The organism is Halobacillus sp. KGW1 (genome assembly GCF_001592845.1).
In the GTDB taxonomy this organism is placed as follows: Bacteria; Bacillota; Bacilli; order Bacillales; family Halobacillaceae; genus Halobacillus.
Genome location: NZ_LSOC01000002.1, coordinates 170367 through 282557 on the forward strand (window position 1 = coordinate 170367; position 112191 = coordinate 282557).

Genomic DNA, 112191 nt, shown 5'->3' on the forward strand with positions numbered 1-112191 from the left:
GTGACACAAGCATGAACTATGAGCTTCAGAACTCCGGATGGGGTCCTGACTACATCGATCCGAACACATTCTTGAACATGTGGGTAACAGACGGTGGAAATAACATGACTGGTTATTCCAGCGAAGAATATGATGCGTTGATTGAAAAAGCGAACAACGAACTAGCTCTTGAGCCGGTTGAGCGTTTCGAAGCGTTCCTTGAAGCGGAGAAACTTTTGATCCAGGAAGATGCAGTCCTTGCTCCACTTTACCAACGTGCTCAGGCACAACTTTATAAGCCGTATCTTAAAGGTGTAATCGTCAACCCGATGGGACCTGACTACACTTACAAGTATGCTTATATCGAAGGTAAATAATAGCGCGCACCATACTAACCACATATAAGTTTCTTTTATAAGGGAGAGAGTATATGACCAGCGCGTTGGCATATGCTCTCTTTTTCCCTGAAAAGGAAATATTCTAATTATAAACAAAATTCAGTTAATTTCGACAGAGATAGAAAAATAAGAGATAGGGTTTACTTAAACGGAGGTGTTCATATGGCACGTTATATACTACAACGATTGGTCTATATGGTTATAACGATGTTTCTTATTGCAACCTTTACGTTCTTCCTGATGAAATTTTTACCAGGTACTCCCCTAAGTGCTGCAGATAAATTGTCAGAAGAGCAACAGCAGGTTGTGTTGGAGAAGTACGGATTGGATGACCCGGTTCCTGTACAGTATTTTAATTACATGGTCAACTTGACTCAAGGTGACTTGGGAATCTCCTTCCAATTCGATAATCGTGAAGTGACGACGATCATGATGGAACGGGTCGGCCCGTCTATGCAGCTCGGCGTGCAAGCGATGATCATCGGTACGATTTTCGGGATGCTTCTCGGAATCATATCGGCCATTTATCATAATGGGTTCATGGATTACCTATCGACATTCATTGCAGTCATCGGGAAATCTATCCCTTCTTTCGTATTTGCAGGTATTCTTCAATATTACATCGGTGTAAAACTTGGATGGTTCCCTGTTGCTCTTTGGGGAAGCTGGGAGTACACGGTTCTTCCTACCGTAGCCCTTGCCATATTCCCGATAGCAATTGCCGCTCGTTTCATGCGGACGGAAATGCTTGAAGTCATGAGCTCAGACTATATCACAACGGCACGTGCGAAAGGTGTCAACAAATTCGGAGTTGTATTGAAACACGGCGTCCGGAATGCGTTGATTCCACTTATTACAGTACTGGGGCCGCTTGCGGTCAGCTTGATTACCGGTACGCTTGTCATCGAGAATATTTTCGCCGTACCTGGGATTGGTGAACAATTCGTTAAAGCGATCAATACGAATGACTTTCCGATTATCATGGGGACAACCTTGTTAATCTCCTTCCTGTTTATTGTCATTATCTTAATCATTGATCTTCTTTATGGAATCATTGATCCTAGAATCCGACTGGCAGAAGGGAAGTAGTCCATATGGATAATCAAAAACCATCGAAAGATTTATTTGTACCCGTCAATACGAAAGAACAGGATAACGAAGGTATTTCAAGACCCAGCCTGTCATTCTGGCAGGATTCTTTCATCCGCCTTCGCAAGAATATAGGTGCGATGATCGGGCTGTTCATTTTGATTGCCTTAGGTGTCATGGCGATCTTTGGTCCATACATGAATGACTATGGACAGTATGAGCAGGATTTGTCCCGTGCGAAGATGCCACCTAAAGTGGAAGGGCTCGGCTGGCTTGGTATGGATGGTACGCTGACTTCCGTACAAAGCGCCGATACAGTTGAACAAGCTGAAACGAAAGCGATGATGCGTTTCAACAACCAGGAAGATTTCATTCAGACGAAAGTTTTGAATGATGGTTCCAACGGGGAGCCTGCAGAGGTGGAAGCCGTATACGACGTTTACGGTGCTAAAGATATGAATGATGAATCATTCTGGTTCGGAACAGACGGTCTTGGACGTGATTTGTGGACAAGGACTTGGATGGGAACGAGGATCTCCTTGTATATCGCCTTACTGGCAGCAGCGATTGATATGGTAATCGGGGTTGCATACGGTGGTATTTCCGGTTATTACGGCGGTCGCGTCGATAACTATATGCAGCGTGTCATTGAAATTCTGATGGGAATTCCGAACCTCGTTGTCGTCATCCTGATGATTTTAATACTCGAGCCGGGTATTTTATCCATCACGATAGCCTTGACGATCACCGGGTGGATATCGATGGCCCGTATCATACGAGGCCAGGTGCTGAAATTAAAAAACCAGGAATTTGTGCTCGCATCGAAAACGCTTGGAGCGAAGGATAATCGCATTCTGAGAAAACACTTGGTACCGAACGTAACCGGATTGATTATCATCAATACGATGTTTACGATTCCAAGTGCCATTTTCTTCGAAGCCTTCTTGAGCTTCATCGGTCTCGGACTGCCGACGCCGACAGCATCACTTGGAACGCTGATTGATGACGGATTCAAATCCCTTCAGATTTATCCGCACATCCTGTTGTTCCCGGCGATTGTAATCTCGCTTATCATGATTGCATTCAATATGCTTGCAGACGGTCTTCGTGATGCACTTGATCCGAAGATGCGCGAGTAGGAGGTAGGTGTACAAGATGGAAAAACTTCTAGAAGTAAAAAATATGCATGTATCATTTGACACCTACGGCGGTGAAGTAAAAGCTGTACGTGGGGTTAACTTCGATTTGAAAAAAGGGGAGACGCTGGCGATTGTCGGCGAATCCGGTTCCGGTAAATCTGTAACGACGAAAGCACTGATGCAGCTGATTCCGAAGCCGCCCGGGCGCATCAAAGAAGGAGAAATCCTTTTTGAGGGCCGTGACCTGGTGAAAATGAGCGAAAAGCAAATGCAGAAAATCCGCGGGAAAGAAATATCTATGATTTTCCAAGACCCTATGACGTCTTTGAACCCGACGATGAAAGTCGGAAACCAGATTATGGAGGGCTTGATCAAGCACCAAAAAATGGGTAAGACCGAAGCGCGTAAACGCGTGATCGAATTACTTGAGCTTGTCGGAATCCCTGATGCGGAGAACCGTATAAAGCAGTATCCGCACCAATTCTCAGGTGGAATGAGACAGCGTGTTGTCGTTGCTATCGCCCTTGCCTGTAACCCTAAACTGTTGATCGCGGATGAGCCGACCACAGCCCTTGATGTAACGATTCAGGCACAGATCCTTGAGTTGATGAAAGAGATTCAAAAGAAAACAGATTCTGCTACGATTTTCATTACACACGATCTCGGCGTCGTTGCAAATGTCGCGGACAGAGTTGCTGTCATGTACGCTGGTAAGATCATAGAGATCGGTACGGTAGATGATATCTTCTATAATCCAAAACACCCGTACACATGGGGACTGCTCGGCTCTATGCCGTCTTTGGACAGTGCAGATGAAGAGCTTTATGCCATTCCGGGATCTCCGCCCGATCTCTTGCATCCGCCAAAAGGCGATGCGTTTGCAGCCAGAAATGAATTCGCAATGAAGATTGACTTCGAACAAGAGCCGCCGATGTTCAAGGTGAGTGATACCCACTACGCAGCAACGTGGCTCCTGCATGAAAATGCTCCGGATATCGATCCGCCTGCTGCAGTTAAGAAGCGGATGGAAGGTATGGCGAAGTCAAAGAGTGAATCGGAAGGTGAACGTGTATGACACGAGAGAAACTACTTGAAATCAAGAATTTGAAGCAGCACTTCCAAACTGGTCGGAACAGTGTCGTCAAAGCTGTAGACGGTTTGAACTTTGATATTTATAAAGGCGAAACGTTCGGGCTTGTTGGAGAATCCGGTTGTGGGAAATCGACGACCGGGCGCACGATCATCCGTCTTTATGATGCAACAGACGGAGAGGTCATCTTCGATGGAGAGAACGTCCACGGTAAGAAAAGTCGGGAGGATTTGAAAAAATTCAACCGGGAAATGCAGATGATCTTCCAGGATCCGTATGCGTCTCTTAACCCGCGGATGAAAGTCGAGGACATCATCGCTGAAGGGATGGACATTCACGGACTTGCAGAGAACGATAAAGCTCGACGTGAGCGCGTATATGAACTGCTGGAAACGGTCGGATTGAACAAAGAGCACGCCAACCGTTATCCACATGAATTTTCCGGCGGACAGCGCCAGAGAATCGGAATCGCACGGGCGCTTGCAGTAGAACCCAGCTTCATCATTGCCGATGAGCCGATCTCTGCTCTTGACGTGTCGATCCAGGCACAGGTGGTCAACCTGTTGAAGAAACTTCAGAAGGATAAAGGTTTGACGTACCTGTTCATCGCCCACGACCTTTCCATGGTGAAATACATTAGTGATCGAATCGGGGTTATGTACTTCGGTAAAATGGTGGAACTTGCTGATGCAGATGATCTTTACAAGAATCCGATCCACCCGTACACGCAGTCTCTTTTGTCCGCTATCCCTCTTCCGGATCCGGATTATGAGCGCAACCGTGAGCGTTTCACGTATGACCCTAGCAAGCACGATACGAGTGAAGAGCCGGAATTCCGTGAAGTCCGTCCAGGTCACTTCGTGTTATGTACGACAAAGGAATTCGAGCAATACCAGAAAGAATATGGTGTCGTACATCAGTAAAGAAAGAAGACATCTGCCGATTCGGCAGGTGTCTTTATTTTTGCGGCCGTGTCTGTTGGAGAAGGGGTTTGTAGAAAATTGGAAGAAATTCGTTTCCATCCCTGTTATATAATTACAACCTTCTTTATAATGAAGAGTATCTAGAGGATAGGGGAGTAGGTTATTAATGAGGAAATTTCGCAGGCTTGGGATATGTGCGGCTGCCATTCTGGCAGGAGTGGTTCTTCCGTTCTCATATGTCCAGGCAGAAGAGGAAGATAATAAAGAAGTAAGAGAAGCCGGCATCATGACGGAACGGCAGCTTGGAATTAAAGCCTTGCCGGATTCCGGGGAAGCAGCAAGGTTCACGTATCAGTCGGGACTTGACTTCGAGTATCCGGATGCCGTCCGGGGGATTTATGTAACAGGTCCTTCAGCAGGCGGTGCGAAGATGGAAGAACTTACGAAGCTCGTGGAGGATACAGAATTGAATGCCATGGTAATCGATATTAAAGAAGACCATGGAAACATCACGTTTGAGCCGGAAGAAGGGTCCCCTTATGCAGAAGTGGCGGAGCCGTTCATCGATGATCCGCGGGCGATGCTTGAGGAGCTTGAATCGAAAGGTATCTATCCTATCGCACGTGTTGTCGTATTCAAGGACAGTCTGCTCGCTGAAAAAAGACCGGACCTTTCTTTTACAGAAAACGGTCAAGTGTGGAAGAACGGCAAAGGGGAATCTTTCGTGAACCCGTTCATGGAAGAAGTGTGGGAGTATAATGTGGAGCTTGCCAAACAGGCGGCAGAGCTCGGCTTCGAGGAAATCCAGTACGACTACGTCCGTTTCCCGGAAGGTTTCGGAGAAAGGGAAGACATCCTTACATACGGTCAAGGGAAGTATGCGGATTTGGAGATGGATCATGTACAGAAACGAGTCCAGGCGGTCACCGATTTCGTCGAATATGCGAAGGGTGAATTGAAAGCCTACGATGTCGATGTCTCTGTTGACATCTTCGGCTATGCGGCGACGATTCCGGAAGCTCCGAATATCGGGCAGAACTTCTCGAAAATATCAAGCAATGTCGATGTCATTTCATCAATGATCTATCCAAGTCACTGGGGGTCCTACTTCGGTATTGCCAAACCCGACGAAGAACCGTACCGTCTGATTGATGAATATGCCAAGGTGGAAAATGAAGTGCTGGGGAAACTGGATGACAAGCCGACTTCACGTCCTTGGCTTCAGGATTTTGAGGCGCCGTGGCTGTATTCGGGAGCGACGAAGCAGTACGGAAAAGCAGAGGTGGAAGCACAGATCAAAGCGTTGAATGAAAACGGTATTGATGAATTCCTGCTTTGGAATGCCGGTAACAATTACACCAGCAATGTCGACTATACGCCGATGAATTAAAGGGGAGGACCAGAGGGATCTGGTCCTTTTTTGGTGTTTGATCTTCTTGAGAACAGGGTATTAATACTTGTGGCCGTTTGAATAGATCGATGGCAGTTCCATATCCTAAAAACAGCAGGAGCGCATCCGGCGCCATTTAACATAAGTTGAATTATTCGTTATAATAAAAGGGACAAATTGTAAGGGAGTAGATCAATGAATTGGTATGAGAAGTTGAACGAGTATTTTCCTGTTGAGGAAATGAAATCAAAAGAACACATGGAAGCACTATTGAAAGAGAAAAGCGACGTATATTTTAAAGATGAAGGAGAGCATCACGTTTTAATGTATGCCGAGTTCGATACTTTCCTTTTCATCGACTATGTATATGTCTCCTCTGCTTCACGTGGTCAGGGACTTGGTCACAAACTCATCAAGAAAATGAAAGCGAAAGGAAAGCCGATCATCCTGGAAGTAGAACCGGTCGATTATACCGACACGGATACGGAGAAAAGACTCCGCTTCTATCAAAGGGAAGGCTTTAAACACGCCCAATCCATTGGTTATACAAGAAGGTCTCTTGCAACGAACGAAGTCAATGCCATGGAAATTCTCTACTGGTCACCGGAAGATGCTTCCGAAGAAGAGATTTACGAAAAAATGAAAGCGATGTACACGGAAATCCATACTTACAAGGACGAAGAGTTCTACGGGAAATCGTATCAGCACGTGGATGAAGTGCTGACCAGAGATGAAGATAGAGATGTGGAGAATATCATAAAGGAATTGGACAAAACGAAAAACTGATCTATAGAACAAATACCCGCCATCCTAAGGCGGGTATTTTCAATAAAAACACGTAGTTGAAAATGAAAAAAATGCAGAATGGTTGTTTTTTATGTTTAACGGTGTGATAAATCGGGTAAATCTTTAAAGGAAACGCGCTTTGAATCGTATTGTCACATATTTGTTGAACTTTATATAGATAATGCTTGACAGATGTGTTATAGTAGAATCAAGGTTAGATTATATTGATTACAAAGAAAGAAGTAATTAAATAACACCATAAATTATTGAGGAGTGAAGTATCTATATGGTTACACTTTATACCTCACCAAGTTGTACATCATGCCGTAAAGCAAAGGCTTGGCTTGAAGAGCACGATATTCCTTATACGGAACGAAATATTTTTTCTGAGCCGCTAACGTTGGACGAGATCAAGGAAATCCTTCGTATGACTGAGGATGGAACGGAAGAGATCATTTCCACACGTTCTAAGGTATTCCAAAAATTGAAAGTGGACTTTGACCAGCTGCCGATGCAGGATTTGTTCGATCTTATTCAAGAGAATCCTGGTCTGCTTCGCCGTCCAATCATTCTGGATGACAAACGTCTGCAAGTAGGATACAACGAAGACGAAATTCGTCGATTCCTTCCACGCAGCGTTCGTACGTTCCAATTGAAAGAAGCACAACGCTTAGTCAATTAATAAATGAAAAAAGCTGGAAGGCGGTAGCCTTTCCAGCTTTTTTCTTTTTATATGGTTCGAGCCCGGTTTTCATATCGCCGTTCCCTTCCTTTTGTTCGCGAAATATCCTAATGTAATAACCAAAATGACCATGAAAGGAGCGAACACTTGGTGGATGATCGGCATTTGCTCTGCAAAGTGGAGGACATGGCGGTCTTCCAGCACCATTTCTGCCGCTGTAAAGGTCAAAATGCCGGCACCGAAATAGATGAGCATCGGGAACTTGTCCATTAAATGAAGGATAATCCTGCTGCCCCAAACGATGATTGGGACGGAAACGAGCAGACCGATCACAACGAGGATGATGTTGTTGTGCGAGGCACCTGCTATGGCAAGCACATTATCGAATCCCATGACGATATCGGCGAAGACGATGGTTTTAACAGCTGCGAACAGACTGTCACCGGCTTTGATATGGTCGTTTTCGTCATTGTCTGTCAAGAGTTTGATGGCGATATAGAAAAGTAACAGCCCTCCGATTAATTGAAGATAAGGAATTTGGAGAAGATAAAGAGCAACCATCGTTAACAGCACCCTGGCGGCGACCGCGAGGCCTGTCCCGAGGATGATGGCCTTGTTCCTTTGTTCCGGGGGGAGGTTTCGACTCGCGAGTGCGATGACGACCGCATTATCTCCGCCGAGAATAATATCGATACTGATGATGATCAACAGTGGTTCAAGCAAGTCCCAGTTCATGTGATAATCCTCCTGGCTATGTAGTGACAAACTTAGGGGAATAGGCTAAAATGATAACTCAACCACCCGGTAAGACAGCCTTATTGTCATGATATTCATGTCTTATATGGTTATATGCTGAATTCGAGCAATTTGTTTTCCATTTAGACATTCCTGTCATACAATAGGAATACATCAACCCTTACTTTCTACACATCTCAACGGTTGAAGCCAGGGCCTAACGGGTAAGGTTCTAAAACGAACGCAAGGGTGAGTGTTCCCTTCCCCCTTAAAACATGATAAGAAGGGAGAGAGACGTTATGGAAATTGAACGTATCAATGAAAACACCGTGAAGTTTTACGTAACATATCAAGATGTTGAGCAAAGAGGTTTCGACAGAGAAGAGATCTGGTATAACCGTGAGCGCAGTGAGCAGTTGTTCTGGGAAATGATGGATGAAGTCAACGACCAGGAGAATTTCCACGCGGATGGTCCGCTTTGGATTCAAGTACAGGCAATGGACAAAGGCCTAGAGGTAATTGTCACGAAAGCCCAAGTGTCTCAAGACGGCCAAAAGCTTGAACTGCCTCAGGAAGACGGGAAAGAAATCGATCTGCCGATTGACGATAAGCTGGAATCATTATTGGATGATAAATTCCATGCGAAAGATGATCAGGATGATGAAGATGAGGATGAGGAAATCGATTCTGACGAGCCTTTAGCATTTACGTTGAAGTTCCAGGATTTCGAAGACATCATTCAATTAAGTCACTACGTATCTTCACCGGAAAGTATGGAGCAGAAGTTGTTCCATTTCGAGGATCGATACTATCTATATATTCAATTCCAAGATGAAAATATGAGTGATGACGACCAGGAAAATATTCTGAGTCAATTGATGGAGTATGGCCAGGAATCTTCTCTGACTATACACAGGCTTGAAGAGTATGGGAAAACCATATTCGAAGCAGACGCCTTATCTTCCATCAAACAGCACTTCCCTGTTGATTGATGCAAGAAGCACACAGTTTTGTGTGCTTTTTTTATTTGATAAAAAGGGGAAGGACTTTCTTTTGTCGAAAGGTAGGGGTGGAGGTGAAGCTGTTGATGTATGCGTTAGACAGCAAAGGGGAAATTCTATCCCTGTACCAAGTATCTAAAAGTATGATTGATTCCATGAGAAACGACACGTACCATTGCCCTGTATGTAAGGAGCCAGTCCTGATCAGAGCCGGAAATAAGGTGACCCCGCACTTCGCCCATCGTCCTGACAGTGAGTGTGCGGCAGGGAGTGGAGGGGAAACAGAGGAGCATGAGCGCGGAAAGTGGCAGCTGTTCCACTGGCTTAAACAGCAGGGGCAGGAGGCAGCAATAGAGAAGAGGCTTTCGAATGGGAAGCGCCCGGACGTATTGCTGACTCTGCCGCGCAGACGGATCGCCTTGGAGTACCAATGTTCACGCATTCCCCAAAAAGACATTATAAAACGAACAAAAGCGTATCAATCGATGGGAATCTTCCCTTTGTGGATTCTCAGCAGCCGTCACTTTTGTCAAAAAGGCCCCCATCGCTTTATCCTCAATGATTTCCTCCGTACTTGCATGTATCACTTCCCTCACGGGTACCAACTGTTTTTTCTCGATATTTCTAAACAAGAGATAATTCTTGTCTATCCGCAAGGCTCTCTCGGTATGGGAATGACGATAGGCAGCATAAAGAAAGTCCCTCTTTCACACCTCTCTTTTCCGCAGTTATTCTCCTCCCCAGCCCCCTTTCCTAGAAACGTTTTCCATGATTATTTACAGCAGATGTGGTATGTTAATCGCACGGTTTACCGTAAAGAGGAAAGTTCTTCCGAGCGTCAATACCGCCAGTATTTGTACTTAAAAGGTCTTCACTTCTCTTTGATTCCAAGTGCGGCATTTCTCCCGGTGCCGGGACAGGTACAGCTGGGAGGGAAGGCGTATCTATGGCAGACGAAACTTTTGATTGAACATTTTCTTCCTGCATCGTATGAAACAATCATTGAATTACCCGAAGTGGAAGTCCCAGAGACGATCAATGGTTATCAGCCTTCGCTTTCCATGCAGTATTTAGAGCAGCTCCACGCTTTAAATATCGTGCGTAAAACAGGGAAGAATAAGTGGGTGAAGAACAGGCAGCTGACCTTCCATACCCATATGGAAGCCGGACTAAAGGAAGACGAACAAACCTTAGCACAGCTGGGGCGTTTATAAAATGTTTCGGTTTGTGAAGGGATTACTTGAAAAATCGAGAAACCATTATAAGATGATCTTTTTATGAAGGAGGATGTTGGACATGTCTTCAACGAAACAATTACCAAAACGTGAGGAGATTCCTGTAGAAAAAACGTGGGACCTCGAAGCTATATTTGAAACGGATGAGAAATGGTATGAAGAGCTGAAAGCGATTGAGGGAATGCTTCCCGAACTGGACAACTATCGGGGGAATTTAGGAGCATCGGCCGAGCAGCTTTACAAACTGCTTGATTTCCAGGACAAAATTTCGAATCGCATCGGCCGTCTATATACTTATGCCCATATGAGGAACGATCAGGATACGACGAACTCTCATTATCAGGAGATGAATGCGAAAGCGGAATCGCTGTTTACCAAACTCGCCTCTGCGATGAGCTTCATCGTTCCTGAAATTCTTGCGCTGCCGGAAGGTACGGTTAAAAGATACCTTGATACTTACAAGCCGTTGGAATTATACAGACACACCCTTGATGAGATTACGCGGCAGCGGGCACATGTGCTCAGTGAACAGGAAGAGAAGCTGTTGGCTGGTTTTTCGGAAATCGGGGCGAATCCTTCCCAGACCTTCGGAGCGCTTAACAATGCGGACATTACTTTCCCTGTGATTAAAAACGAGAAGGGGGAAGACGTGGAGCTCACGCACGGCCGCTATGTCGGATTCTTGAAATCAGATGACAGAGATGTACGCAGGCGTGCGTTTGAAGCGATGTACGACACGTTCGGTTCCTTTAAGAATACGTTCGCTTCCACGCTCAGCGGGCATGTGAAGAAGAATAATTTCAATGCGACGGTAAGGAAGTATGACCGGGCTCGTCAGGCGAAGCTTGATAACAACAACATCCCTGAATCCGTATACGACAATTTGATTGAAGCGGTTCATGAACGCCTGCCTTTATTACATCGTTATGCAGAAATGCGTAAAGAGGTCCTCGGGTTGGATGAAGTGCATATGTACGACTTATATACACCGCTTGTTAAGGATGCGGAAATGGAAGTTTCTTATGAAGAAGCGCAGAAGCTTGTGCTGGACGGGCTGAAACCGCTTGGAGAAGAGTACGGGGAGATCCTTCAGTCAGCATTTAAAGATCGGTGGATCGATGTCGAAGAGAATAAAGGAAAACGGAGCGGTGCGTATTCCTCGGGCCACTACGGTACCAACCCTTACATCCTTATGAACTGGCAGGACAACGTGAACAACTTGTTCACCCTTGCTCACGAGCTCGGCCACTCCCTGCACAGTTACTACACGCACCGGAACCAGCCATATCGTTACGGTAACTACTCCATCTTTGTGGCAGAGGTTGCATCTACTTGTAATGAAGCGCTGTTGAACGATCATCTTTTGAACAAAGTTGACAGTGACAAAGAAAAGCTGTACCTGTTGAATAATTTTCTGGAAGGCTTTCGGGGAACCGTCTTTCGTCAGACGATGTTCGCGGAGTTCGAGCATGAAATTCATATTCAGGCCCAGAACGGGGAGGCTCTTACAGCCGGTAAGCTGACAGAAATCTATTATGATTTGAATAAGAAGTATTTCGGTGACAATATCGTCATTGATGACGATATCGGATTGGAATGGGCGCGCATCCCGCACTTCTATATGGGATACTACGTCTATCAGTATGCTACAGGTTATGCAGCCGCACAGGCACTGGCGGGGCAGATCCTGGAAGAGGGCGAACCAGCGGTCGACCGCTATAAGAGCTTCCTTAAGGCGGGCAGCAGTGATTACCCGATCGAGGTGTTGAAACACGCCGGCGTAGATATGACCTCCAAAGATCCGATTCTTGCTGCACTGGACGTGTTTGAAGAGAAGTTGAATGAAATGGAACAATTGCTGCAGAAAGCATAAAGGAAAAGAAGCGTCCGGGCTGCTCCGGGCGCTTCTTTTTTTGAAAAACTATGTAGCGTGCTCATTTAAAACCTCGGAAGGTTTTCTTGTGAGTAAACAGGGAAATAGTCAGGTAGATAGCTGCAAAGAGGAGCGGCGATGTGACGTATAACGGGAACATCTTCATTAAGGCGAGCAGGTGAAGCAGCAGAAGCATCAGAATGATAAGAAGAAAAAGGACCGCCATCCATAGTTTCATCATACAGACACACCTCCTTGAATCATCCTATGCTTGTCAGGGGGATTCTATGTAAAAACAGCTCCCGCTGGATGCGGGAGCTGTTACTGTTCAAGAGTTCATATATTTCCAGAAAGTACCGTGTTTGACAGGCACTTCTCTTGCTTTCTGCTTCAGGACCAACTTCTTCATTTCCCGTTTCGCTTCCTGTTCCGTCCAGTCGTACACGACGGCGATCTCCTTATTCGCTACGAAGCGATAGTGTTGCAAGAAATCCTCCAAAGCGGGCTTTACACCAGGCTTTGGATCTTTCTGAAGCATTTCTTTCAACACTTTCACGTACACATCGTAAGCATACAATCCGGTAATTTTCAGTCCGGCGTCTTCTTCTGACTCATTGAAAATGACGATGGTCGGCGTGGAATCAACCTCCATTTCATGAGCGAGCTTCAAGTCGCATTGGAGGGCCCGTTTCGCAGCATCTGAATGGATGTCTTTCTTGAATTCCCTGACATCCAGTTTGCTCTGTTCCGCACATTCGATGAGTACCTTCTCATCAGAGATGTCCTGCTTCTCAAGGAATACATATTCCTGTACTTTGCGAAGAAAGCGCATGCCTGCTTTTTTCCCCTGCAATTCCGCTGCTTTGACTGCGAGAGCCGTTGCGAAAGGGGAAGCGACGGGATTTTCCAGCCAGACATCGCCGTCACAGCACATACCTGTACGGGACGCCGTATGGTCCCAGGCCTGCTTCAGATTTTCCGGTTTCTTCATTTTATTTTGATGCAGATTAGCCAGCTTGCCGCTGATGATCGGTTTTATGGTGAAGAAGCGGCCGTATTCGATGTTGAGCTTCTTGAGAAAAGGTTCCATGGACCAGCATTCCGGGCAGAGAGGATCGATGAAGACATAAATTTCTATAGGCCGTTTCAATAAATCGAAGAAGCCGCTTGTTGTGGTATTTGTCTCTTTTTCACTGCTCAAGCTTTTCCAACTCACATCGATTCTCCTTTCTCATCCTCAGGTGTATTCATCATATGGTTGGCTGTCATCGTTAATCGCTCAAACATGAAGGAGCGGTGGGGTTCTTCTATGCCCACTTCCGTCATGGCTCCCGACATGCATGACAGCCAGGCATCTCTTCTCTTTGGAGTTATTTCAAATGGCAGGTGTCTCGCCCTGAGCATCGGATGACCGTGCTCTTCTACATAGAGGGGCGGACCTCCAAAAAACTGTGTCAAAAATTGCTTTTGTTTACGAATGGTTTCGCTGAAATCATTGGGGAAAATCGGTACTAAGTCCGGGTGCTTCTGTACCCGTGCATAAAAAGCCTCGACGAGCTGATCGATTTTATCTTTTCCTATTTCATCGAAAATCGTACCACGTTGTTGCATATAATCCCTTCCTGTCCTGTCTGTGAGTCCATTTTAGCAATGGGGAGGTGTGGACGGCAACTATTCTGATTGCAGCTTGGCTTGGTAGAAGCGTTTAATCTTATTATCTGTCTGCCGTTCGGGAATCTTGCACGCCTCCAGAATTTGCTTGATGACCTGTAAACCTGCCTCTTTCGATGGAGCTTCCACTTCCAGTTCGTAGTCTTCCTTATCGTAATAAAGACTGTGATCAAGAACGACAAGAGCTCCGTTATAAGGCAGTTCTTTTCTACGTGTGGTAAGCGAACCGAGGTAGTGAAGGCGGTCCTGATCGATGCCGAGCCCCTCCAATTGACGGGAGATATCTGCTTTCTTCGGACCTTTGTTCTGGATCCATAGGTTCGCTTCCTCTTCTGTCAAAGGTGCATGAGTCTCTAAAAGTCCGTCCTTGTGAGGCTCTTTCAAAGTCATGGTCCAGGAGCCGTTTTTCTTCCGGATCCTTAGTGCAGCGCCCTTCCCCCGCAATTGCCCGTCACCTGTTTCAAAATAATAATTGGTTTGTTCCATAAGTTCAACCGATTCGAATGGGAGAAACTGATAAATACGGTTATACTCCGCTTCTGTTAGCAGATTTTTGAATTCGATTTCAATTTCCTGAGACATGTAAAAACCTCCTGATTATGGGAAATAGTCAGACGTACTGCTTATTCCGTCGCTATACTTTATGATACAATGAATAGGAAAGAAAACGCACATAATTACTATGAAGATTGGATACATAAAGGTGGGCGCTGAATGAATTGGGAAATATTTATGGCACCTTATATACAAGTGGTGGAAGAATTAAAAATCAAATTAAAGGGAATGCGGAAGCAGTTCGAGTACGAAGAAGAGCAGTCGCCGATTGAATTCGTAACAGGCCGAGTCAAGCCCCGGTCAAGCATTGTCCAGAAGGCAAGACGGAAGGGCATCAATCCGGAGAATATTGAAGATGAACTGCAGGATATAGCCGGCGTACGTGTGATGACTCAGTTCGTGGATGACATCTATGCCGTTGTCGACATGCTGCGGAACAGGCAGGACTTCGAAATCGTCGAGGAGAAGGACTATGTTTCGGACAAGAAAGACAGTGGATATCGTTCTTTTCATGTCGTCATCCTCTATCCTGTGGAAACGATCCACGGCCAGAAGAAAGTGTTGGCAGAGATTCAGATCCGCACGCTGGCGATGAACTTCTGGGCGACGAACGAGCACTCATTGAATTATAAATACTCGGGAAAAATACCTTCAGAAATCAAGTCCCGCCTGAAGCGGGCTGGAGAAGCTGCCTTTCAGCTGGATGAAGAGATGTCAAAGATCAAGAGCGAAGTCCAGGAAGCGCAGCGCGTCTTCATGAAGAAAGAAGAACAGAAGAAGAATACGAACAATTCGTAAAGGAGTGGTCACCGATGAAGTTCTCCATCTTGTCCAGAGGAGATAAGAAATCGAATGAAATCCGCAGCAAAATAAAAAGCTATTTAACCGAATTCCAGTTGGAATACAGCGAAGAGGAACCGGATTTAGCGATTTCTGTAGGAGGGGACGGTACGTTGCTGGAAGCCTTCCACACCTATGTCCACCGCCTTGATAAAACAGCCTTCATCGGTATCCATACCGGCCACCTCGGCTTCTATGCCGACTGGATGCCGGAAGAAATGGAGAAGTTGATCATTGAAATTGCCAAAACACCATTCCAAGTGGTGGAGTACCCTCTCCTGGAAGTAACGATCCGTCCGCACGGAGGCGGAGAAGAAGATCGCTACCTTGCTTTGAATGAGTGTACCATCAAGACGGCAGAAGGATCTGTGGTCATGGATATCGAGATCAAAGGCGATCATTTTGAAACGTTCCGTGGAGATGGTCTTTGTGTATCGACTCCTTCCGGTAGTACGGCTTATAACAAAGCATTGGGAGGAGCCATCCTTCATCCGTCGCTGGAAGCCTTCCAGATTGCGGAAATGGCATCCATCAACAACCGTGTCTTCCGGACGATCGGCTCGCCGTTGATTCTGCCGAGCCATCACACCTGCATGTTCAAGCCGAAGAACGACCGGAGCTTCCTTTTCACGCTCGATCATATTTCCCGTACGTACAAAGATGTGAAATCGATTCAGTTCCGTGTAGCAGAAGAGAAGGTTCGCTTCGCCCGCTTCCGTCCGTTCCCGTTCTGGAAAAGGGTTCACGATTCCTTTGTCGCAGATGAGCATGAGCAGTAATATCAAAAAGAAGTGGGACATCGACCCGTCCGACGCGGGACGATCGGTAAGGGACTTCCTGCGGGGGAAGGGCAGATTCTCCCGTCAGCTTCTTAAGCGGGTCCGCATGAACGGACATATCTTCATCGATGAAAAAGAAGCGGAAATGTGGCAGCCTTTGAAAGGCGCCTCGACGCTCACGATCCTGTTCCCTGCAGAAGAACGGGGAGCAATTGAGCCGGTAGAAGGTCCGCTTGCTATCCTTTATGAAGATGAGGATATTCTTGTATTGGATAAACCGTCCGGCATTGCCGTCGTTCCTCCTTACAAAAAGGAACCGTCCATTGCCAGTCATCTGATTGCTTATTATGAGGAAATCGGTCACCCATGCACCGTCCATATTGTCACGAGACTCGACACCTACACATCGGGGCTGATGCTGGTCGCGAAACATGCATACAGTCACATGCTGCTGACGAGAAAGGCTAAACTGGTGGACCGCTTTTATCAAGCGTTGGTCGAAGGCCTACCGGAACCGGAAAAGGGGTTAATCGACGCACCTATTGAGAGAGCGGACGATTCCATCATCCGAAGAACGGTTGACCCGGAAGGAAAGCCTTCACAAACGATGTATGATGTGCTGGAGACGGGTGGCAGGGTGTCCAAAGTTGCCTTTCAGCTGTTGACGGGAAGAACGCATCAAATTCGTGTCCATATGGCACATATCGGGCATCCGCTGGTCGGTGATACCCTTTATGGGGCGCGACAAGCAGATAAGCTGGCAGGGCAGGCGCTTCACTGCTATCATCTGAAATTGCTGCACCCTTGGACAGGAGAGTCCATGAGCTTCGATTCTAAAGCCCCTTCTGAATGGAGCAGTTACATGAAAGAAAAATAAAAATCCGAACGACCCTTTGCATGCCTTACAGGAAGAAAGCAAAGTCGTTCGGATTTTTTAATAGCTGAATTTCTCTTCCATGAACGGCATAGACGAAGGGATACGGACGATCGTTTCCTCCGGAAGTTGAAAGGCCGTCAAGTCCCCGCCGAAAACACAGCCGGTGTCGATGTTTACGGTTTGATTGACAAATCGCGGCTCACGGACCGGGGTATGGCCGTAAACGATCCAGCGGTCTCCGTGATATTCCTGAGCCCAGTCCCGCCTTACCGGCCTTCCGTCTGGAAGCTTTTCTCCCGTAATGTCGCCATATAAGACGAATGTCTCTATTCGTTTGCTTTTTCGACCGATATCTTCTTCCCGGATACCGGCGTGGGCCACTACTGCATGTGCATCTTTTAGTATCAGGTGGAGCGGTGCCTGCTCATATAATTGTTTGAACCGATGTTTAATCTCCTTCTGTTCTTCCTTCGGCAGGCTGCGGTATTCTGCTGTCGTTGTTTCCAGTCCGTGTTTCTCCTGAACACCGTTACCAAGAAAAAAGCGGTAGAGCTTGTTGCAATGATTGCCTGGTACATAGAGGGCTTTCTCCTGTTCGACAAGCTCCGTTACGAGACGGATGCAGCCGATCGAATCAGGTCCCCGATCGGTTATGTCACCGACGAATACGGGTATGCGTCCTTCTGGATGTACCGGTATTCCGGAATGCCAGTCATACCCGAGCTCTGCAAACAACTGCTTCAGTTCGTCGAGACATCCGTGAACATCTCCAATGATATCGTAGGCCATTCAAATTCGTCCCTTCTTCTATATATCGCTCCTATTTTTCCCATCCTAATCAATTGTAAACCTTTTCTCCAGCCGCCATTCAGTATTTCGCTCCCATCCTGAGCAGGCTTCTGTTACACTACGATTATGCAGGATTTTGGTCGAAGCAAAAAGAAAAATGACAAAAAAATGACTTCCGTTGACAAAAGGGCTTTACGCCATTAAGATTAAACGGTCAAAAATGAAATAGACGCCGGGGAGGGTTGCTTATGGAACACTTAGATGACCAAGAACGCCAGCAGGTCTGGGCGAATATCAAAGATGCGCTGTTCAATGATCATATCGATCAGTTCCGGGCGGAGTTCTTGGAACTACATCCATATGATCAAGCAAGGATATTCGAAGGCAGGGACGAAGACGTTCGTCTGCAGATTTATACGTACCTGTCACCGGAAGAAGTAGCGGATTTTATGGAACATATTGATTATGAAGAGATTGAACCGTTTTTCTCCGAAATGGATCCGACCTTCGCCGCCCAGGTCTTTGCAGAAATGTCCGCCGATGATGCAGTCGACATCTTTAATGAGTTGGATAAGGACAAAGTGGCAAGCTTCTTGACAATCATGGATGAAGAAGCTGCGGATGAAATCAAGGACCTGCTTCATTATGAAGAAAAAACAGCCGGGTCGATCATGACGACGGAATATGTCGTGGTCAATGCGACCATGACCATCAAAGAAGCGATGGTCCATTTAAGAACCGAAGCACCTGACGCCGAGACGATTTACTATACGTATGTCATTGATGAGGATAAGCGTCTTGCAGGAGTTATCTCCTTAAGGGATTTGATTATTTCGGAAGAAGACTGGCTGATTGCCGACGTGATGAATGAACGGGTGGTATCGGTCTCAGTGGGAGATGATCAGGAAGAAGTGGCACGGATGGTCCGTGACTACGATTTCCTGGCCCTGCCGGTCGTGGACTTCCAGGACCATCTGCTCGGAATCATCACCGTCGATGATATTATGGACGTCATGGAAGAAGAGGCGAGTGATGACTATTCTAAATTCGCCGCCATTTCTGATGTTGACAGTCCGGATGATAATGCCTTTTCCTCAGCGAAGAAACGGCTGCCATGGCTGATCATTCTGCTTTTCCTCGGCAGTTTGACCGCCAGTCTGATCGGTCGTTTTGAAGAAACGTTGGATAAAGTCGCCATTTTAGCGATCTTCATTCCCCTGATTGCAGGAATGGGGGGGAATACCGGCACACAGGCGCTTGCCGTCGCCGTTCGCGGTATTGCAACTGGTGAATTTGAAAAACAGGGAAAAATCAAAATGATGATGCGCGAAGCGGGAACGGGTTTAATCAGCGGGATTGTCTGCGGTGTTCTCATGATGTTGATTGTATATATATGGCAGGGGAACTTTTTCCTGGGTGTCCTCGTTGGACTATCCATTCTATTGACGCTGATTGTAGCTACGTTGGCTGGTTCGCTTGTACCGCTGATCATGCACCGCCTGAACGTCGATCCGGCAGTTGCTTCCGGCCCGTTCATTACGACGCTGAACGACTTAATTTCCATTCTTATTTATTTCGGAATGGCCACCGCCTTCATGAACCTGCTTATTTAAGCAGATACGTAAAGAATGGGGAAATGAAAACATGAAGGAATAGGCAGTATAGAAGAAAGAAGTTGATAAATATAAAAAATCATCAACTAGGAATAGTTGGAGAGGGGGGTACGTATGGAACATGGTGCTTCAGTAACTTCGCTCGTTATTGTCATTATCGCCGCATTCCTTACACCAATTTTACTACACCGATTTAAATTAACGATGATACCGGTGGTAGTAGCTGAAATTATCGTCGGCTTGATCATTGGTCAAAGTGGATTTGACCTCGTTGATCAGGGGAGCTGGCTTGAAATACTCTCGACGCTTGGGTTCATCTTCCTGATGTTCTTAAGCGGTCTGGAGATTGATTTTTCGATTTTCGCAAGAAAGAAAAAGAAAGCAAAACCGGAAAACCAAAATACTGGTGCTCCGAACCCGGTCTGGGTGGCGACGCTTGTATTCCTGGGGATCTTCGTCATATCCCTGGCCTTATCGTTCGCCTTCGTATGGGCCGGCTTCATCGATAATGCCTTCTTAATGACGTTGATTATTTCAACAATATCCCTTGGTGTCGTCGTTCCTACTTTGAAAGATGCCCAAATGATGAAGACAACGATCGGACAGACGATTCTGTTGATCGCCGTCATTGCAGACCTGGTGACGATGATTCTCCTTGCGGTATTTGTCTCCATTTATGGAGAGAGCGGAGGAAATACGTGGCTCTTGTTGATTCTGTTCGCAGCCGGTGTGCTTTTCTATTACATTGGCAAGAAGTTCCGTCATCAGTCCTATGTAGAAACGATGACCAAAGGGACGATTCAGATCGATACCCGTGCGGTCTTCACGCTGATCCTTCTGCTTGTAGCCCTGTCGGAACAGGTAGGGGCAGAAAACATCCTCGGTGCGTTCCTTGCCGGGACGTTAGTATCTCTATTGTCTCCAAACCCGGAAATGGTCAAGCGGCTGGACAGCTTCGGTTACGGTTTCCTTATTCCGATCTTCTTCGTAATGGTCGGTGTGGAAATCGATATTTGGAGCTTGTTTACAGATACGAGAGTGCTTCTTTTAATACCGCTCTTGTTCTTGGCCTTGCTTGTCTCCAAGGTCGTACCTGCCCTGCTTCTCAGCAAGTGGTATGACATGAAGACCGTATTCGGTTCGGGATTCATCCTCACTTCGACGCTTTCCCTTGTCATCGCTGCAGCGGCGATCGGGAAGCGTGAAGGAATGATCGATGATCAGATGGAAGGCGCGCTTATTCTCGTCGCCGTCTTAACATGCCTGATCGGACCGATTCTCTTCAAGAAAATCTACGGCAGATTTGAAGAGGAAGACCACAAAACGGTCGTTTCTTTCGTCGGTTCCAACCGGATGACGCTGCCGGTCGTGAGAGAGCTTGACGTCAACGCGTATGAAACGCACCTCTATCATATGAAAATGGATAAGATCGATGACCGGATTACGAGGCAGTGCTTCGATATCAAGGAGCTCGATGACTATGATGTCGAGCAGATGAAGGAAATCGGAGTATTCGATGTCGATCTTCTCGTCGCATCGACAGGGGATGAAGAGCGGAACGCCAAGATTGCCCGCTTTGCGAAAGAGCAGGGAGTCGAGCGCGTCATCGCAAGAATCGAATCCACCGACCTCGCTCAGGAAATGAAGGACTTGAACGTAAGTGTGTTCTCTGTATTCCTTTCGACGAAAGCATTGCTTAAAGCCATGATCGAAGCGCCGAATGTCCTGGATATCCTTACAACTCAGGAGAACGCGTTGTATCAGATCAATATGAATAATTCCATTTATAACGGCACTCACCTCCGTGAGTTTCCTTTCACCGGGGACGTTATTATGGTTCGTATCTTCCGAGGAAAAGATTCCATCGTCCCTCATGGAGATACCGAACTGAAAATGGGTGACCGCCTGATTGTCACCGGTTCCCATGAATATGTGGAAGAATTAAAAGCAGAATTAGAATACTGTGAATGGTGCTGAGAAGAAGCCTCCCAATGATTGGGAGGCTCTTTTTGTACATTGTCATATGTAAGCCTTTCCGCTAAAATAGGAGCAGGTACTAATATCAAATGCTAATTTAGGAGGATTTAACGGATGAATTTTTCTTTGGAAAATCGTACGTACGTCGTCATGGGTGTCGCTAACAAGCGGAGCATCGCCTGGGGAATAGCAAGGTCGCTGCATGCGGCAGGAGCACGTCTCATTTTCACCGTAGCATCCGAGCGTTTCAAGAAAGCTGTGCAAGACCTTGCTGATACATTGGAAGGCGGACCGGAATCCCTTGTATATGAGTGTGATGTAACGGACGATGAAGCGATCATCCAGACATTTGAACAAATCGGACAAGATGTAGGCGTCATCCACGGACTTGCGCACTGTATCGCTTTCGCCAACAGGGAAGAGCTGAAGAATGAGTATTTGAATACAAGCAGGGACGGTTTCCTGACGGCCCATAACATCAGCTCCTATTCCTTAACGGCTGTTGCACGGGCAGCCCAACCGTTGATGAAGGAGGGCGGCAGCATCCTTACGATGACATATCTCGGCGGAGAACAGGTCGTGAAGAACTACAACGTCATGGGTGTAGCCAAAGCTAGTCTGGATGCGAGCGTGAAGTACCTGGCCAATGATTTAGGCAAACACAACATTCGCGTCAATGCCATTTCGGCAGGTCCGATCCGTACTTTGTCCGCCAAAGGTGTCGGGGACTTCAATCAGATTCTTCAGGTCATTGAAGAACGTGCTCCGCTCCGCCGTCCAGTGACGCAGGAGGAAGTGGGGGATACCGGGTATTACCTCATGAGTGATTTGTCCCGCGGAGTGACCGGAGAAATTATTCACGTTGATGGCGGCTTCAGTACCGTCGCGTACTGAAATCCAAATAATCATAGGAAATGCGCCTTTCTCTAATCAGGAAGGCGTTTTTTTGATGGAAAGGTTTTGTCATAATGCAGGAAAAGTGAACATGAAAGGGAACTTGGGCATATACATAGAATGATGATCGAATGGAAAAGGAGAGATCCCTATGGCCGAAGAGAAACGCCTTGCACAGCAGCCAATGCTTTATATTGTACAGCCAAAATTGAAGCCGGCGGAAGTTCCGATGCAAACGAGCTTCCGGACGCAGCGGAAGTCGGTGGACGCGAGTGTGCCATCAGCGGAACCGGCAGCGAAAGAAACATCGGCTCAAGAGAAAGAGACAAGGATGCGCCGTCAACAAGCACCGCATGTGGAAGAATTGTCGAAGCTCAAGAAGGAGGAGGAACAAGCGCCCGGCGATCCTCCTGCCAGTAAAGCGGGACAGGAAGAGAAGCGGACGCCTACGTCGCGGGAACGAAGGCAGGGGTTCCATGAGTTGTCCCTGGAAGAGAAAGTGAACTATTTCTTCAAGCTTTCTCCCCACGTGCCGAAGATGAAGTGTGAAGTGAAAACAGCGGAAGAGCAGTACAAAGGCTACATCACCGATTATCAGGATGGTGTGGTGCATATGAAAGTGTTCCAGCGGCCGTTCGAGCGGACGGTTCCCTTTGCGGACATTACGGACATCCGTCTTCTCGGTTTCTAAATGCATAAAAAACCGCGCTTTGTGGGCGCGGTTTTTGTTTTATAGTGTGGCTGCTGCCGGCAGACAAGTTACGTGGCAGAAGCAGTTCAAATCAACCGTGATGCAGATTCCGGAAGCGCGCAGGTTGCGGCAGCTTTGGTCTGCTGGAGATTTAGGATCGCAGTCGTGTTTTCCACGGAAGTCCTCGTCTCCACTCTCTTCGTCATCCCCGCGGTGCCAACGGTCGGCGAATAGAAGTTCGAGGATTGCACATCCGTCATTGTCTACGGATTTAACGCGGAAGAAGAAGCTTCCTCTTACGTCACAGCCTTCTCCGCTTCGCTTAGAACCGTATCCTTTGAAAGGTTTGCATCCATCTTTGCAGTATAGGATGACAGGAACCGTATCGAATCCGGAACCTCCGCCCGTGTCACCTAGAAGATCAGCGATTGACTGCTCACAGCTTGTTGTGCAATCATGCATCACATCGTTCTGTGCATCGACGATATCTTTAAGAATATCGATTACACAAGAGCCTGAATCGTAATTTTTACCACAGCTCATTATTATTTTCCCCTTTCCATACGCATTGACGTATCGTCTTTACTACAATATGTCGGTGCGCTTTGTCGGTGTGGGCATTTGACTCTTTTCAACAAAACGGCAAGTTTTTTTCCATGGATGGGCAGACGACTATACCCAATCAGGGCAAACGCCATAGATTAACAGTGAATTCGAATAAGGAGTGAATGGAATGTCTGAAAAGAAAAAGGTCATCCATGTGAAGGATCTTATCATTAAAGCAGATAACGTCATCATCGAACCACAGCACCATCGTCCTGACCACCACGGTCAAAAGGACAGAGACGATTTCGTCGATCCATTTTTCGGGGGACGCCGGCATAGAGAAGAGGCTGCAGAAGAAAGCAGCTCCAGAGAAAAACACCATAAAAAAGAAGATGATGAATCTTCAGATCGCCGCGGAGGATTCCGCTGGTTCTGATCCGTTTCGGTTTGTCGGCCACTACCAAAAGCGTAGTGGCTTTTTCTTCATGGAGAGGATGAAGGTATATGTTAAGTGTGTTTGAATTTCTGTTGATCGGTCTGGCCAGCTTCCGTTTGACCCGTTTGTTGGTCGCGGACTATATCTTTGAATGGCTCCGGAAACCGTTCATGGAAACAAAAATCGTCAAGAATGAAGAGGGAATCGAGGAAGAGTGGATTGAACCGAAAGGGTTTATCGGGGAAGGTCTCAGCTGCCAGTGGTGTGTCGGTGTCTGGTCCTCGCTGTTAATGCTTCTCTTCTATATGATTGTTCCTTACGGAGAATGGCTCATCTGGCTGTTAGCCGTCGCCGGGATCCAGTCGATGTTGTACTTGTGGACCGATCGGCTGTGAGTGAGGAAAAAAAGGATAAGACGTTATTTGATGTATTGCAGGAAATAAATATGGAAACGTCGAAAAACTATGGCATCATCCGTCAACCGGAGAAGAAATTCGGCCAGTGGGAGAAGGACTTCCAAGCCTGGGAGGGGCGCTTCGATAAGCGGATGACGGACATGGAAGCTTTCCTGAATAAACAAATAGGAAAAATGGAAGGGTTCTTTGAGTGAGTAGCATAGGCGGAATGCGGGTATAGAAAGAAAAAGGAGGGAGCAGGATGGGATATATTCTGCCGGTCCATTTCTATCAGTATCAGGATTATCAGGAACGGGTCGTGGAAGCACACCGGACATCATATGGCATAGAGAAGGTTTTTCAGGCGGACCTCGCATCAAAGCTCCGACACGGTGATCATCCGGAGGTAGAAAAGCAGAAGTATGAACCGCTCTCAACGCTATACACATCCGGCCGCTTTCATGCATCCGAGCAGCCGTCTCCGAAGAAAGTGGAAAATGTTTTCTCGGAAATGACAGGAAAAGGACGCCGTTTCAGCGAAGAAGTATGAAAACGCTGAAAGGGTGGAGGACGTGTCATTTACTGCGATAAACGACCATTGTTTCTACTGGGAAGGTTCCGTCAATATCGGCTATGTAAATAAAGGGGAGAGTGGTCTGCTTATAGACGCGGGACTCGACCGCTCTTCTATAAAAAAGGTGCTCAAGGAGATCAGGAAAAGGGATCTTCCATTGACGCACCTTTTTATTACGCACGCACACGCGGATCATTACGGAGGCGCATCGTATGTGCAGGAACAGTATGATGTCCATACGATGGCTGCTCCGCTTGAAGAGGCTGTCTTACGCTATCCGCAACTGGAGCCGCTCTATTTGTCCGGTGGCAACGATCCGGTTCCAGAGCTCAACAATAAGTTTCTGCAGGGGCCGCCAGTTCGGATAGACGATGTGGTAGGTGCAGGGAAATTTCCAATAGGGGAGATGGAAGGGGAAACGTTTTTCCTTCCGGGCCACAGCTATCATCAGCTCGGTATTAAAGTGGAAGGAGTGTTATATGCGGCCGACAGCTATTTCGGCATCGATACCTTACATAAGCACAAAATCCCTTATTTAACAGATGCACATGCTGCTTTGGAGAGTCTTCGGCAGCTTCGGGATATTCCATGTGAAGGATCCCTTCCGGGGCACGGGGAGTATGAAACAGATCATACGGCTGTAATCGATGCAAATATCGCCTATCATGAAGGAATTCTCCATTGGCTGCATCGATTTATCAGAGGCCGTGACGGAGTATCACAGGAAGAGGTGATAACGGCGATGTGCAGCCGGTACGAAGTGGAAACGAAGGGGCTTTCCCAGTTTCTTTTATATCGGACGGCCGTCACGGCCTATTTGATCGGATTAAAAAAAGCGGGCCTCATCGAGGACCGCGTGGAGGGGAACCGCTGGATGTTCCACTCTGCTTCACATGCTGAGAATATATAACTGTTTGTCGCCGTCTGTATATTCGGCATACATGATTTCCTTAGGCTCGTTGTAATTCTGTGCCTTCAGCTGGCGCTCGAGCCAGGCTTCGTCAAAACCAGCTTCCATCAGGTTGTCCCAAATGATCTCACCGTCGCTGATGATGGTCCTCGGCAGCGGCACCTCTTCCGGTGTCAGTTTCATATCGTCCCTCGTCACGTTCTGAAACTGCGATGCCTTCAAAACAGACATCGTACCGTCCGTTTCCAAAAGAGCATACTGGACTTCCTTCATGGAAAACACGTCTTTCGAACGAAGCAGGTGTTGGAGCTGGTCGAGATCGAGTTTGTTTTTCTTCAACTGCTCTCTGTCGATTTTTCCTTTGTAGATGATCAGGGAGGGCATACCTTCAAGCAGTTTCCTTGTCCCTTTGAACTTCTCCGTGATGATTTCCGTCGTATAGATAAGAATGCTCCATAAGAGGATGGCATACCCGATATCAAGGACGCCGACTTCCGGATCATAGAGAGCATTACCGACCAGCTCCCCTAGGACAAGAGCCGCGATGAAGTCGAACGCCGTAATCTGTGTAATTTGGGATTTACCGAGTACTTTTGTCATGATGAAGAGGGCGACAAAGCCGAACAGTGTTTCTATTGTGATGTTTATATAATCCATATTGTCACGATCCCTTATAACTTCTTATACGCTCCATTGTAGTCAAAAAAATGTATGCTTAAACAGAAGTAGAAGGCAAAAGAAAAGCCGCCGGGAAAGGCGGCTTTTTCTCAGCTTAGTTTTTTGACCATGGTCACGTGCGGGATGCCGGCATCCATGAACTCCCCGGATATGGTGACATATCCTAACGATTCATAAAATTTCTCTGCCTGGGTCTGTGCATTCAATTTCGCTTTGTCATACGCGTATTCACGCGTCACGGCTTCCATTTCTTCGATCATCTTTCTGCCGTACGAACGGCCGCGCTGATCTTTCATGACACAGATTCGCTCGAGCTTCCCATACCCGTTCACGAAGCGGAGTCTGGACGCGGCGACTGGTTCTCCGCTCTCATATCCGACGAAGTGAATCGCCGATTCTTCCAATTCGTCAATCTCCAATTCCTCCGGGACGTGCTGTTCCTCTACGAAAACCGTGCGCCTGACATAATAAGCATCCTGACGCTGGCTGTCTTTGGTGACTTTAACGATGTCCATCAAAGCAGATCACCCTTGGCCGAGGCGGAACGTTTCATAAACGCTCCATGCACCGTTTTCTAATTGATAAAGAAGCTGGAAGCGGTCCACTTCATCCTGAAGATCGAATTTAAGCATACGCAGGCTGCCGTATACATCAGAGAATTCCTCATCCGAAAGCTTCTGGGCGATCGTGATGTGCGGAACGAATTGATACGCACGCTCTTCCGGCATCTGGCCGGCATGTAGTTTATCGTTCAAAGCGAAGATCTCTTCGGATGGATCGATCTTCAAATAAATAGTATTGGTCACCGGTGAAAAAGAGCTGACTTTATAGACGCCGTAGGAGAAAGGCTGTGTTTCTTTAGCGATTTCCTTCAATTCAGGGATGATGGTGTTTTCAATTTCCGCCTCATCCGCTTCAAACGGCTCCTTCATCGTAATGTGCGGGGGAACAAGCGCATAATGGGGATCGTAACGCTTGCGGTAAGAATTCGCCACATCCTGGACTTTTTTCGATGGAAAAACTGCAATGCCGTATTTCATTAGGCTAACCCTCCTGATTCTTCCTTTATATGTTTCCATTATTCTTTCCCAAACATGTTCAACAAAGCACGTTCAAAATCCTGCTGCCAAGAGCCCCATGTATGATCTCCGTCCAATTCATGATACGTATAGCTGAGCGGCTGACGTTCAAGAAAGTCGCGGAGCTCGCGGTTCGGAGTAAGGAAATCCAGCGTGTCTCCATCTGTCGTGACAACGGATGTTTCTTCCTTGCCGATTGTATGGTCGATCGTAAGCGCGGAGAAGTCGCGGGCAGACGCCAGTACCTCCATTACATGCTCATCCACATAAGGACTCTGTGCAATAACATTACCGAAAATATTCGGAAACTTGGCTGCCGTCATCAAGCCGAGCGTGCCGGCAAGCGAATCTCCGGCAAGCGTGCGTCCACGGCCCATATGGTAGCCGGGGAGCTCTTCATCAAGAAACGGAACGACTTCCCGAATGAGAAAATTCACATAATCGCCCTGACGTGAACCGTCCGGATGATACTTTTCACGGCGGTCGTACTTATCCTGATAATGGATGCCGATGAAAATCGTATTCTCTATCCGGTTGTCGCGGTGCAGCTTATCACTGAGTGTCGCCGCCCGTCCCATTTGGAAGTAGTCGTTTCCATCCTGCATGATACAGAAATGGTATTTATACAAGGAGGAGAAATTCTTCGGCTTGTACACCTTCAGCTTCATCGTCTCCTGTAAGTAGACACTTTCTATTTCATACTCTGTCATGGATCCTTCCCTACCCATATTCCAGCCACCTCCTCACAACAGGGAAATTCACAAAAAAATTCCCTTCCTATATCCAATGTAAACGTGTTCTCACTTATTTTATCATACTATTGTGTAAAAAGTTGAATGGAAGAGAAAGGAGGATTTAATAGAGGAAAAGAAGGGAATTTACATTTTGTTAAAAATATTTTTAATATCCGTTGACATCTTTCTCGATCCATAGTATATTATTACTTGTCAGCAGGAAACGCCGACAACATACTACATACGATTCCGTAGCTCAGCTGGGAGAGCGCCACCTTGACAGGGTGGAGGTCGTTGGTTCGAGCCCAATCGGAATCATCTTACAAAGTGCTGGAATGGCGCAGTTTCTCAAAAAGGAGAGGCTGCGTCATTTCTATTTATTTTAGGTGTTGTTGCCGAAATTGAAAATTTCCCTTCGTTACTCTTCGAAAAAGGCCTATCTATCTTATGAGTTGCTTCTTGATCGCTTTCTCCTCCACGTATACGTATGCATCCTTTTCCTATATACACCGTGTATAGGTATGAAGTGCTCCTATAAGTGGTTGTAAATAAATCAGCTATATACGTTTACACCAGACCCCATCTTTGGAATTACTACACGAAATGAAATGAATAAAACCTATTCAATAGGTGAATAAGTTTTATTCATTAATGATAATCTGGTTAAAGAATTATTTAAGGTACATCCGTACAATCACCTATGAACGTAATTGGATTTATATTGGCCGTGAAAAAGGTGGAGAAGGTGTTTCCGGAAAAGTCTGTGGCATCCACAGTCCAAACCGCTAAACCTCCTGAAATTCCCCGAGTTATTGTTACCTCGTAAACGCCTGAAGGTAGAACATTACCCGTTGCGCGGGCTGTTCCTCTGACGTAGGCGAATGTATTACCTTCACATGCAATTTCTATTCTTCGACCCGCAAGAAAATTAATTGAATTACCCCCACTATCAAAGGAAACGTTGAAGTTATTGACTGCAGGATTACACATTGGAGAAGAAGTAAAACACTGAACAGATGTCACGTTAATTGTTCCTTCTGAAAATTCCCCCACTCCACCAACAGTAATTTCAACTAACGCTGGTGCCGAGCCACCGGCAACTCCTATTCTAAATTTACATGGACATTGATCAACGGTAGGGCATTCCACTTGTACTCCGATACTTGCACTAACACTTTGACCGTTAACAATGGTGGAAGCTGTTATTGCTGTGGATAGAATAGGGGTTCCTTCAGGAATTATTAGTGTAGTTGTAAATGAACCGTCCGGTTGAGTAGTGGCTTGAATAGGAGTGAAGGATCCTACTGACGGAAAATTGGAAAACTCCACCAAAGCACCATCAACTGGAAGGCCTCCACAAGTTAAGGCTCCTGTTACTTCGCCATCGCAAGTAATTAATGAATCAGCAGCAATGGTTAGGGCGCAATCTGAAGCGCAGCTTACGTTGACTAGTATCGTTTCCACTAACGGTTGACCGTTAACTGTTGCGGTGGCAGTAATTTCGACATCTGTAGGAGGAGTGCCTGTTGGAACAGTTACTCCTGAGAAATAGTTACCAATCGTTCCTGTAGTTGCAGGTGTAGGATCAAAAGTGACAATGGCAGGATTGGCAGTCAAGGTAACTTCAACACCCGGAATAAACGTATTGTCACACCGTACTCTTCCGGAAACAATATTGTTACAGTCAATAGTTTCTGGACCGAATAATGTAAGCAAACAAGGATCAGCCAGGCATCGTGCAATAGTTGGTAAGGTGGTGGATGTATCTGTGCCGTTAACATTTGTAGAGGCTGTAATCTCTATGGGAATCGGCTCCGTTCCCTCATCCACTGTTATTACTGTGGTAAAGTTGCCATTTGCATCAGTTACCGTTGGATCAGGAGAAAAAGATACGACGTCAATGGAGGCGGAAAAGTCGATTAATGCATCTGTTACCCGTTCACCATTACATTCTAGATTTCCAAAAAGTGTCCTTTCACAAACCGTTATAGCAGGGACAAATAAATTTAAGGTACAGAGAACATTGCAATTAAAAGTAGCTTCATCCGCGTTTTTCCGAACCTCAATGTTTGATTGTTGGGTAATCCAGTCGTAGACCTTCTCTACTTTCGTACAAATGGTTTCTGTTTGGACAGGTTCGATACGATTTTGTAAATAAGCGCTCGGTTTTGTTGAAGGTAACGTTTCGGGGACATTTTTTGTTGCATCAGAAGATAAATCGCACGCTGGGGGTATGGCCCGTTCACTACAACGGTCCAAAATTAGTTGCTCTCTTGGACTGCAATAATTTGCTTGTATCCCTATGACTGTATCGGTAACTACCTGAATGTCTAAACATATATCCAAGAATATTTCAACCGATTGAAACATGCCATCCCGACAATTAATACAAGCATCACAGCTAAAATCTCTTACGTTACATACGATATCCGTACCTTCTGGCGCACAAAGGAGTGCGCTTTCAATAGAGAAAAATGGTATTGGATCAGATGTACATGTTTCCAACCCATTGGTGACTTGGATAACAATATAACCTGTCTTTTTTATGGTTACTTTTTGTAAAGTCACCTCTTGATTATTGGGAAGTGTGATGTCTACATTTTCCCTGTCAGTAAGAATGGTACATGTAATACCTGATTGACCTAATGGATTAATGGGACGGCCGGTTGAATCGGATAAGAAACAGCTAACATTCCCTCCATTCTCAAGTAAAATACAAAGTTCTGGGTTCAATTGGATTCCTCCCTAATTTAGTGTATAAACATTTTATGCGTAAATTTAATAAGCTGTTTAGGCGTGAATTTTAATGGATAATATTTCTGTTTTTTTAAGTTGAGATGTTTATTTCCATGAATTTCGACATTATTGATCAGCATTGTGTATTTTTTCTCTTCGCAATTATCCATCTATGCAGCTAGTTATTGTCATTTTCCTCTTTTAGTGGGCTATGCTTTCCGCTTCCACATGCTCAGCAGTCACTTTTAAGTATTGATACTTGAAAGTGGAGGATATTTATCATAAAATCTAACTAACGTTCGTTAGATTTTTTATTATAGGAGGATTTAATAATGGCATGGTTCTATCTTGTTTTAGCTGGTCTGAGTGAAATAGGTTGGGCATTCGGATTGAAACTGTCAGAAGGTTTCACGAACATCCTTTACGTCATCCCGACAGTCATCTTAATCATTTTCAGTTTTTGGTGTTTCTCCAAATCGCTGTCCGTTTTACCGGTATCAACAGCGTATGCGATCTTCACAGGTATAGGAGCATTTGGTACGGGGGTATTGGGGATGTTGTTCCTCGAGGACAGCGTGAGCGTGTTGAAAGTATTGTTACTGGTAGTATTAATCAGCTGCATCATCGGTCTTAAGTTAGTTGGAGAACAACCGGAAGAAGAAGCAGAAAGGAGCGTTTAATATGAGTTGGTTTATTTTGATTATGGCAGGGTTGATGGAAGTTGGGGGCGTAATCTTCCTGAAATTATCGGAGGGGTTTTCCAAACTCAAGCCGACCTTGATTTTTATAATTTTCATGGCATCCAGTTTTCTTTTACTATCCTTATCCTTAAAGTCCATCCCAATAAGCGTCGGCTATGGGATATGGACTGGTGTGGGAGCTGCCGGGAGTGTTCTTTTAGGAATGTTCCTCTTTCATGAGCAAAAAAATCCTAAAAAGATTGCACTCGTTATTGGTGTCATCTCCTGCATTGTAGGATTAAAATTTGTTTCTTAATTCATGGAGGAAGGGGGAGGGACATTGACAGATATCCTTATTTTCACAGTGGATCTATGCATCATCACGGTTGCCATCTCTATTTTAATATTAGTGATTCGTGCGATGAAAGGACCGTCGGAAGCTGATAAATCGGTAGCATTGGACGCTATTGGTATAAACATGATGGCGATGACCGGCCTTTTGGCCATTAAATTGTCTACTACCTGGCTGAGCGATGTCCTTTTACTGATAGGGATTTTGCTTTTTGTAGGAACAGTGGCTACAGCTAAGATTATCGAGAAACGAAATATTATTGAAAAATAAAGGAACTTATGACATAGTGAACTCTGATGAACGCTTGAAGTGCGTGTATGAAAAGGAGTTGTAAGCATGTCAAAAGGGGAAGAGACGAAGAAAAGAATACTTGATAATGCTTTAGTCACCTTTGCGGATAAAGGATATGAGCAAACCTCACTGAAGGACATTGCAGTAAAGTCGAATATAAAGGCGCCGTCTATATACGCTTATTTCTCCAGCAAGGACCATTTGTTTGAAGAAGTTGTTGAGTTAACGATGGCTAAGTATGTCGCATTCATTTCGGAGCAGTATCAGGAACTGTCCTCTTATGATATGGAAAAAAAGCTGTATCACCTGCTGATCGATCTGAATAAGTATTTCTATAATAATAGTATCGGGCTGTTTGTAAGAAGGTTCTTTATTATTCCTCCCGAACCATTCAAAGAGTTGATAAATAGTAAGTATCTGGAGATGGAGCATGCAATTAAGCACCTTCTTCATACCATTTTCAAAGAAGAAGATGGGAACGATACATTCGTAGATTTTGAAGTGATACTCACTTCCTATTTGTGTATATTGGATGGAACGTTAATCTATTTGATGAATTTCCCTTATGACGTGTATAGGAAACGGTTGGATGATTCCTGGGGTACTTTCTGGAATGGGATACAAAAATAAAGGACGACCTGCTTCAGCTCCAATCGGTCAAGAGAACAGGAATAAAATATAGTCCAAACCGTGGAATCGAGGCGCTTCTTTTAAAGACGTCTCGATTTTTATTTGTCATCTTATTGACAAACGCTTGAGGACGGCATATCCTTATACCTAGATAAACTATGCATAGTAATTCTAGGTATGAGGAGTGATGGACAAATGAAGGTCAACAAAGAGTTATTGAAAGGCAGCACCTCCATCCTCATCCTCAGCCTGCTCAATAACAGGCCCATGTACGGGTATGAATTGATCAGGGTGATGGAAGAGAAGTCGAACGGGGTATTTAGTCTGAAAGAAGGGACACTTTACCCACTGCTGCATTCCCTTGAAAAAAATGAAGTAATCGAGTCGTATTGGGGGCAGGGGGATACCGGGAGAAAGAGAAAGTATTATCGATTAACCGCAGAAGGCAGAGTGTTTATGGAAGAGAAACGAGAAGAGTGGTCTACGTTTAAAGTGGCGGTAGACGATATATTAGCGTGGGAAAGGATGGCATGGGAATAACATGGAAAATCCGATAACAGCGTACATAGATAAGGTTTGCCGGCGAATTAAGAATAAGAGTCTCCATCAAGAGATTAAACTGGAAATAGAAGATCATTTGATGGAGCTTAAAGAGAATGCTCTGCGTAATGGATGTTCAGAAGAGGAAGCGCTGGATCAAGCCTTTTCTCAAATGGGTGACCCGGATGAAATAGGAAAGCAGCTTCATAGAACCCATCGAAGAAAAGTGGAGATGACCATCATTCTGCCCGTATTTATCACTTCGGTCGTCGGCTTGCTTTCCATGTATTTCATTCAATCCTATACTCCTGATGGAATGATCGGATCTATATTTACCAACAGCTTAATTTATTATTTGGCGGGTGCGGCGCTTCTGGCAGTATTCTACTGCCTTGATTATTCGCGTATCCTGCGCTGTTCTTCCTACATCTATGCAGGTGCCATTTTGATACTCCTGCTCAGTTTATTTATCGGCGTCCGGGCAGGGGGAGCTCCTTATTTGGATATAGGTATAGCTATGCTCGACGTTTCCGGTATAAGTGCTTTGATTGTCGGAGTAGCTCTAGCAGGCATCTTTGAGTCTTGGAATTGGAAGAAGCCTGCTGATGGAGTGATCGGCATAGGAATACTTGTCCTTCCGGTTGTGCTGTTGGCAATGATGGGAGTTGTCTCGTACACCCTTTGTTTGTTGATCTGCTTAGTAGTCATGACAGCGTCCGGAGCCGGTTTTAGGCAGGTGACCGGTTTTGTTACAGCTTCAGCAGCTGTTCCCGTCTTCCTCTTTGCATTTGACTTTGCTCCATTTTCCTACTTTGCACCGGAGGCTGTACGAAACAGCGTTGAAATATCCAGCCTTTTGAGTTCGGCCGGGTGGTTCGGAGCAGGTTTCTCTATGAACGCAGGCACTCTTTCTGAAGTTCATACGGACTATATTTTCGTATACGTCATCCATTCTTTTGGTTGGCTGGCTGGAATAAGCCTGCTGTTCCTCATCAGCTTATTCGTCCTTCGGATGATTTATATGTGGAAACAAGTGAAACCTGGGCAGGGGAAGTTAGCAGCGTTAGTGATTGCTGTGGTTATTTCTTTGCACTTTACCATCAGCATCCTGACGAACATGGCTGTCCTTCCGTCCCTGGGAATTGCACTTCCGTTTATGAGCTTCGGTGGTTCTTCCATCCTCATTGATATGGGGGCAGTCGGACTGTTCTTAAATATCTGCCACAGAGGATATGAGGAAACATCAGTAGGAACAGAAGTCCCTGCATGAAGGAAAGGTGACCGCTTTTACAGCTGGTCACCTTTTTTTATGTGAAAGTGAAGTGTGGTATTTTATGTAAAATGTGATAAGATAAAGTCGGCATGTAGTTCCAAATGGAGCGGACAGCACAAGTTTGGAAAATGCAGATTTGGGAGTCGGTAGAAGAAACTAAGTTTCCCGCTGGTATCCAGACGGAGTTCCGGTTTATTCTACTTAATTTGTATCTGAAGGAAGGGTAACGAATGAAAAAAAGAATCATTGTTTTAACAGCCTGTATGATGACAGGCCTCGTCCTGTCCGGCTGCTCCGGGGAGGAAGGACAGAACGACGATCAAGCATCGGATGATAACGTCGAGGAAACGGTCGCTGCAGAAGAATCATCGTCCGATCCGAAAGAAGATGGGGAGGAAAATTCGTCTTCGTCGACAGAAGAGGCACATGCGGAAGAAGCGGCAAGTGATTCATCTTCCAACTCTATCGATACATATTTGCAGGAGAAATACAAAGTTGATCAGGCACATTATGAAACAGATGTCTGGGAGAGTGATTCCGGTGTGACGAATCTTACCGTCAACCTGATGCCGGACACAGAAGCATATAGTCAGGAAATGGACAAGAAATTTCAGAACGGTCAGTCAGAAGTGGAGGAAGACATAGAAAGTCTCTTCGATGTGGCAGCCCGGATCATGAAGGAACTTCCGGAAGAGAAAGGACGGGTCGATTCGGTTAATTGGGTATCCTATGACGGGGAATCCACCGTTACTCTGATCCAAGATTACGAGCATAGTGAAAAGCCGGCCGGCGACGATGCCCTGTCGAAGTATTCGGATGAGCAGATCGAGTATGCACGGGTTTGGCTCCAGCTCGGTCCGAATCAGGATATTGATGAATTGAACGTCCGAATCATTCCTGCGGGAGAGAAGCTGAATCCTGATGACGAAACCAGTGCTGTTTACCCCGAGGACGTCATCCAGTTGGCCGGCTCCCGTTTGGTGGATGGATCGGTCACGTATAGTGGAAATGGGGACGGCACCATCAATGTGTATAATGTTCCGCTGCGCTGGGATGGGAAATATCCGGCAGGGAAAGATTTCTACAATGAAATCATAGAATCCACTAAGCTCGTCCCGGTTGAAACCGCTGAGGATGAGGAAGTCATCCGACTGATCCAACTGCAGAAAATTCAATAAAGGAATGAGATATAAGCTCTTGTTAGCTCTTTTTCATTGTTAATGAATCAGAGGTTCTAACAAGAGTTTTTTTAATTCCAATAAACCTAGTATTTTTACATATAATTACAATAAAGTTAAAAATTATGTTTCTTTTGCCCGCCGGAGGGTAAGTAGTCCTTAATACAGGTGAGGAGGAGTTATTATTGAAAAGTATCCTTCGGTCAGTGTCCTTGATCGTATGCGCTGTGCTGTTTTTCAGTGGAACTTTTGTGTTCTTTCAGGAAGGAAAAGGGAATAGAGTCATATATGCGTCAGAAAAAACGACGTCTATACCCAATGAAATCATTGAAAAAGCAGATCCTTACATTACCATCACACGATCAAATGGAGAGAAACAGGAGGCTGGGACAGCGGATGATTGCGCAGGGGATAATGACCCGGATTGCCCGTACTTACCTGGTGATGGAAAAGAGATCCCTAACCCTGGTGACAAGCAATATATAATAGAGGATGGAACAAAGCCGGTATACTATCAATACAAAATTGATTTAATCGGTTTAATAGAAGAAGTCGGTTCGGAACAAGCGATGGATATTTGGAAAATTGTCCTGGATCGAAATTCCGCCATGAAAAACGTTGATTTTAGAGACGGCACCTATCTTGCGGATACAAAGAGTGTGAAGGTTGCGGCGGTTACTCCTGTGACGGATGGCTTTTCTGCCCAGGATGTCGAATTTGGTGAGAATGACATTGAATTTCATTGGTGGGGAGCAGAATTGTCATTAACAGGGGACATGGTAGGGTATTTAATCGGCCTTGGAGTGGGAGCGGCAGGTTTAGCTTTAGGCCAATTCTTCCCTGGTATCTGGGTAGCTGTCGGAACGTTTGCAGCGGAATCTATAGTTGGTTTGATTTTAACGCTGAATACGCCTGACCCAGTCATCATCACTTATCAATGGGGAGGACAGCCGGTAGTCGAAACACCATAGGAGGGATGCTTTATCAGCAAGGCAGCTATCACGTCGTTAGTTATTGCAGGGTGGGTTATTTTATACTCTCTGCTGTATTTTTTAGTAGCGGAACCCTTGGTAAAGTATCCGTTAATTGGATTAAGCCTGTTGGCGGCGTTCTTCATCCAAAAGAAATTAACGGAGAAATATGCCGATTCAGGAAAAGGAAGATCGTAGCTCTGCTTTTGGCAGGGCTCTTTTTATGAAGCAAAATAGAAGGTGGAAAGCCGGCAGTATTGTATGATAGATACAGGAGGTGGAGGAGAATGTCTGTCTATGAATATGTAGTCCAAGATAAAAGCGGGGGAGAAGTCAGCCTCGGTGATTATGAAGGTAACGTGCTGTTGATTGTCAACACGGCGACGAAGTGCGGCCTTGCAAACCAGTTCGAGGGGTTGGAGGCACTTCATCAGAAATACGAATCGGAAGGGCTGCGCGTGCTCGGCTTCCCTTGTAATCAATTCATGAATCAGGAGCCGGTTTCAGATGAAAACATGGCACAGGAATGTAAAATCAACTTTGGCGTCACGTTTCCGCTTTTCAAGAAGATCCAAGTGAACGGGAAAGATGCTGACCCGTTATATAAGTACCTGAAGACGGAGCAGAAGGGTCTGCTTGGAAGTGATATTAAGTGGAACTTCACCAAGTTCCTTGTCGATCGTAAGGGGAATGTCGTAAAACGGTTCGCTCCGAAGACAAAGCCTGAGCAAATCGAACAGGATATTCAAGAGCTCCTTTAAAGGGAAAAGCCTTCTTTTCGAGGAAGGCTTTTTATTTTGCGCGAATCCCTGATGGAAAATCCGCGATTCCTCTTTTTTACCCTTTTCCTTCCTCGACAGCCTGCTTAATTAGATCAAGCGGGTGTGCTTCCTTTGACTTCTTCTCATACACGACTTTTCCATCCTGCCACTGGATGAGTGTCTGCTTGGAATCGGCAAATCCGTTGATCTTGATGACACCTCTATCCTCCGGGGCCGGGAGGTAGTGGTCCTCTAAATAGTCCACGATATCAGCTGCGAGTTTCTCATTGTCCGGATAGTCAGCATTAGCGTATTGATCATCCAGGGGGAAATCCGTTTCGATCAACCAATTCCCTTCGTTCCAAAGAATGTGTTCATGGCCGGCACCGGCGTCTCTCGAAGCTTTAATGCCGTGGCCGAGTTCCATATTCGTCTGTTCAATCTTCCGATAGTCTTCAATGTAAGCGGCAGCTTGTCTTTCTGTGTCAAAAGATTTTTTTGTGAAAGGACGTGTGTCCTCTCCTTCTGCCGTTTTCTCCGCTTCTGATGAAGAAGCGGTTTCTTTATCTGTCTCTTCGTTCGCTTCATCAAACGCATTCGTCTTATCCTTTACATCGGTTTCCTGTGACTGCTCTGTTGCTGAGGGATCGTCTTCATCGGTTGTTTCGGCATTGGAACTGCAAGCTGCCATGGTTACGGCCATCCCTAAGAAAAGCACAGCCATATAATTTTTTACTTTCATGTAAGATTCCACCTTTATTATGGTATATATCTCTCTTCCTTTTGAACTGCTTCGTTAAACGAAGCAGTTCAAAAGTGGTCGTTCTGATGAAGGTATCCGTTCTTAACGAAACACACTTCCATGCACAGGGAATATGATGTAGGAAAATGTGAGGCGAGGTGCAACAATGCCACTTTCTTTAGTTTTTAATCAAATTGCAGTAAATGCGACGAATGAAAACTCGACGATAGCAACGGGTCAGGTCAACCAGCCTGATTGGACTTGGCAGGGTAAGAACAACAACGCAGCTGGAATAACGGTTGGTTTTTTTGTATCCAATAATACCTTCAACACGCTGATTGATAATGATATCAATGATGCAAATACGGCGAACCCTGAATTGAGTAACCCGCAGCCCAATATTCAATGGTAATGGAATACAGGAAAGAAGAGACCCTTATGGGTTTCTTTTTTATGTTTTTAAATGTGGAAGTCATCATTTTCTAAAACAAGGATTGATTCATCCGTATCTTCTTCTGCGGTCTTAATCGTATGCTCAACAAGGCGGGCAATCAGTGGGTGACACTTTTGGGCCCCTTTAACGAGGAGAGGAACACCGAGGGAATCGATACCGAGCCCCCTGGATAATCCTCCACCTATCGACATCACAAACGGAACGGTAGGGGAAGTGTTGCTGAAGACGATGCGGTCTTCGATATCGAACAATTGGAAGAAGATTTGGCAGAGGTCGTTCAGCGCAGGCACGACTAGATTCTGGGATTTTCGTCCGATGGTGTAGACGTCATGGCCCTTTGAATCCTGTCCGTGGAAAAGCAGTCTCCCTGCGTCTTTTTTTGTCAATTTGTTGAAAAAGGGAATCTCTAAAATGTCTTGTTTATCGAGGGTCTGCCCCTTTTGTAAGTAACCGAGATGATAGGCTGCTGCAATCGACGTGGTATGAGTACCGCCGTAATCGTTATAAATATAAATCATAAGGATGCCTCTTTTCCGTCATAATACTATTAGCGTGAACCTGGTTCTCCTAATTATTCATATGGAAAGGTAGTGGAAGCATGGAGGAATTTCCTATTATTCATACCAACGTCTGGGATGCAGTGATTGCCGTTCCGTCCATCGTGGTCATTGTCCAGCTGATAAAATGGAAGCTTAACGTCCGAAAAAGCTGGGTCCCTACAATAGCCGGTGCTTTGGGATTGATCATATCCATTTTCATCGCTCATCCTCACAGTTTGGCGTCCGGCCTGTTCATGGGGTTCTTTTACGGAAACGCGGCTGTCGGTTTATTCGCCTCGTATAAGACAGCTTGGCTGGCCTATAAGAAAAAAAGACAAACTCATCTACACTGAGTTTGTCTTCAGGAAGAGGAGTCAGTTCCATGTTTCCTCTACATTCAATTCCTTCAGATATTGGTAACGCGGGTCCATGCGCATCAGCTCGGAAACCGTCACCAGCTGATATCCGCGCTTCTTCAATTCCGGAAGAATTTTCTTCAAAGCCTGGACGGTCTGAGATCTGTCCCCACCGCCGTCATGAAATAGGATGATGTCCCCGTTCTGCACTTTCGTCAGAACGTTTGCGACAATTTTACCCGCCCCCGGCTGCTTCCAGTCATAGGTGTCCTGGTGCCAGGACCAGAGGACGAAGGTATAGCCTTCTTCGTTGACTGCATTAATGATCCGCGTGTCATAATATCCTCCCGGCGGCCGGAATAACGTCGTCGATGTGTTGGTAATTCCTTCGATAACGTCATTCGTCCGGTTCAGATCTTCTTTAATTTCTGTCGTACTCATCCTTGGCATGCTGCCATGACTGTACGTATGGTTGGCAATTTCATGGCCGGCCAAAGCGGTCTGCCGGATGACGTCAGGATTTTCTTCTGCTCTCGACCCCATTACAAAAAATGTCGCTTTTGCATCATATTTGGCAAGCAGATCCAAGATTTCAGGTGTATAGGTTTCGCTTGGGCCGTCATCAAAGGTAATGGCAACACTCTTGGAGGGGTTAGGCACTTCCCAGACAGCAGACCCTTGATTTTCGTAAAAAGAGCGTGGACGTTTCAACTCGGATGCGTGACTGTACGTAGTGCTGATACACACGAATAGTAAGACCAGTACCGCAATCCAGTTACTAATATTTTTCATTTATGATCACCCATTCACCCTTTGGGAAACGTATAGGCTTAATGTGAGCTTTTCGGGCCGCGATTATTCCGGGACGTCCCATACATTTTTCCCGGTTGAAACCGCGACCTGGAATGTTCACAAGGAAGCGGCTTTATCCAACGTTTTTTTCTTCATCGGCGTGTATTTCCGCGTGAAGTAAGCGATGAGCGGGGTGAAGATCATAGTCGGCAGCAGCCATAGCAGGAAATTGCCCTGATCAAGATTCAATAGCCTTGGTGCACCAAAGACCGTAAAAGCGGTGATGGTGGAGATGGAGCAAGAGAGCATGCCGACTAAATGTTCAATAATCCAGCTGCGTTTATGGCGCATCGGACGAAGCCAGTAGGCGAGCTGGCTTCCACCAAGGAATAAGCCGATGATAGGAAAATAACTAATTAACCCATTCCCGATTGCAAATCCATAGGTCATGCAGCAGACGGCTCCGAACAGCAGGGAAAAGGACGCTGCAAGATCAAGGGGATGACGATGGACGGCTTCTTTCTTTTTGAAGCGCAAAACGCGGATCCCGTAATAGGCAGTCGTTGCACTTAACAACGAAATGAAAAGCAGGAACGTGGAAAATGCCATGCGTTCCGGTGATGTATCCGGCTGGAAAAATATTCGGATGATGGCAAGGGAGGCTGCTGAAACGCTGACGATGGTCATGGCGATGACGAACAGCCATCCGAAGCGGTTGTGGACTTTTCCGCCTTTCTTCGTGAACAAAGGGATCCAAAGCAGCAATAACGCACTGAAACCGGCAGCAATATGAAGGAATAAAAAGAATGGAAACATAGGATGACCTTCTTTCTTTTATTATAATATCAGTTTACATACCGACCGTCGGTTTGTAAAGGTATTTTACAAACCATTGGTCGGTTTTGTATGATGGAGGAGAGGTGAAGGTATGAAAGCTCAACAAACGTGGGAAAAGCTGCTTGATGAAACGGAGCGTTTAATAAAAGAAAAAGGCTGTCAAAAGACGACACTGAAGGATATCATGGAACGAACCGGGCTGACGAAGGGCGGCATTTATCATTATGTGGAAAGTAAAAACGAGCTGTTCGCTCAATTGATGAGCAGGGGGCTGAGATCAGCAAACGAGCGCTTTTATGAGGCGGCTGGAGATAAGGAACGTCCGGAACTCGATTCTCCTTTAAGACAGACACTCGACACATTCCACTTCGATGAAGAGGACGTAAGTAAGGAGATATTTCTGTATTTGATCAGTCAACGCCACGATTCCAAGGTAGCGGAGTTGCTGCAGGAGCACCATCAATCCGCCTTTCAGCAGTCGAAACAGTGGATTGAATTCGGCAAGGAACACGGTGTAATCGGTCCACATGTGGATGCGGAAAAAGTTTCAGAGCTGTTCCTTTTGATCGGTTATGGGATGAATATGTATCACGCGGTGTCCAAGGAACCGGTCGCTATGAAGCAGGAGGAGCTTTTTCATTACATGAAACTTCTGCTGGCACCATGATCGTTGCTCCAGGGAGCAGTAATGGCCTCAATAGACAGTGGTCGTATATTAGGGGTTTTCAGCACGATGAGGAAGTTCTGATAAGGTGAGGTTTATAAAAATGAATCCAATTATTTTAGTAACCATTGTGGTGTTTTTTATTATATCTTACAAATTCATCCAAGTACATCGGAACAAAGAAGTCTCCAAGCATAACAAGATCCTGGGGTGGTGGCTTTACAGCCTCAGCATCATCGGTTTAATGGGAGTGAATGTACTACTTTAACAAAGGTCTTCCGACAGCTCAAAGACAACCGTGCACCGTCGATTCTCGGCAGCATGCAAAGAGCGCCTCATCCATGATGGGCGCTTTTGTTATTGTCTTTTTTGTTCATCAGGAAGAGGAGCACGGCCATACCACCAAAGATGAGCACCGATTCTACAATTAACGAAGTTTCTTCCCCTATGCTCAACCAAGGGACAACCAATCGTGGAAGAAAAAGAATGGCCGGGATGGCGATGAAAAGCCACGTTTTCATCCATATCGCCGCACCGATAAAGAATAGAATCGGGACGATCGTTGCTGTAAGAACGGCGGTGTCATTCAAGGTAATGGATGGGGAAGCGACTGAACGATCCAGAAAGATAAGGCCTATGAACATAGCTATCGGAATGATGCCGAGGGCACCGCACACAGAATATTCCATTACTTTTCCCCATGAACGGGAGGCAAGGGCACGGAAGCCGGCAGCGACCATGAATAAGAAAGCCACCGAGACTGCCGGATAACCGATGAGTTCAATCATCGAGTAGGAACGCTTTCCGTCGATCATGTCGCCCAACACATAATAGGCCATCCCTCCGAACACGATGAGAGGGATGTAGCGGGCCATTGCCTTGAAGTCGATTTCCATTTCCCCGGACAATTGCTCCATATAAGCTTTTGGAGACTGACCGATAATATCTTTAACATTCTTCCCCTGCTTCTCTGCTTCGGATAAATGATCGTGCAGTTCCTCAACAATCGCCTCTGTTTCTGTTTCATTTTTTCCGCTTGAAATCAGGTAGATCCTGAGGTTTTCTAGAAACCCACTACTTTCCTTCGACAACTTTTCCATTTTGTTCCTCCTTGATCAGTTGGTTTACACCCATGGAAATCGTGTGCCACCGTTCCGTGAATGCGTCAAGCTCTTGTCTGCCTTCCTCTGTGATGGTGTAATATTTCCGTTTTGGTCCCCCGGAGGGAAGTTTCTTCTGGTGTGTTTCCACTAATCCCTGCTTTTTCATTCGCAGCAACAGCGGGTAAATGCTTCCTTCTTTCACCATAGAGAAACCGTAACGGTCCAGTTTTTCAATCATTTCGTATCCGTATGTTTCTCCTTTATTAATGATGGCGAGGAGGCATCCCTCCAGAATTCCTTTCAATATCTGGCTAGATGACAACCCTTTTCCTCCTTTCACTATATTGTTTAACAAGATAGTGGGGTGTAAGAATACCTTGCTATCTTGCATTACAAGGTAATTGGAATATACCATGATTATCCAACCTGTGCAAGCACACTTTTTCTTTTTGTAAGAATAATATACAGGGAAGAGAGGAGGCGGCGGTGATGGAGGGATGGACAGATGTTTCCTTCCTTGCGACGTTTCTAGGAATTGTCGTTTCCGGAGCAGTAGCCATTTATATTATGCGGAGTCAATTCCGATACGATATTGCTGTCAGGAAAAAAGAGGAAATAGAGAGTTATTGGAAAGTTCATGCTGTGCTGAGCGGTCAGTTGCAAAGAGCGATCGACGGTTTTCAATTTTATGAAGATGCCGAAGTCAAAGATGAAGAAATGCTGCAACAGTCACTCACGCGTGTCCTGGACTCACTCGGTGGATTGGATATGGATGGCGTGGAGTACAACGGCCAAAGGATACACAGATCGATCATTAGAGAAGTTGCGTTCTTAATTGATCTGGATAATTCCCCTTTTATGGAGGTCGTTGACGTGGACCCGGGGATCTATGAGGATTACAAGTATATGTATCTGCGGCAGGTCATGGGAAGATTGACGAGAATTCAGAGGCAGCTTCTTCGCTTTCATGAAGAGCAGCACAACAGATACAAAAAGCTGAAGAAGTGGACGAAACGGTTTGAATAGCTTTAGGAAGAGAAGGACGCCTGATCAGAGGATCAGACGTCCGTTTTGGATCAGCTGTTCATCGAACAAGCCTGCTTCACTTTATCCACCTGTTTGGAATAATAAGCATAATCCAGTTCATTTTCATCTATTTCGATCGCTTTCTGCATATACTCGGTAAATCTCCAGACGTCTTCCTTGACTGCATTTCCGTTGACAAGAGCGACTTTATATAAGGCTTCAAGCACTCCGTTCATGACGGAAATATCGTGACTGCCGTAAATGCGGATCTGGTAAAAGCTTTTGTACAAGTATTCTTCGAAGGGACGCGGCTCCATGATAAGGCGGAGTTCATCGTCTGCGTCAATGAAATACCGGTAAGGCTTAAATTCCCTGCCTAATTCGGAAAGGAGAGATCCAATCCGGTTGATACAGTTGATAGCCGTATGAGGGTCGTTGATACTCGGAGAAATAGCCTTCACCGATATTTCAACCAGCTTCTCAATCGAAAACTCCAAATCCTGACTGTCGACACGTTCGTTGCCGATCAACAGATATTCGGTGCACTTCTGATCATTGTCGACTTCATGCCTGGACCATAATTTAAAGAGAGGCATGCCTTCCTGGATGTAATCCCCGATTTGGAAAGTTGCTTCTATTACGGCACCTTCGTTCTTCGCCCATTTGATCAAAGGGCCGATCTGAATATATTGAATGTACCCTGTCACTTTGGAATTTATAAAGAATGGTTCTCCTGCGCGGATGGAATGCAGTGCATCTTCCGACCATTCCCCGCTTTGCTTATAGGATTTGTCCTGGTATGTTTTCCTGATCAATCCGGATGTCCTGTCCCTGATTTCGCTGATCAGGTTGTTCACCTGCACGAAGCGGGAGGAGTGATGGATAAACAAGATGAAAAAGGCAAGACAGAAGATGGACACGACGACCGTGAAGAAAGGACTTGCCATCAATTTTTTCTTATCTTCGGTCAAAAGTAATAAGTTCAGCAATGCGAAAATGAATCCGAATGAATAGACACCGAGGACGTGCTGGGTGAAGCGATTTTTCATGAAGTCCTGCAGCGTCCGCGGTGAAAATTGTGTCGTGTAGGTGGTGAGTACGACCATGATGGTGGAAAAGCTGATCGTCGTCATCGTTAAAATAGCTGTGATGAGCGCACTGTACAGAGAACTCGCTATATCCTGATTCGTCAAGACGATATTCGGTACGAAGTCTTGAATGATCGGAAGCAGATAAAAGTCCGCAATTGTCATAAGGATAACGGAGATAATGGAAAATATGCCGTAGATCATCGGCAGAAACCAGAAACTGTCCCGTACGTTGACGCGCATCCTGGTGGAATTCGGCGTTTTTTGCATGCAGCATCCCCGCTTTCATTATGTAGTATACAATTTTATGTTTTCCCTTATTTAAGGATGGTTACTCTAAAAGCGTGTGAAATATCTTCAATTTTTTTTCTTGGATTGAACCCTTGGTAAATAAGCAGTTAAAGGATATTAACATTTAATAGGGGATTTTTGAACTAGTTATCTCCGCTTTTTTTGGTTATTCTGTAAACAAGTCGTTTTATAAAAAGAGAGATGGTATAGGGGTCAATGTTCAAAAAAAGGATAAGGTGGAGGTGTCCTTTATTTTTCAAATGAATGAATTGCAAAAACAGACGTATGACAGATTGGTGGAACGTTTAAAGGAAGCTGATTCGATGGAAGAGGTACGTGCTTATTACCGGGAAATCCAGTCGCTTTTGGATGCTGTACACACGCAGGCCACTGTACTGCAGTTGGAAGAGAAGGAAGAGTTCCTCCGTCTCCGAACAAAAATGGTCGAAGCATCGACGAAAGAAGAAGTTCTTTATTACGAGCAAGAGCTCCATGCTTATATATCCAAACGGCTTTCTATCCCATAAAATAGTAAGAAATGCAAAAAATATCCAAAATATTGTTTATTTTCTGAAAAAAGACATGTATACTAGACATATCATGTTCATTATAATGCTATAGCTTGCCTTTCGTTGTGTGGAAGTGTTGATAGAGGCGGTGATCGGCGGATGATTAGTGCATATGGAAATATGTTTCTATTATCTGTCTGTCACCGCTTTTTTTTAAGTCCAGGGGGGGACGATGAATGCACACACTCGTCATAGCAGGTCTGGTAGGAGGGCTTACCGGTGTTATTGCTCATTTGATGAGAAATGGAAAGGTTTTGGTGTACCCAAAGAAGAGGGCTCGGCCGAGAGGAATCTATTTAGGTTTTCTGGCAGACTTCCTGATCGGTGCCGCTGCCGCGGTATTTGCTGTGACTTATCTTATACCTGAACCGGACGTACTCCGAAGTCTGATCGGAGTTTCGATTTTGGCAGGAATGACGGCAGAGAACGTTTTGCTTCGCAGGGAATTGAATACAGAAAGAGCGAAAGTGGAGGGATTGGACCGCATCAATCAGCGTTTGAGGTGATCGATGATGTTCCCAATCCCTTCTTTTTTTAATCGATCAACACGTTGAAATTATCTCCTTCTATATCCGAAGGGGAGCATTTGAAAATGTGAGCATAGATCGTTTTCATTTCTTCGAACAATTCGTGTGATCTAAGGAGTCTGTAATAGTCATCCGGATGATGATGCATACACCGCAGTTTCTCAAGCTTAAGGTCGATCTTGTAAGAATAATAAAGTTCAGAGTCGCGGAGAAATGGTTTTTCGACTGGTTTCTGTTCATCCTTCGTTAAGGGGGACTTGCTGTATATATGTATTTTCTTCGGTGTTTCCCCGTCGTCTTCCAAGTCCTCTGATACCTTGTAGAAAGTTGTGTATTCCGGCTCTTTTCGATTGTCAATGTACCCTGTTCGAAAGCTGAACTCGACGGCACCGAATTGGCCCTTTACGAATGCGCAGGCGAGGTAGGAGCGATTTTTCGCTGCACCTCTGGCAATCGCTTCTTCATTGCTGAAACAGTGACAATAACTATTAACCATGGCCGACACCATCCTTAATCTAACAATTATGTAATAGATTTTGTCTATTATAACACGGAGCGGATGGAATGGAATAAAAAAGAAGCTGATTGAAAGCTTTCTATCAGCTTCTTGAACAAGTACTTTCATAGGGAGCGAGCGGGCTCCGGGGTCTAACCTGTGCCGCAGTTCCCACAGGAGTCTGCTCTATTCCCCTCCATCCTTAATTATAAAAGTCTATTTTTTGTTTTATTTCTTTTATCTACAGGGGTTGGTTCGCACGTTTAATGGACGGAAGTTTTTTATCTCTACCGTCCATAGCTTAGGGTTTACCAACAGCCTGAAGAAGCTCTTTTAGCGTTCCTATCTAGACGTGGCGATTCCTGCCGGGCTTCCGGTAAGCCTCCTTATCCGTTCACAGGGACACCGCCGTTGATGTGGAGCATCTGACCGGTGACGTAACTGGAATCTTCGCTTGCTAAATATACATAACCCGGCGCAAGTTCATACGGCTGTCCCGGGCGTCCCATTGGATTATCCGACCCGAATTCAGCCGTTTGCTTCTTATCAAAGCTGGCAGGAATGAGCGGGGTCCATATCGGACCGGGTGCGATCCCGTTGACGCGGATTCCTTTACCAACAAGGGACTTGGCCAGGGAACGGGTGAAGGTGGTGATGGCTCCTTTTGTTGCGGAATAGTCGATCAGTTGTTCATTTCCTTGATATGCTGTCACGGAAGAAGTGTTGATGATGCTGCTTCCTTTCTTCATGTGAGGAAGGACCGCCTTCGCCATATAAAAGTAAGAAAAGAAGTTGACCCGGAACGTTTTTTCCATCTGTTCGTTGGTTATGGCAGTCAGGTCACCTTGGGGAAACTGCATGGCCGCATTGTTTACAAGGACATCGATGCGTCCGAGCGCCTTCTTCGCCTGTTCCACCGCCGATTCACAGAAATCTGCTCTGCCGACATCCCCGTTGATGCAGACACATTTTCGTCCTTCTGCTTCAATAAGCTGCTTCGTAAACGCGGCATCCTCATGCTCATCCAGATAAAGGATGGCAATATCTGCACCTTCTTTAGCGAAGTACAGACTGACAGACCTCCCGATACCGCTGTCCCCTCCTGTGATCAGGGCTGTTTTTCCTGATAATTTACCGCTCCCTTTGTACTTTTTGTCCACATAAACAGGTAACGGCTTCATCTCACTTTCCAGCCCCGGCTGGCGTTCCTGGTGCTGTTCCGGCTGGATTGCTTTCTTCTGATTCGTCATCGATAATCCTCCTCCATCCATTTTTTATTAGAATATCCAGTGGATTCCCTGATATCCCGAAAGCGTAGAGAATTTCGTGGGAATTCGTCACACTGTTAATTTCCATCGGTATCCATTTGACACTTCGTCCATTGATGTTAAAATTTTCAGAATTTATAATAAGAGAAGAGCATCAGAATCTATCCATAGAGGTGATCGAATGGAAACGACTTTCTCGAAATCAAATCAAGTGACCATCCAGAACTTTATCGACGGCGAGTGGGTAGCAGCGGAAAATGGAAAAGTGGAAGAAGTCCCTAACCCGGCTACAGGAGAAATCATCGCTCAGGTTCCGATTTCTTCCAAGGAGGACGTAGACAAAGCCGTCCAATCAGCACGGAAGGCCTTCCAAAGCTGGAAGAAGGTTCCTGTGCCAAAAAGGGCCCGCATTATGTTCAAATACCAACAGCTCCTTATTGAAAATCGCGAGGAATTGGCGAAGGCTCTGACTCAGGAGAATGGGAAAACGTTGAAAGATGCAACCGGGGAAGTGCAGCGCGGCATCGAATGTGTCGAATTTGCGGCCGGTGCACCGAGCCTGATGATGGGGGATGTGCTGCCGGACATCGCAGAGGGCATTGACTCGGGGATGTACCGCTACCCGGTCGGGGTCGTCGGCGGGATCACACCGTTCAACTTCCCGATGATGGTACCGTTATGGATGTTCCCCCTTGCTCTTGTATGTGGAAATACGTTTGTATTGAAACCGTCGGAGCGGACGCCGATCCTTGCGAAAATGCTCGTCGAGCTCATCCATGAAGCAGGACTTCCGAAAGGGGTGCTCAATATCGTTAATGGTGCGCATGACGTCGTCAACGGTCTGCTTGAGCATGAGGAAGTCGACGCTATTTCCTTCGTCGGGTCCCAGCCTGTTGCTGAGTATGTGTACCGTACAGCCGCCGATCACGGTAAGCGTGTTCAGGCTCTTGCCGGTGCGAAGAACCATTCCATCGTTCTTCCTGACTGTAACCTGGAAAAATCCGTGGAAGGAATCATCAACGCCGCTTTCGGCAGTGCAGGCGAACGCTGTATGGCTTGCTCCGTCGTCGTTGCGGTCGGAGATGTCGCTGATGGTCTCGTCCAAAAACTGAAAGAGGCGGCGGATGCATTGAATGTCGGAAACGGCCTGGAAGAAGAGACGAGCCTTGGTCCGCTCATCAGGGAAACGCATAGGGAGAGGGTGCTCGGCTATATTGAAGCAGGGGAGGCTGACAATGCGAAGCTCGTCCGTGACGGCAGAGTCGAGCTTAGAGAGCATGAATCGGGCTACTTCCTCGGTGCGACTATTTTCGATCACGTCTCGAAGGATATGAAAATATGGAAAGATGAAATTTTCGCTCCTGTCCTCAGCATCGTCCGTGTAGATACATTGGAGCAAGCAATCGAAACGGCCAATCAATCCGAATTCGCCAATGGCGCCGTTATTTATACATCCAGCGGGAAGGCTGTCCAGCAGTTCCGGGAAGACATGGACGCCGGGATGCTTGGGGTCAATGTGAATGTACCTGCCCCGATGGCTTTCTTCCCATTCTCCGGGAACAAGAAATCATTTTATGGAGATCTTCATGCAAACGGTAAGGACGGCTTAAACTTCTACACCAAACGTAAAATGCTGACACAGCGCTGGTTCTAATACAAAAACGGAAATCCGGGAGGGTTTCCGTTTCTCTCTATCTTTATCATCAAACTTCTCGGTCCCCCCTTCTTTCCATATAGTTAAATCCCATCTTTTTACAAAATATACAACTCTACCTGACAAACTTTTTACACTATGTATAATGGAAATTCTTTTCATATCGTGTAAAGTAATTATAAAATACTGAAAATTCAATACTTTTTCCCTTTTTGGCAAGATGGGGTGCCGGTCCGTGTTTGTTCACGATGTTCTATCTAGACAACAACCTTTACATAAGGAGGAATAGTAGTTATGTCTGATAACGTTCAAATCGGCTTGATCCAGGCGTCTCATGACGTTGATGGTTCCGAGCCAGTCGAAGTACACAAGCAGGCAGCGATTGAAAAGCATGAGAAGCTCGTCCGGGAGGCGGCGGGTAAAGGGGCGCAGATCATTTGTCTGCAGGAGATTTTTTACGGTCCTTATTTCTGTTCCGAGCAGAACCCGAAGTGGTACGAGGCCGCTGAGGAAATTCCGAACGGACCGACTACCATCCGCTTTCAGAAAATCGCGAAGGAGCTCGGTGTCGTCATCGTTCTTCCTATCTATGAAAGAGAAGGGATTGCAACCTATTACAACACAGCTGCTGTCATTGACGCAGATGGCTCGTACCTTGGTAAATATCGAAAACAGCACATTCCTCATGTCGGAGTAGGAGACGAGGGATACGGGTTCTGGGAGAAGTATTACTTTAAGCCCGGCAACCTCGGGTACCCGGTATTTGATACCGCTTTTGCAAAAGTCGGCGTGTATATATGCTATGACAGACATTTTCCGGAAGGGGCGAGATTACTCGGCTTGAACGGCGCAGAGGTTGTGTTCAACCCGTCTGCGACTGTTGCAGGTCTTTCCGAATATCTTTGGAAACTCGAACAGCCGGCTCATGCGGTAGCAAACGGCTATTACCTTGCAGCGATTAACCGCGTCGGTTATGAAGGACCATGGAATATGGGGGAATTCTACGGACAATCGTACCTTGTCGATCCGAGGGGGGATTTCGTCGCTAAAGGAAGTCGGGATAAGGATGAGGTGATCATCGGAGAGATGGACAAGAAGTTCATCCGAGAAGTCCGGGACACATGGCAGTTTTACCGGGATCGAAGACCAGAAACCTACGAGAAAATGGGACAGCTGCTCCCATAACAACACGAACACTTGGAAGTCCTGTGTAGAACGAAGGAACATCGGTCGTTTTATACAGGACTTTTTTATATGGACGATTACTAAGAGGAGGGAAAAGCATTGACTCAGTTGAAAAGCAAGGGTATCTCTCTCGATAATCTGCAGGCGAATTTCAAGGAGGTCCATACCGGCCTGAATACACAGGAGGCGATGGAGGAATCGAACCGCTGCTTATACTGCTATGACGCTCCCTGCATCAAAGCGTGCCCGACAAGTATAGATATACCGAAGTTCATTAAGAAGATCGCTTCCGGAAACTTGAAAGGGTCAGCGACGACGATCATGGAAGCGAATCCGGTCGGAGCGACGTGTGCGAGGGTGTGTCCGACAGAAGAGTTATGCGAAGGTGCTTGTGTGCTCAACCATTCGACAGAACCGATCCTTATTGGTGATCTGCAGCGGTTTGCCACAGACTGGGCAATCAAAAATGAGCAGCTGCTGTTCAAGCCGGGGGAGAAGAATGGGAAGAAAGTGGCGGTAATCGGGGGTGGGCCGGCTGGTCTGGCATCAGCTCGTGAGCTTGCACGATTCGGCTATGAAGTGACGATATTCGAGGCAGAGAAAGAAGCGGGAGGACTCGATACATACGGCATCGTCTCTTTCCGTCTGCCCCAGGACGTTTCGCGTTGGGAAGTCGACCAAGTTCGGAAATTGGATGTAGAAATCCGCACGAATACAAAGGTAGGCGTGGATGTGAGCCTGTCGGAGCTGGAAGAGAAGTATGATGCAGTAGTCCTGACCATCGGCATGGGTCATGTACCGATGCTGGGCATCCCTGGAGAAGAGCTGGAGGGGGTCCGGGATGCCATCGAATTTGTGAAAGAAACGAAGACACAGCCGATCACGAAGGAACTGCTCGGTAAGAACGTCATTGTCGTGGGAGCGGGAAATACGGCCATCGATGCCGCCACCTGCGCAGCACGTAAAGGAGCCGCGGATGTAAAGATCGTTTACAGAAGGACAGCGAAAGAAATGACCGCGTACGATTTCGAATATGATTTCGCAAAACAGGATGATGTCTCCTTCCACTGGTTGACACAGCCTGTGGAAGTAATCGGTGATGAAGAGGGCAGGGTTTCCGGGCTGAAGTGTATGAAGATGGCTCTCGGCGAAGCGGAAGCGGATGGAAGAAGGAAGACGGCGCCGGTAGAGGATTCCGAGTTCACGATGGATGTGGATGTCGTCATTAAAGCAATCGGTCAAAATCGCTATACGGAAATGTTGGAGCAATTTGGACTGGATCATGCCAATGGCGTGCTTAAAGTCGATCCGGAAACGCTGCAGACGTCTAAGGAAAACGTCTACGCGGCAGGCGATGTCATTTTCGCTAAAGGACAAGGAGAGGCTATGGTCGTCACAGCTGCTCAGCAGGGGAAAGAGGCGGCTATGGCTATTCATAAGAAACTCGCACCGGCACCAACGTTGATGAGATAAACGAATAAAAGAGGAGGCTTTCATCTATGGCAGATTTACGTTTGGATCTTGCAGGAATCAAATCTCCGAACCCATTCTGGCTGGCATCCGCTCCACCAACGAACTCAGGTTACCAAGTGCAGCGTGCTTTTGAAGCAGGATGGGGCGGTGCGGTATGGAAGACGCTCGGGGAGCCGATCTTGAACGTTTCCTCCCGTTTCGCAGCCGTGAATTTCAATGGGAAGAAAGTTGCTGGATTCAATAATATCGAGCTGATCACAGATCGGCCGCTCGAAGTCAACCTGAAGGAAATTTATGAAACGAAGAAAAAATACCCGGACCACGCGATCATCGCTTCCCTGATGGTCGAACCGACTCAGGAGAAGTGGCATGAAATCGTCAAACGTGTGGAGGATGTCGGTGTCGATGGATTGGAACTCAACTTCGGCTGTCCGCACGGAATGGCCGAACGGGGGATGGGAGCGGCATCGGGGCAGGTCCCGGAGCTTGTGGAGAAGCAGACGATGTGGGCGAAAGAAGTGGCGCAGACGCCGGTCATCGTCAAATTAACTCCTAACATTACCGATATTACCTTCACTGCACAAGCTGCTGTTAACGGGGGAGCTGATGCGGTCAGTATGATCAATACGATCAACAGCCTTGCGGGTGTCGATATCGATACGTGGGACACGATACCGAACGTAGCCGGGAAAGGGGCGCACGGCGGCTATTGCGGTCCTGCTGTTAAGCCGATCGCACTCAATATGGTAGCGGAATGTGCGCGCCATCCGAAAATAAACGTACCGATTTCCGGTATGGGCGGCGTATCCAGCTGGAGAGAGGCTGTTGAGTTTATGCTCATGGGAGCAACCGGTGTCCAAGTTTGTACAGCGGCTATGCACCATGGATTCAGTATCGTCGAAGATATGATTGACGGCTTGAACAACTACCTGGACGAGAAGAACATAGATTCCGTCATGGACCTCGTCGGCAAATCGGTCGGGAAGTATTCGGATTGGGGGAACCTTGATCTCAATCATCAGATTGTCGCAAAGATCAATAATGATGTGTGCATCAATTGCAATAAGTGCCACATCGCCTGTGAAGATACGTCCCACCAGTGTATCGATATGCTGAAGGATGAGGGCGGAAACGATATCCTTCGTGTCAGGGAAGAAGACTGCGTCGGGTGCAACTTGTGTTCGATCGTCTGTCCTGTCGACGGGGCGATCGATATGGTGGAGTATGCCAACGGCAAGCCGCCGATGACTTGGAACGAGCGGCAGACAGCCATCGGTGCCGCAGCAGCGTGTGACGTCGATTTAATCAAATAATATACGGAGGGATAGAATGAAGAAACTCATCAAAAACGGAATGATCGTAACGGCATCCGATTCCTACAAGGCCGATATTCTTGTAGAGAATGGAAAGATCGCTTTGATTGGTAACCAGTTATCCGAAGCGGGGGCAGAAGTCGTGGATGCGGAAGGGAAATACGTTTTTCCGGGCGGCATCGATCCGCACACTCACTTGGAAATGCCGTTCGGCGGCACGGTAAGTAAAGACGATTTTGAAACGGGGACCATTGCGGCGGCTCACGGCGGGACAACGACCGTGATCGATTTCTGTCTGACGAACAAAGGGAAACCGCTTCAGGACTCCATTGATGAGTGGCATGCAAAATCCAAAGATAAGGCGGTCATCGACTACAGTTTCCACTTGATGATCAGCGAAATGAATGAGAGCGTTTTGGAACAGCTTCCGAGCGTGATCGATGAGGAGGGCATCACTTCCTTCAAAGTTTTCATGGCTTACAAGAACGTGTTCCAAGCAGACGATGGAACATTATTCCGGACGCTGGAAGAAGCGAAGCGGCTCGGTGCGCTTGTCATGGTCCATGCGGAAAATGGAGATGTCATCGAACATCTTGTTAATAAGGCACTCGCAGCCGGCCAGACGGAGCCGATTTATCACGCGTTGACAAGGCCGCCGGAAGTGGAAGGGGAAGCGACCGGACGCGCTGCGCAATTGACAGGGCTTGCCGACTCCCAGCTCTATGTCGTCCACGTCTCCTGCGGACAGGCGGTCAAAGAGATAGCGGAAGCAAGGAAAAAAGGCTATCACATCATTGGAGAGACGTGTCCACAATATTTGGTTCTCGATCAATCCTATTTAGAGAAGCCGGATTTTGAAGGGGCGAAATACGTCTGGTCCCCTCCGCTCCGTGAAAAGGAACATCAGGATGTGCTGTGGAATGCTTTGAAAACAGGTGTGCTGCAGACGCTCGGTTCGGATCAATGTTCGTTTGATTTCAAAGGCCAGAAAGATATGGGCAAGGACGATTTTACGAAAATACCGAATGGAGGACCGATTATCGAAGACCGGATGACGATTTTGTTCTCAGAAGGTGTGAAGAAGGGCAGAATCAGTCTGAACCAGTTCGTGGATATCACATCCACCCGGATTGCGAAGACGTTTGGACTTTTCCCACAGAAGGGGACGATCAGCATCGGTGCTGATGCCGACCTCGTCATTTTTGATCCGGATATTGAGCGGAAGATTTCCGTCGATACAAGCCATATGGCTGCCGACTACAATCCTTTCGAGGGGATGGAAGTAACAGGACAACCTGTCAGCGTTTTGTCACGCGGATCGTACGTCATCAAGGACAAGGAGTTCGTCGGTGAAATTGGAAGCGGCAGCTACTTGAAGCGGGCCCGCTTTGGGGAAAGGAAAGAAAATCAGCAGGAACTGTACCAGAATTGATGGTCCGGCCGCCCTCTCCTAAGGGCGGCCGCCTCAAATTTATAAGTAGGAGGAGTCCGACTATGGACAAAAGTAACAACCATTTAAAGTCGCCGGACCTTATGCCGATTCCTCACCGCGAAAGGAAAATCAGTACGCTCGGATTTACATTCATGTGGGTTGGGATGGCAGTTGTGTTAGCCGCCTTTGCCATCGGTGGAGCAGGTGTTCAGTCCATTTCCTTGATTTGGGTCGTCCTCGGTACGCTGATTGGAACCATTCTGATCGGGCTTTTCATTACGCTCACGGCGGATATAGGTATTGAACATGGTATTTCCTTTCCTGTCTATATGAGAGCACCGTTCGGTACGATCGGCACGCACTTTCCCTCCATCGTAAGAGGAGTTGCTGCCTCGATGTGGTTTGGAATCAATACGTATTTCGGGTCGACGGCCATCAATGGAATTTTGAACATCCTCACAGGCTTTGATAACTGGTTCATCTGTTACGTTCTTTTTGCTTTATTTCAATTATTCAATACTGCGTTGGGTATTAAAGCTGTAGAGAAATTTGCTGATTTGGCAGCTCCAATCATTATCCTGATTGGCGTATGGATGTTCTTTAACCTGTCCGGAGAAGCGGCTGCTCAGAACAAAGACATTTGGTCATGGGTGGAAAGCCCGGTTACCGGAGGAGCCGCCTTCACAGCCTTTATGATCGTCGTAGTCGGAAACATGGGGTATTGGTCGACGCTTGCTGCCGATATTTCATCGATTTCCCGCTTCATCAAAGCTCCGAAGCATGAGCGGAACTGGGTGAAAAGGAATAAAGGTGCGCTCGTAGGCAGCCTCGTCGCCCTGCCGCTGACACAGACGTTCATTGTCGTACTCGGAGCGGTTTCCTATATTGCCGTTTCCAATTTCGACCCGGTCGTCGCCCTGCAGGAGTCTGCCAGCGGGCTCGTTCTTGGTATTCTTTTGCTTATGATTGTTCTCGCTCAATGGTCGACGAACGTCTCTGCAAATATTGTACCTGCTGCCACTATTTTCTCTAACGTGGGCGGACCGAAGCTGCCGTTTTGGGCGGGGGTATTTATGGCCGGTCTGATAGGGACTATCATTCAGCCGTGGAGTATTTTTAACCTGCTCATGTCCGTCCTGCTTATTGCTGCCGCAGTTCTTTCCGTCATAGTCGGCATCATTTTTGCAGACTACTATCTCCTGCGTAAACGGCGGATGAATGTTTACGATCTGTATGAACATAAAGGCCAGTACCGTTATGACGGGGGTGTGAATTGGGCCGGAATTATTTCCTGGGTAATAGGAAGTGTGCTTGCCTATTCCTTCAGTACGTATTCCTTCTTCGTCGGATTCGCTGCGGGTGCCGCCATTTATTATGTCCTTGCAAAATACTGGTACTTCAACAAACACCGGCAGGCAGAAATCGACAACCCTAGTGATGAGGACTACCTGGGTATTACAGTAGGCCGGGATTGGGAAATAGGGGAGCGCTTTGTCGAGGAACGGTTGGGTAAGAAAACCGGAACGGATGAATTTAAACCGAAAGCAGAAGCTTAAAAGGAGGAGATGGACATGTCCAGTTATCAGGAATTTGAAGCGGAACGGGAGAAAATCGATTTTTTACTGGAGCAGGGATATATCATCAAAGGGGTGACGGAGAATCTCGATGGTGCCTTCCTTGAGTTCGATTATCAGGGGAACGATTCCACGAGATCGAAAACGGAGAGGCTGCATATTCTCCATCCGGATTCCCGAAAATACTTTTCCACGATTCTTGTTCAGCAGCAGAAGAAGGCCGGGATTTTATAAGGCTGCAGCTGCGTGAGAAAAGTTCCTTGTTAGTAGACGAAGGGTAGATCGAGTGCTTTATGATAAAGAACGATTCTGCCTGTACCCCACGTTAAGGCAATTTAACGTTTCTGGACAACCTGAACAGCCGGCGTTAGCGCCGGCTGTTTTCTGTTTAAAACCATTCTTTCCATAATTTCCGCCATTTCTTCTCAGAGCGTGCTTGGAGAGCTTGGATATGTTGTTCATTATGCACAAGCAGTTGATAAGCGGCCAATACAGGGAGCGTCCGGAAGAGAGCTGCTGCACCAATTCCGATCAAAAGCACGAAAACCGGGTAGTATGCTGTTAAATACCCTTGTGTAATCCCGTTCTCCTCTAATGCAAAGGATAGAACCCCGATGATGATAAAAGTGATGCCGACGCCGATCCATATAGAAAACCGCTTTTTTATCTGCTCGTATTGTTCCGTCAACTGACTGAGGTAAGTATGGTCGAACGTGAGCGGCTTTGTGGTTAGAACGTCGTACTTCTTCGATTCTTTGGACACGGCATAAATAAAGGTAAGCAGACCTGCACTCCCGAGCAGCACGATGAGAAATGCGTACACCGCCGGACGGGTGAAAAGTAAATAAGGGACAAAGGCAGAGGCTATCAGAACTGCACTCCAAGAAAACGGCTTTGCCATTTTCGTCATTTGATCAACGTATCCTTCCGCCATTTCATCACTGACGTAATAGGTTTCTGCTTCCGGTGCACTTGTTCCGTAGGACTGCTTTAATAGGTAGTCGATGGAAACTCCGAAATAGGTGGCGATCGTAAGAAGTTTTTCTGTATCAGGGTAACCTTGATCATTTTCCCATTTACTCACTGCCTGCCTTGTCGTATCCAATTCCTCTGCTAATGCCTCCTGCGACAATCCATCTTCTTTTCTTAACTTTCGGACCTTCTCACCAAACGTCATCTGTAAACCCCTCTCGTTTCTTATACTCTTATTGTATAGAAGGAAGGGAAGAGTTTCTATAAAATTCCAAAGGCATCTTGTCAACGGACGGTTGCGTTTATGTCATGATTGGGTGACATCGCGCTTCACCTGTGTAAATAGTCCGGCATGCAAGAAATGTATAGGAGGATTTTTCTGTTTTGTAAGATTTTCTCACAATTAATTAGATTTTTCTGATAGTTTGTAGTACTTTGGAAGAGGGGTATTTCTATGAAGTATCGCATTTCAATGAAGGATGTCTTGAACAGAAAGCACTTCGATTCTGCGAAGGTCATTGCAGGACATAATGGAATGAACCGCCTTGTCAAGTGGGTCCATGTATTCGAAGTGATCGATGTACGCAGTAATTTGAAAGGCGGAGAGCTTGTATTATCCACCGGCTTCGGCTGGAAGGATGACGACGGGTTGTTTGTTCACCTTCTTCATCAGCTGATCGACCGGAAAGTCGCAGGCATCTGTATCGAGTTAGGCAGCTTCGTTCACGCCATTTCTGATGAAGCCCTGTCGATTGCAGAGGAAAATGATTTCCCGATCATCGTTTTCGAAGAGGAGGTCTCGTTCGTCGAGATTACTCAGGATATCCACGCCAATTTAATCAATCATCAATACGAACTCATATCGAATCTTGAAGATTACGCGCAGCGACTGAATAAGCGCGTGCTTGCTATTGACAATTATTTTGAAATTCTTAAATATCTCCAGCAGTATGTCAACTGCGAGCTGGTTTATATTGCGAAAGATCATAAAGTCGTAACCATTCCCGGACTTCGGGAAGTGGATCGGGAGAAGGTTATTTCTGATCTGAACCGCCGGTCGAAGGAACAGTCGAAGCACGTGATCAAACAGCCGGTTCACGTTTTCGACCGCGAGTTCGCTTCGATCTATTTAGTGTGCAACCGGAGAGAGTTCGGTGAATTTGAATCCCTTCTCCTTGACCGGACAGCAACGGCGCTTGCTCAATATCTGCTCCGGGAGCTCTACACCGAGGAGAAGCGGAAAGCCAAGGAGACGGAATGGCTCGTCGAATGGCTGCAAGGGGTGCACACCATGGAGGAAATCAGAGATCATCTTACCCATTATAAAATCCGTTCGGAAATCTCCGGCGCTATCGTTTTGACCGTGAAGCTGCATATGAGTGAATCACAGGCCAACAATCCGGATATTACGTATTTAAATATGCTGCTTCATAACATTTTCGATCAGAACGGTTACTTCGTATTTCCTGTCGAGAAACGCCATTTGCTGACCTTTATTCTTCTCGATAAGAAGGACGGAGAAGAGTGGAAGCCGCGTTTGAAGAAGGGAATCGACCGGCTGCGCAAGATCAGCATGCTTCATGATTCGAGCATCGAATCCTTCCAAATTGCAGGTGGGAAATATGTGAAGCGTCTGGATCAATTATGGGAGAGCTACGAGACGGCCCAGGAGACACTCGGAATTCAGGATAAGCTTCCATGCGGGAACGAAAAGTATTTTTATGATGATATGCACATGTACCGGCTGATCTCCCTCGTACATAAACACAGCAGTCTCGACAGTCTCGTCCATGAATACCTGGAGCCGATCATTGACTATGATGAAAAGCATCATACGAATCTATTGGAAACGCTGCGGGTCTACTTAGCATGCAACGGCTCCAAGAAGGAAACGGCCAGCCGGGTGTTTGTCGTCCGTCAGACGCTTTACCATCGACTGGAAAAGCTGGAAATGCTTCTTGGCGCTGATTTTATGGAGTCTGAGAAAAGGCAGGTCATCGAATTTGCCCTCCTCGCTCATGAATATCAGGAAACGATCCATTGAAAACACGTGTGTACCTGACTTGTTGAAGAGGGATAATAGGAGAAGGTGGTGTTTCCCGGATAATGGGGCGCTCTCTAGGGCACGGCAGGCGAGCCTTCTTCCTGCTTTCTCCTTTAGGTCGGAGTCTGCCCACTTCCCTGCTCCCTGTACTCAAAGGCTGTTCTTACATCCTTATATTTGTTGTTTTAAGTCTCTTAACCGGCTGAACAGAACGTATCCACTGGGATGCGTTTTTTTTATAGTCAAAATGTTTAAATGGAACGTTGAGTGTTTGACACAATGTCTAATGCGCCTGCCTTTGTCATATCAGATAATGGAAGTAACCAAATAAAGGAGGCGGCAAGATGGCAAAAGCGGATGTTAAAAGTGAACTGCACGCGCAGGATGAGAAGTATGTATGGCACGGCATGAAGCCGTACAATCCTAAGGAAACGATGATTGTAAAAGAGGGGAAAGGCGCCTGGATCACGGATGTCGACGGCAACCGTTATCTGGATGCGATGTCCGGCCTTTGGTGTGTGAATATCGGCTACGGACGGGAGGAGCTTGCCCGGGCGGCTTATGATCAAATCAAACAGCTGTCCTATATGCCGATGAGCCAGAGTCATGAATCCGCCATCAAGCTGGGGGAAAAGCTTAATCAAATGCTCGGAGATGAGTACGTTATCTTCTTCTCCAACAGCGGCTCGGAGGCGAATGAAGCGGCTTTCAAGATTGCCCGGCAGTATCATCAGCAAAAAGGGGATACCTATCGTTCTAAATTCATTTCCCGCTACAGGGCTTACCACGGCAATTCCGCCGCTGCCCTTTCTGCAACAGGTCAGGCCCAAAGAAAGTTTAAGTACGAACCGCTCGCCCCGGGATTCCTCCATGTCGCTCCGCCGGATACGTACCGGAATAACCACGACGAATCAGACCGATGGGGAGCGAAGGAAATCGATCAAGTGATGACATGGGAAATGAGCGAATCCATCGCCGGCGTCATCATGGAACCGATCATCACCGGAGGTGGAATCATTACACCGCCGGAATCATATTTAAAAGAAGTGAAAGCGGTATGCGAGAAGCACGGGGCGCTTCTGATCGTCGATGAAGTTATCTGCGGTTTCGGACGCACGGGCGAACCGTTCGGCTTCATGAATTATGGTGTGAAACCGGATATCGTTACGATGGCGAAAGGAATTACGAGTGCCTATCAGCCTTTGTCTGCCACAGCTGTCCGGCGGGATATCTATGAGGCGTTCTCGGGGGAGGATGCGTATGATTTCTTCCGTCATATCAATACGTTCGGTGGTCATCCTGCCGCCTGCGCCGTCGCGCTGAAAAACATTGAAATTATGGAACAGGAGAATCTTTTCGATCGTTCGAAACAGTTGGGGTCCCTTTTAAGAAATGAATTATCCGACCGTCTCCAGTCCCACCCGCATGTCGGAGATGTGAGAGGGAAGGGGCTTCTTGTAGGGATCGAGCTTGTCCGGGATAAGGCATCGAAGGATCCGCTCGACATAAGCAAGGTGAATAAAGTCATCGGTTACTGCAAGGAGAAGGGGATCATCATTGGCAAGAACGGGATGACCGTTGCCGGGTTCAATAATGTTCTGACGCTTGCTCCACCGCTTGTCATCGAAGAAGAAGACTTGAATTTCCTGATTGAAACGCTTGTAGATGGCATTCAACAGATATAAGAAGAGCGTCCTGCTGATGGAAGCAGGACGCTTTTTGTCGTTGTCGTACTTGAAAGGATTGGCTGTGAATACGTATAAGTATATGTCTTAATAAAGAAATGAGGATGATGATGGACTTCATGACAGGGTTCACACCGTATGCAGGCCTTGCGCTCGTCCTTTATGCCATCCGGCAGACGGACAGGGTACCGAACCGGTTCATTCCGATTCTTGCTATCGTGCTCGGGGTTGCATTTTCTTTCTGGCAGAACGGCATTACTCCGCAGTCCACAGTGACAGGACTGCATTACGCCCTGCTCGGTATCGGGACGGTGGCAGGGATCAAGTATTTTTTGGAGAAAAAAGAAACCCAGGCTTAGCGGGTCCGTGGAAAGTCTCAGGACTTTCATTTTTTTCATCCAGTACCTTGCAATGTTCACTACTGAGTGATATTCTTATACCAACAAATGGAAAGTTGGTGTCAGACTGAATATACAATTCAAGAAAGGGGCGCTTGAGCTGTGTGTGTTGATCTTGATTGCAGAGAAAGATCAGTACGGCTACGAGCTCGCTCAAAATATATCCGAACATATGGAGATCGGGGAGGGCTCGTTGTATCCCCTGCTCCGGAGGTTGACGAAAGAGGCGTACTTGGACACGTATATGGCTCCGTCGAGGGAGGGGCCGGCGAGGAAATACTACCAGTTGACCGAAGAAGGAACACAGAGGATGGAAACGCTCATGGAGGAATGGACGCGTTTAGCGGAAGCCGTCAATGGGTTGATGGATAAAAGGAGGATGAAGGAATGAAGAAGGCCGTATTCATGGATCGATTGGCACGGGAGCTGCGCGGTCTCCCGGAAGAGGAACGAAAGGAAATCTTATTTGATTACGAGGAACACATCCGCGTCGGGATGAAGGAAGGCAGGGAAGAGGAGGAGGTAATCCGTGAACTGGGGCACCCGAAGCAGGTAGCGAAGGAATATATCGCGAGTACATTGATAGAGAAGGCGGAGAAGCATCGCACCTTTCCGAATATCTTCCGTGCCATTCTGGCTAGTCTCAGTTTGAGCCTTTTTAACCTTGTCATCGTACTCGGTCCGGCACTAGGCATTCTCGGGATTTATGTCGGCTTGGTCGCTACGGCAGCAGCACTGGCATTGACGCCGTTTGCCTTCCTGTTCATGCTCATCACCCGGACGTATTCTAATATCTTTGCCGACTTTTTCATGGCGATGACGATGGGCAGCGGCGGCATCATGCTGATGATCGGTTTGTGGCATTTAGGTAAATGGCTGTATAAAGGAAGTTTGACGTATCTGAAATACAATAGGCATCTCATTAAAGGAGAATGAGCATGAAGAAGTGGTGGATCGTATTAGTCAGTGTGTTCGTCGTAAGTGGGATCGGGAGCATCGTCTCTTTATTCGTGATTGATGCGGAAGAAGTACAGGCAACAGAGAAGTACGACATATCAGAGCTGAAGAATCTTAAGATGGACGTGACATCGATGGATGTTCATCTCGTTCCTGCAGAGGGAGAGGAACTGACGTTGGTGTATAAGGGCCCTGCTAATAAACGGAATAAAGAGATCTACGCTGTAAAGGAAGGGAAAAGGACGTGGACACTTCAGCAGCTTGACTCCGGACCGTCTGTCAATCTCTCGTTCGGTCTTCAATCAAAAGGACCGGAAGTGGAGATCGCGATTCCTGAAGAACTGTTTGCATCCGTCACGATTAAAAGCGAGTCCGGCGATATCCGGATAGAGTCTCTGAAGGGGAAGGAGGCGGACGTAGATACCGCTTCCGGTGATTTTCAAATGGTAGACAGCGAGTTTTCCACCCTGCACTGGAAAACAGAGAGCGGGGATGTGTCGTTGGAGCAAAATGAGGTAGGTTCGGGTGACTGGAAATCCCAAAGCGGCTCCTTCCGTTTCGAAGAACTGTCAGGGAAAGAGCTGGGTTTATCCACGCATTCCGGCGATGTGATCGTGAAGAAGCCTTCGATTCATGGAACGGCAGACATAAAGACCCACAGTGGGGATGTGGCTTGGGATTACCAAGGAAAGGAACCGAAAAATCTTGAGGTCCAATTCGCATCTCATTCCGGGGACGGCACCGTTCGTCTGGATGACCTCGTTTATGAAGAAAAGGAAGAGCACCGCTTGAAAGGGATGCGTGGAAGCGGTAAGGCGCCTGCTTTAACAGTAGATACGAAGTCGGGGGATTTCATTATCCGCTGACCGTCTCATTTACTTTTTTTGCTTTGAAGCGCCTGTTTCCCGCATCAAGCCCTGAAAAATGATGTCTTTCCACAGCCTGTTAGTCTGGTTCTTAGTATAGGACCGGACTTTTTTTATGTAGAAGAACAGCCGGGAAGTCCCTTATTTTATACAAATTTCGTCATAGAATTCCAAGCTGTGGTACGATAAGATAGAATTTCCATTTCGTGTATGTTACATCATAGATTAGTTGGGGGTTTTTGGTGCAATGGAAAGAAAAAGAATCTATTACATTTCCTCACTGGTATGCTTTTTGATCTGTATCATCGTCTGGATTCCGAATCTGTTCTTCCGGTCGGACAGCCCGCTTTGGATGGCTACCTTCCTGTTCGGACCAATCGGTATTCTCTTTGCCGCGTTTATTGAGAAGTATTGGCTGATGATCGTCAATACCGTCATGCTTTTCAGCTTCTTTTTGTTGATGGCGGTCAACTATTATTTGAATTACATAACGATCGGCCATCCATAAAGGCAGACCCACACGTCTGCATAAGCCGGAGCGTCCGTTTCGTAAGATAGAGGGAGAGGGGAGGATGCTATGAATCATTCATTAGAAGATACACAGCATGATGTGTTTAAAGAGAGATTGGCTCATCTTCGGAGGGAGGGTTACTTGTCCGAAGAAACGTATCGTACGGTCATGGATGCGAGTGTAAAGTACCTGCACGACAGAAGAGTGGAACGCGAGAATAAGGAGGACGTGCGTGTCGATCCCCCTGTACCGGTGCAGGAGAAGCCGTCTCCTGCTGTTAAAAAGCCGGAACCTGTAAGGAAATCAAAGGAAGAGGTCCGCGAGCGGAATATCACGTGGTCGCTCATCCTTGGTGTCGCGCTCCTTCTCATTACCGGGTTGATTGTTGCGACAAGCCAGTGGGACCAGATGGGGGCAGGGATGAAGGTGTTTTCCATCGCGTTCGTTTCTTTGTTCTTCTACAGTCTCAGTTATGGAACGCAGCGGTTCTTGAAGATCGAAAAGACGGCCTTCGCCTTTTTGACGCTCGGAAGTCTGTTGATTCCGATCGCTGTCGTCGCCATCGGGTATTTCGAGCTGTTCGGGAGCTTCCTCTCTTTGACGGGGGAAGGGAGATACCTGCTCGGATTTCTTGGTGCCTTCCTGCCGCTTCCTTTATACGTAAAGCATGCGTTCGATCATCAATCACGTCTGTATGTCTGGATATCGCTCGTCTTTCTTTCGTTGACGGTCGGTTTTGCATTGGGTGCTCTGCCGCTGTCGATAGACGTTTTCTATACGTTTCTAATGGTATTCAATGCAGGGCTGCTGGTGATTTATACGAAATACGGCACGTTTGACAAGTGGCGTCTGTTTACAAAAGAACTGCCTTTATATGCTCAGTTGAATTTGATCCTTTCGACGATGCTGCTTTTATTCTTTTTCGAAAATGAGGTGCTGTACAGCTTTAACCTTCTGCTTACCGCCTGTATTTATATGGCGATGGTATTCGTGTACCGTACGAAGGAATATCAGTTCGTCTTCTCCGTCATGTTCGTGTATGCCGTTTATCAACTCGTCGACCATACACCGCTTCAGGCTGTGGACGGGGTCGTTTACGCCGTCGCTGGAGGAGTTTATCTCGGCTTCGCCTATGCTTTCCGGAATCACGACTTTATTCAGAAGGTGTTCCGTTATACAAGTGCCGTCGTCTCGTTCTGTGCCTTCTTATATATCAGCTACGAGAGTGTTTTACTCAGAGAAGGCGAAAGTTCCTGGATGTTTGCCGCCGCTTATTTAGTCGTGGCAGGCAACTACCTTGTGCTGGCCAATCTGCTTCGTTATCCATTATTCAGCTACATGGCGCCGGTATTCTTCTATGTCGGCTTGTGGCAGGTATGGGAGCAGATCGCGGTCTTCCCACTGTTCCTGGAGCTGTTCCTGACGGCTGTTGTCACCCTCCTCTATGTCGGACTCTGGACGAAACAGCCTTGGCTCCAATCGGTGAAGGAAAGCAGTCTCGTGGTATCGGCAGTCCTTATGGCAGGAACCATCTGCTACAGCTTTTATGAACTTCTATACGGATACAGCGCGTTCCAGCTGTTTGTTGTCGGTTGTCTTGCCTATGTGGTGAAGTGGAAACAGTCGGCAGAATCTGTAGAAAAAGCTGTCGTATGGATCCAGCCGGCCTCCTGGCTTGCGGCCTCTGGTGCCTTGTATTTAAAGGTAATCGAGTGGGTGCCCGGCTATGCCGATACGTTCGGCGTCCCGTTCCACCTGGCTTTGACCGGTGTACTCCTTTGCCTGCTGCATCTTTTCTGGAAGCGGATCGGTGAGAACGGCCTGTCGAAGGCCAGCTTTAACATCGGTCAAGGTGCGTATATCTTCGGTATAATTTTTCTCGGTACGGCCGACGTGGACCGGATGTTCATCGCTCCGCTGATTTTACTTGGCGGCACGGCTATGCTGTACTGGCTCATCCGTTCCACCGGTCAGTCATCGCTTTGGATTGCGGTATCCATCGTCACTTTATTCTTTTACTTTTCATTAGCCGAACCGCTCTCACTAGAGAGCTTTGCGTCTTTACTTATCTTTACTGCGTTCGCCCCTGTAGTGATGGTCGCTCTTGGAGAGTTTGGACGCACGAAGTGGGAAGGGATGCAGCCAAACTTCTATTGGACCGGACACGCCGTCCATCCGCTTGTTATCCTCGCCTGTCTGTTTGATCAGGTCACACCCGAACCGGCGGTCCATCCCATCCTGCTTGTCGTTCCGGCCGCTGTCTATCTTTTCAGTGCATGGAAGGCAGAGAGGGAGTGGGAAATCAAGCTGATGCTGTACTTCGGGATGAGTGTAGTCTTCCTGTTTCTCTTCACACTGGGAAGCTATTATTCTCTGTATGAGGATGTGTTCAGCGGGTATACCTTCATGGTGGCAAGTGCGCTGTTTCTTGGTGCTTGGGCAGTCCTTCCCCTGGTTTGGAAAAGTCGCTTGGAATGGTATTGGATTCCGTTTTCCATCCTCGGTCTCCTGTACTTTACTGTCTTCCGACAGACGTGGGCGCCTTGGGAATTTCTCCTCCCGCTCGCCTATGCGGTTTCTATCCTTTATTTCCTGCACCGGAGAAATTGGAGCATCGTCCGATTTGCGCCGCTTTTGATTTTGGTCGATCTCCTGGAAAACCAGGCGTGGGATCGTGGGGTCAAAATTGTTGTCGTCCTTGGATGTGTAGCTCTGCTTCTTGCTGCAGGGAAGAAATTCCACCGGATGCTCGTGGGTTCTAATTATGAGGTGGACGCGTATTCTTTCTCTGCGCTTGTGTACCTGCTTTTCCTGAACGGTTTGTCGTTCAGTGATGATTCGGTATGGATTCGGATCCTTCCGCTTCTTGCTTTGACGGCATGGCTGTGGGTCAATGCATCCAAATGGATGGGACGGAATGCAGACAGAATTTCTTATACGGCCGGAGCCGGTAGTTTATACGCATCCTACCTGCTTATTCTTCTGGCATACGAGACTTCCATTCCGGACATATTCATGGCGGAGCTTCAAGTGCTTCCGCTCCTTGTCGTACTCGCTCTCATGAGGAAAAAGCTGTGGTCGGATGCACCTGGTGTGATGAACAAAATCCAATTCGCCGCAGTCCTCCTTGTCGCTGCTTATCTCGTTGTTGACGCGATAAAGAGCCATACGATCTGGGATGCATGGATCATCGGAGGTCTTTCCCTTCTGTCGATGGTCGCCGGTATGCAGTTCAAAATCAAATCGTATTTCTTCGTCGGTATGGGCGTTCTTATTTTCAACGTCCTTTATCAAACCAAACCATACTGGGGAAACGTTCCATGGTGGGTGTACCTGCTGATGGCGGGACTTGTCCTGATTGCGGTTGCAAGTTACAATGAATGGCAGAAGCAGCAGGAAGGAAAGGACCGTCCGATTGAGCGGAAGCTGAAAGGTTTGTGGCATGCTCTGAAGAAGTGGAATTGATAGGGAACGTTTACCGGAAGGAATTCGTACATGTAGTAGCGAAACTTACAGGAGGGTTCTTTTTGAAAAAGAAAATAACGTTGGCTGTCATCGTCTTATTCGGGTTACTGGCCGGTCTTCTGCAATCGGACACACCGACAGAGAGTGTCGTTTGGCTGATTGCCGGAGCCTTCGGGCTTTTGGGAGCCTTGACGCTCGGCACTAGTTATAAGGAACTGTTCAAAAGGGACGAATAGGAAGTAGAGAGCATATCCCTCGGATGATATGCTCTCTTTCTTCATACATAATGGTTACAGCTTCCAGATATGAAGGCCGGGAATAAGGGTCTCATCTCATGGGAGGAGGTTGGAGATGGAAATAGCTTTGATTCGACATGGGAAATCGGCATGGGTAAACAATGAACCCATCACCGGGGAGGAGTTCAACGATTGGGTTAAAGGTTATGATGCAGCTGGAGTAGTCGCGGAGAAGGAATATGACTTCTTTCTCGTAAGGAAAGTATCCGGTTCTGCATGCCTCTTCACCAGTCACCGGGCACGTGCCATTGAATCGGCAAAGCATCTGAAGGCCCGGGGAACGATTATTCAAGATCCGCTTTTTGATGAAGTGGATCTCCCGGAAATCGAGGGTCCGACGTGGCGGCAGCCTCCGAAGTGGTGGCTTGTCGCCTTGAGAATCCTCTGGAGATTCGGATATACGAACAATTGCGAATCGATTGATTACGCCCGTGCGAGGGCACACAAAGCTGCGGAAGTCCTGAGTGAGGCAGCAGCAGAGCATGGAGATACGGTGCTTGTAGGACACGGTATTTTCAACCGGTTGATTGCAAGGGAACTGCGCCGGGACGGCTGGTCCGGAAAAAGGAAGGCGAGTACGGAGCATTGGAGCTGCACGATTTATACGAAAGAGGAGAGCGGGTAACAGAGCAGGGAACGCTCGCTTCGTCCTGAATAAGGAGGCATCTCGATGGTGTTGAAACGATTGGATACAGTATGTCTGATGGTGAAAGATATCGAACGGGCAGGTTGCTGGTACGAGAAATCTCTTGATCTTAAAGAAGTTTTCCGAGGGAACGGATACCGTGTCTTGGCTCCGGAGGCCGGAGGGGTGCCAATTACGCTGGAGGAAGGAGTTCCGGAGAGTGGAGGAAGTTATCCTATCTTCTTTGTTGAGGATGCAGAACAGGTCCATGACGCGTTGAAGCAGCGTGGAGTGAAAACAAGTGCGGTTCAAACAGATAAGGACAATCGCTTTTTCGACTTCTGGGATCCTGACGGCAATCGGATGCAGGTTTGTTATTACATAGAATGATAGTAGTTGGAAGGGGGCTTGAATCGATGGGGAATATTATTAAGCGATTGATCGACGCGGGTTACCGTGTGACGAATGTTACCAAGAAATCAACGGAACTGGAACATGGACCGAGTGGGAAGTATCTCTACCTATTACCGAACAAAACGATAACCGTCGTTCTGGATCCGTTGACTGTCGAAGCGGACAAGGAATTGGAGAGAGCTTCCGCGGGCATGAATCATAACACGTCCTTCAAGCAGTTCCCGGTCCGTGATAACGGAGGGGCGGGGCCGATTACGTATGGCTATGCTTTTCGGTTCTCATCCGCAGAAGAGGCTTTTACTTTTATACAGTACGCATTAACAGTGCCTACGGAGAAAATTTAAGCAGAAAGAAGGTCTGTCTGTGAAAGAAAATATGACTTTTGCCTGGATCGCTTCCTGGTTTGCATTGGTCGGTCAGCTGTTGTTCTTCCTTATTGTTTCGTTACTTACAGGGAACTGGATGTACGCTATGTGGAGTTTTGTTGTAAGTATGGCCGCAGGAGTACCGAGTATGATCCGGACGTGGCAGCGCAGTAAGGTAATAAAAGCAGGGAAGGAAAACGCGTCCGATCCTATATCCTGACGCTTCAACCAATAGAAAGAGATCAGCCGGAATGGCTGATCTCTTGTTTTATTTATTCGAAAAGGGAGCGGATTTCGTCTTCGATTTTTTCACTGACTGCTCCGGTTCCTCCGAAAATCCGGAAGAAAGTTGTCTCATTTGCTTCAAAATAGGATTTTACGCTCGGGGCGAGCTGCTTTTTCGGTGTCAGCAGCACCGGCTCGCCAAACGTATAGACAGATCCTGTGAGGGCATCTGCGAAATCTGCGCCTGTTGCGATCTGGACGAATTGGTTATCCATCTCGAACGTCTCTGCAACTGCAACGGATGTTTCATAACGGTCGGACCCAGCAATCCGTTGCGCATCCGGAAGCTTCTTAAATACGCCTGCGCTGATGGCTCCCCTGCCGCCGACTGCGAAACTATGCTCATACTGCTTCAGCTGTTTTTCTGTCGCTTTCGGCAGGGAATTTTTTTCTGTCAAAAGGATCGGCAGGCCGTAAGTTGCTGCAACCGGAGCAGCAGATAAGGCGTCGGGGAAGTTACGTCCGTAGGTAACGATGGCAGCGTCGGAAGGCGGAAGCAGCTCGGCGATGGCGGCTGCTGTTTCAAACCGGTCCGTTCCGCTTACCCGTTCTACTTCCAGACCAAGATTCTTCTTCAAATAGTTCTCCACATCTTTGGATACAGCACCAGTACCTCCGAGTATGGTCACCCGTTCCGTATCCAGCGTTTCCAGTGCGTATTCCGTCACTTGTGGCAGCTTTCCTTTCTTTGTCAGAAGAATCGGGGCATCCATCCAGGATGCCAGCGGTGCACCCGCGAGGGCATCAGGATAATCTGTGCCTGTAGCAAGGACGACATCTGCCGCCGGATAGCCACCGGTTTTACGAATAGCGATCTTAGCTGCTGTTTTGTAACGATCGGCTCCGGAAATACGTTCGATTTCTGCCTGCGGTACATACACATAAGCGGTCACGCCGTATTCTTCCCCGTTATCCAGATTTGCCAGGTCGGAAGCCTCGATATAATAGGTGCCGGGGTGGACCGTGTAGAAAGCGCCGAATCCATACTCATCTATATCCTCGAACTCCGCTTCGATTCTGTTTCCATCGGCATCATAGAGGACGCCGTTCAGCTCCATTTCCGTTCCATCTTCCAAGGTCGAAAATACACCGGTAGATAACTCCACCGGGCGGTCGCCGATGACTTCGATCTTATACATATCTTTGTCGGAATCGGTCAACGTGCCGATAATGAAGCTGTCGATCTCGAGGGATTGAGCCTGCTCGAATGTGTCATTCGGCTCTTCTTCATAGGTGATGGACCAGTCTTCTTCGGCTGCGAGCTGCACTTTGTGCTCCTTACTTTCCTGATATGCCTTCCACATTTCCGGCGTTTCTTTTTCAAATGCTGCGGCAGGGGTAGCAAGGACGGTGGCTGCGATCAAAATGGATGACGCGATGCTGAAAGTCTTTTTCATTCGTTTCATGTTCTCCTCTACTGGAAAAAATTTATAATACTAAGAGGATTATAGCGGATGCATGTCTATGAAGCTATCGCTATTTTTGTAGAAGTTTGTAGAATGAAGGGTTTTGTTTTTGAGAAACTATTCCTCTACGTATTCCAGCAGGTCACCGGGCTGGCAGTCGAGTGCCTTACACAGCGCGTCAAGCGTCGTGAAGCGGACAGCTTTCGCTTTTTCATTTTTCAAGATTGACAGGTTGGCGGGAGTGATCCCGACCTTTTTCGAGAGTTCGTTCAGCGACATTTTTCTTTTTGCCATCATGACATCCAATTGAATTCGTATCATAGTAAACCGCCTTATATCGTTTTCTTATTCTCTTCGACTGCGCGGACGGCTGTCTTCAATGCGGAGGCGATGATCAAAAGCACGATGCCCCCGAAAAGCATATCCAAGTGATAGAGGCTGGTGAATTCGATTGAGCCGTTCCGGACATCAAGCGCCGTAATGGCTGCAGAAGAAAGCCGGGAATCCATATATCCAAATGCTGTTCCAAGAATGGAAACGGTAAGGCCGAAGCGGAACAATACCGTAACGTTTGACTCCGTGAATAATCCGGCATGATGAATGTTTTTCAACAACTGGTGAAGGAACCATAAAAATAAAAGGGCAAAGACCGTCATCGTCGCTTCTGATGCAAAAGACAGCCAGCGGAAAGAAGGTTCCGTATAGACAACGGGTGTGGTGTCGAAGTGCAGTTCGAAATAAGTATAAAGCGGATCGAATGCGCCGAGTGAAGCGGTGAAGGCGCTGTTTGGGTACCATATGTAGCCGATATTGGAGGCAAGCATGAAGATACTGAGCAGACACACCAAATAAAAAAGCATCAAAGCAGCTACCGACCCTATTTTATATAACGGGTTCATAGTTTGGGAAATCCCCTTTCAACGTGTAGTAGAGCTCTAGTAACTATACCAAAATTTATTTAATTCAACAATTATTTATTGTTTATCGATAAAAATATATTGCTTTATTTAAATCATTCCATTAAATTGAAATCAGGAAGAATAAAGGAAGGGGGAGAGTGGAAGGGATGAAAACAGAAAACAGAGTCTCGGAAAAAGCGGTTAAATTAGCCGTCCTAACAGAAGCGCTGGCAACCTTTGCCGTGCTCGGTATCCTTGCTGTGCTGCTGTATGTGGATCATGTGTACGGTTGGGCGGACTGGATCGGATGGATGCTTTGGAGTATCCTCCTCTTTGTCTTTCTTTCCCTGCCGGTGTCCATCTATCATACCCGGTTATTGTACAGAAATTGGGAATATGGTTGGAATGAGGAATTTCTGCATATGCGAAAGGGCGGTCTCAGGCAGAAGCTGTGTCAAATCCCAATGAGTAAAATCGTATATGTTCAGATGGATCAAGGGCTGCTTCAGAAGAAGGACGATTTGTGGACAGTCAAGGTACGGACGCTCACTTCCGTTCATGACATTCCTTACCTCAGCAGGGCACATGCGGAAGAACTGAAGGAGAAAGCGGCGCGGTTCGGAAGCGTGAAGGAGGCGGGTGACTATTAAAGCACAGCGGGAGCATCCAACGGTTTTCGTGTTTGATTTTTTGCAACTCCTTGTAAATGGTCTGTTTTTCTATGTCCTCCTGTTTTGGATTAAGGGAGACAGCGTGGGATGGTTTTTTGAGTATGCGAGGTATGTCTACATAGGTGGAATCACCGTAAGCCCATTGTATCTTTTCTTCCGCTGGTGGGGGACAAAGTTTTCGTTGGGAGAAGGGTATATAGAGTGGCAGAGGGGGTTGGTTAGAAGAAATAAGGAGACGCTCCCATACGACAGCATCACCGGGGTGGAGAGAAAATCTCCATTTCTGTATCAGCTTTTCGGGAGGACGATGCTTCAATTAAGATCGTCACAGGAAGGGGAATCAGAATGGGTTTTCCGCTCCCTGACGCTCGAGGAAGCGGACCGATTGGAAGCTCTGTTTCAATACGGGTGGAACGTGGAGCGAAAAGAGGAGGAGAAAACGTCTGCCGTCAAGGATCATCCTCCGGCCGCAGAAGAGTGGAAAGCAGCAAATCCGGGCAGGGTTGTACATTTCCAGGCAGGGAAGAAGGATGTGATGATGGCGTCTTTCACTTCCTTAAGCTTCGTTTTTTTTATCCCCTTTCTTCTTTCGCTTTTTTCGAAGTTTTTTGATATGAACTGGATGGATGTATGGAACTGGATACATGAGGATCTTACACCGTTTCAAGTATCTGCGTTCATTATCGGCTGTATGATTGGGTCGGCGGTGTTCGGAATCTTCCGCACGTATAAAAAGTATGGAAATTATAGAATCGCGTCAGATGAAAGGCATCTTTACATAACAAGAGGAAGCGTAGAAGAGAAGACGATTTCTTTTTCCAAAGCTTCCGTTCAGGCTGTCATTATCCGGCAGGGGTTATGGAAGCGAATGACTCGAACAATGAAAGTGACGTTCATTCTTGCAAATACAGGGGAAGAGGAGGAGGGAGACCGTGCTTCCCTTTTTCCGTACTTACCGGAACGGCAGGCGAGGGGAATACTCTTTCATCTACTTCCCGAATATGCGGTGAAACCGAAGATGAGAAAGCCTGTGATGAGGATGACTGCGGCTTTCTGTTTCATTGTCGGGGTACTGTTGATTTTCTTATCCTGGGTGCTTTTCTCGATAGATTTACCTTTATACGCTGCGGGACCGTTCGGTCTCTGCGTAATTTTATTCTGGACTTTCCTTCATCATTATCCTGTAAACGTGGGGTGGGAGGAGGATGTGATCGAAATCCGGAGCGGCGTTTTCCAAAACCGGACGTATTTGACGAAAGCCGGCAGGATTACGGAGGTCTGTTCAACAAGCTGGCCGTGGCAGCGGGCCGCCGGCACAGCAACGATTCAGATCAGAAATCGGTCGAAACATGGGAAGACGGTGAATATGAAGGACCTGCGGAGAAGGGATGCCGCCGCTCTTCAACACTGGTACAGCCGCCGAAAGCAGTATGTCATCTATGAGCACACACAACCCCCGTTTGAAAGAGGTATAGGAGAAGAAATCTAATAAAGCACGAGGCCGGGGCCTCGTGCTTTTAGTTTGTTTGTGTATTTTTCTTTTTGCGTGCTTTTTCTTTTTCAATCTGTTTACTTCGCAGCTGTCCGCAGGCAGCGTCGATGTCGGTGCCGTGCTCGGTTCGAACACCACAGTTGATGCCGCGGTCCATCAGTGTTTGGTAGAACGTAAGGATGGCATCCTTCTCGCTCCGGTCATACGGATGGTCGGCCACCGGATTGTAAGGAATCAGGTTGACGTAGGAGAGGTGACGCTTGTCCCTCAGCAGTGCTGCCAACTGTTCTGCTTCTTTCTTGTGATCGTTGACGTCTTTCAACAAAATGTACTCGAAGGTAATTCTGCGGTTCGTCTTTTCCAAATAGTAATCAATCGCAGGCATCAGCTTCTCCAGAGGATAAGCCTTATTGATCTTCATAATTTTCGTACGCAGCTCGTTATTTGGAGCATGGATGGAAAGCGCCAGGTTGATCTGGATGCCTTCATCAGCGAAATCATAGATCTTCGGTGCAATGCCGCTTGTCGATACCGTGATATGACGCGCACCGATACATAATCCCTTCTTGTCATTAACGACTTTTAGGAAGTCGATCAAGTTATCGTAGTTATCGAACGGTTCGCCGATTCCCATGACGACGATGTGGCTTACGCGCTCGTCTTTGCCCTTCTTGTCCAAATATTGTTGGACCTGCATGATCTGCTCCACGATTTCTCCACTGGAGAGGTCACGGTTTTTACTTAGAATTCCACTCGCGCAGAAGGAACAGCCGATGTTGCAGCCGACCTGTGTGGTCACACAAACGGATAACCCGTAATTAAATCGCATCAATACCGTCTCAATAACATTGCCGTCTGCCAGTTTAAACAAGAACTTAACCGTTCCATCCTTCGATTCCTGCATGATTTCCTCTGTCAGCGTTTCAATCGTAAAGTGTTCATCAAGCAGATCAATGAGGGATTGGTTGACGTTCTTCATTTGGGAGAATTCGGTCACACGCTTCTGGTACAGCCAGTCCCATACTTGCTTTGAGCGAAACTTCTTCTCGCCATGTTCCGTAATCCAGTCCGTCAGTTGTTCAAATGTCAATCCGTATATGGATCGTTTCATAAATACGCTCCTCTGTATAAAAAATCACTATTCCCATCATAATCGATTTGATACCGGTGCACAACCCGCAAGTAAGTGTTGGAACTATTGCGACAATAGGCCGGATTATTGGAGAAGTTACCAAAAGCTGTGACCATCGATTCAGTTTTCCGAGATGTGGTTTGTCCCCGGAAAAAAGGGGAACCTTCCTGTTACATCTAGCTTTAGCAGGGAGGAAGACCGATGTTTACATGGAATGATGTTCCGATGTTCATTATAAATTTCTTTTTGATACTGCCTTTGGTTACGCTGATTCACCAGGCAGGGCATGTGTTGGTTGCAAGGCTGTTTGGAGGAAAGATCAGTTTCTGCATTGGTACCGGGAAAAAGTGGTTCTGTTTAGGGCCGCTGGAAGTGCGGAGGATGTACTTCATGGAGGGATGGTGCCAATATGAGAAGCTGCGCTATAACAAAAAATGGGCGCACGTTGCTATTTATTTGGCAGGCAGCAGCTTCAACCTGATCATCATCCTGATTTTGAATGCCTGCATCATCAGCGGAGTGCTGCCTGTCGATCTATTTTTCTATCAGTTCACCTATTTCTCTGTGTACTTTATTTTCTTTTCCCTCTTTCCTTATCGGACCGGAGACGGGAAACCGAGTGACGGAATGGCGATTTATGATGTCATCCGCTACGGAAAAGCAGCGGACCCGATCGATTGATTCATTCGCCGGCATCGATGAGTAACGTCTTTGTGAGAAATCCGCCCATCACTTTCCGACGATGCTGTCTGATGTGCTCCAGCTCTTCAATGGAGGCGCCGTGTGTATAGGATAACGCATGGACAACCTCTAGGATATCCGCCAGCGCCGTCAAAGCATGGCGGTTTTCTTCTGTTTGATGGTAAGCATCGACTTCCTCTTTCAGGCGGTTTCTTAGAAGATGTTCATATTCCTCTGTTTCCAATGTCCTCGTCCGGAAAGATTTCCCCTCGCTTTCCAGCTGATTCGGAACGTAGTCTCTTACTAACCGTTGATGTTTCACCAATGACCCACTCTCCTTTCCATTATATCCATCCTTATCCTTTTTCTTTGAGGAGAAAACACTTATTTTCGCACATGTATGGAAACGGGAAGAAATAAATGGAAGGAAATAGTCGTGAATAAGAGGAATATTCGATAAAGGTGTAGAATTAATTTCTATATCCCATACATTCTAGGAGTTGATACGAATGCTTCTCCCATATTTATCCCATGGTACAGGTGGAAAGAGGTACGTGCTGATCGACCGCTTGAAGTATTACGGGTACACGGAAGACCCTTTAGGCAAACGGACGGAAGAAATGACGCTCCCGGAGCTTGAACAAACATTCATCAACTTGGAATATAAAAGAGAAAAAGCGTGGAAAACGTAAAGAAACAGCCGTGGAAAAGGATCCACGGCTGTTTTTCGTCTGCGCCGGAGGTGTGCAGTGATGACATACATGGTGGCTCCGTCGCTATCGATAGTATTATCGTTATTTCAATATAATATACAAAAATAATCATCTCCCTGAACCAAACAATGATATAATCCCCGTAAATATGTAGTTTATAATCGTTTGATATGTTATTTGATTCTAAGTAAATCACTATAAAAATAATATTAATATTGTATTTTTATCCAAAAATTACTACTAAGGGGTGGTTTTTTACCCTTGAGGAGTAGTGGGAAAGTATTAGTCCGAATGATACATTGTAATTAAGAGGAAAACTGAAGAAAGCGGGGGTAGTCATGAAGAAAATCCAGTCGTTCGTGATGACGGAAGAGGAAATGAGAACGCTATCGAACAGCTTGGAATACGCATGGAAAAATGACAACACGCTTGACCAACTGGAAAGGCAAAAAGTGAAAATACTGCTTCGGGATCTTCAGTCCCAGCTTCCGGCGGAACCTTGCGCCATCTCCAATACGCTGACCTACAGCGAACACAAAATCTTCACCCTCCTGCTCAAAGGTGTGACGAACATAGAAATCGCCAAAACACTATACATATCAGCCAATACAGTAAAGAGCCACACCAAAAACATCTATAATAAGCTCGGTGTGGAAAACCGGGTGGACCTTATCATTAAATATAAAAACGTCGAAGGTCTTTAAGCGCACCAAACGGCTCTGGTGTTGCTCTGGTTTATTTTAAGGGAGGTAATCGGATGATTTATGTCGTCCTGTACGCCGTCTTGTTGAATGCCGGTCTCTTAATCAGCCTCATGGTATTCGTCCATAAGTTCAAGAAGAAAGACGGCATCATCGATTCATTGAAAAAGGAGAAGAAAAATTGGGAGAAACAGATCAAAGAGGCGAAAAAGGTCACGGTCGATCCGAACTCCTACAATGTTGATGTGACAAAAACAGACTGCCAGGTGACGATTTCCCAAATTGATAATGTAAAGTATAACAATCTCGTCGACAAATATTTTCGCGGGGCCGTCAGTAATATCACAACATCGAGTTTAACGTTTACAAGTCCCATCAGTCTTCCTATTCAGGAAGGGATTTTTATTCAAACCGTTTTTACACTTAATGGAGAATCTTTTGATGTAAAGGCTAAACTCATGAAGAAGCAGGAAGACCTGACTACAGGGACAAATATCTACTGGGCCAAGTTCACGCTGATCTCGGTCAAGGACCAGGAACGACTGCGTGCGGTTATGTATCGGAAAGAAATCGAAACGCGTAAATACATTTAATTTTGATGGAGAACCAGAAGGTGGTGAATACTTCTGGCTCCATTTTTTTATGCAATGGAAAGATGCTTCTACTTAGAACAGAACCACTTAAAACGGGTAGAGGTAGTTCTGTCCATCAGCATCAGCACTTATAGAAAGACGCTCCAACAATGATCAAAAGGATGAACAATACAACGATCAATACGAAAGTGCTACCTCCGCCATAACCGTAACCGCCGTATCCACAGCCGCCATACCAGCCCATAACTTTCACCACCTTTTCTTTTCCTATGTGACAAAATATGTCGCAGAGGGCGTATGTGGAAGGGCGGATGACTATTTATAGAAAAAGTAGCCGGAAGAACAGGGGCAACCCCCTCTATGCCCTGTATATTTGGAAGGGTATTTCCAGTTGGTTTTTTTACGTCTCCAGCCTGGGCTGTCCTTGGGAAAAGAAGATAAAAAAGAAAAAAAGAAAGCCTGTGTTGGAACGATCAGGACAGTCACAGCAACAATGAAAGCGCTTTTAGCATAATCGGAATAATGGAACTGTTCAGAAAATTTACTCAAAACCTGTTGACCTTCTTTCGAAATCGGTTTAAAGTAGTCCTCAATCAACCACATCGATTATCTTCGATCGGCCGGTTGGTTCATGTGGAAAGACCCGAATGGGACCCTTATAAAGGTAAACAGGAATGACCTTTTAGGGTCCATATTTTCAAAGTGAATCTTTTACGATTTCAAACATTAAACTATAAAAGAAAGGAGTGCTGAGAATGAGCAGCCAGTGGATTTATTTGAGCGGCCAGTATGTGAAAAAGGAAGAGGCCGTCGTTTCCGTCTACGATCACGGTTTCTTATATGGAGATGGGGTGTTCGAAGGTATTCGAGTCTATGAAGGCAACATTTTCAAACTCGATGACCACCTGAATCGACTCTACGATTCAGCTAAATCGATCCTGCTTGATGTCCCATATGAAAAGGAGGAACTGGCGGAGATTATCGCGGAGACGGTCCGCCGCAATGAACTGGAAACAGCTTACATCCGTGTCGTCCTCTCCAGAGGATCCGGCAACCTGGGCTTAGACCCGCGGAGCTGTTCCAATCCCCGATTGGTTGTCATTGCTGAAGCACTCGCTTTGTTCCCGAAAGAACTATATGAACGCGGGGTAAGGCTCGCGTCGGTCGCCAGTCGGAGAAACCGACCGGACGTCCTTCCGCCGCAAGTGAAATCATTGAACTATTTGAATAATATCCTCGTTAAGATGGAAGCGAACCAAATGGGTGTGGATGAAGCTCTGATGCTTAACGATCAAGGATATGTTACCGAAGGATCCGCAGACAATATCTTTATCGTCAAAAACGGCAAAATCCTCACACCTCCTACGTATTTGGGAGCGCTCGAAGGGATCACCCGCAACGCGATCATGGATCTTGCCGAGGAGAAGGGCTATGAGATCAAAGAGCAACCGTTCACAAGACACGATGTGTATGTGGCTGATGAAGTATTCCTGACTGGAACTGCAGCAGAAGTCATCGCCGTGGTGGAAGTCGATCAAAGGAAAATCGGCGATGGTTCTCCAGGCGTAGTCACCAATCACCTGCTTTCGGAGTTCAGGAAAGTAACGACGACAGATGGATACAAAGTGTACAGCAGTGACAAAGCGCACGTAAGCTAACGTTCGTTGACAATTGAATGATGACGAATACGTCGATAGGAATAAAGGAATAAGAATTTGTATTCCCAGAGAGCCGGGGTTGCTGGAAGCCCGGAAATACAACTTATTCTGACATCGTCCTTGAGTGTCCATGCTGAACAGAATCTCAGTAGGCAGGACCAGGTGTTTCACCGCACCTGTTATCAAAAGGAATCCATACCCGGATTCCATGAGGTGGAGCTTTCGGGCTTCATAAATGAGGGTGGTACCGTGGAAAACATAGAGACCTTTTCACCCCTCACTTTCTGATATCACTTGCCGTGGTGTCGGAATCTGAGGAGGGAGAAGGTCTCTTTTTTATTCGACTATCGAAATAAATTGGAAGAAGCATAAGCTTTTAAGCATAAATGCAGGAGGGATGTAAATGAAGGCACAAGCAAGCGTGGAGGAGCAGACCATGACGAAAACAGGTGCTGATTTGCTCGTCGAAGCTTTGGTGGAGGAAGGCGTTGATACATTATTCGGATATCCAGGTGGAGCTGTCTTACCGATTTACGATGCCATCTACCGCGCCGAGGGGAGCTTCGATCACGTGCTCCCCAGGCACGAGCAGGGCGCAATCCACGCAGCGGAAGGGTATGCACGTGTTTCTGGACGGGCGGGAGTCGTCATCGGCACGTCCGGACCGGGAGCGACGAACCTCGTGACGGGAATAGCCGATGCCATGATGGATTCCATTCCTCTCGTCATTTTCACAGGGCAGGTAGCGAAAGGGGTCATCGGTACCGATGCCTTCCAGGAATCGGACATCATGGGGATCACAACGCCTATTACGAAGCACAATTATCAAATTCAGGAAATTGAAGAGCTTCCGCGAGTGGTGAAAGAAGCATTCCATATCGCGACGACCGGCCGTCCGGGCCCTGTTGTTGTCGATATCCCGAAGGACATCAGCTCGACGGTTCACCATAAGAAGATCGATAATGATTTCCATCTTCCGGGATACCAGCCGACGGTCAAACCGAACCCGCTGCAGATCAACAAGCTGCACGAGGCGCTGGTTAAGGCAGAGAAGCCGGTCGTGCTTGCAGGTTCCGGAGTCATTCATGCACAGGCATCGGAGGAATTGATCAAATTCGTCAGAAATTATCAGCTTCCTGTGACGACAACGCTCCTCGGGCTCGGAAGTTACCCCGGCAGTGATGATCTGTCGATGGGGATGGCGGGCATGCATGGAACGTATGCAGCGAACATGGCTTTGTACGAATGCGACCTTCTTATTAATATAGGTTCCCGCTTCGATGACCGTTTAACCGGTAATCTCAAGCACTTTGCCCCGCATGCGACCGTCGCCCATATCGATATCGATCCGGCGGAAATCGGAAAGAACATCCCGACGCACATTCCGATCGTATCGGACGCCAAGGCAGCGCTTGAATCTCTGAATGATAAACCGGTGGAAGGCCTTCATCATGAAGGCTGGATGGACGGTATCACTCGAAATAAAACGGACTTTCCGTTATGGCACGACCTTCCGGAAGAAGATATCGTTCCCCAATGGCTGCTTCAGAAAGTCTACGAATACACGGAAGGAAATGCGGTGGTGACGACGGATGTCGGCCAACACCAAATGTGGGCGGCGCAGTATTACGCGTTCGATAAACCGAATCGCTGGGTAACATCCGGAGGACTCGGAACAATGGGATTCGGTTTCCCGGCAGCCATCGGAGCTCAGCTGGCCGATCGGGAATCAACCTGTATCGCTGTTGTCGGTGACGGAGGATTCCAGATGACGCTTCAGGAACTATCCGTCCTGCAGGAGCGCAGGCTGCCTGTCAAAGTGCTGATCGTCAACAACCAGGCGCTCGGTATGGTGAGACAGTGGCAGGAGAAATTTTACGAAGAGCGTTACTCGGAATCTATCATCGATACCCAGCCGGATTTCGTTAAGCTTGCAGAAAGTTATCAGATCCCCGGGTACAAAATTGAGACGCAGAGTCAGCTCGAGGAAGTTCTTCCAAGAATACTGAAAGACGACCAGCCTGCCGTCATCGACTGCCGCGTTCTGCAGAAGGAGAACGTCTATCCGATGATCGCACCAGGCAAAGGACTACACGAAATGATTGGGGTGAAACGATGAAGCGGATTGTCACAGCCACCGTCCATAACCGAAGTGGTGTATTGAACCGGGTGACCGGGCTGCTTGCCAAAAGGCAGTTCAATATTGAAAGCATTTCCGTCGGGCGGACGGAAACAGAAGGCGTATCCAAGATGACCTTCGTCGTCGAAGTAGAGGATGAGCGGAAGCTGGAGCAGCTCACCAAACAGCTTCATAAGCAGATCGATGTTCTGAAAGTATCAGACATTACAGACAAAGCCATCGTCGCCCGCGAGCTTGCGATGGTGAAGGTGATCAGCAATCCGCAGATCCGCAGTGAAATTCAAGGGATCATCGAACCATTCCGGGCTTCGATCATCGATGTCAGCAAAGAAAGCATCACCGTTCAGGTGACCGGTAAATCGGATAAAGTCGATGCACTGATCGACCTCCTCCGCCCATACGGCATCAAGGAATTAGCAAGAACTGGACTTACCGCTTTCACTCGCGGCCATCAGCCGCAGGTGACGGAAATAAAATCTTATTCACTACTAAAATAATAAAACGAGAAGGGATGAATGAATAATGGCACATGTTTACTATCACAACGATATCAATGATGAGGTACTAAAAAATAAGAAGGTAGCTGTCATCGGCTACGGATCTCAAGGTCATGCCCACGCACGTAACTTGAAAGACAGCGGTTTTGACGTTGTCGTCGGTCTTCGTAAAGGAAAGTCTTGGGATCAGGCTGTGGAAGATGGAGTCGATGTGAAGCCTGTCGCTGATGCGGTGGAAGGAGCAGACCTTGTCATGATCCTGCTTCCGGACGAATATCAGCCGAAAGTGTATGAAGAGCACATCAAACCGAATTTGAAAGCCGGAGCAGCCCTTGCTTTCGCCCACGGTTTCAACGTCCACTTCAACCAAATCGTACCGCCTTCCGACGTTGACGTTTTCTTAGTCGCTCCTAAGGGCCCGGGTCACCTTGTCCGCCGTACATTTGAAGAAGGTGCCGGAGTACCTGCTTTGATCGGAGTCGAGCAGGACGTGAGTGGAGAAGCGAAAGAAATTGCTCTTGCCTATGCTAAAGGAATCGGCGGCGGTCGTGCCGGCGTATTGGAAACATCGTTCCAGGAAGAAACGGAAACAGATTTGTTCGGGGAACAGGCTGTGCTGTGCGGGGGACTTACAAGCCTTGTGAAAGCAGGATTTGAAACGTTGACAGAAGCCGGTTACCAGCCGGAAGTTGCCTACTTCGAGTGTCTGCATGAGCTGAAGCTTATCGTTGATCTTATGTACGAAGGCGGACTGGAAGGCATGCGCTATTCCATCTCCGATACAGCTCAGTGGGGCGATTTCGTTTCCGGACCACGCGTTGTTGATGAAACGACGAAAGCTCGCATGAAAGAAGTATTGACGGATATCCAGACTGGTAAATTTGCAAAAGGCTGGATCCTAGAGAATCAGGTCAACCGTCCGGAATTCACAGCTATCGAAAACCGTGAAAACAATCATCAAATCGAGAAGGTGGGTAGAGAGCTCCGTGCGTTAATGCCTTTCGTTAAGAAGTCACAATCTAAAGAAAAGGATGTGGTCGCACATGGCTCGCGTTAAGGTTTTCGATACGACGCTTAGGGATGGAGAACAGTCCCCGGGTGTCAACTTGAACCGTTTGGAGAAGCTGGAAATCGCCAAGCAGTTGGAACGTCTGGGTGTGGATATCATGGAAGCAGGTTTCCCTGCTTCCTCCCAGGCGGACTTTGATTCAGTCAAAGAGATTGCTGATACGATCCGCGGTTGTTCGGTCACCGGACTTGCAAGAGCGAATAAAAAGGATATTGATATCGCGTGGGAAGCCTTAAAAGGAGGCGCGGAGCCCCGTCTTCACGTTTTCATCGCGACATCCCCGATTCATATGACACACAAGTTGAAAAAGACGCCGGATGAAGTCGTCGAGAAAGCGGTGGAAATGGTCGCTTATGCGAAGGAGAGATTTCCGCATGTCCAGTTCTCCGCAGAGGATGCTTTACGGTCCGATCGTGATTTCCTCGTCCATATCATCGAGAAAGTGATCGATGCCGGGGCGAGCGTCATCAACCTTCCGGATACGGTCGGTTATACGACCCCGGATGAAATCGGCAGCCTGTTCCGCTACGTACAGGAAAACGTTCCGAATATAAGTCAAGCAGTCTTGTCCACGCACAACCATGACGACCTTGGTATGGCCGTCAGTAATTCCCTGGCAGCCATCGAAAACGGAGCCCGCCAAATTGAAGGGACGATCAACGGAATCGGGGAACGGGCCGGCAACGCCGCTCTGGAAGAAATCGCCGTCGCTCTTCAGATCAGGAAAGATCGTTTTGATTTGGAGACAGGTCTTGTATTGAAGGAGATCAAGCGTACGAGTGAACTTGTCAGCCGTTTGACAGGGATGATGGTTCCCGGGAACAAGGCGGTTGTCGGACGTAACGCCTTCGCGCATGAGTCCGGCATCCACCAGGACGGTATGCTGAAGGAGTCCTCCACTTATGAAATTATTACACCGGAAATGGTCGGTGTGGAAGCAACAAACATGGTGCTTGGTAAACACTCCGGCCGCCACGCTTTTAAACAAAAGGCAGAAGAGCTCGGCTTTGAGTTGAATGAAACGAAGCTACAGGAAGCGTTCGAATCGTTCAAGACGTTGACAGGCAAGAAGAAAGAGGTCACGGATGCGGATTTGTTTGCGATTCTGATCGATACGCAGACAGAGCATGCGGACCAGCCGAAATACGAACTGAAGGCATTCCAAGTCCAATACGGCAGCATCAATCGTCCGACTGCTACGGTTCTCCTGACGACGCCGGAAGGTAAGGAAGTGGAGAAGGCAAACACGGGAGAAGGAAGTGTCGAAGCGATTTATAATACGCTCGACGATCTGATCGAAGCGGACGTACATCTCGAGGACTACCAGCTCAGCTCTGTCGGAAGAGGTCGGGATGCTCTTGCAGAGGTCCACGTCCAAGTATCCGTCGACGGGGTGACGGCATCCGGACGCGGCTCGGCGCAGGATGTGCTGGAAGCATCTGCTCATGCTTTCTTGAACGCAGTGAACCGAACACTTTACCAGCGGAAACGTTCTGCTGATTATGAACAAATCCAAGTATGAACAAAGGGGGATGGACATGGAGAAACATATCGTGCTACTACCGGGAGACGGCATCGGTCCTGAAGTGACGAAGGCGGCAAAAAACGTACTGGAAGCCATCGCAGACCGATACCAGCATTCCTTCACATTTGAAAGTCATGACATCGGAGGTACAGCAATCGATCAACATGGAACGCCGCTGCCGGATGATACCGTTAAGGCGGCAAAAAAAGCGGACGCTGTGTTCTTAGGCGCCGTCGGGGGTCCGAAATGGGATAAGCTCCCTGGACATCTGCGGCCGGAGAAAGGCCTGCTCGGCATCCGTAAGCAGCTTGGGCTGTTTGCGAATCTACGCCCGGTCAAAGCGTTCCAACAGTTGCTCCATGCATCGCCGTTGAAAGAAGAAGTGGTGAAAGAAAGCGATCTTCTGATTGTCCGGGAACTGACGGGAGGCCTTTACTTCGGCCAGCCGAGCGAGCGCCGCAACGACGGGAAAGAAGTGGTCGATACCCTTGCCTATGAACGCAGGGAAATCGAACGAATTGTAGATCAGGCTTTCCAAAGTGCCCGCGTGCGGAAGAAGCGCGTCACTTCTGTGGATAAAGCGAACGTCCTCGAGTCGAGCCGCATGTGGCGCGAAGTCGTGGAGGAGAAGAAAGCGGAATATCCGGACGTGACGGTCGAGCATATGCTCGTCGATGCGGCAGCAATGAAGCTTGTGACCAATCCGGCATACTTCGACGTCCTTGTGACAGAGAACATGTTCGGAGATATCCTGAGTGACGAAGCTTCCGTATTGACTGGTTCCCTCGGCATGCTTCCATCCGCAAGCCTCAATGAAAAAGGGGTCGGCCTTTACGAGCCGGTCCACGGCTCCGCGCCTGATATCGCCGGCCAGGATAAAGCGAATCCGCTGGCAAGTATTTTGTCCGTCGCCATGATGCTGAAGCACTCCTTCGGTATGGAGGAAGAGGCGGAGCAGGTAGAGACAGCCGTTCAGGAAGTGCTTGGAGAGGGGTATCATACACAGGATATCCATTTGTTAAAAGGAAAACAGGTGAGCGGCAGTGAATTGGCTGCCAAAGTCGTCGATCAAATCCGTGCCAGTGATACGACGGAAAATATTATGCGCTGTTATGTATAAACAGGAAGAAGGGAGCGGAACGGAATGAGTCAACCAAAAACAATCATTGAAAAAATTTGGAATCAGCATGTCGTCCACGAAGAAGAAGGGAAACCGAGCCTCCTCTATATCGACTTGCATTTGATTCATGAGGTGACCTCTCCCCAGGCGTTCGAAGGGCTGCGTATGAGCGGGAGAAAGGTGCGCCGCCCGGATCGTACTTTTGCGACGATGGACCACAACGTTCCAACGGTCCATCGTAATGTCATCAAAGATGCGGTATCGAAGAAACAGATGGAGACTCTTGAAGCGAACTGTAAGGAATTCGGTGTCCGCCTGGCGGACATCCATCATCCGGATCAAGGGATCGTCCACGTCATCGGCCCGGAACTTGGATTGACACAGCCCGGGAAAACGATCGTCTGTGGAGACAGCCATACATCAACACACGGGGCTTTCGGAGCTCTTGCTTTCGGTATCGGTACCAGTGAGGTGGAGCACGTCCTTGCAACCCAGTCTCTCTGGCAGGCCAGTCCGAAAACACTTCAGGTGAAGGTGGAAGGAAGACTTGGAACCGGGGTAACAGCGAAGGACTTGATTCTCGCCATCATCGGAAAATACGGCGTTCGTTTTGGTACTGGTCATGTCATCGAATACACCGGCGAAGCCGTTCGCAATTTGACGATGGAAGAGCGGATGACCGTCTGCAACATGTCGATTGAAGCTGGTGCCCGGGCAGGTTTGATCAGCCCGGATGCAACGACGATCGATTACCTGCGGGGTAAGCGTTACGTACCGGCTGGAGAAGACTTCGAGGAAGCGGCAGAGCAGTGGCTGTCCCTTGCTTCTGATGAGGGTGCGACTTACGACCAGACGCTGACGATTCATGCCGATGAAATCGAACCACAGGTAACATGGGGCACAAACCCGTCACAATGTGTACCTGTCGGTGGAAGCGTTCCGGATCCGGAGAAAGTGACGGAGGACCGCGACGGCATCGAGCGTGCGATCGATTACATGGGTCTGGAACCGAACCAGGCCATTGAATCGATTCCGGTCCAGCATGTGTTTATCGGATCCTGTACTAACTCCCGATTAAGTGACCTAAGAAGAGCAGCAGAAATCATCCGTGGCGGCAAAGTCCACGAAGGAGTTCGTGCACTCGTAGTACCTGGATCGAAATCGGTCAAGGAGGCGGCAGAGCAAGAAGGCCTTGATACGATCTTCCTGACGGCCGGCTTTGAATGGCGCGATGCCGGATGCAGCATGTGTCTGGCGATGAACGACGATATCGTCCCGCCGGGTGAGCGTTGTGCATCCACTTCGAACCGTAACTTTGAAGGGCGTCAGGGTAACGGAGCGAGAACTCACCTGGTCAGTCCGGAAATGGCGGCAGCCGCGGCTCTTGAAGGACATTTCGTCGACGTCAGAAAATATGCCAGTGCCGTAGGAGGTTGAGCAGATGGAACCGATTAAACAGCATACAGGACTTGTCTTTCCTTTAAACAGGGAGAACGTAGATACCGACCAAATCATACCGAAACAGTTTCTGAAGCGGATCGAACGGCAGGGCTTCGGTCAATTCCTATTTTATAACTGGCGTTTCCATGACGATGGGACGCCACGCGAAGACTTTTCTTTGAACGATCCGAAATACGACGGAGTCTCCATTCTCGTCGGAGGGGAAAACTTCGGCTGTGGGTCGTCCAGGGAACACGCTCCCTGGGCCATTCAGGACTTCGGTTTCAAAGTCGTCCTTGCGCCGAGTTTCGCCGATATCTTTTACAACAACTGCTTCAAGAACGGAATTCTTCCGATTCAGATGCCGAAGCCGGTTGTGGATCAGCTGATGGAAAAGGCGGAAAAAGGAAAGTACGAGCTCAAGGTCGATCTTGAGAATCAAGTCATCGATGACGGCGATTTAGAGGTATCCTTTGATATCCAGGCCTACCATAAAGAGATGCTTTTGAATGGTTGGGACGAAATTGCTGTGACGCTGACGTATGAGGATAAGATCGACCAGTACGAAAACAAACCAAAAGGAGTGAAGACGTTGGGGATTTCTTAACGCTGGCTAAAGTGATGGATGCACAGGAACAATTACAGGAGGTGGTGCATCGTACACCACTTCAAACATCATCGACCTTCAATGCGAGAACCGGTCAGACGGTCTATTTGAAGATGGAGAATCAGCAGAAGACAGGAGCTTTCAAAATAAGAGGTGCGTCGTATAAGGTGGCTTGTTTGACGGAGGAAGAAGCGTCCTGCGGCGTGATTGCGGCATCCGCCGGCAATCACGCACAGGGTGTCGCTTATGCGGCGGCAAAACGCGGGATAAGGGCTGTTATCTTCATGCCCGAGCATACACCGAAAGCAAAGGTGGAAGCGACGGAAGGATATGGAGCACGCGTCGTCCTGACAGGCGAGTCGTTCCAGGAAGCCTATCAGGCCGCTCTGATCGAACAGGAGCGGACGGGAGCGACATTCCTTCACCCGTTCGATGATTACGAAGTTATGGCAGGACAGGCGACGGTGGCTGTCGAAATGCTTCAGCAGCAGCCCGATTTGGATCGGATTTTCGTGCCTGTCGGCGGCGGCGGGCTGATCAGTGGTATCGCCTTTGCAGCCAAGCAGCTGAAGCCGGAGATCCGTATCGTGGGTGTCCAGGCTGCCAAAGCGCCTTCGACGTATAACGCTCTTTATAAGAAAGGTCCGGAGAAGCTGACATCTGTTCAGACGATTGCTGATGGTATCGCGGTGAAGGAGCATGGGAAATTGACCTATACGTGCATCCAGAAATACGTGGATCAAGTAATCACGGTGGAAGAACACGAAATTGCCGAAGCGATGCTGCTGCTTCTTGAAAGAGAGAAGACGCTGGTGGAAGGTGCAGGCGCAACGGCTCTTGCCGGTCTGCTTCGTACATGCGGTTCGTTGGACAATGAACATTGCGGTGTCGTTATCAGTGGTGGAAACGTGGATCTTTCGCGTCTGCCTTTGATCCGTGAGCTGGCTAATCCGAAAAGGATGGTCATCGCCTGAGATGACCGATCGAGGCAGTGGATAGTTTCCCCTGCCTCTGTTCCTTTTAATCACAGTAAAAGAGCCCGGTCTCTGAAGTCAGAGATACGGGCTCTTTGTGTTTGCTTATTTCAGGAGATCAATCAGAAGCTGATTGAACTTTTCTTTTTCATCGTAAACCATCCCATGGCCGCTGTTTTCAAAAGGGACGAGTGTGCTGTCCGGAATATTCTGGTCCATCACTTCTGAAAAAGCGAAGTCGCAGATTTCATCCTTCTTCCCATGGATGAGGAGGGTGGGGACGTTTATCTGTCCGAGCTCGTCGCGCAGGTCTTCATCCCGCAGTGATTCGGCGCAGGCGATCGTTCCGTGCGCGGATGCCTCCAATCCAAGACCGAGGAACCATTCTTCAAATGATACCGACAACTCGGAATGGTAGAAACCGGAGCCGAAGTCTTTCAAGGCGGCAGGGCGGTCATTCTTGATCGCTTCTATCAATTCATCTACTTCCTCCGTTTCCATGCCGTACGGGTATCCGTCACGTTTCGTAAAGCTCGGGGCAGCCGCGCCGGCAAGAATGAGATGGGCTAATTCCTCTCCGGCATATTTTGTTGCATAACGGACAGCGATCGGTCCACCCATGGAAAATCCAACGAGATAGAAGTCCTTCAGCTGCAAGTATTGGGTGACCGTCTTCACATCATGAGCGAGCGTATCATAATCGTAGCCGGAAGCCGGTTTATCCGATTTGCCGAAGCCGCGCATGTCGATGCCGATGAAACGATAGCCCTGCTTCGGCAGTTCGTTCATTTGGTATTCAAACATTTTATGGTTGAGCGGCCAGCCGTGCAGAAATACGATCGGCTGGCCTTCTCCGATATCCTCTACATATAACTCTACCTGGTGATCTACTTCAATATAGTGGGACATGTCGCAGCAAAACTCCTTTTTAATGAGATGGTAGGATTATTCCCTCTGATCCATCAATTAAACTAAATTGACTTTTTGTCCATATGCTATTGACCTTCCACCTACTGGAGACTTTATAGTATTATTTGTAATAGATAATGATAATCGTTATCAATTAAAAACAGGAAGAGTCGATCGTATGAAGCGTAGGTATTTATTCATTCTTTTAGCGGTACTGTCTTGGTTATCGCTCGTCATCGGTGTTTCGGATCTGCCGATGCTCCAAGTACATACATGGGATGAATCGCAGTGGAAGGTATTCTGGGTGAGCAGATTCCCGCGGCTCGTCAGTATCCTTATCGCCGGCATGAGCATGGCGATCGGGGGATTGATTATGCAGCAGCTGAGCAGGAACAAGTTCGTATCCCCGACGACTGCCGGAACGATCGATTCCGCACGGCTCGGAATCGTTGTGGCGCTTCTTTTGTTCTCATCAGCGAGCCCGTTAATCCAGACGTTGATTGCGTTTCTCTTCGCATTGGCGGGGACGATGTTGTTTATGAAGATTCTCGATGGAATCAAGCTGAAGGACGCAATCCTCATTCCGCTTGTCGGGATCATGCTTGGGAATGTCATCGGTTCGATCACGACATTCTTCGCCTATCAGTATGATTTGATCCAGAGCATCGGATCATGGCTCCAGGGCGATTTCTCAATGATTTTGAAGGGGGACTATGAGCTGCTTTATCTCAGTATCCCGCTTGTCATTCTCGCATACCTCTTTGCGCATCGATTCACGATCGCGGGAATGGGCGAAGATTTCTCGAAGAATCTCGGGATGAACCATAAGCAGGTCGTCTACATAGGTTTGTTCATCGTCGCACTGATGACTTCGGTCGTTGTCCTGACGGTGGGATCGATTCCTTTTCTTGGCTTAATCGTCCCGAACATCGTCTCAATCTACAGGGGGGACCACTTAAAGAACAGTATCAGCCATACGGCGCTGCTTGGTGCATTATTTGTCCTCGCCTGTGACATTATTGGAAGAATCATTATTTATCCGTATGAAATCCCGATCGGCGTGACGGTCGGAGTCATCGGAAGCGGTCTGTTCCTCTATTTATTGTTTAGGAGAAAAGCGTATGCGGCATAAGTACAAATTCATTTTATTAACCACAGCAGCTGTTCTGTTCATCGCTTTGTTCCTGTTCACAGATTTGCGGCATGTCGAATATGTCCTGCCGAGGCGGCTCATGAAGGTTTCGGCGATCATCCTGACGGGAGCGGCAATCGCCATCGCAACACTCGTGTTCCAAACGATTACGAACAACCGGATCCTCACACCGAGTATGATCGGTCTCGATTCCTTGTATATGCTGCTGCAGACGGCATTGATCTTTTTGTTCGGCTCAGCGAATCTGACTTTCTGGAACAACTACGTCAACTTCGGGCTGTCGATCGTTCTGATGATCGGATTCGCGCTGATCTTGTATAAACTGTTGTTCAAAGGGGATGGACGACCGATCTATTTCCTCCTCCTTGTCGGTATCATTCTAGGGACGTTCTTCTCGAGCCTGTCCTCTTTCATGCAGGTGCTGATCGATCCGAACGAATTCCTTTTGATCCAGGACAAGATGTTCGCGAGCTTCAACAATGTCCAGACAGAGCTGCTGGTAATCAGTGTGATCCTGCTGGTCCTTGCGTTCCTTTATTTATGGAGATTCATGAAATATTTAGACGTTCTGTCCCTTGGAAGGGATCATGCCGTCAACCTTGGGGTGCCTTATGATGCAGTAATCAAGCAGCTTCTCGGAATCATTGCCGTATTCATTGCTGTCGCGACTGCTCTTGTCGGTCCAATTACGTTCCTCGGCCTGCTTGTTGTCAATATCGCCTATCATTTCATTCCGACTTACCGGCACAGGGATTTAATGGCGGCTTCTGTACTGATCTCGATCATCGCCCTCGTCGCCGGTCAATGGATGGTGGAGCACGTCTTCACATTTTCGACGACGATCAGTGTCATCATCAACTTCGTCGGAGGCTTATACTTCATCCGACTTTTGTTAAAGGAGAATCGATTACGATGAATGTATTATCTGTGTCGAAAACATACGAAAACAAAAAAGTGGTGGACGATGTCTCAATTGATATTCCAAAAGGTAAAATCACCTCGTTGATCGGGCCGAACGGAGCCGGAAAAAGCACCGTCCTTTCCATGATGAGCCGGCTTCTCTCAAGTGATACCGGTTCGATTATGATCGAAGGCAGGGAAGTAGAGGCGTGGGATTCACAGGAGCTTTCCAAAAAGCTCGCCATCCTTCGTCAGTCCAACCACCTCACTGTCAGACTCACAGTCAGGGAGCTTGTTTCTTTCGGAAGGTTCCCTTATTCGAAAGGACGATTGAAGAAGAAGGATTGGCAGAAAGTAGACCAAGCCATCGACTATATGGAACTCGGGGATATTCAGGATCAGTTCATTGACCAGCTTAGTGGCGGTCAGAAACAGCGGGCTTTCATTGCAATGGTCATTGCGCAGGATACGGAGTATATTCTGCTTGATGAACCGTTGAATAATCTGGATATGAAACACTCAGTCCAGATTATGAAGGTACTCCGCCGGCTTGTCGATGAGCTTGGCAAGACCGTCATCGTCGTCATCCACGATATCAACTTCGCAAGCGTCTACTCCGACTACATCGTCGCACTGAAGGACGGTAAAGTACGGAACCAGGGACCTGCCGATGATATGATCTGCCGAGAGTGTCTGAGTGATGTCTATGACATGGACATTCCTGTACAAAACATCAATCAAAATAAAATATGCGTCTATTTCGCATAAGAAGAGGTGGAGAATATGAAAAAATCATTAATAAGTTTGTTGTCTATGCTTACCCTTGTTTTATTGTTGGCTGCATGCGGAAACAGTGGAGAAGCGGAAGAGAAAGCTTCCGCAGATGAAGAGGGGAAGAAGGAAGAGGTTACGATTGAACACGAGCTTGGAGAAACGACGCTCGAAAAGAACCCTGAACATGTCGTCGTTTTTGACTTCGGTACATTAGACACGCTGGACTCTCTGGGTGTGGAAGTGACAGGGCTTCCTCAAATGAACATCCCTTCTTACTTATCCAAATTCGAATCGTCCGACTATAAGAATGCCGGGGGATTAAAAGAACCTGACTTTGAAGCGATTTATGATATGGACCCTGATTTGATCATCATATCCGGACGTCAGGCTGATCTATATGAAGACTTTAAAGATATTGCTCCGACCATCTATGTGGAGCTGGACGCGGAGAATTACATGGAATCATTCAAAGGAAATGTAGAAATGATTGGTAAGATCTTCGATAAAGAAAAAGAAGCAGAAAAACAGTTGCTAGATGTCGAGGAGAATATGAAGGCCCTCCAAGAGAAGACAGCCGGTATAGATGGGAAAGGATTAATCACACTATCCAACGGCGGAAAAGTAAGTGCGTATGGACCGGGCTCCCGATTTGGGATCATCCATGATGTATTCGGCGTCCCTGCGGTGGATGAAGACCTGGATGTTTCGACACATGGGCAGAATGTTTCCTATGAATATATTGCCGAGAACAATCCTGACTATTTGTTCGTCGTCGACAGAGATGCTGTAGTGAACGGCGAAGCTGCAGCCAAACAGACGATCGAGAATGACCTTGTCAAAGAAACAACGGCATTCAAGGAAGATCAAATCGTTTATTTGGACCCTGACATTTGGTATTTATCCGGCGGTGGATTGACTTCCGTTCAGATGATGGTGGATGAGATCGACAGTGCCGTCTCGAAATAAGGGGGATTCGGAAGCGGGGGATCATTCCTCTGCTTCTTTTCTTCTATTATAATAAATATAAAAAATGAGATAAGGAGGGAAGGGATGAAACGGAAATTCACCATTGGTCAAATGTCGAAGCTGCATAACCTTCCCGTCAAGACTCTCCGTTATTATGATGAGATTGACCTTTTTAAACCGCATGAAGTGGATAAGCGGACAGGGTACCGCTATTATTCCACAGATCAATTCGAGCATTTAAATACGATCCATTATTTAAGAGAGCTTGGCATCCCGTTGAAAGAGATCAAGGATGTATTTGATAGGAGAGATGTCGACTTCTTTTATCATCTGTTGAAACGGCAGGAAGAGGAAGCGGACCGACAGATCAAGGCTCTTCAGAAAGTGAGGCGCCGGGCGCGTAACCGTAAGGAGGAACTGCAGTGGGCAAAGCAGCTGCAGACATGGAATGTACCGATTATTAAAAGAATTCCCGAGCGCCACATTCTGGAGTGGCGGGAGTGCATACGTACAAAGGAAGAGTTGGAACTTGCGCTGCGATCGCTTGAGAACAAGTGTGGGAAGCGTGCATCCATCTTCATCGGTGGTGTCGCTCTGACTGCGGACGTCGAAGAAATCAAGGCAGAGGACACCTATGCCCACCAATCGCTTCTTCTTCTCTCGGAAGAAATGGCAGATGGACCTCATGCCGCCGTCCTTCCAGACCAAGAGTATGTCTGTCTTTACTGTAAAGAGAAACGCGTGACGGTCAAGGACCATTATGAGACAATCTTCCATTATTTAAATGAGGAAGGCTATGAAGTGAACGGGGAGGCGATCGAACGGGTGATCATCGATGATTATGTGACGAAAAACCCGGAGGAGTATCTCTCGGAAATTCAAATACCTGTAAGGAAGATACAGTGAAACCCGGGAATGGAACCGTCCCGGGTTTTTTCATGTTCTTATTCACATTCAAAAAATGTCACGCTTAGACCGGACTTCTCTATACGAGGAAGACCACCGGCATCGTAGCAGGCATTAACGAGCCCTTCCACTTCCATATGAGAGGCCCGGATGTCCCACCCGATCAAACCGCCGATCCCAATAACAGTAACAGCGGTGAACATAGCGAAAACACGGCTTCTTGTCCAACGGATACTCAAAAAAAGCTCAACCTTTCTTATAAAACTACTGATTCTCTACTTACAAGCATAATATTCCATTAGGTTGGGGGCAAGTCCATTTGGGAAAGAAAAGCAGGAGAATGCCTCTCCAAAGGAGAAATGTTTTTAAAAGGAGGGGATGGTCGATGGCTTATGAACAAAAAACAAAGCCGACAGAGATGGATGTCGACAGTTTCATTGATTCCGTCGAGCAGCCGAGGAAGCGCGAAGACGCCAGGGAGCTTGTAAAGATCTTTGAGGAGACGACGGGTTATGAAGCCCGTATGTGGGGGGCGAGCATCATCGGTTTTGGGACCTATCATTATAAATATCCGACGGGACATGAAGGCGATGCACCCCTCGTTGGATTCTCCCCGCGCAAAGCGAACATCAGCCTGTATTTTGCGACCGGAGATCCGGATCGCTCTGCACGGCTTGCGGACTTAGGGAAACATAAGACCGGAAAAGCATGTGTGTATATTAATAAACTCGCCGATGTGGACACCCTTGTTTTGAAGAAGCTGATCAGGCAGTCCGTCGCTTTTCTTCAGAAGACGTATCCTGAATAAGTTTTTTCGAAATAATTAGATAAATAGACGGGATTCCAGTTGAAAATAAACCGGAGCTCTTATATCATATTGACTATAAAGAGAATACGAGTATGGGATTTTTCTCAGAGGAGTGTAGCTATGTTAAAAGAATCGGATTTTCCTACAGATGAATTGAAAGAACAATGGATTAAAGTGCGTAATAGAAAGCTGGAAGAGATGGCACAATACATCCAGCGTTACTTCCATCTGATCAAAGTAAGGGAAAACAAGAACAGCTACGAGGTCCAGGGGTATTTCTACCAGCCGGGATTCGGCGAAGTGAAGATGGCCTTCGAATTCAGCTATGAGAATGTGGCCAAGTTCACTGACCTCTTTGACGAACCGATTGAAGATATAAAGTGAGAGAATTGATTCTTGGAGGAGAGTAGGGCTACGGGGAATGAGACGCTTTCCACGAGGCGGCCGGTGAGCCTCCTCATCGCGTTGCTCTTCCGGTGTCTCACCTGTTCCGCTAATCCCGTTGGCGTCTGCCCATTCCCTTCCGCCCTTTGCGGAAATTTTCCTTCTCTCATTCGTTTCGTTATAAGTAAGATGAAATGGAGTTTAAAAGGGAACCGGTGTACTTACGTTATAAATATGGGTTTCTGTTTGAGTTTTGCAACAGTTTGAAAAAAAGCCTTCATCCCCAGTGGATGAAGGCTTTTTTTCATGATAAAGGTCAGGACTGCATCATTCGGTAATAGTCGTAGATGGCCTGGGTTCCTTTGTCTTCGCCCCCGGCCTCCTGGAAGCGGTCGTACAGTTCCTTGGCGAGTTTCAAACCTGGAACAGGAATGTCCATGGCCTCTGCGGATTCGATAGCGATCGCCATGTCTTTGATAAAATGCTTCACATAAAAGCCCGGTGCGAAGTCCTCATTGATCATACGCGGTGCAAGATTGGACAAGGACCAGCTCCCCGCCGCTCCTGCTTCGATGCTCTTCAGGACACGCTTCGGGTCAAGCCCCGCTTCTTCGGCATATAGAATGGCCTCTGTAACGCCCAGCATGCCTGCTGCAATAGCGATCTGATTAGCCATTTTCGTGTGCTGGCCGGCACCGGCCGGACCTTGGAGGACGATATTTGCTCCCATCACTTCCAACACTGGACGGACGGCGTCATAATCGGCTTGTTCTCCACCAACCATGATGGTAAGCGTCCCGTTTCTCGCGCCGATATCCCCTCCGGATACGGGAGCATCGAGAGCGTGGATGCCTGCAGCCTTCGCCTTATCCGCGATTTTTGAAGCAAGGGCAGGAGAAGAAGTGGTCATATCGATGACGTAGGTACCTTCTGTTGCATGCTCTAAGATGCCGTTTTTTCCGAAATAGACTTCCTCAACATCTGTCGGATAGCCGACAATCGTGAGGATGATGTCCGAGCGGCGGGCAAGCTCTGCAACACTATCCTCCCAGACCATCCCTTCCTTCAAGAGTTCTTCTGCCTTCGCTTTTGTTCTTGTGTAAAGATGGATATCATAGCCTGCTTTTTTCAAATGACGGGCCATGCTTTTACCCATGACGCCTGTTCCTATGAATCCGATTGTAGTCATTGCGGACATTCCCTTCTTATGTAAATGATGGTTGAAATCTCGGCTTGAAGAGGAAAGAAAAGTATGAAAAATATAGGAAAAGTATAGCAGGAAACCTCGTAAGGACACAAGAAATGATAGAATGAAATGTAAATTAGTGGAATAAGGTAAAGATATATAAAAGTTAGTTTGGGAGGCAGAGAAGCATGGTCATCGACACGAAAACACACTTTAAGCAGTTGGAAGAGAGTCATTTAAGAACAGATGTAAGAGAATCGCCGGAAAAGTTAGGGGAGATTCTTGCGGAAGATTTTTGGGAAATCGGAAGCTCAGGAAAGAAATACGATAGAGAAGCATGTCAGAAAGGCGTGGTCCAGGGGGAGATGGAGCTCTATCATTTTGAAATCCAATCGCTCGCCGATGATACGGTGCTGACCACCTACTACCTTAAGGAGAAGACAAGGGAACGCAATACCCTTCGCAGTTCCATATGGAAGCTGATGGAGGGGCGCTGGCGCTTGTTCTTCCATCAAGGCACCATCACAGATCTGAAAGTGGAAGAGTACGCTCTGTAAACAATACAGGTTCGATCTCTAGCCGCTGCCTGTTTGGATTGCTGTAATAGTAAGGAACAACGAAAGAAGGTCTGAGAATTACTTTAAAAAACAAATAAAAAAACCTTCCGGCCAAGAGACCGGAAGGTTTTTGGTTACTTCTCTTTATGGAAAAAGTCAGTGAATGCGTGGAAGATCTCCGCACTTTGGTAGATAAATAGAGAACCTGCAGTAAGTGAGAACATTCCAATCATAATCATACGAAACCATAGCATCGTTTTTCTCCTCCTTTGATCATTATCGTTCAATGGGTCAAAGGAGTTTCGCTCACATAATTAGATTGATAGAATATCGGGGTAAGGAACACCCGTCTTCGTGTCTGCGACTGATACGCCGCAGTGTAAACAAGAAGAAGTGTGGCGGCCAGAATGGTAATAGATGTGACCGCAATGGCGTCTTTGTTCAGGGATAGGTCCCCGGAGGACTCTCCGTTATCCAAGACGACATTCTTCTGGATATCCACCTGCATACTCGGGCTGTGCACATGATGGACCATGACCATCGACGCGACCAGGATCAACATGGCTGTCAATATCTTAAGCTGTTTATTCATCCTCGCCCCTCCTTGTAAGTGGATAATGTTAATATTATATAACAGACCATCTGAAAATTGAACTGTTTTGATTGTAAAGATTTCTGAACAGCTGTTCAGGTCCTTTTTCATAAGTCCTTTGATTTATTGAAGCAAGTGGTAAAATGTACTAAAATTTATTTAGGAATGAATGATCATTCCGCTTTTTGGAGGAGAGAATCACCATGAAGACAGCAACTACGAAACGAGACGACATTCTGGACAGCGCCTTGACCCTGTTCGCCGAGCGCGGCTATGATGCCACGACGATTCCTATGATTGCGAAGGATGCGAACGTAGGGGCAGGAACGATCTATCGGTATTTTGATAATAAGGAAGTCCTCGTTAATACGCTGTTTCAACAGTATGTGCATGTGTTCATTACGATGCTTAAAGAAGGGTATCCGGCTGACAAAAGTATCCGGGAACAGTTCCATCATCTGTTCCAGCGGATGGTCCGGTTTACGAACGAGCATGACCATGCTTTATACTTCCTGAAAACACATAATGCTGCTTATTTTTTGGATGAACGAAGTGAAGAAGCGTTTACGGAATTGTGGAGCATCCTCCGCGACTTCGTGGAGGAAGGGAAGAAAGCGAAAGAAATACGCGATTTGCCGACAATGGCCTTGATTGCCATTATTTTCGGCAGTTTTCTCGAATTGCAGCAGCTGATCCGCTCTGGTGATCTGAAAGTGGAAGAAGCGCTTCTCTGTGGAGTAGAAGACAGCTGTTGGGACGCTGTGCGCCATCATTCCTGATGGGGCGGAGCTTCCTTAACCCACAAACGGAATGAATGTTCATTCCGCAATTATTGAAAGAGGTGACGGTTCATGTCTCAATACAATCAACTGCCAAGACCGAAAACATATGGACCATTAGGAAACTTACCGGCCCTGGATAAAGAAAAGCCTGTCCAGACGTTTATGAAGATGGCGAAGGAACTCGGTCCGATCTATCAATTTGAGTTCCCCGGACGGACGAGTACATTCGTATCCAGTGCGGAACTCGCAGCGGAGATCTGCGATGAGAAACGCTTCGATAAAAGTGTTGGTCCTGCACTCCAGAAAGTACGGGCCTTCGGAGGAGACGGACTGTTTACGAGTGAAACAAGCGAGCCGAACTGGAAGAAAGCCCATCAGATTCTTCTGCCGAGCTTCAGTCAGCAGGCGATGAAAGGCTACCATGACAAGATGCTCGACCTCGCCACCCAGCTCGTTCAGAAGTGGGAACGATTGAATGCGAGCGAAGAAATTGATGTCCCGGAAGATATGACGCGCCTGACCCTGGATACGATCGGTCTGTGCGGATTTAATTTCCGTTTCAACAGTTTTTACAGAGAGGATATGCACCCGTTCGTCGAGAAAATGGTGCGTGCTCTTGATGAATCCATGAGCCAGACACAGCGGCTCCCATTCCAGGATAAACTGATGCTTAAGACGAAGAAACAGTTCGAGGCGGATATCGATGATATGTTCAAGCTTGCCGATGAGCTGATAGCGGAGCGGAAACGGAATGGAGATAACGGGGAAAACGATCTGCTATCCCATATGCTGGAAGGGAAAGATCCTGAGACGGGCGAAGGACTGAGTGATGAGAATATCCGTTATCAAATGCTCACCTTCCTCATTGCCGGACACGAAACGACGAGCGGTCTGCTTTCCTTTGCGCTTTACTTCCTTATGAAGAATCCCGATAAGCTTCAGAAAGCCTATGAAGAAGTGGATGCCGTGCTCGGCGATGACGTTCCGGATTATAAGCAGGTGAAACAGTTGAAATATGCCCGCATGATCCTCAATGAAACACTGAGACTATGGCCGACCGCGCCGGCGTTCACCGTCTATGCGAAGGAAGATACGACACTGGCAGGTAAATATTCCGCTCAAAAAGGAGAAGTGTTCACGCTTTTGACTCCGGAATTGCACAGAGATACAGCCGTGTGGGGAGAGGATGTCGAAGCGTTCTGTCCGGAGCGGTTTGAGGATCCTTCCAAAATTCCTCACCATGCATTCAAACCGTTCGGTAACGGGCAGCGTGCGTGTATCGGACAGCAGTTTGCCATGCATGAGGCGACGATCGTCCTCGGTATGGTCCTTCAGCAGTTCGAGCTGATTGACCATACGAACTACGAGCTGGATGTGAAAGAAACGCTGACACTGAAGCCGGAAGGGCTGACGATGAAGGTACGCCCGCGTGTGGAGAAAACGGCCTTCTATAACCCGGAGGCGAAAGGGCAGGAAACAAAAGCACATGATACACCACCTGCCATTACGAATGACGGACACGGGACGCCGCTTCTGTTCTTATATGCATCCAATATGGGGACAGCGGAAGGAGTCGCCCGTGAGCTTGCTGAAAAAGCATCTTCCCTGGGGTTTGCAACGGATGCGGCCCCGCTCGACAGCCGCACCGGGGATCTGCCCGAAGAAGGAGCGGTTATTTTCGTTTCTGCTTCTTATAACGGTCACCCTCCGGACAATGCTGTTCAGTTCATGGAATGGATTTCAACCGCAGAAGAAGGCGCGTTGAACGGCGTTTCCTACACGGTGTTTGGATGTGGAGACCGCAACTGGGCGACGACTTACCAGAAGGTTCCACAGGAAATCGATCGTTATATGGAAGCGAAAGGTGCAGAACGGATCGTTCCGCGCGGGGAAGGGGATGCCGGCGATGATTTTGACGGTGACCTCGAGAAATGGCAGGAGAAGCTGCGGGACGGTTTGGCTGCTCATTTCGAATTGGAAGTGGAAGCAGGAGAGAATTCCACAAGCTCGATTGCTCTGAAGTTCGTCAGTGGAACGTCCTACACACCGGTAGCCCGTGCCTACGATGCCTTTACAAGTGAAGTAGCAGCGAACCGCGAACTGCAGAAATCAGGCAGCCGGAGCACCCGTCATCTTGATATCAAGCTTCCTGATGGAGTGACTTACCAGGAAGGAGATCACCTTGGTGTGCTTCCGGAAAATGGGGAAGAGCTCCTCGCTCGTGTCTGCACCCGCTTTGATGTGAAAGCGGAGGATTACGTCCTGCTTGAAGAGGGTTCCGGGAAGGCGAAGCACCTTCCATCCGGACAGCCGATCAAGCTTGGGGACCTGCTTGCTTCCCACGTCGAACTGCAGGAACCGGCAACGAGGGCTCAGATTCGTGCCCTTGCTGCCTGCAACCCTTGTCCACCGCATAAAGTGGAGCTTGAGGAACTGTTGGAAGACGAAACGTATAAGAGCGAAGTGCTGAAAAAACGCCGGACGATGCTGGAGCTGTTGGAGATTTATCCTTCCAGTATGATGGAATTTGACCAGTTCCTTGCGCTTTTGCCGGCACTAAAAGTCCGTTACTATTCCATTTCCAGCTCCCCGGCTAAAAACGACAGGGAAACAAGTATTACCGTGTCCGTCGTCGAAGATGAAGCGTGGAGCGGGACAGGAATTTACAAAGGAGTAAGCTCCAATTACCTTGCCGAACGGAAGCCGGGAGACCGGATCGCCTGTTTCATCCGTACACCGGAAACGGCTTTCCACCTGCCGGAGAGTCTGGAGACGCCGATCATTATGGTCGGTCCGGGGACTGGGGTCGCCCCTTTCCGCGGTTTTCTGCAGAAACGCAGCCTTCAGAAACAGGCAGGTGAAACGCTTGGAGAAGCGCACCTGTACTTCGGGTGTCGTCATCCGGAAGAGGATTATCTTTATGAAGAGGAATTGCAGGCAGCGGAAGCGGAAGGAATCGTCACTCTTCACACCGTCTTCTCGAGAGTCGGTGCAGAGAAATGCTACGTCCAGCATATAATGGAAGAGGATGCAGCGAAGCTGGTAGACCTGCTTGACAATGGTGCGCATCTCTACATCTGTGGAGACGGAAGCAGGATGGCACCGGATGTAACCGCAATGCTTCAAAGAAGTTATCAACATATCCATGATACGGATGAGCAGACAGCCGTCGAATGGCTGAATCAACTTGAGAAAGAAGGCCGCTTTGCCAAGGACGTCTGGGCAGGTGCCTGATTGGAACGCCTCCTGATTTTTCAGGAGGCGTTTTTTCTTTGATGGAAAAGTGGTTTTTCTGTTGAAGAGCGGGCTCCGGCTTTCCACGGGCTCTGCTGTTCCCTTTATCCACTCCCAGCGCCCAGCAGCTGAAATGCCTTTTGTTTATACTTACATAAAAGGAAATCGTTTACATTATTGCGGATCGGGGAAAGTACCAGCATGCTGTCTTTTTTTGGTAGGTGGAGCTTGGCGGAGAAGTCAAGGGTGTCATTTAACAAATAAGGGAGGAATCCTCATGGGTGGAAATCGTGCGGTGGCCTATACAGGAAACGGTGGCGTGACGGTAAAGGAAATTGATTTTCCAGAATTGGTATTGCGGGATGGTCCGGGAGTGAATCCAAAGAATGTCGGCAGGAAGTGTGAGCACGGCGTTATATTAAAAGTGGTCTCGACAAATATTTGCGGGAGCGACCAGCATATGGTCCGTGGACGGACGACGGCCCCGGAAGGACTGGTGCTCGGCCATGAAATAACCGGAGAAGTGATGGAAACGGGAAGGGACGTCGAATTTGTGAAGAAAGGGGATCTCGTCTCCGTTCCATTTAATATAGCCTGCGGGCGCTGCCGCAACTGTATAGAAGGGAAGACGCATATTTGTCTGAATGTGAACCCCGACCGGCCGGGGTCGGCCTACGGGTATGTCGATATGGGCGGATGGGTCGGCGGTCAGGCGGAATATGTCATGGTCCCCTATGCAGATTTCCAAGTATTGAAGTTCCCGGATAAAGACGAAGCGATGGAGAAGATGCTGGATTTGACGATGCTCTCTGATATTTTCCCGACCGGTTTTCATGGTGCTTATACGGCCGGCGTACAGATGGGTTCGACGGTTTATATTGCAGGTGCCGGCCCGGTCGGTCTGGCCGCAGCCCATTCTGCCCAGCTTCTCGGGGCATCGACCGTCATTGTCGGGGATTTAATAGAAGAAAGACTGGAGCAGGCGAGAAGTTTCGGCTGCGAAACGATTAATGTTGCCAAGCATGATGATCTATCCGAACAGATTGATCAGATCCTCGGTGCTCCGGAGGTGGATGCCGCTGTCGACTGTGTCGGCTTCGAAGCGCACGGACATAATCACGAGGAAGCTCCTGCCGCGGTGCTGAATTCGGCGATGAAGGCAGCGAAGGCCGGCGGTGGCCTCGGTATTCCCGGACTCTACGTCACGGAAGACCCGGGCTCCTCTGATGAGGATGCCCGCCGTGGGACGCTGAAGCTTGATTTCGGCCTCGGTTGGGCGAAAGCACAGACCTTCGTTACTGGTCAGACGCCTGTCATGCGCTATCACAGAGGATTGATGATGTCGATTTTGAAAGGGAAGGCGCAGATTGCCAAGGCGGTGAATGCGACCGTAATCGGTCTGGACGAAGCACCTCAAGGATATGAAGCGTTCGATGACGGTGCGGCGAAGAAATTCGTCCTTGATCCACACGGACTCTTGAAGAAATAGAGGGTGGAAAAAGCGCCTCGGGAACGGGGGGCTTTTTTCTGATGGGGGAAGTTTCTTCCGACCTGTCCTCATCACGCACGAAGGGACAGGACGGAGGGGGTCGAAAGGATTACACTAGAAGGGAGGAACCAGTGGTTTCCTTAGAGGAGGAAAGGCATGACTGAATTTTATGTAGATGTTTTACAGGTGCGGAAAGACGCATTTCTAGCCGGGGAAGAGCTGGGGAGATACTGGCGGGACCATCCGATGCTCGACAATATAAAAGCGATGACAAAGGAATCGATTGACATGGAGGAATGTCGAGCCATCTTCCGTCATTTCGATCCGGTCCTCCTTGAAGAGCTTGAAGGCGTGGCTGCAGGCGTGGGTATTTCTTATGCGGAAGCGGCCGCCTTGTTCAGCGGATATGACGTCCCGAAAGCGGAGGGCATGGGCTGTTCTGCTTTGTTGACACCTGGCTATTATGTGCGGAATTATGATTTTACTCCCGCTCAATACGAAGGTGTTTTTCTCCTTCAGCAGACGAAAGATGTCCTTGCATCTGCCGGCTATACGCTGCAGCAGTTGGGAAGGTATGACGGCGTCAATGAAGCCGGGGTGGTCATCGGACTGCATTTCGTCAGTCATCACAGCTACAGGGAGGGCGTTGCCCCATGGCTTGCCGTTCGAATGGTGCTGGATCAGTGCCGGAACGCAGAGGAAGCGGTCGATGTATTGAAAGAGGTTCCACATGCTGCCTGTTACAACTTTTCGGTCGGGGACGACACGGGAGCCCGCGTGATTGTGGAAGCATCTCCTGGCAGGGTAGTCGTTCATCGCTCGGATGATGTCCTTGGCTGTTCGAATCATTTCGATAGTACTCCTTTAATGGATAGAAACCGAAAGAATGTCCACGTTTCACAGAAAAGAAAGCAGGACATGGAACAGCTTGTCCTGCCGGATCAGAAGGCAGCGTTCGATCATTTTCGGAATCCGGATTCTCCCCAATTCTTCCATCATTATAGAGAAATGTTCGGAACGCTGCATACCTTTTCTTACTATTACGAGACAAAAAGAATCCTGACGACGATTGCCCGGTCACACGAAGTGCTGGATGTACAATGGGAGGAATGGGTGCGGGGGACGGATATCGACACGGGGAAGATGAAAGGCAGAATTATAGAAGGGGGCTGAAAGGAAATGTGGAAGAGAGAGGTAGTGGCTACGAAAAGAGGAGCTTTCGAAGTGTTTACGAAAGGAAAAGGAGCACCGTTATGTGTGACCCATCATTATTCCGAATTCAATGAAACGGGAGATTATTTCGCGGATACGTTCACGGAAACCCATACCGTTCATCTTATTAACCTGCGCGGAGCAGGGGGTTCGGTTGAAGCGGAAGAGCCTTATCAACTCGGCATGCTCGAGACGGTGTTTGATTTGGAAGCGGTCCGGGAAGCGCTGGACTATGAGAAGTGGGCATTTGCCGGCCATTCCATCGGCGGGATGCTTGGTGTCCTTTATGGTATTTTCTTCTCGGAAAAATTGAACGGGGCTGTTATCACCGGCTCTGCAGCCAGAGACTACGCTACGCTTTCTCCTGCGTGTATTTACAACCCCTCCCACCCGCAGTTTGAGAAGATGCAGCAGCTGATCGAAACGTTGAAGCTCGATACGCTGTCGGAAGCGGAACGGAAGGAGCGGACAATGGAGCGGACGAAGCTATCCCTCGTCGATCCGGATGCGTATCCGGCTCTCTTCGATAAACCGATACATAAGCGGATCGCTTCAGAACGGCTGAATTTCTTCAACCGTGAATTCCCTTTATTTGATGTGACGAGGAAGCTCCCCTGGATCACGACGCCCGTTTTAATTCTTTGTGGGAAGTTTGACGTGCAGTGTCCGCTTGAATACTCCGTAGAAATGGAGCAGCTCATTCCGGATGCCTCTCTGATCGTTTTCGAACAAAGCAATCATTATCCATTCCTTGAGGAGCAGGAGAAATTCAAGGCGGAAATCCAACGCTTCACAGAGACGCTTGCCGCCCGTGCCTGATCTTCGTGAAAAACGTGGCATGAATGCCTGCTTCTGTCATAGAATATTCGTGGGGTGAGAATATGCCGAGAGTGAAATATACAGATGCAGATGTCGCTTTGATGGCGAGGATGATGCGGGCCGAGGCGGAAGGGGAAGGGAAGCAGGGCATGCTGTACGTCGGAAACGTCATTGTCAACCGGGCCAAGGCGGACTGCCTTGACTTCCGGGATGTGCGGACGATCCGTCAGGTGATATTCCAAGTGCAGGGCAACAACTACTCTTTCGAAGCGGTCCAAAAAGGGAATCTGTTCTACAACCGTGCCCGTTCCATCGAAAAAAGGTTAGCGAAAAGAAACCTGGATTACTGGCGGGAACATCCGGCGAAGTATGCTCTTTGGTATTTCAATCCGTATGGGCCGTGTCCACCGACGTGGTACGACCAGCCGTTCGCCGGCCAGTTCAAGAACCACTGCTACTATGAGCCGCAGCCGAACACGTGTGACAGTGTTTATATCGGTAACTAGAAGAAGAAACGATTATCCGAGCCCGGGTAATCGTTTTTTTTATTGATGGAGAGTGGGAAGTGGCTTGGAAAAGGAAAAGGACGGTGCAGCATCGAATAATATCTAAGATGTATGTTTGGAAAAGGGAGGATTTACAGTGGTCACGATATACATAACCAGGCACGGGGAGACCGTGTGGAACAGGGAAAAACGAATGCAGGGATGGCAGAATTCACCCCTGACGGAACAAGGAGAAAAGGATGCCGCATCGCTTGGAGACAGGCTCCGGAGTACCGAATTTGCCGCCGTATATTCCAGTCCGAGTGGACGGGCGCAGCAGACGACCGAGTTGATCCGGGGAGAGCGGAAAATCCCCGTCTATCTGGAGGAAAAGCTGAAGGAAATCCACCTTGGAGAATGGGAAGGACGGACGCAGGAAGAAATCAAAACGGACTTTCCGGAAAGCTTCGACATGTTCTGGAACGCACCACATCGTTATCTTCCTCACGGTGGAGAAACGTTTGAGGCATTCCGATCACGAATTGACGCCTTCCTGGATTCGCTGGCCTATCATTCGAACCAAAACGTGCTGATCGTAGCACATGCAGTCGTCATTAAATGCATGATGCTGATACTGAACGGGAAACCGCTCGCTTCTTTATGGGATCCGCCGTTCATCCATGGGACGAGCGTAACCGTCGTCCGACTGGAAGACGGGCAGTGTGAGGTGCTTCTGGAGGGAGATACCTCTCATATAAATAGAAATGAAGGAAAGGGAAAAGCGATGCAGATTGTTAGAATGAAGGAAAAGCACGACCGGGAGATGGAGCGGATTATTAAGCAGTCCCTGGAATCGTTCGGGTTGGATATCCCCGGCACTGCTTATTATGACCCTGAGCTTCCTCACCTGTCCCATTTTTACGAGAGGACACCGTTTGCTGAGTATTGGGTGGCGCTGGATGATTCAGGGGAAGTGTTGGGCGGTGTCGGAATCGCACCGTTTGCTGAGGAAGAAGGAGTCTGTGAACTGCAGAAGCTGTATGTGAAACCGGAGGCGCAGGGGCGGGGAATGGCTAAAGCACTGATGGAGACGGCTCTGGATTATGCGGCCCGCCATTACGAGTACTGTTATTTAGAGACAGTAGAGAAACTGGAGGCTGCCAACCGTCTGTACCGGAAGTTCGGCTTTTCCTTATTGGAAGAGGCGCTGGCCGGTTCCGGACACGGGGCGATGGACAGCTGGTATAAGAAAAAATTGTAGAAATCCTTTATGGCTGGAGCGTCGTCTCCAGATTATTTTATTTGCTTTCATACATCTATTTAAAATGAGAATCATTTTCAAATATAGTGAAACGAACAAGCTCCCTCCTTCGTAGATTGAGAAGGAGGTGGACCGAATGAAGGATGAATCGTTTCATTATTGGATCGCCGGCACCGCTCTTGGCTCCTGGCTGCTTCATTTCGCTGGAAACCTCGATTTCTATGAAACAGAAAAAATCATTTCCGGCATCGTGTTTAGTTTCATCACCGTAATTATTTATGTTCTCCTTACCTTCTTCTATTACCGGCGGAGGTAGATGGTTTTAGTACATATAGGGAGGATAATAGTAGACGGGGTGGATATAAGCGGCCTGGTGCGGGTACCTCCCTTGTGCACCGGTTCTCCGGGTGCAGTTGGAATAAGGACCGATATAGGTGCTCGGCTGGATCGGTGCCGTTACTTCCTTCCATTTCTGTTCGTCCATGCAGTACGTGTGCGCCATGACCTCCGGCGGGGTAAATTTCAAGATATCAGAGCCGAGAATCACTTCCGGATTCGGTGCATCGAATATGGCGAGCAGGTGGGTGTCATCGGCCGTTGCTATTTCATAATGCCACCATCCCTGAGGGACGTTTGCGACCTGCCCCGGGGTAATAGGGAAATGCAGCAGCTCTTTCGTAAACGGTTGAAGAAGAGAAACAGTGGCGGCCCCGGAAATGCAGTAGACCAGCTCTGCTGCGTTTTGATGGTAATGCGGCTCTACGACGTTCCCTTTTGTCAGGAATATATCCAGCAGGGACGAACCTTCCAGCGTATTCAGCTGCTTCTGACCTAAGATGTTGATTTTGTTATGAGCGTCTTTTGTAAACAGAGGACTTGTATTGACATCAAAGAAATAGTCGGCTTCAGAAGAAGTGGGATCCGCGTTTCCTGTCATACCTCTCACCTCATTATCGTTGTTGTAGTAACGTATGAATCCGGAAGAAAAAGGTGCATCCCGCCTGTCGCCGCAGCATAGACTATAGCGGGGAAAAGACCCGATTGACGTTCCGCAGTGAATAGGGTATGATAGTCTCACTTACCACAGGTCATACCTGTGGGAACAGGATCGTGTCATCCTCCAAAGGGGAGTAGCTTACAGTGATGTCGACAATACGTGGTCATGGAAATGATCGCCGGCTAAACTGGCAACGTACCGTTGTTTGCGAGACCTTTGCCATTTAAGGTAAAGGTCGGAATCTCATACATGTAGAGACCTTTACCCTGGTTATAAACGGTGAAGGTCTTTTTTGTATTCCAATAAAGCCGTTCCCCGGCGGATCTGTATCAGGGAGGAGAAAGCCTATCGAGGATGGAGAACAGCGTCTTGTGGACAAATGGATCAAGGAAGGATACACATATTATGAATAAAGGGGATAGGTTATGGAAACGTCGATGAAGCTTGCAGCAGTGGCTCTGTTGATTCTATTGACAGCGTTCTTTGTTGCAAGCGAATTTGCGATTGTAAAGGTAAGGAAGAGTAGGTTGGAAGCACGGGCAGACGAAGGGAACAAGCGGGCGAAAGCGGCTCTGAAAGTGGCAGGGAACCTCGACTATTACTTGTCTGCGTGTCAATTGGGAATCACGATCACGGCACTTGGACTGGGGTGGCTCGGCGAACCGACGCTGGAAGTCCTGCTTCATCCGCTGTTCAGCGGCCTTGACTTACCATCTGGTTTATCTCATACGATCAGCTTTGCTATCGCGTTTTTCATTATCACGTTCTTACATGTGGTATTAGGAGAATTAGCGCCGAAAACGATGGCGATCCAAAAGGCAGAATCCATTACACTGATGCTTTCGCCTCCATTGATTATTTACAGTAAAATTATGTACCCGCTGATCTGGCTTTTGAATGGATCAGCCAATATGCTGATCCGTTTGTTCGGATATAAGACTGCGAAAGAGTCGGATGACGTGCATTCGGAAGAAGAACTGCGCCACATCCTGTCTGAAAGCTATGAAAAAGGGGAAATCAACCAGTCGGAATTCCAATATGTCGAGCGCATATTCGATTTCGATGACCGCCTGGCCAAAGAAATCATGGTCCCCCGGACGGACATCGCCGTTGTGGATGTGGAAGATCCTTTAGAGGAATCCCTCTCCTTCATCAAAGAAGAGAGATACACGAGGTACCCCGTCATTCAGGGGGATAAAGACCATGTGATCGGTGTGCTTCATATTAAAGAGCTCTTTCGTCAAGACGCTGTCGATTCGCTGGAGCGGTTCATCCGTCCGGTGACGAGCGTGTTTGAGAATATACCGATTCGTGAACTGCTTGTTCGGATGCAGCAGGAAAAGACGCAGCTCGTCCTGCTTACAGATGAGTATGGTGGCACGTCCGGAATCGTTACGGTCGAAGATATCATTGAAGAAATCGTAGGAGACATCCGGGATGAATTCGATGAAGAAGAGGAAGAGATCGTCAAGGAAGAAGACGGGAGCTTTCTGATCGATGGGAAAGTGTCGATCGTAGACGTGAACCACTACTTTGAACTGGAGCTCGAGAACGGAGATGTCGACACGATTTCGGGATGGATTCTGAAAAACGATGTCGATGCCGGAGAAGGTACGATTCTTCAGCACGGCCCGCACAGCTTCGAAGTGGCGAGCAAAGAAAACGGGCAGATCAGAAAAGTGAAACTGTCGTTATAATTGAAAAAAGCGTGCTTCCGATAAGGGAAGCACGCTTTTTTTACGGGTGTTCTTTTCCTTTTTAAGGATTTTTACTAGTTATTTAGAATCTTTATATTATCATTATCATCCATTTTGTTCTGTTCGATTATTGATTTATGTAATAAATATACTTTTATATAAGTCTTTTTAATCTTTTTTATGTATGTGAATTGCGTTCTAATTAACCAGTTTAAAAGAAAATGGGTGATTGACGGAACTTTTTCCATGAAAGGGCTTTATCAAAGGTGCGGTATGGGATGGAGACGGATGGGGAAGGGGCCGATGGGAATCGTGTCGCTTTCATCCTCTTTTCGTCGAAATGGTGCGGTTTTTGTCAGAATACGCGTTTATGTTATACTACTCCACATGTGTTTTTGAAATAAGGTTGTAAACATCGAGGAGGGTAATTTGTGGAGTTTGATTTAACTCTTGCCACATGGTGTTGGCTGCTTATTCCAATGCCGTTGTTAATTATCATATGCATCATTACATTCTTTACAGAAAAGGGAGAGAAGTGAATCACCAATGGACATAAACATTCAAACCTTAATCGCAATTATTGTATACCTCGTAGGGATGCAGATCGTCGGTTACGTCGCCGCCCGGTTGACGAGCGATCTGTCTGACTACGTGCTTGGGGGAAGAAGACTGACCCCTGGTGTCGCCGCCCTGAGTGCCGGATCCTCGGACATGAGTGGATGGCTGATGCTCGGACTTCCTGGTGCGATGTACCTCACAGGAATGAACTCGATCTGGCTTGCGATCGGTCTTGCTACCGGAGCGTTCATGAACTGGCAGTTCGTTGCCAAGCCGTTCCGTGTCTATACCGAAGTCGCTAAGGATTCCATCACGGTTCCGGATTTCTTTGAGAACCGTTTCCACGATCATACGAAAGTGCTTCGTGTATTATCTGCGATCATCATCTTGATCTTCTTTACTTTCTATACATCTTCCAGTCTCGTAGGAGGTGCGGTGCTGCTTGAGAACTCCTTCGGTATGAACTACCGACTTGCTTTATGGGTAGGTGCCGCTGTTATTCTTTCCTATACGCTGTTCGGCGGGTTCCTTGCCGCGAGCTGGACCGACTTTATCCAGGGAATCTTGATGTTCCTTGCGTTGATTATCATACCGATTGTTGCCATTCAAGAACTCGGCGGCTGGAATGAAACCGTCCAGGCAATTGGAAATATGGATACGTCTTATCTTGACGTCTATTCCGGCGTGACGGTCATTAGTGTCGTGTCGCTGCTTGCCTGGGGACTCGGTTACTTTGGACAGCCACATATCGTCGTACGATTCATGGGAATCCGTTCAACGAAAGACATCCCGAAAGCGCGGATGATTGGTATGGGTTGGATGATCATTTCCCTGTTCGGCGCGATATTTGTCGGTTTTGCCGGTATCGCTTATTTCGCTGATGCACCGCTTGCCAATTCGGAAACGGTCTTCATCATGTTCTCGCAGGTATTGTTTAACCCATGGGTCGCCGGGTTCCTGCTGGCAGCGATTCTGTCTGCCATTATGAGTACGGTCGATTCCCAGCTGCTTGTATCTTCCAGTGCCCTGGCACAGGACTTCTATAAAGCGATCTTCCGTAAAGAAGCGAGCCAGAAAGAAGAGATGATCGTCGGCCGCATTTCCGTTATCGGAATTGCGTTCATCGCTGTCCTGCTTGGATATGACCGCGATAGTAAAGTGCTTGAGC

General features: G+C 47.5%; 124 protein-coding genes and 1 tRNA gene (2 of these 125 running past the window's edge). 92 read left to right on the top strand and 33 right to left on the bottom strand.

Annotated features, from left to right (window positions below):
- The 8 genes from AXG56_RS01410 to spxA all read left to right on the top strand — a co-directional run.
- A protein-coding gene (locus AXG56_RS01410) for a peptide ABC transporter substrate-binding protein (RefSeq protein ID WP_062512909.1) crosses the window boundary here: on the top strand, positions 1-356 show its end. 1324 nt of this gene lie to the left of the window's left edge; only the last 356 of its 1680 coding nucleotides appear in the window; its start codon lies off the left edge, out of view; it ends in the stop codon at positions 354-356.
- A gap of 183 nt (positions 357-539) precedes the next feature.
- Positions 540-1466, top strand: a complete 927-nt coding sequence (opp3b, locus tag AXG56_RS01415) for an oligopeptide ABC transporter permease (protein WP_008638751.1) — start codon at positions 540-542, stop codon at positions 1464-1466.
- Between the two features lie 5 nt (positions 1467-1471).
- Positions 1472-2605, top strand: a complete 1134-nt coding sequence (gene opp3C / locus AXG56_RS01420) for an oligopeptide ABC transporter permease (RefSeq protein ID WP_062512911.1) — start codon at positions 1472-1474, stop codon at positions 2603-2605.
- A gap of 16 nt (positions 2606-2621) precedes the next feature.
- The gene (locus tag AXG56_RS01425) at positions 2622-3680 is read left to right on the top strand and encodes an ABC transporter ATP-binding protein (RefSeq protein WP_008638747.1); all 1059 of its coding nucleotides are present in this window, start codon (positions 2622-2624) and stop codon (positions 3678-3680) included.
- A complete protein-coding gene (locus tag AXG56_RS01430; protein WP_008638745.1) occupies positions 3677-4618 on the top strand; it encodes an ABC transporter ATP-binding protein in 942 nt (313 codons plus the stop codon). Before AXG56_RS01425 ends, AXG56_RS01430 begins: the two co-directional genes overlap by 4 nt.
- 166 nt (positions 4619-4784) lie before the next feature.
- Positions 4785-6008, top strand: a complete 1224-nt coding sequence (locus AXG56_RS01435; protein ID WP_008638743.1) for a putative glycoside hydrolase — start codon at positions 4785-4787, stop codon at positions 6006-6008.
- A gap of 195 nt (positions 6009-6203) precedes the next feature.
- Positions 6204-6794: an N-acetyltransferase gene (locus tag AXG56_RS01440; RefSeq protein ID WP_008638742.1), complete on the top strand. Its 591-nt coding sequence runs from the start codon at positions 6204-6206 to the stop codon at positions 6792-6794.
- A gap of 286 nt (positions 6795-7080) precedes the next feature.
- Complete coding sequence (spxA, locus tag AXG56_RS01445; RefSeq protein ID WP_008638741.1) at positions 7081-7476, top strand: transcriptional regulator SpxA; 396 nt, start codon at positions 7081-7083, stop codon at positions 7474-7476.
- A gap of 69 nt (positions 7477-7545) precedes the next feature.
- Here spxA and AXG56_RS01450 read toward each other — a convergent pair whose 3' ends face one another.
- The gene (locus AXG56_RS01450; protein ID WP_008638740.1) at positions 7546-8211 is read right to left on the bottom strand and encodes a TerC family protein; all 666 of its coding nucleotides are present in this window, start codon (positions 8209-8211) and stop codon (positions 7546-7548) included.
- 299 nt (positions 8212-8510) lie between these two features.
- On the opposite strand from AXG56_RS01450, the gene mecA reads away from it, so the two are divergent.
- The 3 genes from mecA to pepF all read left to right on the top strand — a co-directional run bounded on the left by mecA (position 8511) and on the right by pepF (position 12320).
- Positions 8511-9203, top strand: a complete 693-nt coding sequence (gene mecA / locus AXG56_RS01455; protein WP_008638737.1) for an adaptor protein MecA — start codon at positions 8511-8513, stop codon at positions 9201-9203.
- A 95-nt stretch (positions 9204-9298) separates the two neighbouring features.
- A complete protein-coding gene (locus tag AXG56_RS01460; RefSeq protein ID WP_008638736.1) occupies positions 9299-10426 on the top strand; it encodes a competence protein CoiA in 1128 nt (375 codons plus the stop codon).
- A gap of 82 nt (positions 10427-10508) precedes the next feature.
- Entirely contained in the window at positions 10509-12320 is a 1812-nt protein-coding gene (gene pepF / locus AXG56_RS01465) for an oligoendopeptidase F (protein WP_082794431.1), read from the top strand.
- A gap of 61 nt (positions 12321-12381) precedes the next feature.
- On the opposite strand, the gene AXG56_RS01470 is transcribed toward pepF, so the two are convergent.
- The 4 genes from AXG56_RS01470 to AXG56_RS01485 all read right to left on the bottom strand — a co-directional run bounded on the left by AXG56_RS01470 (position 12382) and on the right by AXG56_RS01485 (position 14573).
- Complete coding sequence (locus AXG56_RS01470; RefSeq protein ID WP_008638734.1) at positions 12382-12561, bottom strand: hypothetical protein; 180 nt, start codon at positions 12559-12561, stop codon at positions 12382-12384.
- A gap of 87 nt (positions 12562-12648) precedes the next feature.
- The gene (locus AXG56_RS01475; RefSeq protein WP_008638733.1) at positions 12649-13536 is read right to left on the bottom strand and encodes a ClpXP adapter SpxH family protein; all 888 of its coding nucleotides are present in this window, start codon (positions 13534-13536) and stop codon (positions 12649-12651) included.
- Positions 13533-13931, bottom strand: coding sequence for a globin (locus AXG56_RS01480; RefSeq protein ID WP_008638732.1), 399 nt, complete (start codon positions 13929-13931; stop codon positions 13533-13535). The genes AXG56_RS01475 and AXG56_RS01480 overlap by 4 nt, the downstream gene beginning before the upstream one ends.
- A gap of 60 nt (positions 13932-13991) precedes the next feature.
- Positions 13992-14573, bottom strand: a complete 582-nt coding sequence (locus tag AXG56_RS01485) for a CYTH domain-containing protein (RefSeq protein WP_008638731.1) — start codon at positions 14571-14573, stop codon at positions 13992-13994.
- Positions 14574-14705: 132 nt separating this feature from the next.
- Here AXG56_RS01485 and AXG56_RS01490 point away from each other — a divergent pair, with 132 nt between their 5' ends.
- From AXG56_RS01490 to AXG56_RS01500, 3 genes are read left to right on the top strand one after another with little or no spacing between them, the layout of a single operon-like run.
- Positions 14706-15344: a GTP pyrophosphokinase family protein gene (locus AXG56_RS01490; RefSeq protein ID WP_008638730.1), complete on the top strand. Its 639-nt coding sequence runs from the start codon at positions 14706-14708 to the stop codon at positions 15342-15344.
- A 14-nt stretch (positions 15345-15358) separates the two neighbouring features.
- Complete coding sequence (locus tag AXG56_RS01495) at positions 15359-16165, top strand: NAD kinase (protein ID WP_008638727.1); 807 nt, start codon at positions 15359-15361, stop codon at positions 16163-16165.
- Positions 16155-17042, top strand: a complete 888-nt coding sequence (locus tag AXG56_RS01500; protein ID WP_064503466.1) for an RluA family pseudouridine synthase — start codon at positions 16155-16157, stop codon at positions 17040-17042. The genes AXG56_RS01495 and AXG56_RS01500 overlap by 11 nt, the downstream gene beginning before the upstream one ends.
- Positions 17043-17099: 57 nt before the next feature.
- On the opposite strand, the gene prpE is transcribed toward AXG56_RS01500, so the two are convergent.
- On the bottom strand, positions 17100-17831 hold the full coding sequence (gene prpE / locus AXG56_RS01505) for a bis(5'-nucleosyl)-tetraphosphatase PrpE (protein ID WP_026578369.1): 732 nt from the start codon (positions 17829-17831) through the stop codon (positions 17100-17102).
- Positions 17832-18079: 248 nt separating this feature from the next.
- Between prpE and mgtE the strand changes: the two genes are divergently transcribed.
- From mgtE to AXG56_RS01525, 4 genes are all read left to right on the top strand, one after another.
- The gene (mgtE, locus tag AXG56_RS01510) at positions 18080-19444 is read left to right on the top strand and encodes a magnesium transporter (RefSeq protein WP_008638720.1); all 1365 of its coding nucleotides are present in this window, start codon (positions 18080-18082) and stop codon (positions 19442-19444) included.
- A 114-nt stretch (positions 19445-19558) separates the two neighbouring features.
- Positions 19559-21421, top strand: a complete 1863-nt coding sequence (locus AXG56_RS01515) for a monovalent cation:proton antiporter family protein (RefSeq protein WP_008638718.1) — start codon at positions 19559-19561, stop codon at positions 21419-21421.
- 114 nt (positions 21422-21535) lie between these two features.
- Positions 21536-22315, top strand: coding sequence for an enoyl-ACP reductase FabI (gene fabI / locus AXG56_RS01520; protein ID WP_008638716.1), 780 nt, complete (start codon positions 21536-21538; stop codon positions 22313-22315).
- A 151-nt stretch (positions 22316-22466) separates the two neighbouring features.
- Complete coding sequence (locus AXG56_RS01525) at positions 22467-23006, top strand: CotO family spore coat protein (protein ID WP_008638713.1); 540 nt, start codon at positions 22467-22469, stop codon at positions 23004-23006.
- A 39-nt stretch (positions 23007-23045) separates the two neighbouring features.
- Here AXG56_RS01525 and AXG56_RS01530 read toward each other — a convergent pair whose 3' ends face one another.
- Positions 23046-23549 carry a CotY/CotZ family spore coat protein gene (locus tag AXG56_RS01530; RefSeq protein WP_026578375.1) on the bottom strand — a complete coding sequence of 168 codons (504 nt, stop codon included), beginning with the start codon at positions 23547-23549 and terminating at the stop codon, positions 23046-23048.
- A gap of 190 nt (positions 23550-23739) precedes the next feature.
- Here AXG56_RS01530 and AXG56_RS01535 point away from each other — a divergent pair, with 190 nt between their 5' ends.
- From AXG56_RS01535 to AXG56_RS01555, 5 genes are all read left to right on the top strand, one after another.
- Positions 23740-23988, top strand: a complete 249-nt coding sequence (locus AXG56_RS01535; protein ID WP_008638709.1) for a hypothetical protein — start codon at positions 23740-23742, stop codon at positions 23986-23988.
- Positions 23989-24056: 68 nt separating this feature from the next.
- A complete protein-coding gene (locus AXG56_RS01540; RefSeq protein WP_008638708.1) occupies positions 24057-24383 on the top strand; it encodes a DUF1360 domain-containing protein in 327 nt (108 codons plus the stop codon).
- 50 nt (positions 24384-24433) lie between these two features.
- Positions 24434-24598: a hypothetical protein gene (locus AXG56_RS19625; RefSeq protein WP_193743891.1), complete on the top strand. Its 165-nt coding sequence runs from the start codon at positions 24434-24436 to the stop codon at positions 24596-24598.
- A 47-nt stretch (positions 24599-24645) separates the two neighbouring features.
- A complete protein-coding gene (locus AXG56_RS01550; RefSeq protein WP_008638706.1) occupies positions 24646-24933 on the top strand; it encodes a hypothetical protein in 288 nt (95 codons plus the stop codon).
- A 22-nt stretch (positions 24934-24955) separates the two neighbouring features.
- Complete coding sequence (locus tag AXG56_RS01555) at positions 24956-25867, top strand: MBL fold metallo-hydrolase (protein WP_062512916.1); 912 nt, start codon at positions 24956-24958, stop codon at positions 25865-25867.
- Here AXG56_RS01555 and AXG56_RS01560 read toward each other — a convergent pair.
- From AXG56_RS01560 to AXG56_RS01575, 4 genes are all read right to left on the bottom strand, one after another.
- Positions 25847-26524: a DUF421 domain-containing protein gene (locus tag AXG56_RS01560; protein WP_008638704.1), complete on the bottom strand. Its 678-nt coding sequence runs from the start codon at positions 26522-26524 to the stop codon at positions 25847-25849. The two genes, AXG56_RS01555 and AXG56_RS01560, sit on opposite strands and share 21 nt — an antisense overlap.
- Before the next feature lie 110 nt (positions 26525-26634).
- A complete protein-coding gene (locus AXG56_RS01565) occupies positions 26635-27060 on the bottom strand; it encodes a GNAT family N-acetyltransferase (protein WP_062512918.1) in 426 nt (141 codons plus the stop codon).
- Positions 27061-27069: 9 nt separating this feature from the next.
- A complete protein-coding gene (locus AXG56_RS01570) occupies positions 27070-27585 on the bottom strand; it encodes a YjcG family protein (protein WP_008638702.1) in 516 nt (171 codons plus the stop codon).
- Positions 27586-27623: 38 nt separating this feature from the next.
- On the bottom strand, positions 27624-28352 hold the full coding sequence (locus tag AXG56_RS01575) for an esterase family protein (RefSeq protein WP_008638700.1): 729 nt from the start codon (positions 28350-28352) through the stop codon (positions 27624-27626).
- Between the two features lie 251 nt (positions 28353-28603).
- On the opposite strand from AXG56_RS01575, the gene AXG56_RS01580 reads away from it, so the two are divergent.
- Positions 28604-28676 (top strand) — tRNA-Val (locus tag AXG56_RS01580).
- A gap of 357 nt (positions 28677-29033) precedes the next feature.
- Here the strand turns inward: AXG56_RS01580 and AXG56_RS19720 are convergent.
- Positions 29034-31091, bottom strand: coding sequence for a hypothetical protein (locus tag AXG56_RS19720; protein ID WP_235601455.1), 2058 nt, complete (start codon positions 31089-31091; stop codon positions 29034-29036).
- Between the two features lie 335 nt (positions 31092-31426).
- Here AXG56_RS19720 and AXG56_RS01590 point away from each other — a divergent pair, with 335 nt between their 5' ends.
- The 9 genes from AXG56_RS01590 to AXG56_RS01635 all read left to right on the top strand — a co-directional run bounded on the left by AXG56_RS01590 (position 31427) and on the right by AXG56_RS01635 (position 37770).
- Positions 31427-31774: a multidrug efflux SMR transporter gene (locus AXG56_RS01590; protein WP_008638120.1), complete on the top strand. Its 348-nt coding sequence runs from the start codon at positions 31427-31429 to the stop codon at positions 31772-31774.
- 1 nt (position 31775) lies between these two features.
- The gene (locus tag AXG56_RS01595) at positions 31776-32090 is read left to right on the top strand and encodes a multidrug efflux SMR transporter (RefSeq protein WP_026578380.1); all 315 of its coding nucleotides are present in this window, start codon (positions 31776-31778) and stop codon (positions 32088-32090) included.
- A gap of 24 nt (positions 32091-32114) precedes the next feature.
- On the top strand, positions 32115-32396 hold the full coding sequence (locus AXG56_RS01600; RefSeq protein ID WP_008638118.1) for a monovalent cation/H+ antiporter complex subunit F: 282 nt from the start codon (positions 32115-32117) through the stop codon (positions 32394-32396).
- A 66-nt stretch (positions 32397-32462) separates the two neighbouring features.
- The gene (locus AXG56_RS01605; RefSeq protein WP_008638116.1) at positions 32463-33047 is read left to right on the top strand and encodes a TetR/AcrR family transcriptional regulator; all 585 of its coding nucleotides are present in this window, start codon (positions 32463-32465) and stop codon (positions 33045-33047) included.
- Between the two features lie 195 nt (positions 33048-33242).
- Positions 33243-33587 (top strand): PadR family transcriptional regulator, encoded by a 345-nt coding sequence (locus tag AXG56_RS01610; protein WP_008638115.1) that lies wholly within the window; start codon positions 33243-33245, stop codon positions 33585-33587.
- 1 nt (position 33588) lies between these two features.
- Complete coding sequence (locus AXG56_RS01615) at positions 33589-34857, top strand: FtsW/RodA/SpoVE family cell cycle protein (RefSeq protein ID WP_062512920.1); 1269 nt, start codon at positions 33589-33591, stop codon at positions 34855-34857.
- Between the two features lie 233 nt (positions 34858-35090).
- Complete coding sequence (locus tag AXG56_RS19850; RefSeq protein WP_369815259.1) at positions 35091-36038, top strand: hypothetical protein; 948 nt, start codon at positions 35091-35093, stop codon at positions 36036-36038.
- Between the two features lie 185 nt (positions 36039-36223).
- Positions 36224-37009, top strand: coding sequence for a hypothetical protein (locus tag AXG56_RS01625; protein WP_062512922.1), 786 nt, complete (start codon positions 36224-36226; stop codon positions 37007-37009).
- Between the two features lie 287 nt (positions 37010-37296).
- The gene (locus AXG56_RS01635; RefSeq protein WP_008638111.1) at positions 37297-37770 is read left to right on the top strand and encodes a glutathione peroxidase; all 474 of its coding nucleotides are present in this window, start codon (positions 37297-37299) and stop codon (positions 37768-37770) included.
- A 76-nt stretch (positions 37771-37846) separates the two neighbouring features.
- Here AXG56_RS01635 and AXG56_RS01640 read toward each other — a convergent pair whose 3' ends face one another.
- Positions 37847-38512 (bottom strand): hypothetical protein, encoded by a 666-nt coding sequence (locus AXG56_RS01640; protein WP_062512925.1) that lies wholly within the window; start codon positions 38510-38512, stop codon positions 37847-37849.
- A gap of 166 nt (positions 38513-38678) precedes the next feature.
- Here AXG56_RS01640 and AXG56_RS01645 point away from each other — a divergent pair, with 166 nt between their 5' ends.
- Complete coding sequence (locus tag AXG56_RS01645; RefSeq protein ID WP_062512927.1) at positions 38679-38924, top strand: hypothetical protein; 246 nt, start codon at positions 38679-38681, stop codon at positions 38922-38924.
- Positions 38925-38971: 47 nt separating this feature from the next.
- On the opposite strand, the gene AXG56_RS01650 is transcribed toward AXG56_RS01645, so the two are convergent.
- Positions 38972-39484 (bottom strand): DUF3189 family protein, encoded by a 513-nt coding sequence (locus AXG56_RS01650; RefSeq protein ID WP_062512929.1) that lies wholly within the window; start codon positions 39482-39484, stop codon positions 38972-38974.
- A gap of 80 nt (positions 39485-39564) precedes the next feature.
- Here AXG56_RS01650 and AXG56_RS01655 point away from each other — a divergent pair, with 80 nt between their 5' ends.
- Positions 39565-39858 (top strand): hypothetical protein, encoded by a 294-nt coding sequence (locus AXG56_RS01655; protein ID WP_062512931.1) that lies wholly within the window; start codon positions 39565-39567, stop codon positions 39856-39858.
- A 21-nt stretch (positions 39859-39879) separates the two neighbouring features.
- On the opposite strand, the gene AXG56_RS01660 is transcribed toward AXG56_RS01655, so the two are convergent.
- Entirely contained in the window at positions 39880-40653 is a 774-nt protein-coding gene (locus tag AXG56_RS01660) for a polysaccharide deacetylase family protein (protein WP_062512933.1), read from the bottom strand.
- Positions 40654-40770: 117 nt separating this feature from the next.
- On the bottom strand, positions 40771-41469 hold the full coding sequence (locus tag AXG56_RS01665; protein ID WP_062512935.1) for a hypothetical protein: 699 nt from the start codon (positions 41467-41469) through the stop codon (positions 40771-40773).
- Positions 41470-41581: 112 nt separating this feature from the next.
- Here AXG56_RS01665 and AXG56_RS01670 point away from each other — a divergent pair, with 112 nt between their 5' ends.
- On the top strand, positions 41582-42157 hold the full coding sequence (locus tag AXG56_RS01670) for a TetR/AcrR family transcriptional regulator (protein WP_062512937.1): 576 nt from the start codon (positions 41582-41584) through the stop codon (positions 42155-42157).
- Between the two features lie 332 nt (positions 42158-42489).
- Here AXG56_RS01670 and AXG56_RS01680 read toward each other — a convergent pair whose 3' ends face one another.
- Entirely contained in the window at positions 42490-43254 is a 765-nt protein-coding gene (locus AXG56_RS01680) for a hypothetical protein (RefSeq protein WP_062512941.1), read from the bottom strand.
- Positions 43229-43579, bottom strand: a complete 351-nt coding sequence (locus tag AXG56_RS01685) for a PadR family transcriptional regulator (protein ID WP_062512942.1) — start codon at positions 43577-43579, stop codon at positions 43229-43231. Before AXG56_RS01685 ends, AXG56_RS01680 begins: the two co-directional genes overlap by 26 nt.
- A 167-nt stretch (positions 43580-43746) precedes the next feature.
- Between AXG56_RS01685 and AXG56_RS01690 the strand changes: the two genes are divergently transcribed.
- A complete protein-coding gene (locus tag AXG56_RS01690; RefSeq protein ID WP_008638103.1) occupies positions 43747-44283 on the top strand; it encodes a hypothetical protein in 537 nt (178 codons plus the stop codon).
- A gap of 50 nt (positions 44284-44333) precedes the next feature.
- Here AXG56_RS01690 and AXG56_RS01695 read toward each other — a convergent pair whose 3' ends face one another.
- Positions 44334-45641, bottom strand: coding sequence for a DUF2254 domain-containing protein (locus AXG56_RS01695; protein ID WP_062512944.1), 1308 nt, complete (start codon positions 45639-45641; stop codon positions 44334-44336).
- Positions 45642-45922: 281 nt separating this feature from the next.
- On the opposite strand from AXG56_RS01695, the gene AXG56_RS01700 reads away from it, so the two are divergent.
- Positions 45923-46189 (top strand): hypothetical protein, encoded by a 267-nt coding sequence (locus AXG56_RS01700; RefSeq protein WP_153017398.1) that lies wholly within the window; start codon positions 45923-45925, stop codon positions 46187-46189.
- Positions 46190-46407: 218 nt separating this feature from the next.
- Positions 46408-46737, top strand: coding sequence for a DUF4257 domain-containing protein (locus AXG56_RS01705; protein WP_008638100.1), 330 nt, complete (start codon positions 46408-46410; stop codon positions 46735-46737).
- Between the two features lie 28 nt (positions 46738-46765).
- Here AXG56_RS01705 and AXG56_RS01710 read toward each other — a convergent pair whose 3' ends face one another.
- Positions 46766-47254, bottom strand: a complete 489-nt coding sequence (locus AXG56_RS01710) for a DUF1187 family protein (RefSeq protein ID WP_062512948.1) — start codon at positions 47252-47254, stop codon at positions 46766-46768.
- A gap of 386 nt (positions 47255-47640) precedes the next feature.
- A complete protein-coding gene (locus AXG56_RS01715; protein ID WP_008638095.1) occupies positions 47641-48504 on the bottom strand; it encodes an SDR family oxidoreductase in 864 nt (287 codons plus the stop codon).
- Positions 48505-48703: 199 nt separating this feature from the next.
- On the opposite strand from AXG56_RS01715, the gene AXG56_RS01720 reads away from it, so the two are divergent.
- The 7 genes from AXG56_RS01720 to AXG56_RS01750 all read left to right on the top strand — a co-directional run bounded on the left by AXG56_RS01720 (position 48704) and on the right by AXG56_RS01750 (position 57387).
- Positions 48704-50176 carry a CoA-acylating methylmalonate-semialdehyde dehydrogenase gene (locus AXG56_RS01720; RefSeq protein ID WP_008638093.1) on the top strand — a complete coding sequence of 491 codons (1473 nt, stop codon included), beginning with the start codon at positions 48704-48706 and terminating at the stop codon, positions 50174-50176.
- Between the two features lie 294 nt (positions 50177-50470).
- The gene (locus AXG56_RS01725; RefSeq protein ID WP_062512950.1) at positions 50471-51361 is read left to right on the top strand and encodes a nitrilase-related carbon-nitrogen hydrolase; all 891 of its coding nucleotides are present in this window, start codon (positions 50471-50473) and stop codon (positions 51359-51361) included.
- 99 nt (positions 51362-51460) lie between these two features.
- Positions 51461-52834, top strand: coding sequence for an NAD(P)-dependent oxidoreductase (locus tag AXG56_RS01730; protein ID WP_026578387.1), 1374 nt, complete (start codon positions 51461-51463; stop codon positions 52832-52834).
- A gap of 26 nt (positions 52835-52860) precedes the next feature.
- Positions 52861-54147, top strand: a complete 1287-nt coding sequence (gene preA / locus AXG56_RS01735) for an NAD-dependent dihydropyrimidine dehydrogenase subunit PreA (protein WP_008636560.1) — start codon at positions 52861-52863, stop codon at positions 54145-54147.
- 16 nt (positions 54148-54163) lie between these two features.
- Positions 54164-55579, top strand: coding sequence for a dihydropyrimidinase (hydA, locus tag AXG56_RS01740; RefSeq protein ID WP_008636559.1), 1416 nt, complete (start codon positions 54164-54166; stop codon positions 55577-55579).
- Between the two features lie 62 nt (positions 55580-55641).
- On the top strand, positions 55642-57135 hold the full coding sequence (locus tag AXG56_RS01745) for an NCS1 family transporter (protein ID WP_008636558.1): 1494 nt from the start codon (positions 55642-55644) through the stop codon (positions 57133-57135).
- Between the two features lie 15 nt (positions 57136-57150).
- Positions 57151-57387, top strand: a complete 237-nt coding sequence (locus AXG56_RS01750; RefSeq protein ID WP_026578388.1) for a hypothetical protein — start codon at positions 57151-57153, stop codon at positions 57385-57387.
- Positions 57388-57541: 154 nt separating this feature from the next.
- Here the strand turns inward: AXG56_RS01750 and AXG56_RS01755 are convergent, their stop codons facing one another.
- Entirely contained in the window at positions 57542-58330 is a 789-nt protein-coding gene (locus tag AXG56_RS01755) for a helix-turn-helix domain-containing protein (protein ID WP_008636556.1), read from the bottom strand.
- A 249-nt stretch (positions 58331-58579) separates the two neighbouring features.
- On the opposite strand from AXG56_RS01755, the gene AXG56_RS01760 reads away from it, so the two are divergent.
- The 13 genes from AXG56_RS01760 (at position 58580) to AXG56_RS01820 (ending at position 69971) form a co-directional block, all read left to right on the top strand.
- Positions 58580-60169, top strand: a complete 1590-nt coding sequence (locus tag AXG56_RS01760) for a PucR family transcriptional regulator (protein ID WP_062512952.1) — start codon at positions 58580-58582, stop codon at positions 60167-60169.
- Positions 60170-60513: 344 nt separating this feature from the next.
- Positions 60514-61854: an aspartate aminotransferase family protein gene (locus tag AXG56_RS01765; RefSeq protein WP_062512954.1), complete on the top strand. Its 1341-nt coding sequence runs from the start codon at positions 60514-60516 to the stop codon at positions 61852-61854.
- A 110-nt stretch (positions 61855-61964) separates the two neighbouring features.
- The gene (locus AXG56_RS01770; protein ID WP_035388452.1) at positions 61965-62213 is read left to right on the top strand and encodes a phage holin family protein; all 249 of its coding nucleotides are present in this window, start codon (positions 61965-61967) and stop codon (positions 62211-62213) included.
- A 106-nt stretch (positions 62214-62319) separates the two neighbouring features.
- On the top strand, positions 62320-62643 hold the full coding sequence (locus tag AXG56_RS01775; RefSeq protein WP_026578393.1) for a PadR family transcriptional regulator: 324 nt from the start codon (positions 62320-62322) through the stop codon (positions 62641-62643).
- Positions 62640-63188, top strand: a complete 549-nt coding sequence (locus AXG56_RS01780) for an HAAS domain-containing protein (protein WP_008636551.1) — start codon at positions 62640-62642, stop codon at positions 63186-63188. The genes AXG56_RS01775 and AXG56_RS01780 overlap by 4 nt, the downstream gene beginning before the upstream one ends.
- A 2-nt stretch (positions 63189-63190) precedes the next feature.
- On the top strand, positions 63191-64075 hold the full coding sequence (locus tag AXG56_RS01785; RefSeq protein ID WP_062512956.1) for a DUF4097 family beta strand repeat-containing protein: 885 nt from the start codon (positions 63191-63193) through the stop codon (positions 64073-64075).
- 247 nt (positions 64076-64322) lie between these two features.
- Positions 64323-64583 (top strand): hypothetical protein, encoded by a 261-nt coding sequence (locus tag AXG56_RS01790; RefSeq protein ID WP_008636549.1) that lies wholly within the window; start codon positions 64323-64325, stop codon positions 64581-64583.
- 69 nt (positions 64584-64652) lie between these two features.
- The gene (locus AXG56_RS01795) at positions 64653-68051 is read left to right on the top strand and encodes a hypothetical protein (protein WP_062512957.1); all 3399 of its coding nucleotides are present in this window, start codon (positions 64653-64655) and stop codon (positions 68049-68051) included.
- Between the two features lie 62 nt (positions 68052-68113).
- Entirely contained in the window at positions 68114-68287 is a 174-nt protein-coding gene (locus AXG56_RS19355) for a hypothetical protein (protein ID WP_161484891.1), read from the top strand.
- Positions 68288-68402: 115 nt separating this feature from the next.
- The gene (locus AXG56_RS01805; protein ID WP_062512958.1) at positions 68403-68972 is read left to right on the top strand and encodes a histidine phosphatase family protein; all 570 of its coding nucleotides are present in this window, start codon (positions 68403-68405) and stop codon (positions 68970-68972) included.
- Positions 68973-69017: 45 nt separating this feature from the next.
- Positions 69018-69362 carry a VOC family protein gene (locus tag AXG56_RS01810; RefSeq protein ID WP_062512960.1) on the top strand — a complete coding sequence of 115 codons (345 nt, stop codon included), beginning with the start codon at positions 69018-69020 and terminating at the stop codon, positions 69360-69362.
- Positions 69363-69388: 26 nt separating this feature from the next.
- A complete protein-coding gene (locus AXG56_RS01815; protein WP_062512962.1) occupies positions 69389-69730 on the top strand; it encodes a hypothetical protein in 342 nt (113 codons plus the stop codon).
- A 19-nt stretch (positions 69731-69749) separates the two neighbouring features.
- Entirely contained in the window at positions 69750-69971 is a 222-nt protein-coding gene (locus AXG56_RS01820; RefSeq protein WP_008636543.1) for a hypothetical protein, read from the top strand.
- 52 nt (positions 69972-70023) lie between these two features.
- Here AXG56_RS01820 and AXG56_RS01825 read toward each other — a convergent pair whose 3' ends face one another.
- The 3 genes from AXG56_RS01825 to AXG56_RS01835 all read right to left on the bottom strand — a co-directional run bounded on the left by AXG56_RS01825 (position 70024) and on the right by AXG56_RS01835 (position 72341).
- On the bottom strand, positions 70024-71442 hold the full coding sequence (locus AXG56_RS01825; RefSeq protein ID WP_081594808.1) for a cell wall-binding repeat-containing protein: 1419 nt from the start codon (positions 71440-71442) through the stop codon (positions 70024-70026).
- Between the two features lie 117 nt (positions 71443-71559).
- Positions 71560-71763 carry a helix-turn-helix transcriptional regulator gene (locus AXG56_RS01830; protein WP_008636523.1) on the bottom strand — a complete coding sequence of 68 codons (204 nt, stop codon included), beginning with the start codon at positions 71761-71763 and terminating at the stop codon, positions 71560-71562.
- Between the two features lie 11 nt (positions 71764-71774).
- Positions 71775-72341, bottom strand: coding sequence for a DUF2975 domain-containing protein (locus AXG56_RS01835; protein ID WP_062512964.1), 567 nt, complete (start codon positions 72339-72341; stop codon positions 71775-71777).
- A 167-nt stretch (positions 72342-72508) separates the two neighbouring features.
- On the opposite strand from AXG56_RS01835, the gene AXG56_RS01840 reads away from it, so the two are divergent.
- Together AXG56_RS01840 and AXG56_RS01845 are read left to right on the top strand one after the other, a co-directional pair.
- A complete protein-coding gene (locus AXG56_RS01840) occupies positions 72509-72991 on the top strand; it encodes a PH domain-containing protein (RefSeq protein ID WP_153017399.1) in 483 nt (160 codons plus the stop codon).
- Positions 72981-74501, top strand: a complete 1521-nt coding sequence (locus tag AXG56_RS01845) for a PH domain-containing protein (protein WP_062512968.1) — start codon at positions 72981-72983, stop codon at positions 74499-74501. The genes AXG56_RS01840 and AXG56_RS01845 overlap by 11 nt, the downstream gene beginning before the upstream one ends.
- Before the next feature lie 28 nt (positions 74502-74529).
- On the opposite strand, the gene rlmN is transcribed toward AXG56_RS01845, so the two are convergent.
- A complete protein-coding gene (rlmN, locus tag AXG56_RS01850; protein ID WP_062512970.1) occupies positions 74530-75615 on the bottom strand; it encodes a 23S rRNA (adenine(2503)-C(2))-methyltransferase RlmN in 1086 nt (361 codons plus the stop codon).
- Between the two features lie 222 nt (positions 75616-75837).
- Here rlmN and AXG56_RS01855 point away from each other — a divergent pair, with 222 nt between their 5' ends.
- Positions 75838-76317 carry a site-2 protease family protein gene (locus AXG56_RS01855; RefSeq protein WP_008636517.1) on the top strand — a complete coding sequence of 160 codons (480 nt, stop codon included), beginning with the start codon at positions 75838-75840 and terminating at the stop codon, positions 76315-76317.
- A 1-nt stretch (position 76318) separates the two neighbouring features.
- Here AXG56_RS01855 and AXG56_RS01860 read toward each other — a convergent pair whose 3' ends face one another.
- Complete coding sequence (locus AXG56_RS01860) at positions 76319-76642, bottom strand: nucleoside triphosphate pyrophosphohydrolase (RefSeq protein WP_035388459.1); 324 nt, start codon at positions 76640-76642, stop codon at positions 76319-76321.
- Between the two features lie 184 nt (positions 76643-76826).
- On the opposite strand from AXG56_RS01860, the gene AXG56_RS01865 reads away from it, so the two are divergent.
- From AXG56_RS01865 to AXG56_RS01875, 3 genes are all read left to right on the top strand, one after another.
- A complete protein-coding gene (locus tag AXG56_RS01865; protein ID WP_062512972.1) occupies positions 76827-77009 on the top strand; it encodes a hypothetical protein in 183 nt (60 codons plus the stop codon).
- A 359-nt stretch (positions 77010-77368) separates the two neighbouring features.
- Positions 77369-77734, top strand: a complete 366-nt coding sequence (locus tag AXG56_RS01870) for a response regulator transcription factor (protein WP_051348956.1) — start codon at positions 77369-77371, stop codon at positions 77732-77734.
- Positions 77735-77787: 53 nt separating this feature from the next.
- Positions 77788-78324, top strand: a complete 537-nt coding sequence (locus AXG56_RS01875) for a hypothetical protein (protein WP_062512974.1) — start codon at positions 77788-77790, stop codon at positions 78322-78324.
- A 121-nt stretch (positions 78325-78445) separates the two neighbouring features.
- On the opposite strand, the gene AXG56_RS01880 is transcribed toward AXG56_RS01875, so the two are convergent.
- Positions 78446-78568 (bottom strand): YjcZ family sporulation protein, encoded by a 123-nt coding sequence (locus tag AXG56_RS01880; protein ID WP_008636509.1) that lies wholly within the window; start codon positions 78566-78568, stop codon positions 78446-78448.
- Between the two features lie 511 nt (positions 78569-79079).
- On the opposite strand from AXG56_RS01880, the gene ilvE reads away from it, so the two are divergent.
- From ilvE to ilvA, 9 genes are all read left to right on the top strand, one after another.
- Complete coding sequence (ilvE, locus tag AXG56_RS01885) at positions 79080-79982, top strand: branched-chain-amino-acid transaminase (RefSeq protein ID WP_008636505.1); 903 nt, start codon at positions 79080-79082, stop codon at positions 79980-79982.
- Between the two features lie 403 nt (positions 79983-80385).
- On the top strand, positions 80386-82101 hold the full coding sequence (gene ilvB, locus AXG56_RS01895; protein WP_008636503.1) for a biosynthetic-type acetolactate synthase large subunit: 1716 nt from the start codon (positions 80386-80388) through the stop codon (positions 82099-82101).
- Positions 82098-82619 (top strand): acetolactate synthase small subunit, encoded by a 522-nt coding sequence (ilvN, locus tag AXG56_RS01900; protein ID WP_008636501.1) that lies wholly within the window; start codon positions 82098-82100, stop codon positions 82617-82619. Before ilvB ends, ilvN begins: the two co-directional genes overlap by 4 nt.
- A 25-nt stretch (positions 82620-82644) precedes the next feature.
- The gene (gene ilvC, locus AXG56_RS01905) at positions 82645-83676 is read left to right on the top strand and encodes a ketol-acid reductoisomerase (RefSeq protein ID WP_008636499.1); all 1032 of its coding nucleotides are present in this window, start codon (positions 82645-82647) and stop codon (positions 83674-83676) included.
- Positions 83663-85210: a 2-isopropylmalate synthase gene (locus AXG56_RS01910; RefSeq protein ID WP_008636497.1), complete on the top strand. Its 1548-nt coding sequence runs from the start codon at positions 83663-83665 to the stop codon at positions 85208-85210. Before ilvC ends, AXG56_RS01910 begins: the two co-directional genes overlap by 14 nt.
- A gap of 16 nt (positions 85211-85226) precedes the next feature.
- Complete coding sequence (leuB, locus tag AXG56_RS01915; protein WP_062512976.1) at positions 85227-86333, top strand: 3-isopropylmalate dehydrogenase; 1107 nt, start codon at positions 85227-85229, stop codon at positions 86331-86333.
- Between the two features lie 24 nt (positions 86334-86357).
- Entirely contained in the window at positions 86358-87770 is a 1413-nt protein-coding gene (gene leuC / locus AXG56_RS01920; protein WP_026578407.1) for a 3-isopropylmalate dehydratase large subunit, read from the top strand.
- 4 nt (positions 87771-87774) lie between these two features.
- Positions 87775-88380 (top strand): 3-isopropylmalate dehydratase small subunit, encoded by a 606-nt coding sequence (leuD, locus tag AXG56_RS01925; RefSeq protein WP_008636491.1) that lies wholly within the window; start codon positions 87775-87777, stop codon positions 88378-88380.
- A 14-nt stretch (positions 88381-88394) separates the two neighbouring features.
- Positions 88395-89354 (top strand): threonine ammonia-lyase, encoded by a 960-nt coding sequence (gene ilvA / locus AXG56_RS01930; RefSeq protein ID WP_035388525.1) that lies wholly within the window; start codon positions 88395-88397, stop codon positions 89352-89354.
- A 105-nt stretch (positions 89355-89459) separates the two neighbouring features.
- On the opposite strand, the gene AXG56_RS01935 is transcribed toward ilvA, so the two are convergent.
- Positions 89460-90263, bottom strand: coding sequence for an alpha/beta fold hydrolase (locus tag AXG56_RS01935; protein ID WP_008636489.1), 804 nt, complete (start codon positions 90261-90263; stop codon positions 89460-89462).
- Between the two features lie 178 nt (positions 90264-90441).
- Here AXG56_RS01935 and AXG56_RS01940 point away from each other — a divergent pair, with 178 nt between their 5' ends.
- The 5 genes from AXG56_RS01940 to AXG56_RS01960 all read left to right on the top strand — a co-directional run bounded on the left by AXG56_RS01940 (position 90442) and on the right by AXG56_RS01960 (position 94962).
- On the top strand, positions 90442-91395 hold the full coding sequence (locus AXG56_RS01940; protein ID WP_008636488.1) for an ABC transporter permease: 954 nt from the start codon (positions 90442-90444) through the stop codon (positions 91393-91395).
- The gene (locus AXG56_RS01945; RefSeq protein ID WP_062512978.1) at positions 91385-92332 is read left to right on the top strand and encodes an iron chelate uptake ABC transporter family permease subunit; all 948 of its coding nucleotides are present in this window, start codon (positions 91385-91387) and stop codon (positions 92330-92332) included. Before AXG56_RS01940 ends, AXG56_RS01945 begins: the two co-directional genes overlap by 11 nt.
- Entirely contained in the window at positions 92329-93084 is a 756-nt protein-coding gene (locus AXG56_RS01950; protein WP_062512980.1) for an ABC transporter ATP-binding protein, read from the top strand. Before AXG56_RS01945 ends, AXG56_RS01950 begins: the two co-directional genes overlap by 4 nt.
- Positions 93085-93099: 15 nt before the next feature.
- The gene (locus AXG56_RS01955; RefSeq protein WP_062512982.1) at positions 93100-94056 is read left to right on the top strand and encodes a siderophore ABC transporter substrate-binding protein; all 957 of its coding nucleotides are present in this window, start codon (positions 93100-93102) and stop codon (positions 94054-94056) included.
- A gap of 84 nt (positions 94057-94140) precedes the next feature.
- Entirely contained in the window at positions 94141-94962 is an 822-nt protein-coding gene (locus AXG56_RS01960; protein ID WP_062512984.1) for a MerR family transcriptional regulator, read from the top strand.
- A gap of 38 nt (positions 94963-95000) precedes the next feature.
- Here AXG56_RS01960 and AXG56_RS01965 read toward each other — a convergent pair whose 3' ends face one another.
- Positions 95001-95201 (bottom strand): hypothetical protein, encoded by a 201-nt coding sequence (locus AXG56_RS01965; RefSeq protein ID WP_008636482.1) that lies wholly within the window; start codon positions 95199-95201, stop codon positions 95001-95003.
- A gap of 146 nt (positions 95202-95347) precedes the next feature.
- On the opposite strand from AXG56_RS01965, the gene AXG56_RS01970 reads away from it, so the two are divergent.
- Entirely contained in the window at positions 95348-95770 is a 423-nt protein-coding gene (locus tag AXG56_RS01970; protein ID WP_008636481.1) for a DUF1801 domain-containing protein, read from the top strand.
- Between the two features lie 120 nt (positions 95771-95890).
- The gene (locus AXG56_RS01975; protein WP_008636480.1) at positions 95891-96154 is read left to right on the top strand and encodes a hypothetical protein; all 264 of its coding nucleotides are present in this window, start codon (positions 95891-95893) and stop codon (positions 96152-96154) included.
- A gap of 316 nt (positions 96155-96470) precedes the next feature.
- Here the strand turns inward: AXG56_RS01975 and AXG56_RS01980 are convergent, their stop codons facing one another.
- Positions 96471-97343 (bottom strand): NAD(P)-dependent oxidoreductase, encoded by an 873-nt coding sequence (locus AXG56_RS01980; RefSeq protein WP_008636479.1) that lies wholly within the window; start codon positions 97341-97343, stop codon positions 96471-96473.
- 185 nt (positions 97344-97528) lie between these two features.
- Between AXG56_RS01980 and AXG56_RS01985 the strand changes: the two genes are divergently transcribed.
- Positions 97529-97897 (top strand): DUF4440 domain-containing protein, encoded by a 369-nt coding sequence (locus AXG56_RS01985; RefSeq protein ID WP_062512986.1) that lies wholly within the window; start codon positions 97529-97531, stop codon positions 97895-97897.
- A 283-nt stretch (positions 97898-98180) separates the two neighbouring features.
- Here AXG56_RS01985 and AXG56_RS01990 read toward each other — a convergent pair whose 3' ends face one another.
- Positions 98181-98489 carry a hypothetical protein gene (locus AXG56_RS01990; RefSeq protein ID WP_008636477.1) on the bottom strand — a complete coding sequence of 103 codons (309 nt, stop codon included), beginning with the start codon at positions 98487-98489 and terminating at the stop codon, positions 98181-98183.
- Between the two features lie 203 nt (positions 98490-98692).
- Between AXG56_RS01990 and AXG56_RS01995 the strand changes: the two genes are divergently transcribed.
- From AXG56_RS01995 to AXG56_RS02035, 8 genes are all read left to right on the top strand, one after another.
- Positions 98693-99268 (top strand): TetR/AcrR family transcriptional regulator, encoded by a 576-nt coding sequence (locus AXG56_RS01995; RefSeq protein WP_062512987.1) that lies wholly within the window; start codon positions 98693-98695, stop codon positions 99266-99268.
- A gap of 72 nt (positions 99269-99340) precedes the next feature.
- Positions 99341-102505, top strand: coding sequence for a bifunctional cytochrome P450/NADPH--P450 reductase (locus AXG56_RS02000; protein ID WP_062512989.1), 3165 nt, complete (start codon positions 99341-99343; stop codon positions 102503-102505).
- A 277-nt stretch (positions 102506-102782) separates the two neighbouring features.
- Positions 102783-103994: a formaldehyde dehydrogenase, glutathione-independent gene (gene fdhA, locus AXG56_RS02005; protein WP_008636474.1), complete on the top strand. Its 1212-nt coding sequence runs from the start codon at positions 102783-102785 to the stop codon at positions 103992-103994.
- Positions 103995-104150: 156 nt separating this feature from the next.
- Positions 104151-105167, top strand: a complete 1017-nt coding sequence (locus tag AXG56_RS02010) for a C45 family peptidase (RefSeq protein WP_062512991.1) — start codon at positions 104151-104153, stop codon at positions 105165-105167.
- Positions 105168-105173: 6 nt separating this feature from the next.
- Complete coding sequence (locus tag AXG56_RS02015) at positions 105174-106025, top strand: alpha/beta fold hydrolase (RefSeq protein ID WP_008636471.1); 852 nt, start codon at positions 105174-105176, stop codon at positions 106023-106025.
- A gap of 62 nt (positions 106026-106087) precedes the next feature.
- Positions 106088-106531 carry a cell wall hydrolase gene (locus tag AXG56_RS02020; protein ID WP_026578419.1) on the top strand — a complete coding sequence of 148 codons (444 nt, stop codon included), beginning with the start codon at positions 106088-106090 and terminating at the stop codon, positions 106529-106531.
- Positions 106532-106667: 136 nt separating this feature from the next.
- Positions 106668-107771 carry a GNAT family N-acetyltransferase gene (locus tag AXG56_RS19855; protein WP_369815260.1) on the top strand — a complete coding sequence of 368 codons (1104 nt, stop codon included), beginning with the start codon at positions 106668-106670 and terminating at the stop codon, positions 107769-107771.
- A 136-nt stretch (positions 107772-107907) separates the two neighbouring features.
- Positions 107908-108087, top strand: coding sequence for a hypothetical protein (locus AXG56_RS02035; protein WP_026578420.1), 180 nt, complete (start codon positions 107908-107910; stop codon positions 108085-108087).
- A 6-nt stretch (positions 108088-108093) separates the two neighbouring features.
- Here AXG56_RS02035 and AXG56_RS02040 read toward each other — a convergent pair whose 3' ends face one another.
- Positions 108094-108708, bottom strand: a complete 615-nt coding sequence (locus AXG56_RS02040; protein ID WP_062512993.1) for a cupin domain-containing protein — start codon at positions 108706-108708, stop codon at positions 108094-108096.
- 485 nt (positions 108709-109193) lie between these two features.
- Between AXG56_RS02040 and AXG56_RS02045 the strand changes: the two genes are divergently transcribed.
- Complete coding sequence (locus AXG56_RS02045) at positions 109194-110465, top strand: hemolysin family protein (RefSeq protein ID WP_062512995.1); 1272 nt, start codon at positions 109194-109196, stop codon at positions 110463-110465.
- A 546-nt stretch (positions 110466-111011) separates the two neighbouring features.
- A protein-coding gene (gene putP / locus AXG56_RS02050) for a sodium/proline symporter PutP (RefSeq protein WP_062512997.1) crosses the window boundary here: on the top strand, positions 111012-112191 show its 5' portion. The gene runs 293 nt beyond the window's last position; 1180 of the gene's 1473 nt are visible here — the first part of the coding sequence; its start codon is at positions 111012-111014; its stop codon lies off the right edge, out of view.

Excerpts from the sequence above, each read along its gene's own strand:
- opp3b (WP_008638751.1), top strand. The coding sequence starts at position 540 with ATGGCACGTTATATACTACAACGATTGGTCTATATGGTTATAACGATG.
- opp3C (WP_062512911.1), top strand. The coding sequence starts at position 1,472 with ATGGATAATCAAAAACCATCGAAAGATTTATTTGTACCCGTCAATACG.
- AXG56_RS01425 (WP_008638747.1), top strand. The coding sequence starts at position 2,622 with ATGGAAAAACTTCTAGAAGTAAAAAATATGCATGTATCATTTGACACC.
- AXG56_RS01430 (WP_008638745.1), top strand. The coding sequence starts at position 3,677 with ATGACACGAGAGAAACTACTTGAAATCAAGAATTTGAAGCAGCACTTC.
- AXG56_RS01435 (WP_008638743.1), top strand. The coding sequence starts at position 4,785 with ATGAGGAAATTTCGCAGGCTTGGGATATGTGCGGCTGCCATTCTGGCA.
- AXG56_RS01440 (WP_008638742.1), top strand. The coding sequence starts at position 6,204 with ATGAATTGGTATGAGAAGTTGAACGAGTATTTTCCTGTTGAGGAAATG.
- spxA (WP_008638741.1), top strand. The coding sequence starts at position 7,081 with ATGGTTACACTTTATACCTCACCAAGTTGTACATCATGCCGTAAAGCA.
- AXG56_RS01450 (WP_008638740.1), bottom strand. The coding sequence starts at position 8,211 with ATGAACTGGGACTTGCTTGAACCACTGTTGATCATCATCAGTATCGAT.
- mecA (WP_008638737.1), top strand. The coding sequence starts at position 8,511 with ATGGAAATTGAACGTATCAATGAAAACACCGTGAAGTTTTACGTAACA.
- AXG56_RS01460 (WP_008638736.1), top strand. The coding sequence starts at position 9,299 with ATGTATGCGTTAGACAGCAAAGGGGAAATTCTATCCCTGTACCAAGTA.
- pepF (WP_082794431.1), top strand. The coding sequence starts at position 10,509 with ATGTCTTCAACGAAACAATTACCAAAACGTGAGGAGATTCCTGTAGAA.
- AXG56_RS01470 (WP_008638734.1), bottom strand. The coding sequence starts at position 12,561 with ATGATGAAACTATGGATGGCGGTCCTTTTTCTTCTTATCATTCTGATG.
- AXG56_RS01480 (WP_008638732.1), bottom strand. The coding sequence starts at position 13,931 with ATGCAACAACGTGGTACGATTTTCGATGAAATAGGAAAAGATAAAATC.
- AXG56_RS01485 (WP_008638731.1), bottom strand. The coding sequence starts at position 14,573 with ATGTCTCAGGAAATTGAAATCGAATTCAAAAATCTGCTAACAGAAGCG.
- AXG56_RS01490 (WP_008638730.1), top strand. The coding sequence starts at position 14,706 with ATGAATTGGGAAATATTTATGGCACCTTATATACAAGTGGTGGAAGAA.
- AXG56_RS01495 (WP_008638727.1), top strand. The coding sequence starts at position 15,359 with ATGAAGTTCTCCATCTTGTCCAGAGGAGATAAGAAATCGAATGAAATC.
- AXG56_RS01500 (WP_064503466.1), top strand. The coding sequence starts at position 16,155 with ATGAGCAGTAATATCAAAAAGAAGTGGGACATCGACCCGTCCGACGCG.
- prpE (WP_026578369.1), bottom strand. The coding sequence starts at position 17,831 with ATGGCCTACGATATCATTGGAGATGTTCACGGATGTCTCGACGAACTG.
- mgtE (WP_008638720.1), top strand. The coding sequence starts at position 18,080 with ATGGAACACTTAGATGACCAAGAACGCCAGCAGGTCTGGGCGAATATC.
- AXG56_RS01515 (WP_008638718.1), top strand. The coding sequence starts at position 19,559 with ATGGAACATGGTGCTTCAGTAACTTCGCTCGTTATTGTCATTATCGCC.
- fabI (WP_008638716.1), top strand. The coding sequence starts at position 21,536 with ATGAATTTTTCTTTGGAAAATCGTACGTACGTCGTCATGGGTGTCGCT.
- AXG56_RS01525 (WP_008638713.1), top strand. The coding sequence starts at position 22,467 with ATGGCCGAAGAGAAACGCCTTGCACAGCAGCCAATGCTTTATATTGTA.
- AXG56_RS01530 (WP_026578375.1), bottom strand. The coding sequence starts at position 23,549 with ATGAGCTGTGGTAAAAATTACGATTCAGGCTCTTGTGTAATCGATATT.
- AXG56_RS01535 (WP_008638709.1), top strand. The coding sequence starts at position 23,740 with ATGTCTGAAAAGAAAAAGGTCATCCATGTGAAGGATCTTATCATTAAA.
- AXG56_RS01540 (WP_008638708.1), top strand. The coding sequence starts at position 24,057 with ATGTTAAGTGTGTTTGAATTTCTGTTGATCGGTCTGGCCAGCTTCCGT.
- AXG56_RS19625 (WP_193743891.1), top strand. The coding sequence starts at position 24,434 with ATGGAAACGTCGAAAAACTATGGCATCATCCGTCAACCGGAGAAGAAA.
- AXG56_RS01550 (WP_008638706.1), top strand. The coding sequence starts at position 24,646 with ATGGGATATATTCTGCCGGTCCATTTCTATCAGTATCAGGATTATCAG.
- AXG56_RS01560 (WP_008638704.1), bottom strand. The coding sequence starts at position 26,524 with ATGGATTATATAAACATCACAATAGAAACACTGTTCGGCTTTGTCGCC.
- AXG56_RS01565 (WP_062512918.1), bottom strand. The coding sequence starts at position 27,060 with ATGGACATCGTTAAAGTCACCAAAGACAGCCAGCGTCAGGATGCTTAT.
- AXG56_RS01570 (WP_008638702.1), bottom strand. The coding sequence starts at position 27,585 with ATGAAATACGGCATTGCAGTTTTTCCATCGAAAAAAGTCCAGGATGTG.
- AXG56_RS01575 (WP_008638700.1), bottom strand. The coding sequence starts at position 28,352 with ATGGGTAGGGAAGGATCCATGACAGAGTATGAAATAGAAAGTGTCTAC.
- AXG56_RS01590 (WP_008638120.1), top strand. The coding sequence starts at position 31,427 with ATGGCATGGTTCTATCTTGTTTTAGCTGGTCTGAGTGAAATAGGTTGG.
- AXG56_RS01595 (WP_026578380.1), top strand. The coding sequence starts at position 31,776 with ATGAGTTGGTTTATTTTGATTATGGCAGGGTTGATGGAAGTTGGGGGC.
- AXG56_RS01605 (WP_008638116.1), top strand. The coding sequence starts at position 32,463 with ATGTCAAAAGGGGAAGAGACGAAGAAAAGAATACTTGATAATGCTTTA.
- AXG56_RS01610 (WP_008638115.1), top strand. The coding sequence starts at position 33,243 with ATGAAGGTCAACAAAGAGTTATTGAAAGGCAGCACCTCCATCCTCATC.
- AXG56_RS01615 (WP_062512920.1), top strand. The coding sequence starts at position 33,589 with ATGGAAAATCCGATAACAGCGTACATAGATAAGGTTTGCCGGCGAATT.
- AXG56_RS19850 (WP_369815259.1), top strand. The coding sequence starts at position 35,091 with ATGAAAAAAAGAATCATTGTTTTAACAGCCTGTATGATGACAGGCCTC.
- AXG56_RS01635 (WP_008638111.1), top strand. The coding sequence starts at position 37,297 with ATGTCTGTCTATGAATATGTAGTCCAAGATAAAAGCGGGGGAGAAGTC.
- AXG56_RS01640 (WP_062512925.1), bottom strand. The coding sequence starts at position 38,512 with ATGAAAGTAAAAAATTATATGGCTGTGCTTTTCTTAGGGATGGCCGTA.
- AXG56_RS01645 (WP_062512927.1), top strand. The coding sequence starts at position 38,679 with ATGCCACTTTCTTTAGTTTTTAATCAAATTGCAGTAAATGCGACGAAT.
- AXG56_RS01650 (WP_062512929.1), bottom strand. The coding sequence starts at position 39,484 with ATGATTTATATTTATAACGATTACGGCGGTACTCATACCACGTCGATT.
- AXG56_RS01655 (WP_062512931.1), top strand. The coding sequence starts at position 39,565 with ATGGAGGAATTTCCTATTATTCATACCAACGTCTGGGATGCAGTGATT.
- AXG56_RS01660 (WP_062512933.1), bottom strand. The coding sequence starts at position 40,653 with ATGAAAAATATTAGTAACTGGATTGCGGTACTGGTCTTACTATTCGTG.
- AXG56_RS01665 (WP_062512935.1), bottom strand. The coding sequence starts at position 41,469 with ATGTTTCCATTCTTTTTATTCCTTCATATTGCTGCCGGTTTCAGTGCG.
- AXG56_RS01670 (WP_062512937.1), top strand. The coding sequence starts at position 41,582 with ATGAAAGCTCAACAAACGTGGGAAAAGCTGCTTGATGAAACGGAGCGT.
- AXG56_RS01680 (WP_062512941.1), bottom strand. The coding sequence starts at position 43,254 with ATGGAAAAGTTGTCGAAGGAAAGTAGTGGGTTTCTAGAAAACCTCAGG.
- AXG56_RS01690 (WP_008638103.1), top strand. The coding sequence starts at position 43,747 with ATGGAGGGATGGACAGATGTTTCCTTCCTTGCGACGTTTCTAGGAATT.
- AXG56_RS01695 (WP_062512944.1), bottom strand. The coding sequence starts at position 45,641 with ATGCAAAAAACGCCGAATTCCACCAGGATGCGCGTCAACGTACGGGAC.
- AXG56_RS01700 (WP_153017398.1), top strand. The coding sequence starts at position 45,923 with ATGAATGAATTGCAAAAACAGACGTATGACAGATTGGTGGAACGTTTA.
- AXG56_RS01705 (WP_008638100.1), top strand. The coding sequence starts at position 46,408 with ATGCACACACTCGTCATAGCAGGTCTGGTAGGAGGGCTTACCGGTGTT.
- AXG56_RS01710 (WP_062512948.1), bottom strand. The coding sequence starts at position 47,254 with ATGGTTAATAGTTATTGTCACTGTTTCAGCAATGAAGAAGCGATTGCC.
- AXG56_RS01715 (WP_008638095.1), bottom strand. The coding sequence starts at position 48,504 with ATGACGAATCAGAAGAAAGCAATCCAGCCGGAACAGCACCAGGAACGC.
- AXG56_RS01720 (WP_008638093.1), top strand. The coding sequence starts at position 48,704 with ATGGAAACGACTTTCTCGAAATCAAATCAAGTGACCATCCAGAACTTT.
- AXG56_RS01725 (WP_062512950.1), top strand. The coding sequence starts at position 50,471 with ATGTCTGATAACGTTCAAATCGGCTTGATCCAGGCGTCTCATGACGTT.
- preA (WP_008636560.1), top strand. The coding sequence starts at position 52,861 with ATGGCAGATTTACGTTTGGATCTTGCAGGAATCAAATCTCCGAACCCA.
- hydA (WP_008636559.1), top strand. The coding sequence starts at position 54,164 with ATGAAGAAACTCATCAAAAACGGAATGATCGTAACGGCATCCGATTCC.
- AXG56_RS01745 (WP_008636558.1), top strand. The coding sequence starts at position 55,642 with ATGGACAAAAGTAACAACCATTTAAAGTCGCCGGACCTTATGCCGATT.
- AXG56_RS01750 (WP_026578388.1), top strand. The coding sequence starts at position 57,151 with ATGTCCAGTTATCAGGAATTTGAAGCGGAACGGGAGAAAATCGATTTT.
- AXG56_RS01755 (WP_008636556.1), bottom strand. The coding sequence starts at position 58,330 with ATGACGTTTGGTGAGAAGGTCCGAAAGTTAAGAAAAGAAGATGGATTG.
- AXG56_RS01760 (WP_062512952.1), top strand. The coding sequence starts at position 58,580 with ATGAAGTATCGCATTTCAATGAAGGATGTCTTGAACAGAAAGCACTTC.
- AXG56_RS01765 (WP_062512954.1), top strand. The coding sequence starts at position 60,514 with ATGGCAAAAGCGGATGTTAAAAGTGAACTGCACGCGCAGGATGAGAAG.
- AXG56_RS01770 (WP_035388452.1), top strand. The coding sequence starts at position 61,965 with ATGGACTTCATGACAGGGTTCACACCGTATGCAGGCCTTGCGCTCGTC.
- AXG56_RS01780 (WP_008636551.1), top strand. The coding sequence starts at position 62,640 with ATGAAGAAGGCCGTATTCATGGATCGATTGGCACGGGAGCTGCGCGGT.
- AXG56_RS01785 (WP_062512956.1), top strand. The coding sequence starts at position 63,191 with ATGAAGAAGTGGTGGATCGTATTAGTCAGTGTGTTCGTCGTAAGTGGG.
- AXG56_RS01790 (WP_008636549.1), top strand. The coding sequence starts at position 64,323 with ATGGAAAGAAAAAGAATCTATTACATTTCCTCACTGGTATGCTTTTTG.
- AXG56_RS01795 (WP_062512957.1), top strand. The coding sequence starts at position 64,653 with ATGAATCATTCATTAGAAGATACACAGCATGATGTGTTTAAAGAGAGA.
- AXG56_RS01805 (WP_062512958.1), top strand. The coding sequence starts at position 68,403 with ATGGAAATAGCTTTGATTCGACATGGGAAATCGGCATGGGTAAACAAT.
- AXG56_RS01810 (WP_062512960.1), top strand. The coding sequence starts at position 69,018 with ATGGTGTTGAAACGATTGGATACAGTATGTCTGATGGTGAAAGATATC.
- AXG56_RS01815 (WP_062512962.1), top strand. The coding sequence starts at position 69,389 with ATGGGGAATATTATTAAGCGATTGATCGACGCGGGTTACCGTGTGACG.
- AXG56_RS01825 (WP_081594808.1), bottom strand. The coding sequence starts at position 71,442 with ATGAAACGAATGAAAAAGACTTTCAGCATCGCGTCATCCATTTTGATC.
- AXG56_RS01830 (WP_008636523.1), bottom strand. The coding sequence starts at position 71,763 with ATGATACGAATTCAATTGGATGTCATGATGGCAAAAAGAAAAATGTCG.
- AXG56_RS01835 (WP_062512964.1), bottom strand. The coding sequence starts at position 72,341 with ATGAACCCGTTATATAAAATAGGGTCGGTAGCTGCTTTGATGCTTTTT.
- AXG56_RS01840 (WP_153017399.1), top strand. The coding sequence starts at position 72,509 with ATGAAAACAGAAAACAGAGTCTCGGAAAAAGCGGTTAAATTAGCCGTC.
- rlmN (WP_062512970.1), bottom strand. The coding sequence starts at position 75,615 with ATGAAACGATCCATATACGGATTGACATTTGAACAACTGACGGACTGG.
- AXG56_RS01855 (WP_008636517.1), top strand. The coding sequence starts at position 75,838 with ATGTTTACATGGAATGATGTTCCGATGTTCATTATAAATTTCTTTTTG.
- AXG56_RS01865 (WP_062512972.1), top strand. The coding sequence starts at position 76,827 with ATGCTTCTCCCATATTTATCCCATGGTACAGGTGGAAAGAGGTACGTG.
- AXG56_RS01870 (WP_051348956.1), top strand. The coding sequence starts at position 77,369 with ATGAAGAAAATCCAGTCGTTCGTGATGACGGAAGAGGAAATGAGAACG.
- AXG56_RS01875 (WP_062512974.1), top strand. The coding sequence starts at position 77,788 with ATGATTTATGTCGTCCTGTACGCCGTCTTGTTGAATGCCGGTCTCTTA.
- AXG56_RS01880 (WP_008636509.1), bottom strand. The coding sequence starts at position 78,568 with ATGGGCTGGTATGGCGGCTGTGGATACGGCGGTTACGGTTATGGCGGA.
- ilvE (WP_008636505.1), top strand. The coding sequence starts at position 79,080 with ATGAGCAGCCAGTGGATTTATTTGAGCGGCCAGTATGTGAAAAAGGAA.
- ilvB (WP_008636503.1), top strand. The coding sequence starts at position 80,386 with ATGAAGGCACAAGCAAGCGTGGAGGAGCAGACCATGACGAAAACAGGT.
- ilvN (WP_008636501.1), top strand. The coding sequence starts at position 82,098 with ATGAAGCGGATTGTCACAGCCACCGTCCATAACCGAAGTGGTGTATTG.
- ilvC (WP_008636499.1), top strand. The coding sequence starts at position 82,645 with ATGGCACATGTTTACTATCACAACGATATCAATGATGAGGTACTAAAA.
- AXG56_RS01910 (WP_008636497.1), top strand. The coding sequence starts at position 83,663 with ATGGCTCGCGTTAAGGTTTTCGATACGACGCTTAGGGATGGAGAACAG.
- leuB (WP_062512976.1), top strand. The coding sequence starts at position 85,227 with ATGGAGAAACATATCGTGCTACTACCGGGAGACGGCATCGGTCCTGAA.
- leuC (WP_026578407.1), top strand. The coding sequence starts at position 86,358 with ATGAGTCAACCAAAAACAATCATTGAAAAAATTTGGAATCAGCATGTC.
- leuD (WP_008636491.1), top strand. The coding sequence starts at position 87,775 with ATGGAACCGATTAAACAGCATACAGGACTTGTCTTTCCTTTAAACAGG.
- ilvA (WP_035388525.1), top strand. The coding sequence starts at position 88,395 with ATGGATGCACAGGAACAATTACAGGAGGTGGTGCATCGTACACCACTT.
- AXG56_RS01935 (WP_008636489.1), bottom strand. The coding sequence starts at position 90,263 with ATGTCCCACTATATTGAAGTAGATCACCAGGTAGAGTTATATGTAGAG.
- AXG56_RS01940 (WP_008636488.1), top strand. The coding sequence starts at position 90,442 with ATGAAGCGTAGGTATTTATTCATTCTTTTAGCGGTACTGTCTTGGTTA.
- AXG56_RS01945 (WP_062512978.1), top strand. The coding sequence starts at position 91,385 with ATGCGGCATAAGTACAAATTCATTTTATTAACCACAGCAGCTGTTCTG.
- AXG56_RS01950 (WP_062512980.1), top strand. The coding sequence starts at position 92,329 with ATGAATGTATTATCTGTGTCGAAAACATACGAAAACAAAAAAGTGGTG.
- AXG56_RS01955 (WP_062512982.1), top strand. The coding sequence starts at position 93,100 with ATGAAAAAATCATTAATAAGTTTGTTGTCTATGCTTACCCTTGTTTTA.
- AXG56_RS01960 (WP_062512984.1), top strand. The coding sequence starts at position 94,141 with ATGAAACGGAAATTCACCATTGGTCAAATGTCGAAGCTGCATAACCTT.
- AXG56_RS01970 (WP_008636481.1), top strand. The coding sequence starts at position 95,348 with ATGGCTTATGAACAAAAAACAAAGCCGACAGAGATGGATGTCGACAGT.
- AXG56_RS01975 (WP_008636480.1), top strand. The coding sequence starts at position 95,891 with ATGTTAAAAGAATCGGATTTTCCTACAGATGAATTGAAAGAACAATGG.
- AXG56_RS01980 (WP_008636479.1), bottom strand. The coding sequence starts at position 97,343 with ATGACTACAATCGGATTCATAGGAACAGGCGTCATGGGTAAAAGCATG.
- AXG56_RS01985 (WP_062512986.1), top strand. The coding sequence starts at position 97,529 with ATGGTCATCGACACGAAAACACACTTTAAGCAGTTGGAAGAGAGTCAT.
- AXG56_RS01990 (WP_008636477.1), bottom strand. The coding sequence starts at position 98,489 with ATGAATAAACAGCTTAAGATATTGACAGCCATGTTGATCCTGGTCGCG.
- AXG56_RS01995 (WP_062512987.1), top strand. The coding sequence starts at position 98,693 with ATGAAGACAGCAACTACGAAACGAGACGACATTCTGGACAGCGCCTTG.
- AXG56_RS02000 (WP_062512989.1), top strand. The coding sequence starts at position 99,341 with ATGTCTCAATACAATCAACTGCCAAGACCGAAAACATATGGACCATTA.
- fdhA (WP_008636474.1), top strand. The coding sequence starts at position 102,783 with ATGGGTGGAAATCGTGCGGTGGCCTATACAGGAAACGGTGGCGTGACG.
- AXG56_RS02010 (WP_062512991.1), top strand. The coding sequence starts at position 104,151 with ATGACTGAATTTTATGTAGATGTTTTACAGGTGCGGAAAGACGCATTT.
- AXG56_RS02015 (WP_008636471.1), top strand. The coding sequence starts at position 105,174 with ATGTGGAAGAGAGAGGTAGTGGCTACGAAAAGAGGAGCTTTCGAAGTG.
- AXG56_RS02020 (WP_026578419.1), top strand. The coding sequence starts at position 106,088 with ATGCCGAGAGTGAAATATACAGATGCAGATGTCGCTTTGATGGCGAGG.
- AXG56_RS02035 (WP_026578420.1), top strand. The coding sequence starts at position 107,908 with ATGAAGGATGAATCGTTTCATTATTGGATCGCCGGCACCGCTCTTGGC.
- AXG56_RS02040 (WP_062512993.1), bottom strand. The coding sequence starts at position 108,708 with ATGACAGGAAACGCGGATCCCACTTCTTCTGAAGCCGACTATTTCTTT.
- AXG56_RS02045 (WP_062512995.1), top strand. The coding sequence starts at position 109,194 with ATGGAAACGTCGATGAAGCTTGCAGCAGTGGCTCTGTTGATTCTATTG.